The organism is Clostridium neonatale (genome assembly GCF_001458595.1).
In the GTDB taxonomy this organism is placed as follows: Bacteria; Bacillota; Clostridia; order Clostridiales; family Clostridiaceae; genus Clostridium; species Clostridium neonatale.
On record NZ_LN890328.1, the window covers coordinates 2,523,840 to 2,639,182 of the forward strand.

The window sequence follows — 115,343 nt, forward strand, 5'->3', positions numbered from 1 at the left end:
GCCATAATTATAGAATCTTTAAGAAATTATTATAAAAAATATGCTGAACTTGTCATGTCAATTGTCTTAACCTTGAGCTTGGGTATTGCAATTATACTAATCAGTAGTGGAAAAGCAGCTGCTAAAGTAGATTCCTTTTTGTTTGGAAGTATACTTACAGTAACTCGCTCTGATATTTTTCTAATTGGTATATGTGGATTGATTTGTTTAGGTCTTCTAATTATACTTTATAATAAATTAATTTATGTTACTTTTGATGAAAATGGTGCAAAAATAGCTGGAATAAATGTTAAGCTAGTAAATTATTTATTTACTTTAATTGTTGGTGCTACTATTTCTTTATCTATACGAATAATGGGAATCCTAGTTGTTTCATCAATAATAGTAGTTCCAGTAGCAACTGCTATGCAGCTAAAAAAAGGATTTAACAAAACTTTAATTTTATCTATATTATTTGGAATCATAGATGTAATGCTTGGACTTATACTATCTTATTATTTAAATAGTGCTCCAGGTGGAACAATTGCACTCACTTCAGTAATAATACTTATTTTTACATTAGTTTATAAAAGAATTTTTGCATATGAACAATAAAAAATAATTATCAATTTTCATTTATCAATGATCAATGAAGGAAGAAATTCTTACAGAATTTCTATAATATTTTTTCAGATTTTGCTTTGCAAAATCTTCCTTCATTGAAATTTGATAATTGTTAATTGATAATTATTTTTAGATTCCTGATGATCCGAATCCATTTTCCTTTCTTTCAGTATCATCAGATAATTCTTCTACTTCTGTTATCTCGACCTTCACTACTGGTTTAACTACCATCTGTGCTATTTTCATGCCTTCTTCAATCTTAAAAGTTTCACCACTATGGTTAATTAAAATAACTCCAATTTCGCCTCTATATCCTTCATCGATTGTTCCTGGAGAATTTAAAGTTGTTATTCCATGCTTTAATGCCAAACCACTTCTTGGCCTTATTTGAGCTTCTGTATTTTTAGGAAGTTCAATTTGTATTCCTGTATGTACTAATCCTCTTTCCCCCGATTTTAAAATCAATTCTTTTACTGCATATAAATCTAATCCTGCATCTCCTTCATGAGCATAATTAGGTAATACTGCTTTATCTGAAATTCTTTTTATCTTTAATTTATATTGTTCCAAAACTCTTTCTCCTTTGCTTGAATAATAATGATAATATGATTATACATAACCATAAGTAATATTACCATATGTAAATAAGGTACGTAGAAAGTTTAGATTGGAATAACCGAAATAAAGCTCTTATGTGTGACTCGCTTGCTACAAAAATGACACCACCAACATAAGAGCTTTATTTCTTTGATTCATCTAAATTCATAGTAGTGGTATTATTGTTGCTATACGTAAATACATTTTTAAATTAAGGAATAGTTGTTTATATATGTTAAAGATTTAAAAGGTTAATATTTTATCATTTTTAAAAAGATATAGATTTATAAATATCAGAATATATATTCTTATGAATTTGCTTATTCTATTCTGGTTAAGGTGATTTTTATAGGTAACTTAATAAGTTACCTCCATTGATTAGAAGATATACTTTAAGGCATATAATATAAAAAAACATTAATCATAATTAAAATAAAGTGGATATATATGATTTTAGAGAAAAACAAAGAAATTCAATATATGAATATACGTAGTATTGTATTGAAAATTTGAGTTATTAAATTCTTAGACAGAGGCTGTTCCAAAATTGTTTGTCAAATACTTGTTGTTGGAGCAAACATTTTTGGGCACAGCCTCTGTCTGTAGAATTTTTAACTCAAATTTTCCTACAATACGAGCATATCATATATTGAATTTCGGTTGTTATCCACTAAACCATGATTCTACGCCCCTTATTTATATTGTTTAGTTCTATTTTTTAATTTATTAACTACAACTACCTTTTGTTTAGAATTATTTTCATCTATTATTATTTCATTCCAATTAATATATTTAGGTTTTTCAAAAAATCTTTTATCTATTATTTCAATTACTCTATAACATCCCTTATCAATATTTGTAAAAACAACTTTTCCATCATTATCTGTAACTTTTGATTCAATTAAAACAGGGGATAGTCCATTGATTCTATATAAATTTATTTTTGTTCCTTGAAGCAATTCATGCTTTCCATAGTCTAATACTGATATAACTGCAATCTGCCCATTTAGGCTCTTATTATCTTCTGAAGTATTAAGTATTCTACTTTTATCTGAGTCAATTATATAATCAGCTTTATCCTCACCAGTATCTTCATTTACAATCTCAAAAATGCAATTATTTTCATTACATTCATAATATTTCACTTTATCATTTCCAGCAGATAAATTAACATTAATATTTCTATTTAATTTATTCTCATCCATAGAGGCTTCCTTTCCAAATTTTCTCTAATAATATAATATGAAAAGAAAACTTTTATGTGATTATGATTTTACGAAAATACAGGTATGCTCAATTGAGCTATGCTATTTAATAAAATACAATCATTATTATCAAATTCTTTATTATTAATAGAATCGTATAAATATAAGACTGCTATAATTTTCCCATTACTTATTACAGGTGTTAAACAGACAGATTTCCATTCTGGTATACTATTCCCTTCATATTTTTTTCCGTTATTCCAGTCAATATTATATATACTCTTACCATAACCTATTACCTTATCCACAAAATTTAAATTAAAATTCTCCAAGTCAGATGAAAATTCACCATTTAATCTAGTAACAAAAGTACTATTTATTTTATAATCTTCTATTAAAAATACTCCAATAGTTTCACACTTTATAGTATTTATAATTTTAAGAGAAAATTGATGAATTCTTTCTTTTTTAGTTATGTTATATTTCATTAAATTAACTATATCACTTATTACAAGATCTAAATTATGGCTTCTTAACATTTCGCTAATCATCCCACCATTAATATCCACATCTTCAATATTCTCGTCAAATTCTTTTCTCCAAAAAGTAACTTTGTTTTTCCCAGCATTTTTAGATTTATATAGTGCTCTATCAACTCTACTGATAATATCCCTACTACTTAGTACTTCATTTCCTCCAATAGCTGAACCTATGCTAACAGTAATTGGTCTTTTTTCACCTAAAATTTTAGCCTTCTCTATATTCTCTCTTATTGTCTCAGCTAAATTAATCATTTTTTCTTCATCTGCATTAGGAATTAATATTAAAAATTCCTCTCCACCATATCTACCAATTATATTATTTTTATATATGCTCTTCTTTACTTCTTTTACCACTTTAACAAGAACTTCATCACCAGTTTGATGTCCATATTTATCATTAACTCCTTTGAAATCATCTATGTCAAACATTATTATTCCAAAAATATTATTTGTTGCTTTTTCATTATCCAACAATCTAGTCAATGCTTGTTCAAAATATCTTCTATTATATGCTCCAGTTAACTTATCTAGTGTTGAACTTATTGTTAAATTATATTTTTTCAACATAAAGTTTATGAATGGCACTAATTTCTCAACTAATATTTTTGAGGAGTCATTAATATTATTAATTGCATTATCCGATAACAAAATTAATTTTCCATTAATTTTATTACTTCCATTTAAATATGTTTCTTCATTCCTTATTCTTATATACATGCACCCTTTAATTTTCATAGATTCAATTTCTAGGTTATTGAAATATATATCATTTTCAGATAAAATTAAAACATTATCTTGAGATTCAATCTTATTATTAAAATATGATTTTACTGTATTAACATTATTTATCCTATAACTATATACAACCTCATTCTCTCCATTTTCATTTTCTATTAACAACAGAGCTTTATTTGAAAGAGTTATTTTAGAAATGTATTTTACTATACTTCCTAAATTTTTTATAATATCTTCGTTAAATGTGAAAAATAAATCATATGCATTATTTAAATTATTATAATATAGTCTTTCATATAATCCCTGTGTAAGATTATATATAGACTGATTGTTCAATAATCTAGTTATCTTAATTTCATTTAAAATATCATTTAATTCATTTTCATTATTTATGTTGTGAAAATCTTTAAAATTTATCCTTATTTTTAACTTATCATTGAGGCATTCAACTAATAATCTATATACATAAAAAAAATTACTCTTATTTATATAAATTAATTGTTCCTTTACAGGTAGTTCTTTCAATGTTTCTACATGTAAACTAATTGATTCATAGTAATAATAAAATGCTAATTGATAACACTCCATTTCACTGTATTTTTCACCTATAATTGCATACAAATCTCTTTTTATTTCTTTTTCAACGGACAAGCTGCATACTCTAAGCCCTTTGTTAATTAGATAATTATAATGTGAATTATTATCTTTAAAATATAATTCTAGATATATATAGTATGCTTCCATATTATAATTATTAGGATAATCCTTAATTTCATTAAATAGTTTATTTGCAAGAGTTCTATAGTCAAGTTTTAATATAAATCTTATGGCTTTTAATTTTATTTCAATTTGTTTATTTATATTATTTATATATTCTAATTTATTTTTTAAAATATTATATATATTTTTGACATCTAATTCATTCTCACATTTAAGCAGTAACATCTGATAATAGTTACATACTATATATCTACTTTTATAATCATTTTTATTTGAAATTTTATTATATATTTTTCTAAGTATTTCATACGCTTCATCATAGTTATAAAATATTAAATTATAATAATATGATGAAATGCTATTATCGATCATGTTTTCTTCTGGATTTTTGGTATTATTTAAAAACATTTGATATAAAGTGTGGTATTTAACTGCCAGCCTAATATTTCCTAATTTTATTTGTAATAGACAAAAAGTACTATAGATAATATCACTATAAAATTCTACTGATTCATCTCTTTGTCTTTCTAATGTTTTTGTTATATATCTCTCCGCTTCAACATAATTATCTATATTTAAATAACATATTGCTATATTTATTAAACTGAATATCTCTCGCTTATAGAGTTTATTCCTATTACTTAATCTGCTTATTTCTATTAGATTGTCAATTATTTTTTCAATTGGTCTGCCTTCCTCTTTTAATAATTCTGTGTATATATTTTTAGAAAATATATATCCATTCATATTTTTATTATTTTCAAATAGTCTAGTAGAATTCAAAATTAGTTTTTTTGCTTGTTTATATATCCCAATCCTTCTATATTCTAATGCAATAGTATTTAAAATCCATCCATGAACATCATCTTTTATCCTAAATTCATCTAATATTTCTAAAACTTTTGAGCCATACTCCAATATCATTTCATATTCTTCTTCTATCCTTGCTTTAAGCATAAGGGCATAATAATAATACACTTCTCCTTTAGGATAATTTATTTCATCTAACTGTTTTCTAATATTTTGCAATAATAATATAATATCTTGATTGCATTCGTTAAAATTATTCATTTTTATTATTATTATCTCAATATTAGTATATATTTGCATATCCTTTTTACTTCTTTTAAAAGAATATTCATTAGCTAATTTAAAATACTTTAAACCATTTTCATGATCTGATATACATTCATATAATTTAGCAATATTTATTGCTATATTACACTTATTTTTATCATCAGAATATTTAAATGTTTTCTTATAATACTGTATTGATTTAGATGGATTTCCATATATCTTTTCAACTTGAGCACATCTAATTGTATAAAAATACAATTTGTTAAACTCCTCTATTTTTTCTAAATTATATAAGAATTCTTCAACATATGAATCGTCATTATATATTTCTTCTTCTAAAAACTCAGTTGCATTTTTATGCATTACATATTTTGTTTTTTCATCTATTTTGGAATATAATATATTTTTTAGTAGCTCATTGGTAAAACCAACTAATAGACCCTTATCACCTATTTTATCTGCTAAAAAGTTTTTTTCTTTAAGTTTATTATATGATTCTATTCCTTCTTCCCCTGTTATTACATACTTCAATATTATTCTTTCTGGCAATGGTGTTAGAAAGATTGATAGTTTTTTTAATATATGTATTTCACTTTCTCTTAGTGAAGATATCATAAAATTCACCTTACTATCTATCTTTTCAGGTATAGCTATACTCTTGAATTCCTTATCTATTTTCCATACTCCAGACTTAAAATCAAAGCATATATAATTATTATTGTAAAGTTCTTCAATAAGGCTAATTATATATTGCGGATTACCCAAGGTTTTGGCGAATATCTCCATAGATAATTTATCTATTTCTTTACTATAATTAAGAATATTTTTAATCATTTTGGTTGTATTATATTGGTTAAAGTAATTTATTGTATACTCTTCATATTTCTCTAATTTTTCAAGCTGCTTTAATAACAATGAAACTTCTTCATCACAATAACTGTTATTAACTGTAAACACAACCATTATATTCTCTGTATTTCTATCTAGGAGCAATATATACTTTAAAAGCAGCTTAATAATTTCATGTTTTTCTTCTAAATTATCTATCAATATTACTATTGGATTTTTGGCTGAATATTCACTAATACATTTAACTATTCTATTAGCAATCTTTAATTTTTCATTATCATCAATTTCAGATTTATTTTTTATCAGAATCTCCATAAATCTTTTTATATAATATTCATATTTTTCTCGCGTGATTTTTTCTAAAATACCATCAAAGAAATTTATAAAACATGCTTCAAGCTCTTCAACAGATAGATTTATATCTTCTAGATTCTTTATATATAATATCTGTTTTAAATATTTATTGGATATTATATATTCTATTTCATTTAAAATTTTTGTTTTTCCTGTCCCATTTTCGCCCTTAAAGCATATTATATTATATTTATCTTTATTTTCTAAAATATTATTAAACTTTTTTTCTATTATATTCAATTCTTCTTCTCGTCCAATAATATCTAAATTAAATTTTGGTTTATTTATGCCACTCTCAATAAATACTGTATATTCCGCTTTCAATCTATTATTAACATATTTAATAAAATCAGTTATTGTACACATTTTATTTAATGTCTTTATATATCTAAAAAATTTTTTAATTTCTTTTATTTCAGTTAAATCAGAATTAAGATCTTCTTCAGAAAAAATTTCATTAAATAAATTAATAATCTCATTCATATTATTTAATTCATTTGAAAATTCATCCCTATTATATAAACTATATGGAAATAGCTTTAAATTCATTGGTGAACTATATAGATTCATTTTTTTCAATTCATTTTGTAAAATATTTTTTAGCTTTATTTTAATACTATTATTTTTATCAACGATTATTTTAATATCATTTATATTTATTTTATCATAAACATACCCTTTAATATTTAAGGTATTGATTGAAGCGCAAACTTCCATAAATATATCTAGTTTCTCTTTTAAATTGCATCCTTCTATAAAATTCTTAGTATTTTTTTTATAATCATAATCTTCAAGTAAAAAACCATATTGAGGTTTATCTAAATTTATACCATCAATATTCTTTATTATTTTAATATTGATTAATTTAAACATATTGTCGAAATTTAAATTCTTAATAGTATTAAATTTACTTAATAAGTATTCTCTAGATTTTTCGTAAATAAATCCACTCTTTAAAATATATAATATAGATTTTTTCTTACTTTTTTCATCTTTTACCAAATATCCAGTAAAAAATTCTTCATTGTCAACTTCTTTTTGGATAATATAACTACCATTAATCCTTTTCATTAACGCCACCCTTTTACCACTCAATTCCATAATATAAATATATAAGTAAATTATACCATAAAAAAGTATTTCTCTAAAATAGAGCTACTCTTAATAATATTTTTATTAAGTATTGTAAATAATATTCTAAGAGGTGATACAATGAAACTTAGATTTTTCAGTAAAATTATTATTTTAACTCTCATATTATCAAATATAATAAATATCTTTGCATTTGCAGAAGAAACATCCAGTAATACATCTAAATCAAAAGTAATATATTTAACATTCGATGATGGACCTGCTAGAAAAGTAACTACTGATATATTAGATATATTAAGAGAAGAAGATGTAAATGCTACATTCTTTTTAATTGGAGAACAAATTAAAGGACAAGAAAATATTATAAAACGCATGCATGAGGAAGGACATTCTTTAGGTCTTCATAGTATGACACACAAAAAAGGATATCTATATTGTTCCAATGATCATTTTTTAAAGGAAATGCTTGAAACTCAAGAACTAATAAATTCTGTAGTTGGTATAAAAACTAACATATTAAGATTTCCATTTGGTTGTAATAATAACAGTTATAAGCTAACAGAATCCATGGTAAATCTATTACATGAGAATAATTTAAAAATATATGATTGGAATGTTGATAGTGGTGATGGAGCAAACCCTAATTCTGATCCTTCAAGATTAATAAGAAACTCTAAAAGTGATAAAGATAATATAATTTTACTTATGCATTGTGCCTACATGAGTAAAAATACTGTTAAAGCTCTTCCCAGCATAATAAAGTACTATAAAGATCAGGGATATGAATTTAAAGGCATTGACGAAAATACACCTGAAGAGTTTCATTATATAAAAAAATAATTATAAAAATAGTCGCTATATTTACTAATATAACGACTATTTTTATATAAATTTTATCTACTATGAAAATGTTCCTGTTATTTGAAGAGTTTTTTCTGATATCTTATAAATTACCAAACCAATTATTAAATTTAAAACTATTGTTGGAACTACTATTGTCATAAATAGAACTTTAAAAGATGCTCCTCCTGGCAATCCTGCAAATGTTGCAAGAGCCACCAAAAAAGTGGTTCCACTAACTAATGTTCCTAAAGATAATAGCAATGTTATTTGTTTTGTTTTACATATTCTATTCCTTAAAGGCACTAATATTAAATACATAACATTGCAAGTAATTAACTTGTCTAATATATTGGGTATTTGACCTCCTGGTGTTTTTGTTGTAAGCGCTGTGAATATTCCTATAACAATACCAGATATTAGAGTTGTCTTATAATCTTCATTAAATATCATTATTATAAATAACATCGCTAATGCAAAATCTGGTTGCATTGGCACCCCTATTAATGGTGTTATTTGATGTAATATTACTCCTATTGCTATTAATATTGCATTTGTTGTCATTCTTTTAGTGTTCATATTTCAAATCTACCTTCCTCATTGATTACATATTTAAAAATAATTTACTCTACTGAATAAGCACCTGTTACTGAGGTTGCTCTTTTTACTACCAAATAAAATACCATGCCAATTATAGTATTTAACACTATCGCTGGAACTACAACTGCTAAAAATAAAGTCATAAAAGATTGCCCACCTGGTAGACCTGCTATTACTTTTATAAATATTAAAAATAATGTTCCACTTAAAACTGTTCCTATAGGTAATAGTAATGCTAATTGTTTGCCTTTGCTTATTCTATTTCTTAATGGTGATAACATTAAATACATTATTATTGATGTACAAGTCTTATCTAAAACATTAGGAATTTGTCCTCCTGGTGTTTTGCTTGTAAGTGCTGCAAAAATTCCTACTACAATACCACAAGTCAAAACGGTTTTAAAATCAAAATTATATATCATTATTATAAATAACATTATTAATGAAAAATCTGGTTGCATTGGTACTCCAAGCATTGGTGTAATAACTCTCAATAAAGCTCCTATTGCTATTAATATTGCATTTGTTACCATTTTCTTTGTATTCATATAAATTCCCCCTTATTTTTTAATCTTTTTATATTAAATTCCACTTTTCTTTTCCTTTCATAACATACATATCACAACCTTAATATCATAAATATAAACTTTAAAATTATGTATAAAAAAACTCCGTCCTAAATACATAGGACGGAGATTATCCGCGTTGCCACCTAAATTGCATAAAATGCCACTCAACATCAAGTACTAACATACTCTATTCGCTATAACGTGCGACTTACGGCTTAACTACTTTCAAATGATTTCATCTTGCTTCTAAAAGGTCCATTCATCATTAGCTACCGTACTGATATCTCACCACCATCAGCTCTCTTTAACATTGCACCTGATTACTCTTCCTTCTCACTGAATTTAATATATATTATACACTTTAATTAAATTTTGTCAATATATATTAATTTTTTCCATAATTATTTTTTTTATCATTTACTAGAGATGCAACTAGTGCTGTTGTTGCTGCAAGCAAAGCAATTATCTTTCCAGTCTTTTTTAATTTCATGCCTACTCATACCTTCTCTCATAATATATTTTGATTTTATTTAAATTGATTTTGACTTTCATCATAATCATATCCTATAGTTTTTAGTTTTTCAATAATTTTATGTTTTTCAATATCAATATCATCGCAAAGAAGTTCAAGAGAACTGTAACTATCTCTTAGTTTAGTATTAACTAAGCTTAATAGTATATTTGGATCCATAGTATCTAGTGATTTATTTAGCATAATTACCATTTCCTTTTCATCTAACTAAATTTATAATGATTATAATATCGTATAAATGCACTGATTTATCAGTTTTAATCTAACTTTATTATAACATAATTTTACATATAAATATCTACTATTTTTCCTCTTCATCATAAATATCTAAAAACGAAAACTTTTGGTTTCCTTTTTGCCAGCCTAATATTCCATCCATACTAACATTCTCAGCTGCTTTGAAAATAGATTTTTCAACACCATCAAAATTTTCTTTTAATTTTTCAATTAAATCTTTTATTTCATACCTTTTATTTCCTACTCTTTCTGCTGCAACCATACATGCACAATTTAATGGCCATATTCCACTATTATTTATAAATCTTTTTATATATTTTTCCTCTATATAATACATAGGCCTAATTAACTCTAGATTCTCAAAGTTTTTTGATTTTAATTTTGGAAGCATTGTCTTAAAATTGCCTGCATATAGTATATTTAACATTGTAGTTTCTATAACATCATTATAATGATGTCCCAATGCTAGCTTATTACACCCAAATTCTTGTGCTTTTGCATATAAAGAACCTCTTCTCATTCTCGCACATAAATAGCATGGGTAATCTTTTGCCATTTTATCTACTACATCAAAGATTCCTGAATCATACATATGTATTGGGATGTTTAAATACTCACAATTTTCTATTAATAATTTTTTTATATCTGGATGATATCCAGGGTCCATAGCTAGAAAGACTACTTCAAACTTTATTTGACTATGTCTTTGAAGTTCTTGAAATAATTTTGCCATAAGTATACTATCTTTTCCACCAGAGATTCCAACGGCAATTTTATCCCCCTCTTCAATTAATTGATAATCTTTAATTGCTTTAATAAATTTTGACCAAATATGTTTTCTATATGTCTTTACTATACTTCTTTCTATATCTTTTAGTGGCTTTTTATCACTATCTGGTATTATTCTTTCACAGCCTTTGCCTGCAATTGTACTCAATTTATTTCACCTCATTAATATTTAAATATTTAATATTTTAATATTTTAATATTTTAATATTTTAATATTTAAAATTTATATTCTATATTATCATCTTAATTTTCAATCATCAATACTTAACTGTCAACTATTTTAATATATTCCTAATAAAAAAAGTATTCAATATAAATAAGGGACGTAAAATCAAAGTTTAGTGGATAATAACCGAAATTCAATATATGATAGGCTGGATTGTAGGGAAATGCTTAAGATTTTATATTCATATATTTATAAAATTATATATTTTAAAAAATGATAAAATATTAACTTTTTAAATCTTTAACATGTATAAATAACTATTCCGTAATTTAAAAATGTATTTATTTACAACAATAATAATGTGGTCCTACGAGTTTAGCTGAAACAAAGAAATAAAGCTCTTATGTTGGCGGTGTCTTGAATTCGAAAATGAAGGTGTAGAATTTTTACATTAATGATTGTTCCAAAATTGTTTGTCCAAGGCATATAATGCTTGGTGAGGTACGAGCCTAGCAGTATAGCCCATCTTCATCTACTGATGAAGATGTTTCCTTTATTTAAGATCCTAATTGCAGCATAGCTGCTCTTTTTATTTAAGATCCTAATTGCAGCATAGCTGCTCTTTTTATATGTGTATATCTTATTATTTTCTTATTTTTATATAAATATAATGTTAAAGTACTATCATTTTTTATATTTGTATTTATAATTATTTTTATATAGATATTTAAACTTAAGGAAGGTATTTTTATGAATTCAGATAAAAAGTTATATAAGGACTCTTCTAGAAAAAAAATTTGTGGTGTTTTAGCTGGAATTTCAGACTACATCAATGCAGATGTTACACTTGTAAGAATTCTTTTTGCATTATTAACAATATTATTTCAGCCTTGCATAATAATTTATATTATTTTTGCCTTTATAATGCCCGACAAAAAGGACATTTATGATAATTATTAATAATTAAAATTTTTATTAAATCATATAATTTTTTACAATAGTTCGATATTTTTTTAACAATAAATATTGAATATTTCTTATCACATGGTAAAATATTATTTGTCGGTATTTCAATATTGAAAACTGAACGGAAATTAAACACTGTTTTTTCCGAATTATATCCATAATATTAAAGGAATAAGAACGGAGGTATTATACCATGGAAAGAAATGATTTTAAAACTAACTTTTCTGTCAGACAGATAACTATGGTTGGAATGTTATCTGCTATATCAATTTTTTTAGGTCTTACAGGCCTTGGATTTATACCAATTCCACCTGTTAAAGCAACTATTATGCACATTCCAGTGATTATAGGAGCAATTATTGAAGGCCCTGTTGTTGGTGCTTTAGTCGGACTAGTCTTTGGTTTGTTTTCAATGTACCAAGCATTCACCGCTCCACTACCAACATCATTTATTTTTTGGAATCCAATAATAGCTATAGTTCCTAGAGTATTAATTGGAATTGTATCATATTATGTTTATAGTTTATTAAAGAAAAAAATCAAAAATGAAAGCATAAATGTGGGTATTTCTGCAGTATTAGGAACCCTTACAAATACAATAGGCGTAATGGGATTGACTTATCTTATATATTTAGAAAGATATGCTGATGCTCTTGGTATAAGTAAAGAAGTAGCCACTACAGGTATCTTAACTGTGATTGGGCTTAATGGTTCAATTGAAGCAATTGTTAGTGCTGTTATTTCTATTGCAGTAGTATTAACATTATTTAAAATCAGAAAATAAATAACAATAATATATTTATATAAACCTAAATGCACAATAACATATTTGTTGTTTGTGCATTTAATTTATTCAAATTTATTTATGTCTTTTGGAGGATAATTTATGAAAGAAATTCGATTTTGCGATATAGAAGATATAAAACTTGGCCACTGTCATAATGAAAAAGGAGGAACTGGCTGTTCTGTTGTTATATGTGAAAAAGGTGCAACGGGCGGTGTAGATGTTCGTGGTGGTTCACCTGGTACTCGTGAAACTGATCTGCTTAATCCATCTGAGATGGTTGATAAAATTAATGCTGTTATGTTATCAGGGGGAAGTGCATTTGGACTAGATGCTGCTAGCGGGGTAATGGAATATTTAGAAAATAAAAATGTTGGATTTGATGTTACAGTTACTAAAGTACCTATAGTTTGCCAGGCAGTATTATTTGATTTGCCTTTTGGTGACTATAAAATAAGACCTAATAAAGCAATGGGAATTGAAGCCTGCCAAAACTCTGAAACATATAATGATGATATTAATGGAAATATCGGTGCTGGATTTGGTGCCACAGTAGGTAAATTCCTTGGGCTTGATTACGCTATGAAAGGCGGTCTTGGAACTTATGCAGTGCAAGTTGGTGGCCTTAAAGTTGGTGCAATTGTTGCGGTTAACTGTTTAGGTGATGTAATTGATCCATCTAACTCAAATATTATTGCAGGTGCATATGATCGTGAAAAAAATAACTTTTTAAATACAGAAAAATTAATAATTAATAGCATCGAAAATCCTAAGAACCCATTTAAAGGAAATACAACAATTGGAATTATAGTTACAAATGCTGACTTTGATAAAGCACAAGCTACTAAAGTTGCTTCTATGGCTCATAATGGATATGCACGCACTATGAGACCTGCTCATACAATGTTTGATGGAGATACAATTTTTACAATGTGCACAAATAAAGTTAAATCAGATGTTACAACAGTTGGAATGATTGCAGCTCAAGTTATGGAGAAAGCCATATTAAGAGGAGTAAAATCTGCAAAAGGTATGTTTAATATTCCAAGTTACTCTGAAACGGAATAATTTTACAAATTGAAAGTACATATTAAATTAAAGGGCTATGTCCAATTGTTAAAATTAGACATAGCCATTTTTCATTCAATTAATCTCTAAGCTGCTGTTTTTGTTGTAGTAGTTACATTATCATCTTCCATCAATTTTAAATATTCTTCTTCTGTTAACTTAACAGAACTAGTTGGAATAGTGATTTCTTTTGCATCAGATTTAGTACTTTTTCCCTTAACTGTTATATCCATCTTTCCAAAATCTTTTAATTGGATAGCCATCTTAATATCCTGAGTATAAGTATTATCACTAAACACTTCTTTTAAACTTATATTAGATCCTGCTATCATTGTTTTTAATTCTTGGATTTCTGAATTTATATTTTTATCATTCATTATAGATTTAAATTGAGCTATTTCTTCTGAAGTTAATCCTATTTTAAACTCAGAATTAATATTCTCTATATTACTAGCTGAAGCTTTTATTGCTTTTACAAGTAAATCCACCATTTCATTAGAATTTAAACTCATTGTAAATTCTCTTCCATTTTGAGCATAAGGTAAATCTATGTCTGCATCTCCAAATACAGTTTTCCCCAATTTCAATACTGCTTCTGGATCTGATATTATTTTTTGAAGAGTTGCTACATCTATCCCTGAATCAATGCCTATATATTCAGCATTAATTTTAGCTAATTTTTCTGGTACCTTTTCTCCTGACATAGTGTATATGCCTTCAAAATAACTTTTATTTATATAGCTTACTCCATTATCAACATACACTTTTATATCTGGAAGTTTAAATAAACCTGATGGATCATTAAATTTAACCTCTGCAAATGATTTATCTCCTGAAGTATATCCAGTTCCAGTAAATGAAATATTTAATTTTTGTCCTTGTACATCAATAGCTACATTCCCATTAGTCTCAGTTGAAGTAGCAGTCCACTGTGAAGCCTTAGCCAATTCCTTTGTATAATTTGTTGTTGCTGCACTACACCCTGTAAGAGTTGCTATTCCTAAAGTAGCAGTCATAAATAAAGCTAATGTCTTTTTTAATTTCATATCTCTTCCCCCTTAATTTAGATATACTATTTTAATAAAATAGTATATCTAAATTATACCTAATTTTTTTCCATAAATGTGTTTTATTATCTTAAATTATTCTTAATTTTGTATTACTCTTTCTTCATAATCCAAATTATAATATTTATCTTAATATTAAAGAACTAATGCATATATATACGAATCAATACATTCTCCGCTAACTATATGATATGAGTACTTTTTTAGGAGTCCTTCTTCATTAAACTTTAACTTATCCAAAAGTCTTTTAGATGCTTCATTGTCTTTAAATACTATAGACTGAATTCTTTCTAAATCAAATTCTCTAATTACTATAGGTAATAATTTATCCAAAGCTTCATACATTAATCCTTTTCTCCAATATGCTTCGCATATCTCATATCCTAAATCAGCTCTTTTTCCAATAAACTCTGAAAAAATTATAGTTCCAATCATTTTATCATTACTCTTATTGACTATTGCAAAAGGAAGTATCCAATTTTCTTCATATCCTTTTCTCCAAGTATATATATATTCTTCTGCTTCTTCTAAACTTTTAGGACCATTCCAATCAAGATATTTGCATATATTTTCGCTAGTATAATACTCAAAGAAATCTTTTGCATCCTTTGCTTGTATTTCTCTTAATATTAAATTTTTTGTTTCTATTTTTTGAATTTTATTAAATATTTTTTTCAACTTCACAGTCCCCCTATTTTTATCATCCTTAAGGTAATTTCTACCACAATTGTACTATTGTTATTTATATTCTTCTATTATTATATTTATATATTACTATATTTTTATAAATATCATTAATTTCTGTATATTTAATGAAATATCATAAAAAAAATCAAACCTTTCTATGCAATAATTTAGGCTTAGAAAGGTTTGATATCTAATTAATTGTTTATTTATTTTTCTTTATTAAATACATCTTTATCTATTTCATTAAGACTTTTTCCTACTATAACAGCTGTTGTCATAGTTCCATTAACATTTAACATTGTACGTCCCATATCTAAAATCGGATCAATAGCAAGTATTCCTCCTGCTAATGGGAAATATGTTCCCATGCCCATTCCTGAAATAACAACTGATACAGACATAGTAGCTGTCCCTGGAAGACCTGCTATTCCAAGCGAACTTATCACTATAATAACTAGTAACATACCATAAAAACTTATGTCCATAGGTGTACCACTCATATTTGCTAAAGTAATTGCCATCAGTGAAGGATATATAGCTGCACATCCATTCATCCCCATATTAGAACCTAAACTTCCTATAAAACTTGCAACGCCTTCTTCAAGTCCTATATTTTTATTTAGTGTCTCGATTGTAACTGGCAATGTTCCTAAACTAGAACGTGAAGTAAATGCTAAAATTAATGGTTCTAAAACATTCTTCACATACCTAATAGGATTTAAACCACTTAATGCAATTAAAATAAGATGAACTATAAACACCACAATTATACTTACATATAGAGCTACTATAAATTTTCCAACACTTAATATAGCTGATAATCCTCTTGATGCAATTGTATTAGCAAGCAATGCAATTACTGCATATGGCATAAACTTTATTACTGTCATTGCTACACTTGTAATGATCTTATAAGAACCTTCAATCAAATCAACAACAGGCTTTATTACATCTGAATATTTTTTAGTTAATCTCTTAATCGCTACTCCAATAAATCCTGCAAATATTACTACTCCAACTATATTGGCATCTGCCATAGCTTTTATTGGATTAGATGGTAATAAACCTCTAAGAGTATCAACAATAGGTTCTATTTCTTTCATTTCAGCAGCATTTTGTATAACAACTGCATCTGTACCAAGCTTAAATAAATTTCCCATAATAATACCAATTATTGCTGAAATAGTGGTTGTACCAAGTAATGTTAATATTGATCGCGATGTCAATTTACTCAAATTTTGGTTAGCTTTCATATTAGTTATTACTCTTATTATTGATAAAAATACTAAAGGTACAACAAGCATTTTTAATAAATCCATAAAGCCATAGCCGACTAAACCATACCACTTAGTAGTTTCAGTTATCCATGCAATATTTGCAGTATCTTCTGGTAATCCAGCCACTATCTGAATTATTATTCCGAGAACCAATCCTGTTATAGTTGCAAAAATCATACGCTTAGAAAAGTTGATTTTTTTCTTTTCCATAGCTCTAATAATAAAAAAGATTCCAATTAAGATTGCTATAAATAATATAGGCATAAAACTAGTTATCATAAGAAAATCTTTTAAAAATGTATTGTTCATTTTTCTTCTCCTCTTTTGTCGAATTCCTATCTTTTTACTATGAATTATATAATATCAGTTATACTTATATTATGTCAACTATATCTTGTTATATACTATCAAAAATAAAAAGAACATAGAATTTTTTATTAACTAATTCTATGTTCTAATCTAAATAAATTTCAAATATATTTTTATTCTGTTTATAACATTTATACAAATATAATCTTACTGATGTAATCTTCTAATAATTTTATAGGCCACAACATTTTCCATAATCATCGGAGATGTATGCGCAAAGAATATTATTCCATCAGTTGGTGATATTATTTGAGATATTACTTCCCCTTCATATGGATGAATTATTTCTCCAATAACATCTCCTCTTTCAACACTATCACCAGGCTTCCTTAATCTTCTATATATTCCTGATGCTGATGTTTTTAAAGAAAATAAATCTTCTTCTTGAAGTACACTTGCTATATATCCACTATGGCTGTTATATTTTATTACTCCCATTCGTGTTAAAAATCTCAGTACAGCAACAACCGCATGCTTTGCTGATTCTTCATCAATCTGATCTGTAGCATTTGTATATAGTGAAAATGCATTTGTATTCCATAACTGCCAGTTATAATTTAATGTCATGGTATCATATGGTCTCGGCTTTCTAACAACAACATATTGAAGTCCAAATAAATTAGCAAGACTAGGACTGTGATGTCCTGTTTCCATCATTCTTATATGTGGGATAAAATCTCCTGGCATATAAAAACTTGTGAATTGTATTCCATATGTATATCCTTGAACTTTTTCAAATACACCATTTGCAATTCTTTCAGTGGTTTCTCCATTTTTTTCGCCAGGAAACATTCTATTGATGTCTGTATTATCCATTGCCCAAAATCTTTTTCCAATATTAATTGAATGAGGATTAACACAAGGTATAATTAAAATTTCACAATTCTTTGTTATTGAATTTTTCTTTTCAAGTTTTGTTAGTGTCTTTATTAGTTGAGAGCACGTATATAGCTGTTGTATTTCATTTCCCCTAATGGCACCAACAATACATGCTGTTTTTTCTCCTTTTCCAAAGCTATATCCAGTTATTCTCATATCATCCCTATAAGGAGATTTTAACGTATAGATAACTTCTTTCTTCATTAAAATCCCTCCCCTACTATTCTAGCTATTAAAGATCCTTCATATACTACTGGATATTCTCTTAATGTAAATATCATTCCATTACATGGAGAAATAACTCGTTCTAACACCTCTCCATGTAAAACATCTATGATCTCTCCCATAACATCTCCCTTTTTTATTCCTTTCCAATGGTCAACACATGGAATAAATATTCCTGAACTATTTGAGTTTACAAATGTTACTTGATCATTATTAGCTATTATAGGATTCTTTACTACTGTAGTATCTCCATCCCATATACCAAGTTCTTTCATTAAATTTAATATTCCATTTACTAAATCAAAACAGTATTCCTTAGTAATTCGCATACCAACTCCCATTTCAACCATTATTGTTGGAACATTTATTTTATTAAGATTATATACAAGTGTTGACTGGTTAACTTTTTTTTCTGGATAAATCCATATAAAATCTGTATTTATAAGTTTAGCATATGGTAATAGTTTTTCTTTAGTTTCTTCACTAATTCTTACTTGAGGAGCTTCTTTCAAAAATATGTTACTTGCATGTAAATCTATACACATGTCTGCTCCTTTAATATCGTCTATAACTTTTGCAGCCATATACTCTGCCATAGCCCCATTTTCTGCCCCTGGAAAGATTCTATTCATATCCAAATCAAATGTTGGCATTCCTCTATGCACAGAATCAATTCCCAATGGATTTAATGTTGGATATATATCAACAACTCCATGCAAATTTTCTATCTTCTCATTTATTATCCTCATTAATTCGTAACATACATACTGTCCTTCCAACTCATCTCCATGAATTCCGGTAACAATACAAATTCTTTTCATATTATCATCTTTTTTCTCAGAAATAAGTCTATTCTTCTTTATTATTAAACTTTCATCCACTGAAAGTTCTGATGATACTACTGTTTCAATCATAAAGTTTTCCTCCAAAGTTTGCTTATTGCTAATAATTTTAATCTCTATATTTTATTTAAATTTCAAATTTATTACTTTTTAATTTATCTTATTATACACCTTAACTTACATATAGGTAAACCTTCCTTAGCCCTCTATTTTCATATTGTTTATGAAAATTTCTAAACTATATTTTTTTAAAAAACATAATTTTTTTCATTTTGCTATTGACTTTTTATTAAATAATAATTATTATTAGTTACAAGGAGTTGTTAATAACAATTCTCAAAGCAAAATTAATATTGAAATTAAAAATAAAATTAAAATTAAAGGAGGACATAATATGTCATTAATAAATAAGAAAGTATCAGATTTTAAAGCACAAGCATACCAAAATGGAGAATTCAAGGAAGTTACACTTGATTCTATAAAAGGAAAATGGTCAGTATTCTTCTTCTATCCAGCAGACTTTACATTTGTTTGCCCAACTGAATTAGGAGATTTAGCTGATAACTATTCAAAATTCCAAGAAATTGGATGTGAAATCTATTCAGTATCAGCAGATACTCACTTTGTTCACAAAGCATGGGCTGATACAACTGAAACAATTGGAAAGATAAAATATCCAATGATCGGTGATCCAACTGGAGCTATCATTAGAGACTTCGGTGTTATGATTGAAGAAGAAGGTTTAGCTTTAAGAGGCTCATTTGTAGTTAATCCAGAAGGAGAAATTAAAGCTTACGAAATACATGATAATGGAATTGGAAGAAATGTTGATGAGCTATTAAGAAAAGTTCAAGCTGCTCAATTCGTAGCTGAACATGGTGATCAAGTTTGTCCTGCTAAATGGACTCCAGGAGCTGAAACTTTAACTCCAAGCCTAGATTTAGTTGGTAAACTTTAATTCTTATATATACTTAAAAACTCTAAAATTATACACTTAAAATATTCATAATCCCTTTTAATAAGAGGCACATTCTCCCTGTGCCTCTTTAATAACTAAAACTCCCCATATTACATAGTTAATAATTAATTTAATAGCTGTTAATTATGTAATGTAGATAAAAGTGAGTCTGTATTACTTATATATTAGAATTTGTAAAGCAGTTCTCATAATAATATCTCTTTTTAATGCAGCCCACTACTTATATTCCTTCGTAGTAGTAAGTTTGAGTTAGCAAATATAAAATTGGGCTCGCATTTAAATTTTGAATTATTGGATGGAGGTTATTTATATGAATAAAATATATGATTTAATAATAATTGGTGGTGGTCCTGCTGGATTAACTGCTGCTTTATATGCTGGAAGATCAAAATTAAATACATTAGTTATAGAAAGAGAGTCTGTTGGCGGACAAATAAAAACAACATCTGAAATAGTTAATTTCCCTGGGATAATAAATAGCAGTGGACCTAAGCTAGTTGATGATATGAGAACTCAAGCTGTGAATTTTAATGCTAAGTTTACAGAAGCTGAGGTAATGTCTGTTGACTTTGATGGTGATGTAAAAGTAATAAATACTAATAATGGTGATTTCCAAGGAAGAAGCGTTATAATTGCTACTGGAGCAAGCCCAAGAAAGCTTGGATTTACAGGTGAAAAAGAATTTACTGGTAGAGGTGTAGCATATTGTGCAACATGTGATGGAGAATTTTTTAAAGATCTAGATGTATTTGTTGTTGGTGCTGGATTTGCTGCTGCTGAAGAAGCTATCTTCCTAACTAGATTTGCAAAGCATGTAACAGTTATAGCTAGAGAACCTGAATTTACATGTGCAAAGTCTATTGCAGATAAGGTATTAGCTCATGATAAAATAACTGTTAAATTTAATACTGAGATTTTAGAAGCAACTGGCGAAAATCTTCTAGAAAGAGCTAAATTCATAAATAATGTAACAAATGAAACTTTTGAATATAATGCTTCTAAAGAAGATGGAACATTTGGTATATTCATATTTGTTGGATATGAACCTCAAACTTCATTATTTAGAAATGTAGTTGAATGTGATAAATTTGGTTATATATTAACAAATGAAAACATGGAAACAAATATTCCTGGTGTATATGCTGCTGGAGATTTAAGACCTAAGGTATTAAGACAGGTAGTTACTGCTGTTTCAGATGGTGCTATAGCTGCTACATGTGCTGAAAAATATGTTACTGAACTAAAAGAAAGGTTAGGAATAGAAGATGAAGCTGAAGAAGAAACTACTGAAAATAACAATGTACCTTCAAAAGCTTCAAATGATAACTTAAATTCTGCTCCAATAGGTGGTCAAAGTAAGCTATTAAATGATAGCTTACGAGCCCAATTAAAGGGAATTCTTGATAAAATGGAAAAAGAAGTCACATTAGTTTCTATTGTAGATGAATCTAATCCAAAATCTATAGAATTGAGAGATCTGGTACTTGATATAAGTAATTTAGGTGATAAATTAAATGCAGAAATAGCTATCAGAGGTTCAAATAAAGACCTAGAAAAAAAGATACATGCTGATAAGTATCCTGTTGTTGCTTTATTAGATAGTAATAAAGAATATAGTGGTATTAAATTCCATGGTGTACCTGGTGGTCACGAACTAAATTCATTTATCATTGCTATATATAATTTAGCTGGACCAGGCCAAGCATTAGATAACACTATTTTAAATGAAATAAAATCTATAGATAAAAAGATAAATATCAAAGTTGCTGTTTCATTATCTTGTCATCTTTGTCCTGATGTTGTTATGGCATCTCAAAGATTAGCAATAGAAAATAAAAATATTGAAGCTGAAATGTTAGATTTATCAGAATTCCCTGAATTAAAATCTAAATATAAAATTATGAGTGTTCCAGCTATAATACTAAATGATGAACAGTTATTCTTTGGAGCTAAAAAGATTGATGAAATTGTCAGTCTAATAAAATAGAATTATTAAAAAAGTCAGTTGCATTTTCAGCTGACTTTTTTATTTATTTAATAGATTTTATTATTTCTACTCTTGTAATTTCATGATTTTTCATCTTAGCTATTCTAAGTGCAAAACCAGAATAATAAATACATAATCCTGTACCTAAATTTAATTTTCTATTTTCCACTTCATCCAAAATTACTTCTTCTAATGTATGATTATCATTATAAGGAATATCTATATGTTCTAATATATTAATCCTCTTAACTCTCTCATTTCCTCTATATATAGTCTTAGCCACTTCGTCAAAATTGTAAAATAAATATTTTCTTACAGCAAATAAAATTGCAATAGATATTATTCCAACTAAATTTTCTAATGTTGATGTATGCTCGACTATAAGTTGTCTTGCAATAGCAAATAATAATACTTCTATTACTGTAGCAGGTGTATGCTTGCATAGCATTTTTATAAATTCTATCCCTATTACAAGATTAAATGCTGATGCTAAGAAAATATTAAATGATTCTATATCATTTTTATGCATAGCAATTAACTTTAAATCACTAACTAAAAAAATAAGTAAAATACTAATACTAATAGCTAGTAATATTCCAATAATTATTTCTAAAATATCTGCTATTTGAAGAATTTTATTATTAAAAAATTTTTTCATTTTTCCTCCTTATGCTGCCATAATATAATGTCAATACAGTATGATTCTATAATAATAATTAGCCTCTGTTTATTGGGATATTGAAATGTCTTTACCATCAGATTTTATAGTTATATCCCCATTTTCAGTAAAATAATTTTTCACATTATATTTCTCTAAGATAAGTATAGTTTTATCATCAGCAGTTTCTTCTTTTGAGGATGTTATTATCGAATATTGAGGCTTGGTATTTTCTATTAAATTTTCAGTCATATTATTAACTCTTCCATGATGCGGCATTTTAATTACTGAAAAGTATTTTTTATTGTATTTTAAGAACTCTTTTATCCTTTCTTCTTCAGCATCTCCCATAAACAGAAAACTTTTATCTTTATAATTAATTTCCACTATAATAGAATAATCATTTGATTTTTTATATTCATCTTTTTTAGGCGGACATATCTTAATTTCTACGTCATCAATTTTTACACTAATTTCTTCATGTAATAAAGTTGGCTGTATATTGCTTTTTTCAATTGCTTCTTCATATTCTTCATACTGATTACTTTCTTTTTTATAATCAGGCTGTATTAGATTATTTATTTTAAACTTATTTATTATTTCATCAGCACCTCCAATATGATCTTTGTCCATATGTGTTAAAATTAAATATTCTAATGAATCAATACCTTGTGATTTTAAATATGTACTTATTTCATTTTTATTTTTATCTAATCCTGTATCAATCATTATATATTTATCTTGTATACCTATAAGAATACAGTCTGCTTTTCCTGCATCAAAAAATTTTATTATAAGTTCATCATTTGCTTGATTGTAATTATTATATTGCTTGCTACTATAACATCCAATAAACATACAAACAATAACAATATTCAATATAAGTAATAATAATCTTTTAGTCATATCTTGCCACCAATCTATTTTTAATTTTAAATGAATCTAAATATATAATTATAATATTATACACATAAAGCATATGCATCAACAGGTAAAATTTAAGAATATTTGTAAAACAATATTTTATATAAATATTATTTAAATTATTTTAGACATTTCTAAAATATAATGTTAAAATATAATTATATACTATTTGTTAATTAAAGGTGTGATACTATTATGTCTAAATACGCAGATTTTCAAGATAAGCCAATAAACAAAACTTTAAGTTATATTCATTGGTTTTTCATTTCTAACATTTATTTTGCATTATGTAATATACTATTAATGCTCTCTTTATATTTATTTGATATAAAATTTGAAAATATAGCTATATTTTTCTTAGCTCTAATACCAACTGGGCCTTCACTATGTGCTCTATGTTCTTTTATGAACAAGTTAATAAGAGATAAATACGTTGATACTACTCGTGATTTTTTTAAAGGATATGTTGAAAATTTCAAAGCTTCTTTAAAATTTTGGTGCATTTTTTTATTACTATCATTTATTTTAATTTTTGATTTAAAATTATGTTTAATGAATAGAAAATTTATTTTTCTAATTATACCTATGATTTTTATGTTATTATTTCTTATAATACTATGTTCATATTCAATACCTATTTTATCTAAGTATGAAATAAAACTACTTGATAATATTAAATTATCATTTTACTTAGCACTAAAAACTCCAATTAAAACACTACTCAACTTAGTAATTATTGCATTATCAGCTTATATTTTCTTATATATAAGCAACATAATTGGATTGTTTGTTTTTAGTCTTTCATCTTATATATTGATGAAAAACATGGCTTCATGTTTCTTATTTATAGAAAGTAAATATCTAAAATAATATTGATTTGATTTTTGCATATAAATACCACTATAATTATACTATAGAAATTTGGATATTTAACATTATAAACAGAAAGGGGTAGCTGCTTTACAAGTAGCAAATAAATTATGATACATATAACTAATTTAAAAGACGGAATATCTATTTTTAAAGCCTTAAGTTCTGATGTAAGAATAGATATATTGAATATATTATCTGAATATCAACAGCTGAATATGAATGAACTATCAGAAAAACTTAATCTAACTAATGGTGCTGTAACCATGCATATAAGAAAATTAGAAGAATGCGGGCTTATAACTACTAATAATTTAACTGGTAAACATGGATTACAAAAGATATGTTCGCTACATGAAAATAAAATAGTAGTTGATATGGAATCAGATACTCCTGAAAATTCTTATGATATTGATATGTGTATAGGTCATTATTCTTCATACGAAATAACTCCTACTTGCGGAATAGCAACAAAGGATAAGCTTATTGGAGAAGTTGATAATCCGAATTATTTTGCTGATCCTGAAAGGATGTATGCTGACATTCTTTGGTTCACTAAAGGCTTTATTGAATATAGAATACCTAACTACTTAAAGCCAAATCAGATATTTTCTGAATTACAAATATCTATGGAAATAAGCTCTGAAGCTCCTGGTATATGTAATATATGGCCATCCGATATACATTTTTCTATTAACAATATAGATATCGGAACTTGGATTAGTCCTGGAGATTTTGGCGATAACAAAGGTTTATTTACACCATCATGGTGGTTTCCTAATTGGAATCAATATGGCTTATTAAAATTACTTGCAGTTAACCATTATGGAACATTTATGGATGGGTTAAAGATCTCTGATGTAACATTGAATGATTTAAATCTAAACTATAAAAGCGATATTGTTCTAAAACTTGCAGTACCTGAAGATACTAAGCATGTTGGAGGATTAACTATCTTTGGAAAGAACTTCGGTAATTATAACCAAGGCATACATGTTCGAATTATATATAACTAGTAAAAAGGATTCATAAAGATATAAAAATTTTTATGAATCCTTTTTGTTACAGTACTTTTTTCCCCCATAAAGCAACTGCATTTTTATCAATAGTAGTAAAAATCAAAGTTTCTTTGTTCTCTTCCCAATCCCATGAAGGCATTACTTTACCTTTATATATTTCATTTTCATCTCTGACTTTTATTTTAATTTTTATTTCATTTATATTAGAAAAACTCCACTTTCCGCCATATTCACCTTCAATATCACCGTTTTCTTTAAAACTATAAGTCTTAGATACAATGACTCTATTAACATCTCTGTAGAGTGGTATAAGCTCCCATTCTCCAATAATTAGTTTCTTATCAATTTCTTGTTCTTTTTCTCCTGCATAACGTTCTGGTGAAATCATTGGCCAACCATCATTTGACCATAATATCTTTCTAACATGCATATAAAACCAACTCTGATTATATTCTTTTCTTATATGATGAACTATATAGAAATCTTCCCCATCATTTAATACAGAATTATGTCCAGGTGCAATCCATCCTTCACCATTTCCAAATCTATATCCTCCAAGAATTTTATTTCCAATATGATTGGGATTTACAGCAAACTTGTTAGTCATCTCATTTCCATTTATATCTATATAAGGTCCATCTATACTTTCAGATCTTCCTACTCTTACATTATAATCAGATGCCAAAGAATCATATGATACAAATAAATAATATTTATCAAACTCTTTATTATAAACAATATATGGTCCCTCTATAGCTCCTTCAGTAGAATGATGTCTTCCAGCTATATTTATTCCTTTATCATTTTCTTTTTGTGGTTTACCTGTTTCTTTATCTAATTTTATCAAATAGATTCCAGTCCAAAATGATCCATATGACATCCACATTTCACCATTCTTATCGAATACTATATTAGGATCTATTGCATTTCTATCGTCACCACTATCACTTTTTACAACAAGTCCATTATCCTCCCACGGCCCATCTATTGATTTACTTTTTAATAAACCTATATATGATCTATTTCTGCCAAATGTTGAAGCGCAATAATACAAATAGTATAAGTCATTTACTTTTGTTACTTCAGGTGCCCAAACGCCTTCGGCACCGGTCCATTCTTTCGCTTCTTTTGGTACATCGTCCAAAGCCTGCCCTACATATTCCCATTTAATCAAATCATATGATTTCCTTATTTGAATGGATGGGGTAGCTTTTCCTCCAATTCTTGCATCAGTTGAAAACACATAATATAAATCATCATCTTTAAATATTGATGGGTCATGAGCTCCTGCTGCTCCCCATTTTGTTATGTCTTCAATATCTTCATCATATTTCAAGTCTTTTATTATAGGCTTTTCTGGATATATCACTTTTTACCATCCTCTCTATTCTTTTAAATAAAAAGGACTTAGTACATATTTAAAACATAGCACTAAATCCTTAACTTTTTTATCCCTTAACTCCTGAGATAGCTATTGATTCTATAATCCATTTTTGGAATACTATAAATACTATAATTATTGGCAACATAGACATTACAGACGCTGCCATAATCAATGGATAATCTGTCTGTATTGCATATGTAGCATTAAATGATTGTATAACAGTTTGTATTGTCATTTTTTCAGGTGTATTTATATATATTGATGGTGCTAAATAGTCATTCCATATTCCCATAAACCATAAAATTATTTGAGCCGATATAGCTGGTCCTGATAAAGGGAATATAATTTTATAAAATATTTTAAAGAAGGAGCACCCATCTATTCTTGCTGCTTCAATAAGATCTGTTGGTATTCCCTGCATATATTGTCTAAGGAAAAATATCATACTTACATTACCAAATAATCCCGGAATAATTAGAGGTTTTAAAGAGTCTACCCATCCAATCTTAGAAAAGATTATAAATTGTGGTATCATAACTATGGCAAATGGAATCATCATTGTTCCAAGCAATGCTAAAAATATCTGATTCTTATAAGGAAATCTTAACTTTGCAAAAGCAAATGCTGCTAAACTAGAAGTAAAAGTTCCTACTATTGTTACACTTAAACATACTTTTAAACTATTAATTAAACCACTAAGCAATGGTCCTTTGGTCCATATTTCTGAATATTTACTCCAATTTATTTCTGTTGGTATCCATACTGGCGGCATAGCAAAAACATCTAATTTATTTTTTACAGATGTTGAAACCATCCATAGTAATGGAACAATCATTACTAGCGATCCTAAAAGCAATACCAAGAATAAAATTGTATTTATTATCTTCTCTTTTTTCTTCTTACTTCTCATTTTTGTGCCAGTTCTTGGCATAGTCTTAACTGTATCTGTACTTACCATTTTAACATTCACCTCTTTCTATCAACTTTCAAATAATTGATCGCCACTATGCTTAAATTGAATAAATGTTAATATGAAAATAGCAATTGCTAATACCCATCCTACAGCACAAGCATACCCCATTTGATAGTTCTTAAATGCCTTATCCCATAAATAATATACAATGGTCGCAGCGCTATAATTTACTCCACCATTATCAACCATTATAGAAGGTTCAATAAACATTTGAGATCCACCAATAACTCCAGTAATAATCATATAAAATGTAACTGGCTTTAACATCGGCATAGTTATATGTTTAAAAATTTGAAGTGCATTAGCCCCATCTATTTGAGCTGCTTCATTATAGCTTCTTGGAATGCTTTGTATTCCTGCTAAGTATAGAAGCATTGAAGTACCTAATCCTTTCCAAACAGTCATTGCCATTATAGCCGGTTTTACTGTCGTTTCATTATTAAGCCAATTTGGTCCCTTCACTCCAAATATAGATAATATCTGATTTAGTAACCCATAATCTCCATTGTATACCCATCTCCATAAAATAGAGATAGCTGCTATTGAAGATATAACTGGAATGTAGTAAATTACTCTAAAAGTTTTAACTCCAAATACCTTTCTATTCATAGCTAGTGCTAATCCTAAAGCTATTATAAGTCCTATTGGTATTCCAATCATCATAAATACTGTATTAAACATGGCCTTCCAAAAATTCGCATCTGATACCATCTCTTTAAAATTATCTATTCCAATGAAATCTGGAGTTCCAATAGAAGTCCAATCTGTAAATCCAGCATATAAAGAAACTATCAACGGTACTAATGAGAATAAGAAGAATCCTAGTATTGGTGCTAGAACGAAAAGATATCCTGCTCTACGTTCTCTTGCATAATAATCTGATTTAGAATTTATTTTTACTTTTGCCACCATAGTTCATTTCACCACCTAATTACTCCTATTTTTTTCTTCATACCTATCATTAATTAAGTTACTTAATTTATAATATTTCAGCAACTTAATTAATGATTAGAAAAAATTACTTTGCTTTTTCCTTTTGCTCTTTTTCAATAGCTTTATCTAATAATTTTTGCATTTCTGGTTGAATTTTTGCGCAATAATCTTTTGCTGAAATCTTACCATCTAAAACATCTTGAATTCCTTCATAGAATTTATCGTACCATTCACCGTTGTATGTTCTTTCACCTGGTAATGGTTTACCATATGTTTCTATAAGGTCTATAAAAGCTTGTTTGTTATGAGGATTATTATCTGTATTTAAGTAATAGTCTTTTGCCATTGATTTTATATTTGGAACTTGAATTTGTTGATCTGCAACCATCTTATTTGCATCTTTATCTGTAGATAAGAATATTGCTAAGTTAACAGCTTCTTGTGGATATTTAGTATTAGCTGAAACACCAAATCCTACAGAACCAAGCCAACTTGCAGTTTCTCCAGTACTTCCTGCTGGCCATGGAATTATATCATATTCAAATGGAAGATCTTCAAATGCTGCTATATCCCACGGTGCAATGGCAAAGAATCCTAATTGTCCTTTTAACCATCTTTGATAAGTGTCAAGTGTTTGTCCTTGTTCTGCGCTTGGAGTTATTTTATCTACTAAAGTTTGATCTGCAAAAAATTGTAATGCTTCTACAAACTTTGGATCTGTAACTGTAACCTTTGTTGCATCTTCATTGATCCAATCTGCACCGTTACTAAATACAAATGGCGCAAGTGCCCAGTTAACATTAAGACCAGTTCCCCAACTTGAATCATCTCCACCTGTATCATTAGTTAATTGTTTACAAACGTTTATAAATTCATCCCATGTATAAGGAACCTTCGGGTCAGGTAATGGTATTCCCTTTTTCTCAAATAAAGTTTTGTTATATCCAAATCCAAATGGACCTATATCTTTAGGTAATGCATATAAGCTACCTTGTCCAATTTTATCTCCATCGTATCTATATTTATTTAAGCCTAATTCCCATACATCATCTAAATTCAATATTCCATCTGTTTCTGCTTGCTTAAGATATTCATCTAAGTTCAACATCTTGCCTGCATTAACCCATGCTTTTACGTCCCCAGGCCCCATATAAACAACATCTGCCATTGTATTAGATGCCATAGCTGCTTGTATCTTTTGCCCATACTGATCTTGAGTTGTACTTACAAGTTTAACCTTAACATCAGGATATTTCTCTTCAAATTTCTTAATTACTTGTTCATAAACAGCAGTTTCCTGAGGTTGTCCATAACACATCCACGTAATTTCTTTTTTACCATCTGCGGTTTTTGCTCCAGCTCCATTGGATTCTTTAGCTCCACCACATCCAATAAGCATGGTTGCAGCTACTGTTGCAGTAATAATCATAGAAAGTAACTTTTTTGATTTTTTTAACATAATTATTTCCTCCTAATAAATTCTTATATTCTCTACAGCTCCTTTATTTTACACTTATATAAATATATCTAGTTTGATTTTTCAATGCTTATATAAGTCCTCATAAGCATAAATCCTTTTCAAATCGTCATTTGTAAAATTTTTATTATTTTTCTATATTTGTATTATAATCGTTTTCTTTTAAAAGGTCAACGTTTAAAATACATTTTTCTAAACTATTTTAGCTTTTTTTAAATTAATCCCTAAAACTTACCATTTAGTATCATATAGCGATTTTTTAAAGCTTAATTCTTTTTATACTTATGCTAAACCAGTATACTTCAATAAATTTCCCACCTCATATTATTCATAAAGATCTATATTCTCTAAATAATTAGTGATTTATAAATGTAATTTTTCTAGCTGTTTTATTAGTTACTAATATCTTAATATTTCTATAAACTGTCCGCCTAGTAATATCTTCTATATATGAATTTCAAATTTTAGACCTAGACTATGGATATATAATCAGCTAATGGACTAAATTCCAAACCACCAGCTACTGATGGAAATCATTCACTACTGCAATTAATCTTAAATACTAATCTATTTTTATCCATATCTTTTTTAATCTTTGATTTATACTTCAAATTCTCTAGTATCAGGTGATGGCACTCCAAAATCAGGTGTTCCATCTTCTTTCCATTTGATAACTTCAATTCTTGCATGTCTATTAGGATCACTTAAAGGATCTCCCTTTAATTCTGTATAGTTTCTTGAATGATAAACCAAAAGATCTTCTGTGCCATCTTCTGAAACAGTGAATCCATTATGGCCTGGACCATATTGATGATTCTCATATGAAGTTTTAAATACTGGCTGCTCAGATTTTTTCCAAGATGATGCATTCAATAAATCACTATTTTCATCTGCTGTAAGCATTCCAATGCAATAGTTTTCATCTGTTGCACTAGCTGAATAAGTCAAAAATATTTTCCCATTTTTCTTTAATATAGCAGGTCCCTCATTCACCCAGTATAATTTTATTTCCCAATCTAATTCAGGCTTTGATAATAACACTGGTTTTGATTTTAGTGTCCATGGATTTTCCATTTCAGCTATATATATATTTGAATGAGAATTAGGCTCAGCCTCTCTATCTTCTTGTGCCCAAACATAATACAATTTGCCATTATGTTCAAATGTAGTTGCATCTAAAGAGAAAGACTCCCATCCTGTTTTTATTTGTCCTTTTTCTACCCAATTGCCTTCAAGTGGATTTTCACTATCGTTTTCAAGAACATACATATGATGATTAAAAGTAATTCCTGTGACTTCTCTATTTGGTGCTGCTGCAAAATATATATACCATTTTCCATTAATATAATGGATTTCTGGTGCCCATATTAATTCACTCATCTCACCTTCTTCATGTTTCTCCCATATTGTCGTGGTTTCTGCATCTTGTAATTCAGCTATAGTTTTAGCTCTTCTAAGTTCTATGCTATCAAATGCTGGAACCGATGCTGTGAAATAATAGTATCCATCAATATGCTTGTATATACATGGGTCAGCTCTTTGAATAACTATTGGATTGTTATATTTATTTTTTGACATAATGTAAACCTCCTCTTGTTGTTTAATAAATATCATAATTATATTTAACATTATATAAAATAATTTAGTTTAATATATATAATACTTAAATAAATCATTTTCTATTTAGATTATAGTACGTATATATACCTTTTTCAATACTTTATTTTAAATATATTTAAAATCATTTATACTTTTATAAATATTTATTAGCTCAGTATAACTTTTTCCTCAAATATTTATAACTTAAATTTATTCCACTATAAAGTAATATCTATTGTTATATTTCTCATTTGTATATATTCTATTTTTATTTTTAATAACTATATAAATAAGTTATGTATTAATGCTCAACACTAAAATGTGCTTTTGAAAGAATTAAGATGTTAATGCATGTTTATTACATTCTAAAAAAATTCTTGCTTAATATTGTCAAATACAGTTTTTAGTGTTGATCCTATATTAATAAGCCTTATATCATTAATTTTAAAAATATATAAAGCAAAAATAGCAAAAAGGATTCTTTCACTGAATCCTTTTTGCCACTCTTTAAATAAATATTAAATTACCATTACCACTTCTTTTCAATGTCAGGACAGTAGTTATTTTTTACGGCTGCTCGCATCTCAACAAAACATCCACAAATCCTACACATTCCATTAATAAGATTATCACACTTCATACATAAATCTAATCTATTTTTATATTCAATTTCATCTGTCTTTATATAATTATCTATACCTTTAATGTATTCCTGCATGTTTCTATATTCATCTTCTTCAAATATTGAATCAAGCAGACACCTTCTACAAATTCTGTTTTCCATATTATTATTCTACAATTATACTTAACACACTGCATGCTGGTATAGTAAAGTTTAAGCCTTTATCTGTAACTTTATAATCATTAAATTCTTCTGGCTTAACCTTATCAGGTTCAGCAAATGTATTGTATGCACCCATTTCATTTGTTAAAATTGTAGCACTAACAGCTTTAATTTCTTTGTCAACTATTATTCCTTCAATATCATAAGAATCAGTAATAGATAAATTATTCACTGTAATTATAACTCTGCCATCTTTATCAATAGAAACAGATTCATGTAAATTAGGAACTTTATTCTCCTCTTCAACACCTATCATTTCATTTTCTATATAACTTTCAAGTAAAGTTGCTTCTTGATGATACTTATACATATTAAATACATGATAAGTAGGTGTTAATATCATTTTTTCGCCTTCAGTTAATATAACTGATTGTAACACATTAACAACTTGTGCTAAGTTAGCCATTTTGACTCTATCTGAATGTTTATTAAATATATTTAGATTAATACCTGCAATTAAAGCATCTCTCATTGTGTTTTGTTGATATAAGAATCCTGGATTAGTTCCTGGTTCAACATCATACCATCCACCCCATTCATCAATTATTAAATCAACTCTTTTTTCTCGATCATATCTATTCATAATATCAATATGATTATTTATTAGATTTTCTATCTCTAATGTTTTCTTCATGCTTATATACCATGTTTTTTCATCAAATCCTGTTGCTGGTCCTTTATTAAGCCATCCACCTGGATGAGTATAATAATGAAGAGTTAATGCATCCATGAAGTTAGCCGCAACTTTCATAACACCTTCTGTCCAATTATAATCATCTACATTTGGACCACAAGCAATTTTATAAAGTTTATTTTCTCCATAATTTCTGCAGTATGTTTGATATCTTCTATACATATTCCCATAGAATTCTGGCGTCATATTACCACCACAGCCCCAATTTTCATTACCAACTCCAAAATATTTCACTTTCCATGGTTTAGCTTGTCCATTTTGTTTTCTTAATTCAGCCATTGGAGATATTCCATCAAAAGTTAAATATTCAACCCATTCAGACATTTCTTGTACTGTTCCACTTCCAACATTACCATTTATATATGGTTCACATTCAAGCTGTCTGCATAATTCCATAAATTCATGAGTTCCAAAGCTATTATCTTCTACAACTCCACCCCAATGTGTATTAACCATTCTCTTTCTATTTTCTTTAGGTCCAATACCATCTTTCCAATGATATTCATCTGCAAAACATCCGCCTGGCCATCTAAGTACTGGTATCTTTATTTCTCTTAATGCTTCTACAACATCAGTACGCATACCGTTTACATTAGGTATCTTAGAATTTTCTCCTACATAAATCCCTTCATATATACATCTTCCTAAATGTTCTGAAAAATGCCCGTAAATTTCTTTATTTATCTTGCTTTTTTTATCATGTGTATTAACTACTAATTTTTTCATAATGACTCCTCCTAAATTTATTTAAGTAAAAACTTTAATATTAAAGTAATCATTTAATATTTATCTTAAATATACTATACTATTTTAAAGTGGTCAATAATTATTTTATATAATAATAAAATAATTTATATAATATTCTACTATTGATAGTGTTTACATAAATTTTAATATTTGATATAATCTCAAATATCATATCTATAACACGTACAGTTGCATTTTATATGATTAAAATATTTTTATAATAATCTGTGTTATAATAATCTTATATCAATCTTTTATAGTATTTATATTTTAATAGGAGATAAAATATTATGTTACATTTTAACTCAATGAATGAAGCTAGTGAAATCTTCAAAGCACTTAGTGCACCAATGCGCTTAAGAATAATGGAACTAATATATGAAGATGATAATAAAAGCTTAAATGATATAGCTAATATTCTTAAATTAACCAATAGTGCTATATCATTACACATAAAAAAATTAGAAGAAGTTGGCTTAATAGAAATACACACCACACCTGGAAGACGTGGTTCAATGAAAATATGCAAACCACTTCACGATATGATGATAATTGATCTAAAACCCAAAAAATTAAATTTAAAATCTTATATTGATGAAATAGATATTGGCTACTATTCTACATGCCAAGTAACCCCTACCTGTGGAATAGCCACAAGCAAAAAAATAATAGGTGAATTCGATGATCCTCGCTATTTTCTGTTCCCAGATCATTTTCAAGCATCAATATTGTGGTTTAGTACAGGATTTATAGAATATAATTTGCCTAATCATTTATTAGCTGGCCAAAAACTTACTGAACTACAACTATCTTTCGAAATATCTTCTGAAAGTCCTGGATTTAATGAAAATTATCCATCCGATATACATTTTTCTATAAATAACATAAGCCTTGGATATTGGATCAGCCCTGGGGATTTCGGATCTAGACCTGGACGATTTACTCCACATTGGTGGCCAAAAATCTGTAACCAATATGGACGTCTAAAAACCTTAAGCATCAATAAGAATGGTACCTTCATTGATGGTGGTTTTAAAATTTCAGACATTAAAATACATGAATTAAACATAGATTATACAACTCCAATAACTTTTAAATTTTCCGTTCCTAGCACAACAAAAAACGCAGGAGGATTTACTATATTCGGAAAAGATTTTGGTGATTATAATCAATCAATAAAAATGCAAATGTTCTATGAAACAGAGCTTGCAGATGAAAAGTAAAAAATTCATCTGCAAGCTCTGTTTTCCATTATCTATAATAGTATTTTTATTTTTCTTTAATTCCCCATAAAGAAACTCCATTTTCAGCGCTTGAAACTGTAAATGTCATTGTATTACATTTTCTATTTATGTCGTATTGTTCTAATACAACTCCTGTATATTCAATGTTGTCAATATTGAGTTTTATCTTATTTCCATCCGTAAATTTCCAAGTTCCTTCTACTGTTCCAGCAATTTTACCATCTCTTTTCAATTGTATATCTGTAAATTCTTTTATCTCACTTGTTATATCATGTCCGTGATTTATAAATTTATATTTTCCTTGAACATCCTTTTTATTATAACTTCCAATTTTCTCTCCACTATATCTATATGGTGCAACAACAAACCATCCATCCTCATTTAAAAACATTTGATGAACTCTAACTTGATGCATCTCTCCTGCTTCTGGAAATCTTGTATGGAATATTAGAAAATATTGATTTTTTTCTTTATCATAATATACAGAATTATGACCTGCAGAAACATATCCTGTTGTAGTTATATCTTCACTTAATTCTGAATCAGGATATTTAAAGTTTCCAAACAGTTTAACTCCATAATTTGTAATAATGTCATTTTGAGCTTCTAAAAACTGTCCCTTTACGCCTTTACAATCAATCATATCATTTCCCATTGAATCATAATATGGACCATCAGGTTTTTTTGAACGACAAATTCTCATATTATATCCTGCATCTGATGTTAATCCTCCAAATGATGTAAACAGATAATAATATCCTGTTTCCTTACTATAAGTCACATATGCTGCTTCGATTTCTGAATGATAGCCACCTAATATCTTCTTTCCGTAAGTACCTTGCCCCTCCTTAGGTTTTCCTGTTGTAGTATCTAACTCAAGTATATATATTCCACCTGAATATGAACCATACATCATCCATAATCTTCCCTCAGCATCAAAAAATACAGCAGGATCTATAGCATTAGGGTGTACATTAGCATCATAAGTTCCAGTTGTTCCATCTGCTTCTTCATATTTTAAAGGTTCAGATCCACTAGACTTTAATAAAATTCCTAAATCTTCATATGGTCCTTCAACACTATCTGAAACTGCATAACCTATAGCACTTTGAGGGCTGCTTCCTTCACATACACAATAATATAAATAATATCTTCCATCAGATAGTTGAATCCAGTCACTAGCCCAAAAAGTATTTGTTTTTCCCCAAGCAAGTGCTTCTCCTAATTCAGTTTTTATATTTTTAAACAATTTCTGATTGTTTACGGAATCAGATATGCTAGTCCAATTAATTAAATCTGATGACTTGGCTTCTGCCATATGTGATCCAGTTATATAATATGTGTCGTTGCTTTTTATTATTGCTGGATCATGTACTGATACCTCATTAAAAGTTATACTTTCTGAGTTATTATTAGAGCATCCAATCATTGATACATTGCTAAAAGTTAAAGTTATAGCTAATACTGATAATATAATTCCTTTTTTCATCTACATTCTCCTTAATTAAATATATAATTATATTTTATATTCACTTCAATTATTTTATGTTTTTATAAAATATAATTATATATTACTATTACTTGTAAAAGTTTTCAATATTTTAGTTAATTTTTTCTATTCTTTTCACTTACTTTATCATTGATTTATGTCTTTAAATAAAATAAAAGCTATATATGACGTAGATAAATCATATATAGCTTTATATATTTTTTTAAAGTTTTTTTGATATAATTCTTACACAGAACACTCTTCCTGCAACCTTACTATATTCTTTTGATTTAAATTCTATCCTGATTATTGATTTTTCTTTAATTATCTCTTTAGGTATAGAATAAATAACATCTATCAAATAGCGAATATGGTCTATCTTCATCTAAGCTCTCTTCTGTTATAAGTACATTATCTGCATATATATCAAATTCTCTTTTCATTGTTGTGCCATCACAAAATTCTTCCCTATCACTTCCCCAATAAGTAACTAACAAATAATTTTCTTTATTTATATCTACTTTCATTTCATAAGAGCTGAAAGAAAATGTCCTAAAGAATGTCCACTAATTTGCTTAGACTCCCACCCTCCATACCTTGGCTTTTTAGGTTCTTTTCCTGCTGCTTCATAGCACGGAGCTAACAATCTATCTGAATCTAAATGCATTAAATATTCTTTTCCTTTTTTTTGAAGTTCTAAATATTCCATCTAATAATTGTATCTTTTCCATAATATCCTCCTGTGCTTTAACTTATAAAATTTCTTATACATAAAAGATATAGTGCACTATTTTAATTTTAAATTTCATTATTAATAACTTTTACAAATCAACTATATCATAGTAAAATATTGTTGTAAGTAGACTATATTAACAAAAGGTGGGTTATATTGACTAATGATATATTTAGAAGCTAATATAGATAAACCAATTTTATTTTCTATGTGTGGAAATTTTACATCTGATTCTAAATGGATTCATATGAAAAGAAATTTAACTGATTATGAAATAATTATTGTAAATAAAGGGACTGTTTATATACAACAAAATGATAGTAAATATGCAGCAAAAGAAGGGGATATCCTTCTTTTCACTCCTGACTCTATTCAAAAAGGATATGATTATTCTTCTAAAGGAACAAGCTTTTACTGGCTTCATTTTTCATGCCTCAGTACCTATAATATGATTTCTAAAAGTGAAGCTATAAATCACATATCTTTATATAATAACAATCCTTATTATTCTGGTTTATATAATAGCATTCCGATTCCAATATTCTCCAATAATTTGAATTTAGATAGAATAAATGTTTTATTTAGACAACTACTTCATTTATCTCAGTCTAAATATTATACAAAACAAAATGTAAATTACATACTCACATCTTTATTAATAGAAATTACAGAACAAGTTATTTTAAATTTTAGATTTACTGAAAAAGAAGATGTAACTGATAAAATTTCTGAGATTATCCAATGGATAAATATTCACCTTAAAAATAATATTTCTTTAAAAGATGTTGCTTACGAATTTAATTTTTCTAAAGAATATTTAGCTAGATATTTTAAAAAGAAAATGGGTATGAGCATGCAAGAATATATAAATTACCTTAGAATCTCTGAAGCAAAACAACTACTTTGTAAATCGGACTTAAAAATCAAAGAAATATCTACTTCATTAGGATTTGCAGATGATAAGTATTTTCTTAAACTATTTAAAAAATATGAGAATATAACGCCTAAACAATATAAAAATGCTTATAATAAAACTTTTATAAATAATATTTAATCTCTAAATCATCATATCTAATAAACATCTCAATATAAGAATATAAGAATATGCTTATTTTACGGGAATTAGAAGGAATTATTATAAAGGAAACACCTACCATATACATTCGTGGGTGTAAGCGATTCGCACCAAATACAAGATTTGGGCTCTCTGCTTAAGAATTTGCTTATTTTATGGGTGCTTGATAGATATATGATATATTTAAATTATTATTTTTTAATATCAAATACCCCTAATTTTCAGATATGCATCTAAAAAATCAGGGGTTATAGAAATAGAATTACTAGTTTAGATTTTATTTTTAAGACAATCTATTTTTAAAATCTTCATACCCAAATTTTTTAATTACCTCTAAACCATTTTCTTCACTATACTTAACAATAGCTGGAAGGTTTACTCCATTGAAAGTATTATTCTTAACCATGGAATAAATGGCCATGTCACAAAATATAAGTTTATCTCCAATTTTTAAAGGCTCTTTAAATGAGTAGTCACCTATTATATCTCCAGCTAAACAAGTTGGTCCACCAAATCTATATGTATATTCATATTCATTTGGCATTCCTGAATCAATAATATATGGTCTATAAGGCATTGCAAGCACATCCGGCATATGACATTCAGCTGATGTATCTAATATTGCTATATTCATGCCATTCTTCATTATATCTAAAACTGTAGATACAAGAAATCCTGCATTTAGTGCTATTGCTTCACCTGGCTCTAAATAAACATCCACATTGTACTTATTTTTAATATATAAAATTGAATCTATTAATTTCTCCAACTCATATCCCTCTCTTGTAATATGATGCCCACCACCAAAGTTTATCCATTTAACTTTTTCTATATATTTTCCAAACTTCTCATCAACAACTTTAATTGTACGTTCTAAAACATCTGCCCCTTGTTCACACATTGTATGAAAATGTAATCCATCAATTCCTTCAAATTCATCTTCTTCAAAGTTTTCTAAAGTAACTCCCATCCTTGAATTCTCAAAACACGGATTATATATATCAGTTTCAATTTCTGAATATTCTGGGTTTATTCTAATACCGCATTCTATTTTCTTATCTTTATGATTCTTAACTTTATCTCTATATAGCTTCCATTGATTAAATGAATTAAATATTATATGATCGCTATATTTCATAATTTCATTAAACTCATCCATTCTATAAGCTGGTGAAAAAATATGTACTTCTTTTCCCATTTCCTCATATCCAAGTCGTGCTTCAAATAATGAGCTTGATGTTACTCCATTTAAATACTTTCCTATTAACGGAAATGTAGAAAACATAGAAAATGCTTTTGTTGCCAAAATAATTTTAGCTCCACTTTCTTTTTGAACACAGTCTAATATCTTTAGATTTTTTTCTAATAATCTTTCATCAACTAAATAGCAAGGTGATGGCAGCATAGTTACATCTATATCTTTCATATTATTATCCTTTCATCATAATATATTTATTTTCATATAGATATGTTTTAATAAAATGTTGTTACTATACGATTATATACAATTTTTCTCTATAGAAATCTGATTTATATATATCTTAAATTAATATAACAACATTTATTTAAAACATCCTTATATGATAAATCAATTTACAATCTTTCCTTTTACTAAAATATATTAAAAATGATGAAGAAAGTTATTCCTCATCATTTTTAGTTCTTATGCAATAATTCTTATTTTAGTAATGTTGGATTAAAATCTTCTACCCAAGGTAATCCCCATTTATTTAATTCTTCCATGAATGGATCTGGATCAAATTCTTCTATATTATGAACTCCCGGCTTATTCCATAATCCTTTTAAAATCATACTTGCCCCAATCATAGCTGGAACCCCTGTTGTATAAGAAATTGCTTGTGATCCTACTTCTTTATAGCATTCCTGATGATCACACACATTGTAAACATAATAAGTTCTTGGCTTTCCATCCTTTATTCCTTGGAATATGCATCCTATGTTAGTTTTTCCTTTAGTTCTTGGACCAAGTGATGCTGGATCTGGTAAAATAGCTTTTAAGAATTGAAGTGGAACTATTTGTTTTCCTTCATATTCAATTGGTTCTATTGAAGTCATCCCAACATTTTCAAGAACTCTTAAGTGAGTTAAATATTTTTCTGAAAATGTCATCCAGAATCTTATTCTTTTAATGCCTTTAATATTAAGACCTAATGATTCTAATTCTTCATGATGTAATAAATAGATATCTTTTGGTCCTATTTGTGGTAAATCATATACTTCTTTTAATTCAAGTGGTTCTGTTTCAATCCATTCACCATTTTCCCAATAACTACCCTTAGCAGTTATTTCTCTAATGTTTATTTCTGGATTAAAATTAGTTGCAAATGGATATCCATGATCTCCAGCATTAGCATCTACTATATCTATATAGTGAATTTCATCAAAGTAATGCTTTTGAGCGTATGCACTAAATACTCCTGTAACCCCTGGATCAAATCCACTTCCAAGAAGTGCTGTAATACCAGCTTTTTTAAATTTTTCTCTATAAGCCCATTGCCACTTATATTCGAATTTAGCTGTATCAAGTGGTTCATAGTTAGCTGTATCAACATAGTGTGTCTTAGTCGCTAAACATGCATCCATTATTGTTAAATCTTGATACGGTAATGCTAAGTTTATAACAACATCTGGTTTAAAATCTTCAATAAGTGCTATAAGTTCATCTACATTATCAGCATCAACTTTAGCTGTTTGGATCTTTGTCTTTCCACCTTGTAACTTTTCCTTTAAAGCATCACATTTTGATAAAGTTCTGCTTGCTATACAGATTTCTTCAAATACCTCTGAATTTTGACAACATTTATGAATTGCAACACTAGCAACTCCACCTGCTCCAATTATTAAAGCTCTTCCCATTTTTCATTCCTCCAATTTTACAGTTAACAGTTAACAGTTGACAGCTGACAGTTATACCAATTCATTTATTTACATATAATATTAACTATCTTCTATCACTTGTAGACTATACAAACTGAGTAATATTTATTTAATTTTTTATTTTTCTACTTTTAAAAGTTCTTTCACATAAGTAGGTAATGCAAAGCATCCAACATGTATATCTGTATTGTAATATTTAGTCTTAATATCAAGCTTTTCCCAGACTTCTGCATCTAAGTCTTTTATAGGATCGTATTTTTTAGAAGCAAATCCAAATAACCAATGTCCTGATGGATAAGTTGGTATATGTGCTTGATATACTTTGTGTATTTTAAATAAACCATAAATTTTTTCATGTGCATCCTGCATGGATTTTGCGTAATAATCATAATATGGACTTTCGTGTTGGTTAACTAATATGCCATCTTCAGTAAGTGCTTTGTAGCAATTGCCATAAAATTCTTTAGTAAACAGTCCTTCTCCTGGACCAAATGGGTCTGTAGAATCTACTATTATTAAGTCATACTCATTTTCTTTATTGCGTACAAACTTTAATCCATCTTCATAAAAAATATTTACTCTTTCATCCTCAAGTTTACATGCAGTCTGTTGTAAATACTCCTTACATACCTCTACTACTCTTCTATCTATTTCAACCATGTCTATTTTTTCTACAGATGAATATCTTGTTAATTCTCTTATTGTTCCACCATCACCGGCTCCAATAACTAATACATTTTTTATATTAGGATTAGTAGCCATCGGAACATGCACTATCATATCATGATAAATAAATTCATCTTTTTCTGTCACCATCATAAGTCCGTCTAAAGTAAATATTCTTCCAAACTCCTTTGATTCCAATATATCTATTCTTTGAAATTCTGTTTCTTCTGAATATAGCGCTTTATCTATTTTAATCGAAAGCTTAACATTGTCTGTGTGCTTTTCTGTATACCATAATTCCACCTTCTATCCCTCCACTACATTAATGTTCTCAATTTTAGAGTCTTCTGTTCCAGTTAAAAAGCACCCTTTTTCTTTTGCATAACTTATATAATCTAAAATTTCCCGGGTAATTTTTTCACCTGGAGCAAGTATAGGAATTCCTGGCGGATAACACATCACAAACTCAGCACAAATCTTCCCATCACTTTCTTCCATTGGCATTGATCTTTTAGATGAATAAAATGCCTCTTGGGGAGTAAGTACAACTTCTGGATTTATATACTCATGATCAAACATTCCTGCTTTATCTTTTGAATGTAGTCTTTTTATTTCTGATAAAGCTGAAATTAATCTTTCTATTGTAAGCTCCCTATCTCCAACTGATATTATTGCTAATATATTAGCAATATCTCCAAATTCAATTTGTATTCCATATTCATCTCTTAATAAATCATAAACTTCTATACCTGCAAGTCCAGTATCTCTAGTGAATATAGATAACTTCGTTCTATCAAAATCAAAAACTTCATCTCCATCTATAAGCTCTTCTGAAAAAGCATAATAACCACCTATTTTATTAATTTCTTCCCTTGCATATTCAGCCATTTTCTTAACTTTACAAAATATTTCTTTACCATGTAAAACTAGATCTCTTCTTGCCAAATCTAATGAAGACATTAATAAATATGATCCACTTGTTGTCTGTGTTAAATTAATAATCTGCCTTACATACCCTTGGTTTAAATCGCAATTTAAAAGTAAGAACGAGCTTTGTGTTAATGAGCCTCCAGTTTTATGCATGCTTACTGCTGCTAAATCAGCTCCAGCTTCTGTGGCAGAAATCGGCATATTATCTCCAAAATAGAAGTGTGTTCCATGAGCTTCATCAACTAAAACATACATACCATGTTCATGCGCTATTTTAGTTATTTCTTTTAAGTTTGAACATATTCCATAGTACGTCGGATTATTTACCAATACAGCTTTCGCATCTGGATTTTCAATAATAGCTCTTTTAACATCTTCAACTGACATTCCGAGAGGTATTCCGAGTTTTTTATTTACTCCTGGATTTATATAAACTGGAATTGCTCCACTTATTATCAATGCATTAATGGCACTTCTATGTACATTACGTGGCATTATAATCTTTTCATCTTTTTTGCATACGCTCATAACCATTGCTTGTACAGCTGATGTTGTTCCATTAACCATAAAAAATGCATGCTTAGCATTAAATGCATCTGCTGCTAATTTTTCTGCTTCTTTTATAACTGATACAGGATGACAAAGATTGTCAAGTGGCTTCATTGAATTTACGTCAACAGAAAGACACTGTTCTCCCAAAAATTCCTTAAGCATAGGATTTCCACGACCTTGCTTATGTCCCGGAACATCAAAAGGAACTACCCTCGCCTTTTTATATCTCATTAAAGCCTCATAAATAGGTGCTTTTGAATGAATATCCTTATTTTTTAAATTCATAATGCTTGTCCCCCAAAAATCAATATATATTAGTTCCACTAAATATTTCTATCATCTCTTTACGTAGGTTATGTTCAATCTCAAGCCTTTCTTTAGGCTTTATCTCATAAACATCTCTATTAAAAAGATAATTTTGAAGTTCTATTTCTTTAATTAGCATTTTAGTGTGAAATATATTTGATTGATATACATTTATATCCAAGGCATCATACTTTTCTAAAGTTTTTTCATCAATATAATCTTGAATTGATGTTATCTTATGATCTATAAATAATTTTTTTCCATCTACATCTCGTGTAAATCCCCTAACGCGATAATCTATAGTTATAATATCAGAATCAAAACTTCCAATAAGATAATTTAATGCATTTAAAGGAGATACCTCTCCACATGTAGATACATCAATATCAACACGAAAAGTTGCAATAGAATTATCAGGATGATATTCCGGATAAGTATGAACAGTTACATGACTCTTATCTAGATGTCCCACAACACTATCTCTTGTTTTTAAAATATCTATCTCACCACGATTACAAGATGGATCTATCTCTTTCACCGCCAATGTTTCTTCTGAAATTAAAATTGTTACACTTGCTCCTTGAGGATCATAGTCTTGTTTAGAAATATTTAATATATGTGCACCAATTGTTTTGGTTACATCACATAATATTTTTGTAAGTCTTTCTGAATTGTACTGTTCGTCAATATATGCAATATAATCTTTTTGTTCTCGTTCACTTTTTGCATAACAAACATCATAAATATTAAAACTAAGAGTTTTAGTTAGATTATTAAAGCCGTATAACTTCAACTTATTTTCCAACCCTAACATCACAGCCTTTCTTAATAATAAAAATAATTGCTATTTAAATAATTTTTAAATTTTAATTTTTATATTCATATATATAGATACTATTAAAGCCTTTAATATTGCCATCTAGTACATAATAATATTTTTTAGGTTTTCTTAAAAAATATTATTTTTTTATATCTTTTCTTAGTAATACTTAACTATCAGTTTAGTTTTCCTTAATTTTATTAATAACATTTTACATTGTACTATATTTTTACTTAAAATTCCACTAAAAAAATAAATATTTTATAAATTTTCAAAAAAAAAATTAACTGCTATGGAAGTTTTAAAGTCTATTTAACTTCTATGACAGCTAATTTTTTGTTATTAAATCAAATTTTAAGAGTATGCATTACTGTTTCAATTTCATGGCTTTTTCTCTTACAAATTTATTATATTCTTCTATAGTGAATAATTCAGGTTCTCTCACTTCTTCTAACATATGAGAAGCCTCTGCATCTGAATTGCTAAAAGCTAATACTGATTTATAGGTTTCAATAGCTTTATTATAATCTCTGTGCTCTTCTCTAGGTACATAAGCTCCCATATGCCATCTTATCATCAAACATTCTTCTAATGATAATTTAACAAATTGTTGCAATAATATTACACTTTTTTCTCCATGTCCTAATGGAATTTTTTCATCTATTTCATAGGATGCATATCCTATCCATTTTCCTGTAACTTCATCTTTTTTCAATCTCATAGTCTTTTCGTAAATATTACATTTGCATAAATCGTGTAAATATCCTGTTAAATATATGGTATCATCGCTTAATCCTAATTTATATTGCTCATTTTTCTGTAACATTAACTCAACCACATTATGAGAATGTACTGCTAAGCCTCCATCAAAATTTGAATGAAATTTTGTTGATGCTGGTGCTGTAAAATAGTCTGTTCTTTCTAAAAGATAATTAATCAGCTCTTCAATACCATCTCTTTTTATACTTCTTAATCTATCTAAAATAGTATCTTGTAGCTTCCTCATATCTTCCTTTTCTTTTTCTTTTGTTAATCTTTTTAAGTCGCTTAAATCGCTCATTGCAAATCTCCAATCTTAAAACTTTATTTTAGATAATTAAATATTTAAATATATTATATAACTTTCTTCTTAAATCTTCACAATAAATATTTTAACATAAGAACTACATTTCTGTTAGATAATATACAATTATTAATTTTATTTATACCTATATATAAATAAAAAATGAGTAGATATAGTTTAATCTACTCATTGTATAAATATTATTCATTAATAATCGGAAGAGAACTTAAATTATTGTTTTCATTTTGATCTGGCAAACTTCTTAAATACTCCTCTCCATTTCTGCTACTTACAGATACTCCTGATAAAGCATTGTTTTTAGCCAATTCAACAGCATTCTCTTTTGATATTCTCTTTCCATTTGAAAGTTCATATCCTGTAACTGTACCATCCTTTTTTATTAGTGCAGTTATTTCTTTTTTATCTGTGTGAGTTTTTAAATCATCGTTATTAAGATTTATAGTAGGATTACTATAGGTAACATCGCTATTAGCTGTAGAAATGTCAGTATTTGAAGTAAGAGGCAATCCACTTATGGCCATATTAGTATCATTTTCCATTAATAACACCACCTTATTCTTCTAACTTAATATCAACATTATCTTTCCCAATAGTAATACTTTAATACCGATATTTTTTATAGTTCTATTTCATATTTTTTTAAATTTTCTTCAAGTGTATCAATATCTTTTAAATGTATACCATATAATCCGCTTTCCGTTGCTCCATCTACATTTATCTTTGTATCATCTATAAATATGCATTCTTTAGGATTCAAATTATATTTCTTTATTATTCTTTCATAAATCTCACATTCTGGCTTTAAAATTTTTTCTTCATATGAAACTACTCCTCCATCAAACTTCTTGAAAAAATCATATTTCTGAGTTACATATTTAAAAGCCAAATCGTGAAAATTTGACAAGTAATATATTTTATATTTTTTTTCTTTTAAGGCTTCTAAAATTCTAATATTTTTTTCTATTGGAGTTAACATATCATACCAGTTTTCAAAGGCCATGTTTATATATTCCTTATACTCTATATTTCTATCAATTATATTAGCTTTTGCTTCTTCTTCAGTAATTGTTCCTCTATCTAGTGAAATCCATTCTTCGCTTTGAAATATACCTTTATATATTATTTCAATCTTTTCTAGCGGTATTTTTGACCCCAAGTACTTTTTAGCTTCAAAATTTAGCAAAACATTTCCTAGATCAAATATAATATTTTTAATCATAATTATCATCCCCCAGAACTTTTAAAGTATCTTTCCTAATTATGATTATACACTAAACAAGACTCAGTTCAACTTATCTTGATTTCTATAACTTCTATACAATTTTTTTATTTCCTTATCTTCATTATATATTGTAAATGGCCACATTCTAGTTTCTTTTTTACATTTAATCCACTCAATTTTTAAATATATTTGTATTACTTCATCTAATTCTTCTTGAATAAATTCTAATTCATTTTCATATCTTTGTAATATCTCATTACTATTAGTTTTAATATTTTTTATAGTATTTGTATCATATATTTCCTTAATCTCATGTTTTAATTGCAATATATCTAATTCATCTATATTTTGCTTTTTACCACCTAACTTTATCAGCTCTTTTAAAAAACATTTTTCATTTATAATTTCTAAAATAATATAAAACTTTTCTAAAATATTATTATCATCAACATTATCAAGCTCATCTTTATAATAGTTTAATAATAGATAATTATTTATTATTGATTTTATTTCTTCTATATTATTCATTACTTTTCTATCTAGCTTCTTAGAAAAATTCAAATGCATTTTTATTAGTGCGATACTCCTCTCTAATTCACACCTAAAGTTCATTTTATCTCTAATATCCCTACTTATTATGTATAAATTAGTTACATTACTGAGTTCTTTTAACTTTGATATATGATTTTTTAATTCATCAAGCCAAGTTACTCTATACTTTGTTATATTGTTTATATACATACTTTTCTTATTTTGAAATAAGTTCAAAATGCTTGTAAATAAGGTTATTATCATACCTAAAAATGTAACTATATCAATAGTTTGTATTTCTACTTTTCCTATTTTCATGACATTCTCCAAATTTAATAATAATTTTTATTATTTCTTAAATTCGTTTTTATTATACCCAATAGGTAATTTACAAAATTTTATAAAAAATTTATATATTTTTTTACAAAATATTCTCACATACTTTAATTCCATTTTATTACATTCTTATTTCATATCATTTACATTTTTCTATGACATTAATTAATTAAGATATATTTTTGATTTAATTGGTAATTTTATTGTAATTAAAGTTTAATAAATACTTTTCATATGCTATTTGTTTATGAAATTTTTACACAAATTGACAACATGGTATTAGTTTTATAAAATCTATTTAACCTTTAACTTTAAGTATTCTTAAATAATATAGAGAGGGGCTATCATTATGAATATGCCAAAAAAACGTACATCAAATAATAATTTAAAATTGAAATCAAAAATAAATTCATTAAAATCCAATAAGAATACTAAAAAAGATAAAATAAAAAAACGTAAAATATTTTCCATAAATAAAAATTCAATAAGCTTTAAAGTTCTTTTTAAAGTACTTCCTATTGTTTTAATTACTATAATCATATTAACAGTTTGCACATCTCTTCTCAGCCGAAAAGCCATTTATAATACCAGTAGTACATTGCTAGCTCAGATTAGCCAGCTTGCTTCTCAAGACATCAATAATATTATGGAAGAAAAAATAAAATCTGTAGAAAGCCTAGCACATAATCCACTAATTATGAATCCTTCTACTCCATTAAAAGAGAAATTAGATATTTTAAAAGGAGAAAAGGATTATCAGCAACATTGTGATATTGGATATGCATCTTTAGATGGAATTTTAACACTAAGTGATGGTTCTATACTAGATATAAGCAATTATGATTTTTTCACTGCTGCTAAAAATAAAAGTTCATTTATTTCAGAGCCATCTGTACTTCCAATAAAAGATTTTCCTTTAATTGCAATATCAGTTCCAGTTATGGATGGAAATAACATAGTAGGTATATTAGTAGCCTTCAGATATGGAAATGATTTATCAAACATAAGCAGAAAAATATCTTTTTTAAATTCTGGAGAATCTTTTGTAATCAATTCTTCTGGAAAATTAATTGCTCATAATGTTAATTACTATGTTAATAGTGGTGTGAATCTAAAAGAAATAGTAGATAGTGAGTCCAAACCTTCTATTGATACTCTTATATCTAATTTAGCTTCTAATAATTCAGGTTCTTTAGAAATAACCAAAAGCGGTAAATCAACTACTCTTTCTTATGCTAAAGTTCCTACTACAGGATGGTTCATTATTATAACTGTAGAAAATAATGATTTATTTGCAGCAATGAATCCTCTTACTTTAACTAACATAGTTATTGGTTCAATTGCTTTGATAATAATTTCTATAATTTTAATCATAAGTATATCTAAAGTTTCTAAAGAAATTCTTTATGTGGTTAAAATTATGAAAGAATTTGCTCTAGGTAAATTTACTTACAAAATAGATGAAAAACATTTAAAGGATAAATCTGAAACTGGTATGATGTGTAATTCACTTGCTTCTATCCAAAACTCATTTAGAAAAAGTATGACAGATATAAAAAACAATTCTTCAATATTAAATGAGCAGTCCACAAACCTATCATCTGTTTCTGAAGAATTATCTTCATTAATAGAAAATGTAACTAAAGCTATTGGAGATATATCTGAAGGTACTTTAAGTCAAACATCGAGTCTGACAGAAAGCACATCAAGCTTAGAGAAATTTGGTGAAAAAATTTCCAATATGACTAATGATGTTAATGATGTTACCATAACATCTTCTAACATTGGTGATCATGCTAAAAAGAGTAATTCAGATCTAGAAGAATTGATGAATTCAATTAATATATTAAATACAAATTTTTCAGATTTTTCAAACTTATTAAATGTAATGTCACAAGATATTAGAAAAGTTAATGAAATGACAGACCTAATAAATGATATTGCTGAACAAACTAATCTTTTAGCTTTAAATGCTGCGATTGAAGCAGCACGAGCTGGGGAATCTGGAAATGGATTTGCAGTTGTTGCAGATGAAATACGAAAACTAGCTGAAATCAGTAAATCCTCAGCTCAAAAGATATATGATATTGTATCAAATGTATTAAAAAATGCAGATAATATTGTTGTTAGTACCTCAAATATAACAAATGATGTTAACACTCAAACTTTAGTCGTTAATAGTACCATAACAGCATTTAAGGATATTTCAAATTCAGTTGAAAATATGGTTCCTAAAATGTATTCAATTGCTAAAGATTTTGTACAACTAGATAAAGAAAAAGATTTACTTGTAAGTAGTATCTCTAATATTTCAGTAGCTTCAGAACAAATCTCTGCTACTACTGAAGAAATATACGCTTCTTCTCAAGAATTAAGCTCTGCAAGTAATCAAGTATCAAACTCTGCTCAAAAGGTTAATGGACTCTCTGATGATCTATATGATAGTTTTAAACAATTTGAACTTTAATTAAAAAGATACCTTTGCAAAACGAAATGCCCCGTTAAGTAGACACAGTAAAAGTGCTATTCAAAATCTATTTAACAAAGCTCATTTCAAAATGCCAGGTGTCTTTTTAATATTATCTAATTGTAAAATTTACATTCAGTTTCTAACCTCCTTTCATTATAAATATTTTGAATTATAAATATTTATAAATTTATGTACCATTTTATAGAAATTGAAATAGACTATAGTAAAAGCACTATTGAAAGAATGGGGTGATTATATGAATCCTTTAATAAATATGCTACTTGGATCTCTTTTGGGTGGTATGGGCAACAATAACATGATGGGTGGAAATCCTCTTCTAAACATGCTTATGGGAAACATGGGTGGCGGCATGAATAATAATATGATGAACGGGAATCCGCTAATGAATATGTTCATGGGGAATCAGCCAAATAATCAAATGGGAAACATGAATAATGGTATGAACAATATGAATAATAGCATGAATAACATGAATAATGGTATGAATAATATTCCTAACAATAATATGGGAATGAATCCCCTTTTAAGTATGTTAATGGGCAATATGAATAGAGGCATGCCTAATAACAATACGAATAATAATATGATGAGCAATCAAAATATGATGAATAATCAAAACATGATGCGTAATAACATGATGAATAATCAAAATATGAATTCTCGTAGAGGAAGATAAATTATAATCTTTCATGTTAAAGCTGGTTTCTATTTTTTTAGGTACCAGCTTTAATATTTTGCTCAACATAATATTTATAGGTTTATTAGAAATCGCTTTCTATGTTTTTATATATCTTTTTATGGTTATTTTAAGGATATAACCATCATTTTCTTATGATAGAATAAAAAATTATAAAATTTTATATTTATATCTTTACTTTTTAATAGAAAGCGGTTACTATTATATTATAAAATAAAGTAAACGTTCTAAAGGGGGAATTGTCAATGGAAAATCTTAATAACTTGAAAGATCAGTTTAAAAAAATTTTTACTAAGGATTGTGAAAGCATATTCTTCTCACCTGGAAGGGTAAATTTGATTGGAGAACATACAGACTATAATGGTGGAAATGTTTTTCCTTGTGCTCTTACTATAGGTACTTACGGACTTGTTTCAAAAAGAGATGATAAAAAATGCTTAGTTTCATCTTTAAACTTTCAAGATTTAGGAGTTATTGAATTTGACTTAGATAATCTTATTAATGATAAATCTCATGATTGGGCTAATTATCCAAAAGGCGTAATAAAAACTTTTAAAGATCATAACTTTGTTGCCTCTCACGGTTTTGAAATTCTATTTTTCGGTAATATTCCAAACGGATCTGGACTTTCTTCTTCCGCTTCTATTGAAGTTTTAATGGGAACAATATTAAATGAATCATTTAACTTTAATATAGATATGGTAGATGTAGTGAAAATGTGTCAAGAAGCTGAAAATAAATTCATAGGAGTCAATTGTGGAATAATGGATCAATTCTCAATCGGTATGGGAAAAAAAGACTGTGCTATTCTTCTTGATTGCAACACTTTAAATTATACTTACAGCAAATTAAATATGGATGGATATAAAATAGTAATTGGTAATACTAACAAAAAACGTGGACTAGCTGATTCTAAATATAATGAAAGACGCAGCGAATGTGAAACTGCATTAAAAGAAATCCAAAAATATAAAAATATAAATTCACTTGGTGAACTTACAGAATCTGATTTTGAAGAAGTTAAATGCCATATTTCTGATCCTATAAAAGCAAAAAGAGCTAAGCATGCTGTATATGAAAATGCAAGAACCTTAAATGCTGTAAAAGCTTTAGAAAATAATAATTTAGTCTTATTCGGGAAATTAATGAATGAGTCACATATTTCATTAAGAGATGATTATGAAGTAACAGGTATAGAATTAGATACTCTTGTATCCTTAGCCTGGGAATGTGATGGTGTTGTTGGTTCTCGTATGACTGGTGCTGGTTTTGGTGGATGTACTGTAAGTATAGTTAAAGAAGATTGTGTAGATAAATTTATCTCATCAATTACTCCTAAATATACTGAAAAAATTGGATATGAACCAAGCTTTTATATTGTTAGTATTTCTGATGGAACTAGAAAATTATCATAATCATATCTATATAATATAGCCCATAATACTTTTAAATATATAATTAAGGATGCCTCAAATTGTTAGTAATATTTCTTTTGAGGCATCCACTTAACTGGAGTATAATAATAAACGAAATATTATTATTAATTAAAATAAAGAAATTATATAAATAATTAATATGGAGGAATGTTAATATGTCAATTTTAGTTTGTGGTGGTGCTGGATATATTGGTTCGCACACAGTTTATAAGCTTATAGAACAAGGAAAAGATGTTGTTATTATAGATAATTTACAAAGTGGTCATATAGGTGCTGTCCATCCAAAAGCAAAATTTTATAAGGGTGACATAAGAGATGCATCAATATTAGATAAAATCTTTACTGAAAACAAAATAGAATCTATTGTTCACTTTGCTGCAAATTCATTGGTTGGAGAAAGCATGGAAAAGCCTTTGCTTTATTTCAACAATAATGTTTATGGAATGCAGATATTACTTGAAAGCATGGTAAAACATAATATTAAGAATATAGTATTCTCTTCCACTGCTGCTGTATATGGTGAACCAAAAAGAGTTCCAATTCTTGAAGACGATGAAACAAATCCTGCTAATACTTATGGTGAAACAAAGCTTACTATGGAAAAAATGATGAAATGGTGTAATAAAGCTTATGGCATTAACTATGTTGCCCTTAGATATTTCAATGTAGCTGGTTCTTTAGGTGATGGAAGCATCGGTGAAGATCATAATCCTGAAACTCATCTAATTCCACTTATACTTCAAGTTCCACTAAAAAAGCGTGAATTTATAAGTGTATATGGAACTGACTACCCTACTCCAGATGGTACGTGTATACGTGACTATATCCATGTACTTGACCTTGCTGACGCTCATATTAAAGCTGTTGAATACTTAGAAGCTGGAAATGAAAGCAATATTTTCAATTTAGGAAATGGTGTAGGATTCAGTGTTAAAGAAATGATCGAAGCCGCTAAAGAAGCTACAGGTAAAGAAATTAAAGTTGTTTTAGGTGATAGAAGAGCTGGCGATCCTGCTCAATTAATAGCCTCAAGCGAAAAGGCAAATAAAATATTAGGATGGACTCCTAAGTTCACAGATGTTAAAGATATTATTAAAGATGCATGGGCATTTCACACTGCTCATCCTAACGGTTTCGAAGACTAGTTAATTGAAATAAATTCAAAAATTAAGAAAGAGGTTTTATTATGATTAATCATGAAATAAACAGACTAATAAATTTTGGATTGCAACAAGGGCTTATTTCTGAAGAAGATAAAATTTATACTTCAAATATGCTTATAGGATTATTAAAATTAAATGAGTTTGAAATCGAAGAAATAAATGAAACTTTAGATACTGCTACACCTATTTTAGAAAATATATTAAATTATGCTGTAGCAGAAAATATGATTGAAAATACAGTAACTGAAAGAGATTTATTAGATACAAATATAATGAACTGCTTAATGCCTAGACCTTCAGAAGTTATAAGTAAATTCAATAATTTATATACAAAATGCCCAAAAGATGCTACTGACTATTTCTATAAATTAAGCATAGCTTCAAATTATATAAGAAAAGATAGAATAGATAAAAATATTATTTGGAAAGCTTCTACTGAATATGGAGATTTAGATATAACAATAAATCTTTCCAAACCAGAAAAAGATCCAAAAGAAATAGCAAAAGCTAAATTATTTAAATCAACATCATATCCAAAGTGCTTATTATGCAAGGAAAATGAAGGCTTTTATGGTAATATGAATCATCCTGCAAGACAAACACATAGAATAATTCCTTTAAATCTTGGGCATGAGGAATATTTCTTACAATATTCACCTTATACTTATTATAACGAACATTGTATTATTTTTAATGGTGAACACATTCCAATGAAAATAGACAGAAAGGCATTTACAAATCTACTTAATTTCGTAGATATATTACCTCATTATTTTGCAGGTTCTAATGCTGATCTGCCTATAGTTGGAGGCTCAATCCTTTCACATGATCACTATCAAGGTGGAAGATATACCTTTGCAATGGAACTAGCCCCTACAGAAAAAGAATATAAAATACATGGATATGAAGACATAACTGTTGGAAGAGTAAAATGGCCAATGTCCGTTATTAGAATAAGTGGCAATAGCAAAGATAAGTTAATAAATTTAGCAGAACATATTTTATCTTCATGGAGAAAATATTCAGATGCTTCTGTTCATATACTGCATGAAACAAATGGCGAGCCTCACAACACAATAACGCCTATTGCAAGAAAAAGAGATGGTAGATATGAATTTGATTTAGTTCTAAGAAATAATAGAACTAGTAATGAATATCCTCTTGGAATATTCCATCCTCACAATGAAGTTCATCACATAAAAAAAGAAAACATAGGACTTATAGAAGTTATGGGACTTGCTGTTCTTCCTGCAAGATTAAAAGACGAACTTGGACTTTTAAAAGAATGTCTAATAAAAAAAGTAGAGGATATATCTGAAAATGAAGCTATAGCTAAGCATAGCGATTGGTATAAATATCTTTTAAATAAATATAACCATATAGATGAAAATAATGCTTATGGTATACTTCAAAAAGAAGTTGGAATCAAATTCTCAGAAGTATTAAATCATGCTGGTGTATTTAAAAGGGATACTGTTGGAATGTCTGCATTTGATAAGTTCGTAAATTCACTATAAGTTTATGTAGACAATCAACTCATATAAGTATATTATAATTTATTAGAAAACATTTTATAGAAAAGCCCTAAATGGGCTTTTCTTATGCAATTCTCAACTTAATAGAGTAGGTGATATTTATGAAAGTAACTATACAAGATGTAGCAAAAAAAGCAAATGTTTCAGTTGCAACTGTCTCTAGAGTAATGAACGGAAACTATCCTGTAAAAGCTGAAACTCGTGAATCAGTTTTAAAAGCTGTAGATGAATTGAACTATATTCCAAATATGCAAGCACGTGAACTTACTCAAAAGAAATCAACTACTATTGGAGTTGTTGTTCCAAGCATTAATAATATGTTCTTTCCAGAGGTCATAAATGGTATAGAAAATCATTTAAAGAAAAACTCTTTATCAATAATACTTACATGCACTGATAACAATCCTGATGAAGAAAAATCATGTATAAATAATTTAATTTCTAGGAATGTATCTGGAATAATTGTTATAGGACCTACATCCAGTACGATTAAATCTAAGTTTTATAATAATATCTCTAATAAAATTCCTTTGGTCTTCATAAATTCAGAATCTATAGATTCAAATATATCATACGTTTCTAATGATGAAGCATTTGGAGCTGAGACAGCCTTAAATTATCTTATAGATAATAAACATAAAGATATATTATTTGTTCGAGGAAAAGATACATATTCTTATAATATAAAAGAAAAGGCATATAAAGATGTAATGTCTAAATTAAATAACTTTAAATCAGAAAATATTATTAACATAGGCAATGGAAATAGTAGCGAAACTGTGGATAATACAGTTGATATATTATTAAATATATTACCTACAACTTCTGCAACCGCTGTATTTGCATGTAATGACCTTATGGCTCTTGGTGTACTTAATGCCTGTAAAAAATTAGGCAAAAGGGTTCCAGATGAAATATCCATAATAGGGTACGATAATATTCCTTTAAGTCAATTTGTTGAACCCAAGCTAACTACAATGGATCAAAACATGTTCCTTCTTGGAACTAACGCTGCTATTTTACTTCTTGAAAAAATTGAATGTGAAAATAAATATAGTAAAAGAATAATTTTAAATAATACTCTTGTAGAAAGAGAAACTGTAAAAAAATCTATTAAACTAAAATAAATGGAGCGCTCGCATTAGCGGATTAAAATTCGTTAGCGATAGCTCCTTTTTCTACTTTATATTTGCTTTTTTTATTTTCCCAATCTTATAACATTCCAAGATGCTTTATTTAACATTACTTGAAGTACTCCATCATTTAACTCACTTCTATCTACATTTTTAGGTAGAATAGACTCATTTTTTACTGAATTAACTGCTTTCATATCATCACATTCTAAAACTATATGTTCTATTAGTCTATAATTATTAAAGCTTCTAATATCACATGTTAAAGTAATGTCGTCTTTCAAATTACGATTAACTGCAAATATAGTTACTTCTTCTTTTTCTTCATTATATACTGCTATAGATTCAACATCATTTACATCAGTAAAATCTTTTGTATCATGCTTTGGAGAAGATAGAACTGGCTGTAGTGCAATTCCTCGTCCATACTTTGAAGCATGTAAATAAGGATAATATATAGTCTGTTTCCAAGCTGCTCCTCCATTTGGATCAGTCATAATTGGTGCAATTACATTAACAAGTTGTGCTAAACATGCAATCTTTACCCTATCAGAATGTTTTAAAAGTGTAATCAACATTAATCCTACTAAAAGTGCATCTTCAAAATTATATATATCTTCTAATAAAGCAGGAGCCTTCTGCCATGGATGATTTGTCATTATATCATCATCTTTTTCATTTGAGTGGAACCATACATTCCATTCATCAAAACTTAAATTAATAGTCTTTTTACTACGTTTTTTTGCTTTTATATAATCACAAGTTGAAATTACAGTTTCTATGAAATCCTCCATATCAATAGTTTGAGCTAAAAAATTATCCGTGTCATTTGTTCTATTTCCATAATATTGATGCATAGAAATTAAATCAACATATTCATATGCATGATTTAAAGTGGATGCTTCCCATTCCGGAAATGTTGGCATATCTTTATTTGAGCTTCCACTTGAAACTAATTGTATAGTTGGATCTATTAACTTCATTGCCTTTGCTGTTTCAGCAGCAATTCTGCCATATTCTTCTGATGTTTTGTGTCCAATTTGCCACGGTCCATCCATCTCGTTTCCTAAACACCATGTCTTTATGTTATGTGGATCTTTAAATCCATGCTTTATTCTTAAATCACTATACTTTGATCCACTTTCATGATTACAATATTCTAATAAATTACAAGCATCAGCTATTCCTCTAGTTCCTAAATTTACTGCCATCATCATTTCTGATTCTACTTTATTACACCACTTTGAAAATTCATTAAGACCTATTTCATTTGTCTCTAAACTTCTCCATGCTAATTCCAATCTTTTAGGTCTGTCTTCCACAGGACCAACACTATCTTCCCAGAAAAAATTTGATACAAAATTACCTCCTGGATATCTTATAATTGGTACATTTAGTTCTTTTACGAGATCCATTACATCCTGTCTAAACCCTTCTTCATCTGCATTCTTATAACCAGGATCATATATTCCTCCATATACTGCTCTACCTAAATGTTCTATGAATGAACCATATATTCTTTTATCTATTTCAGAAATTTTAAAATCTTTGTCTATTACCATTTTTGCTTTCTTATTCATATTTTTAATGCACTCTCCTTAAATAAGTTTTTAACTATTAACCTTTTACTGCACCTGCTGTCATACCATCAACAAAATACTTTTGGAAACATAAGAACAAAATAAATATAGGAAGTATTGAGAAGAATGATCCAACAATCAATAAATCATAATTATTACCATAAGGAGTTAATAATGTATTCAATCCGATTGGTAAAGTAAATTTAGTATCACTCTTTAATACCAATAATGGCCATAATAAGTTATTCCAACTATTCATTGTATTTAATATTGCCATTGCTGCAAATGAAGGCTTCATAATAGGAAGAATTATTCTAAAGAAAATTCCATACTCTGATGCACCATCTATTCTTCCTGCATCTATAAGTGATTTCGGAATTCCAGATAAGTATTGTCTAAAAAAGAATATGGTGGAAGCATTCGCTATGCTTGGAAGGATTATTCCTGCATAACTATCAACTAGATTCATACTATTTATTTGGTTATATAAAGGTAACATTAAAATTTCAAATGGAACCATCATTACAAATAATACACATACAAATAAGAAATTTTTAAATCTAAAGTTGTATGCTGCAAATCCATATCCTACCCATGCACTAACAAATAATGTTAATGCTACTTGTAGAATAGTTAATATCATACTGTTAAAAAACCATGTAAAATAACTATGGTCACCAGTAAATAAATATATGAAATTCTTAAGTGACATTTCATTAAAATTAAGAGATAAATTAATTCCATGTCTTATTAAATCATTTCCATCTTTAAATGATGATATAAAAACTGTATAAAAAGGAATGATTAATACTATACCTATAACAGAAAATAATGCACATATTAAAATCTTATATGCTATACTCTTTTTTTTACTCATAATTTTGCTATTATTTATTGATTTAGAACTCATATTAATCCTCCTTACTAAATGTTCCATTTAATTTTAACTGTATTAAATTTATTATCATAGCAAAAGCAAAAAGTACAATACCAACTGCTGATGCATACCCCATAGCATTTTTTTCAATTCCTTGCCTATATAAATATCCTACAATTGTTAGTCCTATATTTTTAGGCGAATTATTACCAGCCCACAACATATAGCTTTCTGTAAACATTGCCAATCCTGCATATACAGATATAGTAAGTACATATATTGTTGTTGGTTTAAGTTGAGGTATTGTTATATATCTAAATTTTTGCCATACAGTTGCACCATCAATATCTGCCGATTCATATAATTCTTCCGGGATATTTTTAAGTCCAGATAAGAAATATAGCATATTTACTCCCGTCCATCTCCAGCAGGCCAGAACTAAAAGTGTAATAAATCCTGTAGATCCAATCTTTAGCCATTTAATAGGATCCATTCCAAAAAGACCTATAAATTGATTCATTAGTGATGTACCTTGTTCTCCAAATGCTAATCTAAAAACCGTACCTGCAACTACAACTGATGTTAATGCTGGCAAAAAGAATACTGATTTGAAAAACTCTCTGCCTACCATAAGTTTACTATTAATAATGCATGCAAATATCATAGGTATTGGTATAAGTAATATTAATGTCCATACCATATATTTAAAGCTATTATACATAGCTTTTAAGAATACTTTATCTCCTAAAAGCTTTGAATAATTCTTAATTCCTACAAATTCTCTTTGACCAGGCAACACTTCTTGAAAACTCATAATTACTGTATTTATCATTGGAGATATAAAGAAAATTATAAATACCAAAATAAAAGGCAATATAAATACATATGGAGCTATTTTTTTGTTGTACATAAGTTTCTTAAACATTGCTTTACTTCCTCCTTTATTTTTTAGTCTTAATTATAATTTCTAATGGACAATTAGCACCTATAACTAAAACTAAAATCTAGTGCTAATTGTCCAATACATCACTGAATATTATTGCAATTCATTTTGTACTTGTTCTTGTGCTTCATTTAAAGCTTCTGTAACATCTTGTCCATCTTCAAAAATGCTATTAAATGTTACTGTACATAGAGTATTATTTATAGTTGGAGAAGCCTCTGTTGACTTAATTAATTTGATTTCATCTTTAATTTCATTTAATACATCAAATGGATTGTTCTTAAAGTATTTAACAAAATCATTATTTGGATCATGAGTTATATTTTCATTTGTCCATATATCAGTGTTACATGGATCAAATCCAAGCTTTTGCCATATCTTAATATTTCCATCTTCTGAAAGTTTAGCAAATGCTAAAAATTCCTTAGCAAGTTGTGGATTCTTAGAAGTTTTAGTAACTACAGTTCCTGTACCACCACCACCTACAGAATGTGGCATTCCTTCCTCTAAAACCGGAACTGGAGCTATTGCAATTTTTCCTGATAATTCTGGCATGTAATTCACATATCTAGACATTTGCCAAAATGGCATAATTGCACATGCATAGTCACCTTGATTGAATGCACCATATGCTTCTTCAGTATCAGGTTGTCCCCCTGGAACTGTAGCAATAGCATTTGCATCTTGTAATTCCTTTAGAGTAGTAAGAGCTCTTATCATCTCTTTACTATTTAATTGTGGTTTGCCATTTTCATCAACATAATCTGATCCTTGCTGAGCTAAAAGTGCGCTAGTTTGCCATCCTGCACTTGTATCTGCTGTTCCCAAATGTTTGCCTGTTGCAGCATAGTATTTTTCTCCTGCCGCCTTAAAATCATCCCAAGTCTTAATAGTTGTATAATCAATGCCTGCAGCTTCTAATAGTTCTGTATTATAAAATGCAACTGTTGCTCCAACATGAGTTGGTAATCCATATACCTTTCCATCTTTACTATATAAATCTAAACGAGATTTTACTATTTTATCTTTATATGGTCCAATCACATCATCAAATGTCTCTAATTGTGGTTCTCCTTTTAAAAAGTTTGGAAATTTACCAACTTCAATATCACACATATCAGGTGCACCTTTTCCTGATAACAATGCTGATTGTAATTTATTGTGCATATCATCATACGGAAGAACAGTAAATTTAATTTTTATTTGCTTATCTGGATTCTTTTCATTCCATTCTTTTAACATTTCTTCATAGAACTTTGCATGTAATTCTACAAATGTCCACATTTGTAATTCTTCCCCGTTTTCAGCTCCAACTGTTGAAACTTTAGCATCCTCTTTTTTTGCTTCACTTTCAGTATTACCTGAACCACACCCTGCAAACATAGTAAAACAAAGAGATGTTGTAATCAAAATACCAGCAACTTTCCTAAACGTTTTCATAATACCCATACCTTTTCCTCCTAATTTAATTTAACGTTCTGTTAAGTTATATGAACATTGCTCTTCTCAACACTAGAAAATATAATAAGTTTGACTAGAACCAATTATCCCCCTAGAAAAGGAGAGAAGAACAATGAACAAAACTAAAGTAAAATGTCCTCGCTGTCACTCTGACCAACTATATAAGTTTGGTTTGGATAAGCAGGCTAACCAAAAATATCAATGTAAGAACTGCAAACGCCAATTCGCTCCTGACTCTGTCAGCATGCCGAAGAAATCAAAATACCCCACGTGTCCTAAATGTGGTAAATCTACATTCTTACATCATTCTTATAAGCACTATAATCGATATAAATGTGGCAATAAAAAATGTAATCATGTAATTGTACATCATCATAATTTAAATATTGATGATGCATCTAGTGAAAAGCTAACCGGCTCCCTTTCTATGAAAGGAATGCGCTTTCCGTTACATATTATTCTTACAGCATTGACATTATATTTCTTAAATAATACATCAACACGAGCTATTGCACATTTCCTACATACAACAGCAAATATAAAAGTATCCCATGTAACCATAGCGAGTTGGGCTCATAAATTTGCACCATTCTTCAATCTGAAAGCTGATTCCTTTAAAGATCAGTTAAATCTTCAATCTGACGATTGGCACGCTGATGAAACTGTTGTATTTATAAATGGCGAAAAGTATTATCTATGGCTTGCTATAGACTCAGAAACACGCTTCATATTAGCATTTCATCTTACGAAATCACGTAGTGAAGATTCTGCTTTTACTCTAATTAATCAAGCTAAAAAGTTTGGTGAACCTAGTAATTTCATTACTGATAGATTGCCTTCATATAATCAAGCTGTAGCTAAAGTTTTGCCAAATACTAAGCATATTCCTGTAGCACCAATGTCCAGTGATACAAGTAATAATCTTATAGAATCTTTCAATAAAACTTTTAAAGCTTGGTATAAAGCTAAAAAAGGCTTTAATTCATTCGAGAAAGCTAATAACTTAATATCTGTATTTATCTTTCACTATAACTTTATAAGACCTCATGGATCATTAAACAATCATACTCCAGCTGAAGTTGCCGGCTTCGCTAGCGATAGCAAATCTAAACATTCTTGGTTTGTTGCTGCTTAATTTAGTTAATCAATATCTTTGATTAACCTGCAAAAATCCTATTTATTGCAAGCTTGTTTGCCATGCAATAAATTAATCAAACTTATATAATTTTCAAAGAGCGAGTAATTCTACGAAATGTTAAGCTATTTTTTCATAACAACCTAACAGAATCTAATTTAATATTAAACCACTATTTATATAACATTAAATTATTTTATTTAATTATAAACCATTTATATATATAGTGGGTTTAAAAACAATTTTTATCTCCTTTAGGGCTATATATCCAACTTTATTTTAAAATAATCTAAATCTTTTTATATGAATATATTATCCAAAAAATACTTTTATGTCAATAATTATTAATAATTTATTTTTTTGTAAATAACTATTTTTATAATAAATCATATAGTCTTTCTTCTTCATTTTTTATCCATACTTTCATTTTTCCTGGCTTTCTATTATCCCATGCATAATATGGTATAGCCACAACTTTTTTATCATCTTTTTTTCCTATGATGACTACACAACCATTTAGCAGATTGCTTTTATATTCTGATAAAAATCTCATTCTGCTATCTATTTTGATATCATCAATATTTTCATTATCAACTTCCTCTATACAATAAATAAGGGGCCCTCTTTGTATAGCAACTTTTCCTAAATTCTGTTTTACTTTTACATTACTTTTTACTAGTTCTATTGGCATAATCATATTTAAATGTATTTCATCATTTTCTGACCATTTTCTAATTAATTTAATATAGCCTTTTTGAATTTCATAATTATTAATTTTCTCTTCATTAATTTCAACATTCATGGTTTTACACCATGATGGATATCTAATAAATAATCCCATTTCTTCATCTACTGATTTCTCTATTTTTATATTAACTCTCCCATCCCATGGATAATTTGTTGATTGAGTTATTTTTATTTCCTTTCCTCTAAACTCCGTAGTTAGTGTATTGGAAATATATAGATTCAAATATACCCCGTCTTCATCTTTAGCATAAATATAATCTCCTACAGATGGTATAAATCTCGCTATTTGTGTTGGGCAGCATGAAACATCATACCACTCTTTTCTATGGTGATCTCCATGAGATTCTAATGGATTTTCATAAAAAAACTTAGTTCCGTCTAATGATACTCCTGAAATAACCCCATTATAGAGCTCTTTCTCCACAATATCTACATACTTAGAATCTTTAGTCATTAGATTCATTCTGTGATTCCAATAAACCATTCCAACTGCTGCACATGTTTCACAATATGCTGTATCATTTGGTAAATCATAATCTCCAGTAAAACCTTCATTATCTCTTGATGAACCTATTCCACCAGTTATATACATATTTCTATTTACAGTATTATCCCAAAGCCTATACAATGCTTCCATATAACTTTCTTCATCTTCTATAGCTGCAACATCAGCTACTCCACAGAAATAATACATTGCTCTAACAGCATGTCCTGTTATTTTGCTTAGTTCCCTAACAGGCTTATCATCTTGATTATATTTTTTACCACCATATTTTTCTCTACTCCACACTTTATCTGTCCATTCATTATTATGACCTCTTTGTTCAATAAACCATTTAGCTAAATTTAAATATTTTTTTTCACCAGTTTCTCTATACAATTTTACTAATGCCAATTCTATTTCTTGATGTCCAACAATCCAATTCTTTTTTCCTTCTCCAAAAACATCTACTATATGATCTGCAAACCGTATGGCAACATCTAAAAATTTTCTTTTTCCTGTAGCATTTTTATATGCTATTGCCCCCTCAATCATATGGCCTGCACAATATAATTCATGTGCCATCATATCTGTCCATTTTTCATCCATTCTTCCAAGAACAAAATAGTTATCTAAATATCCATCTTCCTGCTGTGCCATTCCAATTTTATCAATTATACTATCTACATATTCTTCTAATTCTTTATTAGGATTATTTTGTAGTGAATAGCCAACTCCTTCAATAACTTTATATACATCTGAGTCATTAAAAGCAACTCCTGTGAAACCTTCATCTGCATTACCATTATAGGTTCTTTCGAAATTCAAAATTCTTTCTTCTGTCTCACACTTTTCAAGACATGCCTTCAATGTTGTATTCTGATGATTTCTTAACCTTGTGCTCCAAAAATCATCATTTATCTTAACCTGTGTAAAACTTATCGAATTTAAATTATGATTCTCCATCTTTATTCCCCCTTTAAAAATTTTATAAAGATTCTAATAATGTTTTAGATAATCTCTCTAAATCCTTATTAAACGTTTTATAAAGTTAGTAAAATAATAAGCAATTTATTAATCATGTATATACAATTATATTCTTAGTACATTATTAATAATATCGCTATATTTCTATGATATTGATACAATATCTAACTGTCTTTATGATTTATTTATACTCTCTTTTATTCATTAAATAAATTTCTATATTTATTGATTTATTTAATATTTGCCTATTTTTTCTCAATATTACTCTTAAATACTTCTTATTTATCAGTTTTTCATTTTTTATTAAACGTTTTTGTTAATTAATAAAGGATAATTAAATACTCTAACACTTAATTATCCTTTATTCAAAAATTTATTTTATACTTAAAATAGATTTTCTTTCTATAAACTCACAATTTATTTTATATATTTCATGATCTATATTTTTATTCTCTTTATCTATTAAACTAATTAAAATTTCTGCTGATTTTCTTCCTATATCAAACAATGGTAATCCCATTGTAGATAACATAGGATTATATGCTGTACTCGATTCCCTGTTGTCAAATCCAATAAGGGAGATATCTGTGCCAACTTTCTTTTCAATAGTGTCTAAATAATCATAGACTCCTCCTGCCATTACATCATTCATAGAAAAAATAGCTGTTATCCCTCTTTTTATCAATTGCTCAGATACTTCCCTTCCAGATTCCCTCTCCCAATCACCATTTAAAATAAAACTCGGATTAAATAAAATTTGATTATCATACAGTGCTCTCTGATATCCAAGTAATCTTTCTTGTGTATGTATGCTTTCTTTAATTCCAGCTATTACTCCAATTTTAGTATGTCCTGCTTTTATAAGCTTCTCTGTTGCATCATATGCACCTTGTTCATCATTAAATATTACAGATGTAAAATTTTTATCTTTATCAAATACATAAGCAGTTACAATTGGTATACCTAAATCATAAGGAATGCATTTTATCTCTCTGCAATGGCAACCTATATATATTATCCCCTCAACTTGTTTTGATTTCATCATTTTAAACTCTTCTTCTACATGCTTATAATATTTATTTTCTGTATAAAACTTTTTATTATATTTCTGATATAATCTTAAATTTCCAAGAACAAATTGATAATTATGTTCATCACAATATTCATTAATTCCGTCAACAATACTAGGTGTATTAAATATTGTTAGATCTTCCGTTATTATTCCAATAGTCCTGTTTTTCTTTTGTTTCAAATTTTGTGCTATTACATTTGGAGTATAATTAAGTCTTTTTATTGTTTCTAGTACTTTTTTTCTAGTTTCATCGCTTGCGCCTGGCTTACCATGAATAATATTAGATACTGTAGCAATAGATACTCCACTTTCTTTTGCTATTTCTTTTATTGTTGCCATAATTACCTCCAATATTAAACGTTTTATAACTATATAATACCAAATTTAATATGCTATTTCAATAAAGTACACTCAACAATAATTAGATATATATTTTACATATAAAAAAATTAATATGTTGATATTATTCCACTTATATATAATCTCACAAATTTAATATTTCGCAGTTGTTTATCTATAATTACTATATTATAATATAAGTATGCACAGCTTGTACATACATGTCTGTATAAATAGTTTAATATACTAAAAAATATACCTACAGAAATATATTCAAAATATAAAGCAGTTGATTTAAGGAGGCTAATTTTATGTCTATAACAAAAAGAGAGTTTGGAAAAACTAAAGATAACATTAATGTAAACATTTTTACTATAACAAATAAATCTGGAATGAAAGCTGAAATTTGTACCTATGGAGGAACTATAGTTTCTCTTACTGCCCCTGATAAAGAAGGAAATTTTGATGATATTGTACTAGGTTATGATACTATTGAGTCTTATGAAAATGGTGATAAATTTTTCGGTGCTTTAATTGGTCGTTGTGGCAATAGAATTCAGAATGGTAAATTTACTCTTAATGATAAAGAGTATTTGTTAGTGATAAATGATGGTCCTAATCACCTTCATGGTGGAACAAAAGGATTTGATAAAGTTATTTGGAATGCTGAAATATTAAGTAATGAATATAATCAATTAAAGTTATCTTATTTTAGTAAAGATGGCGAAGAAGGATATCCTGGTAATTTAAATGTTACTGTTATTTACACATTAACTGATGATAATTCTCTAGAAATACATTATCATGCAATTAGTGATTCTGATACAATTGTTAACCTTACTAATCATTCATATTTTAATCTTGGTGGACATGCATCCGGAACTATACTTGATCACGAATTGATGATTGCTGCTGATACTTTCACAGTAAATGATGAATTCTCAATCCCTACTGGAGAAATTGGAAATGTTTCTGATACACCTATGGATTTTAGAAGTTCAAAAAATATTGGAAAAGATATAAATTCTGATTATGAGCAAATTAAATTTGGATGTGGATATGATCATAACTGGATATTAAATTCAAATGGAGATATTTCAAAACTGTCAGCTAAATTAATTGATAAATCTAAAGGCAGAGTTATGGATATGTATACTACTAGTCCTGGCGTACAATTTTATAGTGCTAACTTCCTTGATGGTAAAGGCACTTCTATTGGGAAAAATAATACTCCTTATGTGAAAAGAAGTGGTGTATGTCTTGAAACTCAATTTGTTCCTAATGCTATAAATAATAATAACTTTGCTTCACCACTACTTAAAGCTAATGAGGAATACAATCATACTACAATATATAAATTTTCTACGCTATAAAAAATAAATATATTTAAACAAAAAATACCTATCACTTTAATTAATAGTATAGGTATTTTTTTTATTAAACTACAAGCTTATATTTAAATAACACCTTTAATAATTTAATTTTACTAATAAAATATTAAATTATTAAACGTCTATTCATAGTAAAAATTAATATTAAAAAGTATTAATTGTAATATTTGAATCCTTTAAATATATGGTATATTATTAATTTATAAGTTTATATTATATTAAAAATTTTTGTAGAATTGAGGTAAACATTTATGAAGATAAATAAAGTAGCTGTTATTGGCGCTGGCGCAGTTGGAACATCTATAGCTTTTGATATTATACTTCAGGGTATATGTGATGAGCTTTTAATGATTGATATTAATAAAGCTAAAGCTGAAAGTGAGGTTCTAGATTTAAAGCACTGTACAGGGTATTCAAATTCATCTATAAAAATAAAATGTGGCGAATACTCAGAATGCTATGATGCTGACATAGTTGTAATTACTGCAGCTGCACCACTTATAAAAGGTCAGACAAGACTTGATATGCTTTCTACTGCTAAAAAGATTACTAAATCAATTGTAGATCCAATTATGAAAAGTGGATTTAATGGTTATTTTGTAATTGTTACAAATCCAGTTGATATAATAAGTTATTATGTTTATAAGTTATCTGGATTACCTAAAAATAAGATAATTGGAACTGGTACTGCTTTAGACTCTGCAAGATTAAAAGTACTACTCGCAGATTTAATTGGTGTTGAAGCTAGAAGCGTTCAAGCATACACAATTGGTGAACATGGTGACTCTCAATTTATCCCTTGGAGCACTGCAAGCATTGGTGGTAAACAATTTGATGATATCTTAGTAGATAATAAAGAACGTCTTGATGGATTTAATCCAGATGAAATCTTAGAAGAAATAAAGAAATCTGGATGGAAAATCGCAGATGTAAAAGGCACTACAAACTATGGAATTGCTGCCACCACTGTTGATATTATAAAATCAATTTTAAATGATGAAAGAAAAGTAATTCCTGTGTCAGCATTTCTAGAAGGTGAATATGGCATAAATGATGTTTTCATAGGTGTGCCTGCTATTATTAATAGAAATGGAATTTCTGAAATTGTTGAATTACATTTAAATGATGAAGAGCAAGATTTATTTAATAACTCTGTTTCTATAATAAAAAAATATATAAATCAACTATAATAACATAAAAAACCGCTATATCAATTAATAATATTCTTATTGATATAGCGTTTTTTTTATGTTACTATATTTAATTTTCAGAAACTACTTGACTTGCATTATTTTTTAAATCTGCTTCTTTTACTGGAAGTTTTCTTGCAAGTACTACCGCTATTATCGGCATTACTATTAAGCAAGAAAGAGCAGCGTGTATTCCATGAGTATCGGAAACATAACCTAGTATTGGAGACACAAGTCCTCCCATTGTTACACCTAATCCAAGTGTTATCCCTGAAGCTAATCCAAGATGATTAGGTAAATATTTTTGTCCAAGTGCAACCATAGGACTATATGGCATATATAAGAAAAATCCTAGTGGGATTAAAATTATAGTTGCTAATATAGGATTCTTAATATTTAAAAATAGAATTAATAGTGGTAATAAACAAGAATATCCTATTATTATTAATTTCTTATTTCCAATTTTAATAGAAAGCTTTCCTGCAAACAATGTTCCAACCGCACCAACAACTATAAGTGTAGATAAAGCAATACTTCCTTGCACTTCAGATTGTTTTAAAATATTCATATAGTATAATGTTAAAAAAGTATTAAGACCAAAGAAAACTGTCGATCTACAAAGTAATGTCAAAGTCAATCTTCCAAAAGCTCCCCACTCATCTACTTCTTCTTTTTTATCAATATTATCTAACTCTTTATCCGAACTAGCTTCATTGGAAAAGTTCTTTGATTCATATAAGAGAATTCCCCCCATAACTACTGCTGGAATACATAAAATTAAAGTTCCTTTTAATCCCAAAGCTAACACCATAGTTGTAGTAAGTATTGGTCCTACTGCAAAACCTATATTACCACCAGCTGCAAATATACTAACTGCAGATGTTTTATTTTCACCTGCGAATCTATTTGTAAGCCTTGCTCCTTCTGGATGGAATAAGGCTAGTCCTATACCACTTAATGCAACTAATAAGATTATCAAATAATAATTTTGCACTATTCCTACAAGTCCAAGTCCAATACCTCCTAATAATACTCCAACTCCAAGGGCCCAAGGAAGTGAAATTTTATCCGCATAAACTCCAAATACTGGTTGAATTATTGATGAACTTGCATTTGCTGCAAAAATTAAAAAAGCTGCTGTTGCATAGCTAAAATGTTTTTCAGATATAAGAAACGGCAGCATAGCTGGTAGTGCTCCCTGATATATATCTGTAATCAAATGTCCTGCCCCAAATAATCTAATATACTTTTTATTCATTTTTATCCTTCTTTTCTTAAATATATATTTTCTATTTATTGATATTTTTGTACTTATCTTTTATTATTATATCAATATTGAATTCATATTAAAAATATTTAAATTGAATAGATTTATATGAAAAACATATGAATTAACAGGAGATCTATGATGGATATAAGACAAATTAAATATTTTATGGCTATTGCAGAAGAGGGGCAAATAACTGCTGCTGCAAAAAAATTAAACATTTCTCAACCACCTCTTAGTCAACAATTAAAACTTTTAGAAGAAGAATTAGGTGTAACTTTATTTGATAGAAATAGCAGAAATTTAGAGCTAACTGAAGCTGGAATTGGAATATCCATCCTTCCTTTTACAGCTTCTAATATAATATCTGATTTGAATTTAGTTGTAAAAAAAATTATCAACCCAACTTTAGAATCACGTCCAGTACTTATATGGAACAAGAATAAATACTTATCTAACATTGCTATAAATTTTATAAACTTCTTTAATCATTAATTTAAATATAGGATGTAGAATCAGAGTTTAGTGTATAACAACCGAAATCCAATATATGATATGCCATTTTTTTAAGGATAAGATATTAAGTTTTTAAATCTTTAACATCTATAAATAACTATTTTTTAATCTTAATATGATTATATTTATAGCAACATAACATTGATACTATAATTTAGATGAAACAAAGAAAAGAAGCTCTCTTGTTGTGCGGAGAATTGCATTCAAAAAATGAGCTTTAGAATTCTTGCATGTAGACTTGTTCCACAATTGTTTGTCCAATTTTACATTGGAGCAAACAGTTGTGGATGCAAGTCTGCATGTTTGAATTCTTAGCTTATTTTTTGTAGCAATCGAGCATAACATGAGAGCTTCTTTTCGGGTATTATCCTATAAACTTAGTACGTCCTTTATTTATTTTCATCACCATTTATAATAATGTCTAGTTTTCCTGTTTCTGGAGAAATAATTAGTCCATGCACTCTTACGTCTTTTGGAAATAACGGATGATTTTTTATCATTTTAACACTTTCTCTTATTGATTCTTCTGCACATGAAAAACCATAAAGCCACCCCTCCACATCAATTCCTGCATACTTTAGAATATCAAATGTATCTTCTTTTATTCCTCTATTTTTAATTTTATCAATAAGGCTCTTTGTATCTAAATTGCTCATGCCACAGTTATGGTGTCCAATTACAAATACATCTTCAGCTCCAAATTCATAGACTGCCACTAATATGCTTCTCATTACTCCACCAAATGGATGCATGATAGTTGCTCCTGCATCTTTAATGATTTTAGCATCACCATTTTTTATATTCATAGCTTTAGGTAAAAGCTCTGTAAGTCTTGTATCCATACACGATAATATGGCCATTTTCTTTTTAGGAATCTTATCAGTCACATATTTCTCATATTGCTTATTATTCACGAATTCTTTATTATATTCCATTATACATTGTAAACTACTCATAGTTACCTCCCCATATGCTTATGTAAAATTATTCTATTAAGTATATAAATTGCCTTAAGGTTTATTATAGCAATAATTTATTTAAATTCAAATAAATTATTTAGTAAAAATTATTATTAAGTATATAAATTTCTTATCAGTATAATCGATAAATAAATACCCAGATTAACATGTTTTTGAAAGAAGGTTTTTATATGGAAATAGCAAAAATTGATGATATTATTTCTAGCACATCTCGAAAAAAAACAAATACAACTAATTCTGTTTTTGGTTTTAATGCTCAATTGGAAGCAGTCAGAAATTCATTTCTTCAATCAAATTCAAGTGATAAATTATCTGAAGAAGTTAAATCAGCTTTGGCTACAATTGAAAAAGTACTTGATATGAATATAACAGGTAAAGATTATAAAGGTAATGGTAAGTTAGACATTATTTCTATAATGAAAAAGCATGGTAATAAACTCTCATCATCTAATACTAAAGATTTTACAAAATCCCTGGATACATTATTAGATAATGATATGATTGATTATAAAGATTTTATTGAAGTTATCAAAATGTTAACCTTGCAAAATAAGTATAGAAATATTTCTGATAAATTAGAAAGTGATACTATTGATACTATTACGAATACAAAGAACACTTCTGAAAATAAATGCGGTGATTCTAAAAATATAATATAGTAATAAGGAGTAATAAGATTTTGAATAAATCTTATTACTCCTATTTTAATCATATTTTTTAGAATCTGAAGTCACGTTGTCCTTCATGTAAATCATGAAGATGTTCTAAAACTACTTTTCTTACTTTTTCATTTGGTATTTTATCAACTTCTTCTTTTATTAGTTTTTCGCCATTTTTTCTTGTAATTTCACTCGCATAATCTTCTAAGTATTCTTTTAACGTCATTAATGCATTAGGCTGACAGCAGTTTGCTATTTGGCCTGACTTAACGAGACTCATAAACCTGTCCCCTGTTCTTCCTTCTCTATAACATGCTGTGCAAAAGCTTGGCATATATCCAAGTTCAAGAAGCCAATTAACTATCTCATCTAATGTTCTATTATCATTCACATCAAATTGTGCTGAATTATCCTCTTCTTCTTCTTTTTCAACATAACCGCCAACACTTGTTGATGAACCACCACTTATTTGAGATACTCCAAGTTCTAAAACTCTTTCTCTAGTCTTTTTAGATTCTCTTGTAGAAACTATAAGTCCTGTATATGGTACAGCTATTCTAAGTACAGCAACAATCTTAGCAAAAATATCATCTGAAATAGCATTTGTAAATTCATCTGGATTTATATCATCTGCTGGTCTTATTCTTGGTACACTTATAGTATGTGGTCCTACTCCCTTAGAAGCTTCCAAATGCTCTGCGTGCATTAAAAGCCCAATAAAGTCATATCTATATAAATTTAAACCAAATAAAACTCCACACCCTACATCATCAATTCCGCCATCCATAGCTCTATCCATAGCTTCTGTATGATAAGCATAGTCATGCTTTGGGCCTGTTGGATGAAGCTCTTCATAGGCCTCTTTATTATAAGTTTCTTGAAATAATATATATGTTCCAATTCCAGCTTCCTTAAGTTTAGTATAATTTTCAACTGTTGTAGCTGCAATGTTTACGTTAACTCTTCTTATAGCACCATTTTTATGCTTTATACCATAAATTGTTTTTATACTCTCTAAAACATATTCTATAGGATTATTTACTGGATCTTCTCCAGTTTCTAGTGCTAATCTTTTATGTCCCATATCTTGAAGAGCTACTACTTCTTTTTCAATTTCTTCTTGTGTAAGCTTTTTTCTTCTTATATGCTTATTCTTATGGTGATAAGGACAATATGTGCACCCATTTACACAATAATTTGATAGATATAATGGTGCAAACATAACTATTCTATTTCCATAAAATTTTTGTTTTATTTCTTTAGCAAGCTTGTACATCTTTTCATTTTCATCTTCTAAATCACATTCAAGAAGTACGGCTGCTTCCCTGTGGGATAATCCCTTGCAAGTTTTTGCTTTTTCTAAAATTTCATCAATCAGCTTACGATTGCTTTTATTCTCTTCAGCAAATTTGAGTGTTTCTAAAATCTCCTCATGATTAATAAATTCTGTTGCCACATTTGATTTTACATTATACATCTTTACATCTTCTTTCTTAAAATAAATTGTATAACTCGTTCTGACAACAAATGAATTATTTTAATAATAACTACATCTTAATACAAGGATACATTTCACAAGGCTCACTAAATATCATTTATTTCCCACTTTTTGAGTACATTGTCTTAACGTTTATGCCTTTGATCATCCCAAGCTTTCCTGACAATGAACTTATAACATCGTTAGTCGCATCTACAACAATGCTTATTACTGAAATTTTCTTTTCTCTATAAGGAATTCCCATTCTTCCTATTATATATTCTCCATATTCATGTAATATTGAATTTAATTTTTCAGTTGCATTTATATCTTCAACTATAATTCCAATCAATGCAATTCTAGTTTCCATAAAACTCATCCTTTCAAGATAAGATTTTAAATATACTCATTTAATATTAATATAAGATATCGCCTTATTCTTAGGATTTAATCCTTGTGTATTTCAGAACGTTTTATATTTTTTAATCTTCTCTCTTAGAAAATTCTTCAAGATAAGATTTGTTATTATTTTAACATATATATTTTTACTATAAAACCCTTTAATTACAGAATTCATTACATATAAATAAAAAAGGTTCCAAAACTTGCTTTTGGGTTCTTTTGCGGGATTATAATTTTTTTAACGTATTGGAATATCTAAGTTACAGAATAGATCTATTCTTAAGGCTTTTGCTATAATAAAAATTTTATATTTTCCTATACGTTAAAAAAACATCTAAAACTATTAGAATAGTCTTAGATGTTTTTTTAGAAAACTATTAGAATGATACTACAATCCCACCATCATCAGCATAAATTGTACTTAAGCCACCTGCTTCAAATATTATGATATCTTTAAAATCATATCTATTTTTAATTTCTTCCTTTAATTTTTCAGCTTTTTCTCTAGCATTTACATGTGTTATTCCAATAACTTTATTTTTAATATCAGTACCCTCTTCTCCAATTATCTCAATAAGTCTATTAAAAGCCTTCTTTTTTCCTCTTACCTGCTCTTTTAAAATTATTTCTCCATCACCATTATCGCACATGATAGGCGAAATATTAAGAAGTGTTCCAACAAATGCTTTAGTACTGCTTATCCTTCCATTTTTAGCTAGATTATCTAACCTTTCAGCTAATAAAAAGGTTTTTGTCTCCTCAATATATTCATTTATACTTTTAACGATTTCAGCTGGATGAATTTTTTCTTCTATTAACTGTTTTAATTTTAATACTATTAAACTTGCACCAGCTGTAGCATTTTTGCAATCAAATACATGTACAAATGTTTCTGGAGACTTTTCTTCCATCATAGATTTTGCCAGTATTGCACTGTTATGTGATCCACTAAGCTTCTCTGAAATTGTAACAACAAAATTATTTTTCTTTTCTTTTAACGCTTTAAAAAATTCATCCGGTGACGGACATGCTGTGGCTATTTTATTTTTTGTATTTTTCATTTTAGCTATTAATACTGATTGTTCTAGATCCTTATCTACAATTTCTTCACCATCAATTAATATCTTAAATGGAACTCTTTCCATACATGCTTCATTATCAAATATTTCATTGTTATAATCTATGCATGTGTCCATTATAATTTCATTATTCATTTTAATCCTCCGTATACTTACAATATATAGTCTTATAAATCTTAATAATTAAATTTATATAACTCAACAAATTATAATATATTGTATTTATCTTAAATATATTGCATTTTATCTTATGTTCATAAAAATTTAATCATATTGCTTGTATTATAGCATATATAACTTAAAAATTATATTAATTATTATGCGTACTCTACTGCTATTTAAAATTATTTTTTCCCATATACTCATCAACATTATCTGCTGTAATTTTTGTATATGATACTTTTATACTTTTTTTATTCTTTAATTCACTTATAGCATTAACATTTCCATTAGTTGCAAGTTCATATGCAATATCAAATATATATTTTCCCTGTTGCTTATAATTATTAAATACAGTTCCTAGCATAATATTATTTTTTATATATGGAAGTATATCAAAAATACCGTCTGCTCCAACTATAACAGGCATTTCATCTGCACTAATATTTGAATTTTCCAGTGCCTTTATAGCCCCAAGTGCCATAGCATCATTATTACAAAATACAGCCTCTATAGTATTATCATATTCATCTAACCATCTTGTCATCTTTTCATACGCTTGTGAGCTTTGCCAGTTTGCGATATCATCTCCAACTTTTTCAACTTCTATTCCCTCACTTATCATAGTTTTTATACAATACTCAGTTCGTATTAAAGCATCTTGATGTTCTGGATCCCCTTCAAGAATTACATATTGAATTTTTCCATCCTTATTTTTATCAACTCTATATGGATCCTTCTTATAAAAATTGCTGATTATTTCTGCCTGCATCTTACCTGATTCTTCTGATTTTCCTCCAACATAATAAACTTTGTCCCATAAATTCATGTCTTCTTCAACTGGTTCACTATTAAAAAAAACTACAGGTATATCTGCCTTTTTACATTTATCAATAATAGCTGATGCAGTTGTTCTATCAAACATGCTTATACAAATAACATCATAATCTCGCTCTATAAAATTATCTACTTGCTCATATTGTGTTATTACACTTTTAGCTCCATCTACAATATTAACAGTAATCTCATATTCACTAGAACCTTCCTTCTCTCTTGCTATACTTTCTATCTGCTTACCTAGAGATAATATAAACGGATCATTTTGATCAAATAATGTTACACCTATTTTTATTTTCTTAGCATCACTTTTATTTAATTTACTCTTAATAGAACTACAACCAATATAGAAATTAGATATAAAGATAATTAAAATAATAGATGTTATTCTTTTAACATAATAAGACATATTTTTATAAACCCTCCCTATCGAATAAATAAAAATAGTAACCTCTGATTTTCTCTTGAATACATGTTGTCTCTTGTTATTATTTCAGATAAAATAACATCACTATTAAAGTCAGAATCCTTTATATATTTTATAGCATTTTTTACTCCTAAATACCCAATGTTAAATTGATTTTCTAATGCAATACCATTTATAATATCTTGGTCTAAAAAAGAGATTATTTTTCTTGTGTTTCCTGTACCATAAACCTTAACATTAGTAATTTCTTTATTTGTACTTAAAAGTTCACTTTTGGCTTGTGCTATACTTTCTAATATTTCTGCATTAAATGATACTATTACATTAGCTTTACCACTCTGTAGTAATTTTTTTGCTTCATCATAATATGTTATATTGGAATCACTTTCAAATTCAACGATATCATATGGAGCAGTTTTTTCTAAGACGCTAATTATTCCATTACAACGTTCTTCTATTATATCTGATTTTAAATGATCTTTAATTATAACAACTTTTTTTTCATTAGGTACTACGTTTAAAATTTCATTTCCTATGTTTACTCCTATACTATAATTATCAAAAGTAACACTGTTTATTTTATAGTTCTCTTCTGGATAAGACTCTAGTGAAATGACTGGTATATTCTTATTAACTTTTTCTATTGTTTCTTTTAAATACTCATATTTTATAGGTGCAATTAGTATTGCATTAGCTTCACTTTTACTTTCACTTAATAATAGTTCCTTTTGTTCTTCTAAAAAATCATCTTTTGATAAAGTAATAACTCTTATATTAGCATTTAATTCTTCTGCAGCTTGCTCAGCCCCTGCCTTCATTGTGATTGAACTTTCGTTGATTCCACTATCTGTTATTATAGAAATATTATAAGTCATATTTTCTTTTTCTATATTTATAATTTCATTTAAAAGGACTATAAACGAAAAAACAACTAATATAAATAGTATAAAAAATGATTTTTTCTTAATTTTATACATTAATTCGTCCCCTCTTCAATTTGATCTTCATCATATCTAATACAAGGCATATTAATTCTTATCATTGTCCCTTCATCAGGTTCACTATATATACTTACACCATATTTTTCTCCAAAATATATTTTTATTCTATCGTTTACATTTTTAATACCAATTCCTGAACCCTTGCTTTTATTTTTTCTTTCTTTTTTTAGCAAATTCATAGCTTCATCTTCTGTCATTCCTAAACCATTATCTATAACTTCTATGAATAAATTATCATCATTTATATATAATTTTATTATTATTTCACCATCCCCATCCATAAACTCCATACTATGATATATTGCATTTTCAACTAATGGTTGTATTATTAATTTTATACAACACAAATCCAAAGTATTTTCATCATCTTGTATTTCATAAGTAAACTTATTTTTATATCTTATATTTTGAATAGTTAAATAGTTTCTAACATGTTCAATTTCATTTCTAACAGAAATTATATTTTTTCCTTTACTTAAGCTTATTCTAAACAGTCTTGCTAATGCTGTTACCATAATAATAGATCCATCATAATTTTCATTTTCAATCATCCAAATTATAGAATCTAAAGTATTATACAAAAAATGTGGATTTATCTGAGCTTGAAGAGCATTAAGTTCACTCTTCCTTTTGGCTTCCTGTTGCTGAATTATATTTTCCATAAGTACATGCATTTGCTTTATCATTGATTTAATAGCTTTTCCCAAATGTTGAATTTCATATGATCCCTTTATAGAAATATCAACATTATTATCTCCATTTTCTAATTGCTTTACAGACTTCTCTAATTCTACAATTGGATTTGTTATACGTACTGATACAATCATATTTAGATAAGAAAATATAAATATTGAGAGTAATAATATAAATATAACAATTATACCAACTCTCCTATAATCTGATGTAATATCTTTAATTGGAGTTACGCATACAACCTTCCAGCCTGTATATCCAACTGTTTTTACTGTAATTAACCTGTCCTCTCCTTTAAATATTTCTTTTATACTGCCATCATCATAAGTTGATGCAACAATATTATTTTCCTCTAGTAAATTAGAATAAATCAATTGTTGCTTTGGATGATATATTATTTCTCCATCATTATTAATTAAATATATGTATCCATTTTTCCCCACATCTATATTTCTAAATATTTGCTCTATTCCACTAAAATTCATATCAACTAAAAGTACTCCTGAAACAATTTGTCCATCATAGGTTATATCTACTGCTCTACTTAAAGAAACTACCCACCTGTATTGATTATCATGATCTATAAATAAATTTTGTACATGCGGTGTTGAAAAATGAAGGTTTTCACTTCTTTTTCTTGCTTTCAAAAACCAATCGCTTTCAGCAGGATTTACTAAATCCTTCACTTGACCAACAGGTGATGATGACACAACCTTTCCATCTTCTGTAAATACACATATACTTACCAATAAGTCCTTATTTGTTTCATATAATAAATCCAGCTTATTATTTACATTTGATTCTGAAAAATTATTTTTCTTTAATATACTATAGTATGTCCCATTAGATATTCTCATCATATTTCTAAGGTAACTTTCCAAACTAGAATTAACCTGTTCAGCTATAAACATATTATTTTCATATACAATTTCTTCTGTAGAATTTATAAAACATACATAAATTGCACCACCAACTCCAAGCATTCCAATTATACATATAATAGTAAAGGTTGTTGATATTATACTTTGTATACTCGTATTTTCATATCTTTTTAAAACATTATTGATTTTAGAATTAATTAATTTGAGCATTGTCTAATCAACTCTTTCTATATTTAGATGGAGATACTTTAAATTTCTTTTTAAATACATAACTAAAATAATTTGCCTCTTGATATCCAACCTTCTCAGCTATAATGTATGTCTTATAATCTGTTGTATTCAAAAGCTTTATTGCTTCTTCTAATCTTATCTCTGTAAGATAATTTACAAAACTCATATCAGTTTCTTTTTTAAATATAGTTGAAAAATAAGTAGGACTAATATGAAGTTCAGAGCATAACTTCTCTACGGATATATCACTATCCATATAATTATTTTTTATATATTCTTTAGCTTTTTCAATAAGAAGCATAGAAGAATTTACTCTTTCGCTCTTTATAATACTATTTATTTTTAATGATTTTTCTAAAAACCATTTTTCCATTTCATTTAATGAATTAAACTTTGATAAGTAAGTATAACAATTAAAATCTTCTCCAAAAATTTCATCAATATTACAATTATAACTATCCACTAATTTAAACATAGATGTCATAACTTCCATAAGATATATCCTATACTTATTAAACGGCAATAATGACTTTTCTATATTATTAAAAATTTTTCTTATTACATTCGTTATATCTTCATTTGAAGATACCTTTATAGCATTTAATAATAATCGTTCATTTTCACTATCAAAATGAAGATTACATGTAACATTTTTTTCTACATCTTCGATATAGATAACCTTTTCACTTCCAAATATAACTCTATATTCTAATGCATTTTGTGCATATTTATATGATAGTGATATTTTTTCTGATAAATTAACAACATTTCCTATACCTATTGATATACTCAAACCCATAATTCGCTTAAAATTTTTCACAACCTCATCTAGTTTGTTTATAAATATTTTAATTTCGTTTATTTCTTTTAAATTACCAATCACAACTATTTCTTTTAAATATAAAAAACTAATATAATTGCAGTAATCAGTCATAGCCTCTTCTATAAACTTTTGTAAGGAAATAAACATAAGTTCATCTTTATCTGAATATTGACTCCTATTTAGTATCTCATTATCAAGTTTAATAATCCCTACACAAAACCATTCATTATTAAAATTTATATTGAGCCTTTCTATTTGTTTATTCCAATCACTTTGAAAAATACGTCCTTCAATGACTCCTACTAAAAATTGATCTCTAATCACTGGAAGACTTTCAAGATAATATTTTTCTAATGTTTCTAAATTTCTTTTTTCATTGAATTCTTTGTCAAGATTCATTTTTAGTTTTTTAAGAATTTCAACAATTTCCAATGAATTAATAGGTTTAAGTACGTATTCGATTACATTAAATTTAATAGCTTCTTTTGCATATTCAAAATCATCACATCCTGAAAATACAATCACCTTAGTTGTAGGCATCACTTCTCTCAACTTTTTACCTAATTCTAATCCATCCATAAATGGCATTCTAATATCTGTCATTATAACATCTGGCTGCAATTTTTCTGATTTTTCAAGAGCTTCTTGTCCATTTTCTGCATCACCTACAACCATAAAACCCAGTTTTTCCCAACTAATCTTTTTTATTATTCCAAGCCTTATCTCTTCTTCATCATCAACTATTAAAATTTTGTATAAATCCATTAGTAAATTCACCTCACAACCATAGACTTAAAATATTTCTATAGTAATTATATCATATATATTGAAAAATAAACCAATACATAATAATCTATTTCTTCACTTCTTTTATTAATTTTATCATTGATGTACTAATGTATCGTAATTTAATATAATTTGTATTTCTATAAAAATTCAATTGCTTTCAAAGTTATATTTCAAATATAAGTAGAAAAAAATAAAGTGATAGAAACTCAAAAATCATTTCATAAAAATCATTTTTTACTAATCCATCACTCTATTGTTTAATTATTTAGTTATATATTAATTAATTTAAATTTTTTAATCATACAATCCAAAGTTTCGGCTTGTGCAGTCAATTCTTCACTTGCCGCTGCGCTTTCCTCTGCTACTGCCGAATTAGATTGAATAACATCTGATATTTGCTCTACTCTATCATTTATTCTATCTATAAATAATGCTTGTTCTTCTGATGATTTCGCTATATCCATGGCTAGATTTGTGGCTTTTTGAGTATTTTGTACAACTTTTTGTAATGAATCCGATGTTTTAGATGCAATTATTTTTCCACTTTCTACTGATTTTATTGAATTTTCTATTAACTCAGTAGTCTTTTTAACTGCTTCTGAAGATTCTTCTGAAAGTTTTCTAACTTCATCTGCAACAACCGCAAATCCTTTTCCTACCCCTCCAGCTCTTGCTGCCTCTATCGATGCATTAAGTGCTAAAAGATTTGTTTGTTCTGCTATATCATCAATAGTTTTTACTATATTTTTTATATTTTTTGATGAATTTTCGATATCTCTCATTGCAACAACCATATTATCCATCTCTTTGTTACTTTCATTTATACGTTTTGCCAATTCTTTTACTATCTCATCAGTTTTTTTTGAATTTTTAGAATTACTTTTTACCTGCTTATTTATTTCTCCAATTGATATTTTAAGTTCTTCTATTGCACTTGCTTGATCTGTTGCACCTTCTGATAGACTTTGTGCTGTTTTTGATACTTGTTCCGAACCTCCACTCACTTGTGTTGTTGCTTCTTTTATTTCATAGAATGTTTCATTTAGCGATGATAAAATATTGTCTAATGAATTCTTAAGCTGTATAAAATCTCCTCTGTAATTTCCATCAGTAGTAATATTTAAATTTCCTTTTGCTATATGTGCTAAAACCTCATCTATTTCACTTATATATTCTTTAAGGTTTTTTATCATTTTTTTAAAAGATAATGCTAAGTCTTCAAACTCATCTCCTGTACTACATTCTATTTCTACATTTAATTTTCCCTCTGCTATTTTTCCTGCAGCATCTTTGATATTTTCTAATGGATCAGAAATTGATTTTAAAATTTTATTACTTAATTTTGATGATATTATAACGAAAAATATTATTGCCATAAATGTAATACATATTGACATTATTTTTAAATATGATAAATTTCTAATAACCTCATCACATTGAGCAATATTAGCTTCTAATAATTTATTCATATCTTCTTCAACTTTATTTGCTGTGTCTGCACCATTTCCTTTCAATTCATTTTTTGCTTTTTCAATACTTCCTGCTAATGCTAAATCTAAAACTCTTTCTCTTGTCTTTTTATATTCTATTATGTCATCAGTTAGCTTATTATAAATTTCTTTTTCTTTTGGACTTATTATTGTCTTACTAACTTCTAATAATAAATTTTCTATATTACTTGTATTTTTATTTAGTGCTATATTCGCATTATTTAATTCAGTTCTATTAGTTGCCAGTACTACATCTCTTGAAAGTGCTGTTTGATTATTGAATTCCATTCCAAGTTTTCCTATTGTGCCTTGAGAATACCCATAATTCTGTATAGCATTTTTATATTTATAATTTGTCTGTATTAAAAATACAACCCCTAGTAAAGCCAATATAATACCTAAAGAAGATAAATATCTAAATGATTTAATTAATTTTTTTCTTATAGATATGTTACCATGGTTGGTATCTATTATTTTCTTTTTCATTTTAATTCATCTCCTCCTATTAAACTAAAATCTACAATAAGAAGTATCCAAAAATACCTACCACTCTTTTTGGATACTTCTTATAATACTGTTCTTGCTTAATATTCGTAATTATTTCTTTTTCTTAGAATATAAATCAAATACTACTGCAAAAAGTAATACGAAACCTTTAATTGCTTGTTGCCAGTTATTATCTACGCCCATTAGTGACATACCATTGTTAAGTACGCCCATTACAAGTCCTCCAACAACAGCTCCCATAACTCTACCAGTACCACCACTTGTTGAAGCACCACCTATATAGCAAGCTGCTAAAGCATCAAGTTCAAAGTTTACACCAGCTTTTGGTTGAGCTGAATTAACACGGGCTGCATAAGCTAATCCTGCAAGTGCTGCCATTAACCCCATATTTACAAATACTAAAAATTGAGTTTTAGCTACTTTTACACCAGATAATGCTGCTGCTTTTTTATTACCACCAACTGCATATACTTGTCTACCAAATACTGTTTTTGTAGTAATAAATGTATATATCACTATTATTATTCCTGCTATTACTAATATGTTTGGTATTCCTTTATATGATGCCAATACAATAGTCGCTGCATTTATTACTACAATTGAAATAGCTATTTTCATTATGAATATTCCCATTGGGTCAGTATCAAATTTATACTTTTCAAGTTTCTTTCTATTTCTTAAGTTATTTAATAATACTATAACTGATAATATTACTCCTACAATGATTGATGATCCAACCAAATAACCTGAACCAATTTGGAAGTAAAATAGTGGTGGAATAAATCCAGATCCTAAATTAGCAAAAGATGTAGGGAATGGTGCAATTGTTTTACCATTTAGAATTATCATAGTGAATCCTCTAAATATTAATTGACCTGCAAGTGTTACTACAAATCCTGGGATATCCTTATATGCAATCCAATAACCTTGAACAGCACCTACTATCATACCTATTGCTATAGCTATTAGTATTGATATTACAGGATTTATTCCTTTATTAACCATCACAACGCCTGCAATGGCACCTACAAATGCACTTACTGAACCTACAGCAAGATCAACTGTACCTATAATAACTACTAATAGCATCCCAACTGCAAGAATAAGTACATAACCATTCTGCTGAATAAGATTTGTTATATTAAGAGGCTTTAACATAATTCCTTTAGTTAAAATCTGAAATATAACAACTACTGCCAATAATGCTATAAGCATCCCATTTTCTTTTATAAATTTATTTACCGAAAGATTTGCTTCCTTTTTTTTATTTTTCTTTTCCATATTGCCTTTTGTTACAACATTTGCTTCACTCATTATTTTCGCCTCCCTATTTAGATGAAACTATTTTACTCATTATAATTTCTTGAGTAGCTTCCTTTCCATCTAACTCTCCTATAATTTTCCCTTCATTCATAACATAAATTCTATCACTTAATCCAAGTACTTCCGGTAATTCTGACGAGATTACAATAACAGCTTTTCCCTTCTCTACAAGATCATTTATTATTGTATATATTTCATATTTTGCACCGACATCTATACCTCTTGTTGGTTCATCTAATATCAGCAAGTCTGGCTCTGCATAAATCCATCTTGAAAGTACAACCTTCTGCTGATTACCTCCGCTTAAATTTCCTGTAAGTTGTAATATACTAGGCGTTTTTATCTGCATAGATACCCTAAAGTCTTGTGCTGCTATAATTTCAGCTTGCTCATTAAGAATACCGTGATTTGATATCTTTCCCAATGAGGCTATTGTTATGTTATGTCGTATATCATCTATTAAGTTTAATCCAGCCTCTTTTCTATCCTCAGTTACATATGCTATACCAACATCTATTGCATCCTGCACAGTTTTTATGTGTATTTCTTTTCCTTCTTTTACAATTGATCCAGAAATTTTTTGTCCATAAGTTCTGCCAAATATACTCATGGCAAGTTCTGTTCTTCCAGCTCCCATAAGTCCGGCTATTCCAAGAACTTCACCTTTTCTAACTTTTATGCTTACATTATCCACTATTTTTCTATCAGGATAGTCATGATGATAAACATTCCAATCTTTTATTTCAAATAACACCTCTCCTATTTTAGGTGTCCTCTTAGGATAACGATCAGTTAACTCACGACCTACCATTCCTTTAACTATTCTATCTTCCGAAATCTTTCCTCCAGAAGCATCTAGAGTTTCGATTGTAGCTCCATCACGTAGTACTGTTATAGAGTCACAAACTTTTGATACCTCGTTTAATTTATGTGAAATCAAAATAGATGTAATTCCTTGTTCCTTTAGTTCTAACATTAGATTTAATAAGTTTTCACTATCATCTTCATTTAATGAAGCTGTTGGTTCATCTAATATTAATAATTTTACGTCTTTTGACAATGCTTTCGCTATTTCTATAAGTTGTTGCTTACCTACACCCAAAGTATTAACTATTGTTTCTGGATCTTCATCTAATCCAACTTTTTTAAGTAATTCTTTTGTTCTAATTCTAACTTGCTGCCAATCTAAGATTCCATGTTTTGAAATTTCATTACCTATAAATATGTTTTCACCTATGCTCAAATATGGGCTTAATGCTAATTCTTGATGGATAATAACTATTCCATCTCTTTCACTGTCTTTTATAGTTTTGTACGTACAAGTTTTCCCGTTATAAATAATTTCTCCCTCATAATCACCATGTGGATATATTCCACTTAAAACTTTCATTAGTGTAGATTTTCCTGCACCATTTTCACCACATAAAGAATNATTACCTATAAATATGTTTTCACCTATGCTCAAATATGGGCTTAATGCTAATTCTTGATGGATAATAACTATTCCATCTCTTTCACTGTCTTTTATAGTTTTGTACGTACAAGTTTTCCCGTTATAAATAATTTCTCCCTCATAATCACCATGTGGATATATTCCACTTAAAACTTTCATTAGTGTAGATTTTCCTGCACCATTTTCACCACATAAAGAATGTATTTCTCCTCTTTTAACTTTCAAATTAACATTATCTAAAGCTTTGACACCAGGGAAAGTTTTTGTTATATTTCTCATTTCTAAAATAATATCATTCCTATCTTTTATCATCTAACTTCCTACCCCCTTTATTAGAGTGATATGGCGACAGTTAATATCTCCATATCACCTTAATTTGTATACTATTTAAGATCTGCTTCTTTTATATAACCTGAGTCAACTAATACTTCTTTATAATTATTTACATCAACTGAAACTGGAGTGCAAAGATATGATGGTACAACTTTAACACCATTATTATATGTTTCTGTATCATTAACTTCTGCTTCTTGACCTTTAAGAACAGCATCAACTGTTTTAACCGCTTGATCTGCTAATAATCTTGTATCTTTGAAAATTGTTTGTGTTTGTTCACCAGCTATTATTGATTTAATTGTTGCTGTTTCAGCATCTTGTCCTGTAATTATTGGCCATGGAAGATCAGCTGAGCCATAACCAACACTTCTTAATGCTTCAACAATACCACGACTTAACCCATCATATGAAGAAAATACTGCATCTACTTTTTTACCAGAAGAGTAATTAGCTGTTAATATATTTTCCATTCTTGATTGAGCTAAAGCTCCATCCCATCTTAATGTACAAACAGTATCAAAATCAGTTTGTCCAGAAGCTACTACTAAGCTTCCATTATCAATATATTGTTGTAATATACTCATTGCCCCATCATATAACATATGTGCATTATTGTCATCTGGAGATCCTGCAAATAATTCTATATTATATGATTTTCCATTAGCATTTTTAAGGTCTAAGGCTTTTTCTATATATTCTCCTATTTGTACTCCTACAAGTGTGTTATCAAATGATATATAATAATCTACATATTCTGTATTTTTTATCAAACGATCATAAGCTATAACTGGAATTCCTGCATCATGTGCCTTTTGGCAAACATCAGTTAATGACTCTCCATCAATATTAGCTATAACTAAGCAATCAACACCTTTTGTAATTAAATTTTCTGCTTGTGATACTTGTGTTTCAATAACATCTTCTGCATATTGAAGATCTGTATTATACCCTAATTCTTTAAGTTTACCTACCATATCATTTCCATCATTAATCCATCTTTCTGATGATTTTGTTGGCATTAATATTCCTATTGTCTTTCCTTCTGTTGCCCCTCCCTCTTCATTTGTTGCTTTATTTGAAGCTGCATCCGTATTTGGTGCAGTGGTAACTCCGCAACCACCTAGTGCTCCTAAAAGTGTCATTGATAATAACATTGCCATTAACTTCTTTTTCATAAACTTCTCCTCCAACATTAATAAATTTATATTATCTTTCATTCTTAATCGTTTTCATTAGTATCATAAAAATGAAATGATATTGTTAAAGTAACTATCTATAGAAATTAAACGATAATTCAAAAAGGACTAACACCATCATGACTTTTCCATATGAATTGTTTACTAAAAATTTATAATCATTATTCTTCTTTTTATAGCTTAGATGCATTGTGACCATAGATACTATCACTAATGAAAATACTACTAATACATTGAAATTACATATGGCCAGTCCACTATCAATTAAAAAGAAATACAATAATAATAACGGAGCTACACCATAATAAAGTAGTTTGTTACATAACGTTACGTTCTTTTCACTCATTATTAATCCTCTCACTTTCTATCGAATTTTTCAAATTAGATATCGATTACATTATTAATTATACAAGCTTATACACTTTTACTCCATACAAAATTCTTCTCAAAATCATCGAAATTCTTAACACTTTTTAGAATATATAAAAATAAAAAACTGTCTTAAAATATGAAAATTATTTTCTATTTCAAGACAGTTTATATGCTATATTTTAATTTAAAGAGGCTAACTTATTTATACTACCAATTTTAAAATATTATCAATTATTCTAATACTCATTTTTTAACATTAAAAATTATCTATTGCAGCTCTTTCAATGGCAAGCCCATTAGTATAATGTTTGATGAATTCATTAAATCCTTCAACATCTTCTGGATTTGGGTCAATCTTTGTTCCCATTTTTCCTGCAAATACTTTGGCTGTAAGATACTCTTCTAATGTTTCATCTTCAGACTTATTAAGCATATATGATGCAAGTAATGCAATTCCCCATGCACCACCTTCTCCAGCAGTCTCCATAACTGAAACTGGAGCATCTATAGCTGCTGCCATAATCTTTTGTCCAACATCCTTAGTCTTAAACAATCCACCATGACCTAAAATTTGATCAAGTTTTACTCCTTCTTCTTTAAGAAGAAGGTCTAAACCTATTTTTAATGCACCCAATGCTGTAAACAAATGAACTCTCATAAAATTTGCCAAGTTAAATTTGCTTTCTGGTGAACGAACAAATAATGGACGCCCTTCCTCAAAGCCAGTTATGTGCTCCCCTGAGAAGTAATTATATGCTAATAAACCACCACAGTCTGAATCACCCTCAAGTGCCTTATTATATAAAGTTCCAAATAATTTATTCATATCAACTTCTATGCCAAATGCCTCAGAAAACTCTTTGAAAAGTCCAACCCATGCATTAAGATCTGAAGTGCAGTTATTACAGTGAACCATAGCTACTAGGTTTCCAGTAGGTGTAGTAACCAAATCAATTTCTTCATGTAATTTTGCTAATTCTTTTTCAAGCACAATCATTGCAAAAACAGATGTTCCTGCTGAAACATTACCTGTACGCTTTGCAATACTATTAGTTGCAACCATCCCTGTTCCTGCATCACCTTCTGGAGGGCAAAGTTGAATTCCTGGTTTTAAATTTCCTGTAACATCCAGAAGCTTTGCTCCTTCTTCTGTAAGAACCCCAGCACTTTCACCTGCCAGTAAAACTTTTGGAAATATATCTTCAAGCTTCAACGATAGATTTTTAGATACTATTAGATCATTAAATTGCTTAACCATATTAGCATTATAATCTTTTGTTTCTATATCAATAGGAAACATTCCCGATGCCTCTCCAACACCTAAAACCTTTTCACCAGTAAGTTTCCAATGTATATAACCTGCTAATGTTGTTTGGAAGTCAATATGTGCTACGTGTTCTTCTCCATTTAAAATTGCTTGATAAAGATGAGCAATACTCCATCTTTGAGGAATATTATAATTAAATAACTTTGTTAATTCTTCTGAAGCTTTTTCAGTAATAGTATTACGCCATGTACGGAATGGTACTAAAAGTTCGCCTTCTTTATCGAAAGCCATATATCCATGCATCATAGCACTGATTCCTATAGCACCTATTGTTTCAATAGTAACTCCATATTTTTGTTTAACATCGTCAGACATCTTAGCATAACTATCTTGCAGACCACTCCAAATATCATCTAATGTATAAGTCCATATATTATTAACATATCTATTTTCCCAATCATGACTTCCTGAAGCAATAGGTTCATTATCTTCATTAATCAAAACTGCCTTAATTCTAGTTGATCCAAGTTCAATACCAAGAACTGTCTTACCATTAATGATTGAATTTTTTATATCATTGATTTGTAAACTCATAAAATACCTCCACTATATCTTCATTTATTTTAATGAAAGCAAGCTATGCAAATAAATAATTTTATTAAATGCAGAACTTGCTTCCAGCATACAAATACTCTCTTTGTTACTTACCTTGTATTATATTATTTTTTCAACTTGTTTAGCCTTTAATTTCCTATTTATTAACAACCTTAACTGCTGTATCAACAACATTATCAACAGTGAATCCGAATTGCTTAAATAGCTCGTTTGCATTTCCTGATGCACCAAATGTATCAAGTGAGATTATCTCTCCATCTAAACCTACATACTTATGCCATCCAAATGAAGTTAATGCTTCAACTGCAACTCTCTTTCTTACACAGTTTGGAAGTACACTTTCCTTGTAATCTTCATCTTGTGCATCAAATAATTCGAAACACGGAATACTTACTACTCTTGCATCGATTCCTTTAACTTCTAATTCATCTGCTGCTTTATATATAAGTTCTACTTCTGAACCTGATGCCATTAAAATAACATCTGGAGTTTCTTTCTTAGATTCTTTTATTATATAACCACCTTTTAATGCTCTCTTTGGACATCCTTCATATAGTGGTAGTTTTTGTCTTGTTAACACTAATGATGTTGGTGTTTCCCCATTAGTTACAGCGTAATACCAAGCAGCTGCTGTTTCTTTTGAGTCGGCTGGTCTAAATACTGCCATATTAGGCATACTTCTAAGTGCTGCTAATTGTTCAATTGGTTGGTGAGTTGGGCCATCTTCTCCTACCCCAATACTATCATGAGTTAAGACATATGGTATTGGTAATTTCATAAGAGCTGATAATCTCATTGCACCTTTCATGTAATCACTAAATACAAAGAATGTTGAACAGAATACCTTAAGTCCACCATGAGCGTACATACCGTTAGTAATGGCTGCCATTGCATGCTCTCTTACTCCAAAATGAAGATTTTGTCCACTTCTATCTTCCGCTGAGAAGTCTCCCTTGTCTTTCATATAAGTCTTATTTGAAGGCGCTAAATCTGCTGAACCTCCCATTAAATTTGGAATTATATTAGCTAATCTATTTATAACTATTCCTGACGATTCTCTTGTAGCCATTTCTTTATCAAAGCTCCAGAATTCATCATTGTTTAATAATTCTTCTTTATCTATTTCATTCTTCATCCATTTAGTATATTCATCTGCTAATTCTGGATAAGCTTCTGAATATTGTTTAAATAATTCATGCCAGTTTTCTTCTTTCCATACACCTTCTCCAATATACTTGTCCATATTTGTATACACTTCGTCTGGTACATAGAATGCAGGTTCTAATTGCCATCCTAGATTTTCTTTTAATGCTCTTATATTTTCTTCTCCTAATGGCTCACCATGTGCTGATGCCTTACCTTGTTTGGCTGGGCATCCATACCCTATTACATTCTTCACAATTATAATTGATGGTCTTAAACTGTCTCTTTTTGCATCATCAATTGCATTTGAGATTGAATCTATATCATTTCCATTTTCAACTTTGATTACTTGCCAGCCATACGCTTCGTATCTCTTAGCAACATCTTCTCTAAATGCAATATCAGTATTACCTTCAATTGAAATATTATTTGAATCATAAAGTACAATTAATTTTCCAAGGCCTAATGTTCCAGCAAGTGATGAAGCTTCTCCTGAAATACCTTCCATAAGGCATCCATCACCAACAATTGCATATGTGTAGTGATCTACAATATTAAAATGTTCTTTGTTAAATTTTTCTGCAAGGTGAGCTTCTGCCATAGCCATACCTACTGCATTACATATACCTTGTCCAAGGGGTCCAGTTGTTATTTCAACACCTTTTGTGTGGCCGTATTCTGGATGGCCAGGAGTTAAACTTCCAACTTGTCTAAAGTTTTTAATATCTTCAATAGTTATTCCATATCCAAATAAGTGTAATAAAGAATATTCAAGCATTGATCCATGCCCTGCTGATAAAACAAATCTATCTCTATTATCCCAGTCTGGATTTTTTCCATTATGATTCATTTTTGTCCATAATGTAAATGCCATTGTAGCTGCTCCAAGTGGAAGACCTGGATGGCCAGAATTTGATTTTTGTATAGCATCTGCTGATAAAACTCTTATTGCATTAATAGATAATTTATCTAATTCTCTACTCATTGTTATCCTCGCTTTTTATTTATTTTATTTTTTATTAATCCCAAATATATAGACTCATCTTTTTGGGATCATCTCAAATCAATATATTAATTTGAGATAAAAATTTATTTACACACTCTAATCCGCATAAAATAAGAAAAGTTCCTCATTGCAGCATAGCTGCTCTTTGGCATATAATTCTTGGTTAGGTACGATCCTAGTAGTATAGCCCATCTTCATCTACTAATGAAGATGTTTCCTTAAGTAATTCCTTCTAATTCCCATTAAATAAGCAAATTCTTATATTCTTATATTCTTATATTCTTATATTCTTATATTCTTATATTCTTATATTCTTATATTCTTATATTCTTATATTCTGGGCATTTTTTCATTCTTCAAATATTTGTGCAATAAATTTCTTTTATTTAAAATCTGCTACGTTCATACTTTTAACTATCGTACTTTCTAATTATTCAATTTTTAAATGAAACTCACTATTCACATCCGTTCATAGGAGTAAGTTCGAGCAACCAAATATAAAATTTGGGCTCTCACTTAAATTTATTTATCTCCAAATGCAGCCGCCCAGTCCGCTTTAAATTTTTCAAGTCCTTGATCTGTTAATGGATGCTTTAACATTTGCTTAACTAATTCATAAGGTACTGTTGCTATATCTGCTCCTGCTTTTGCAGCTTCAATTACATGAATTGGATTTCTTACGCTTGCTGCAATTATTTTTGTTTCTATTCCATGTATTGCAAATATTTCTGCTATGTCTCTTACTAAATCCATACCTATCATTGATATATCATCTACTCTTCCAAGGAACGGACTTACATATGTTGCTCCTGCATTTGCTGCAAGTAATGCTTGTGTTGCTGAGAATATTAATGTTACGTTTGTTTTTATTCCTTCGCTTGCTAAAACTTTAGTTGCTTTTAATCCTTCACCTGTCATTGGGATTTTTACAATCATATTTTTATGAATCTTAGCAATTTCTCTACCTTCTTTTATCATTCCTTCAGCATCTTCACTTACTACTTCTCCACTTATTGGTCCATCTACTATTTCAGTAATTTCTTTTATTACTTCATTAAAATCTCTTCCTTCTTTGGCTACAAGTGATGGGTTTGTTGTTACACCAGAAATTACTCCCATCTCATTTACTTCTTTAATATATTCTACATTTGCTGTGTCTAAGAAAAATTTCATTTTAGATATCTCTCCCTTTTATTTAATATTTTTACTCTTTACTTATAGTTTATCTATGTTTTTATATTAATAAAATAATTTATTGTTAAGTAAGGATTGCCTTAAGCTCGGAGTTCCAATTCTGAAGATTAAAGCTTTACCTACTAACTTTTATTTATTGACCATAGTATGCATTTACACCATGTTTTCTTAAATAATGCTTGTCCAATAAAGTTTGATTAACTTTATCAACTCTAGTATTTAATGTCATAGTATTGTATGCCATTTGTGCAACCTTATCTAATACTACCGCATTATATACAGCATTATCAGGATCTTTTCCCCACGCAAATGGGCCATGATTCTTTACAACAATCGCTGGTACTTCTAGTGGATCTCTATCACCTATTGTTTCAACTATTACATTTCCTGTTTCCTTTTCATACTCACCATTTATCTCATCATCAGTTAAATCTCTTGTGCATGGTATATCTCCATAAAAGTAATCAGCATGTGTTGTTCCAAAAGCAGGTATTGACAATCCTGCTTGTGCAAAACTTGTTGCCCATTCAGAGTGTGTATGAACTACTCCCCCAATGTTTGGATAAGTATTATACATAACTAGGTGAGTAGGAGTATCTGTTGATGGTTTATATTTTCCTTCAACTATATTTCCATTCAAATCAAGTACTACCATGTCCTCAGCCTTCATAGTATCATAATCAACACCACTTGGCTTAATAACAACTAGTCCCATTTCTCTATCTATTCCACTTACGTTACCCCATGTATAAATTACAAGTCCTTTCCTTTGAAGTTCCATATTTGCTTCATATACCTTTTGCTTTAATTCTTCTAACATTTCTCTCCTCCTAAATTAATATTATTTATTTGCTGTATTAAATAGTTTTTATCGTGAGTCAATGTACGTACAAGTTTATATGAAATAAATTGATATATATTAAAATTTTTGTAATGCATAACTAGGATTTGTTATGCATCAAAAATTTTAATTAAATTCTTCTACATGATTCTCTTACTATTAATTCTGCATCATATACATATTGTGGTTTATCAATTCTACCTTCTATCATATCAATAATGCACTTTGCTGCCATTATTCCCATTTCTCTTTTAGGATGTTTTATTGTTGTAATTTTAATATCTGATGATACTGCTAAACTTGAATCATCGAAACTTACAATTGATAAATCTTTCGGTATTTCTAGTCCTTCTTTTCTGCAATTATCTATTACCCTCAGTGCAACTTTATCATTATAGCAAACTATTGCTGTAGGCGGGTTTTCTTGACTTAACATTTTTTTTACAAACTGATCAATATACATATCCTGATTATCGGTTATATATTCTCCTACAATTGATTTGTTAAAACACAAATTGTATTCCTGGAGTGCTTTAATATATCCTTTTCTCCTTCTTTCCCCCTGCATATCATCGGCTTTAAAAACTGCCGCTATATTTCTATGTCCAAGTCCTAATAAATAATTAGTTAGCTTATATCCACCTTGTTCATCATCAACAATTATATATGCTGAATTTTCTTCATCACAATTTGCATTTATAGCTATATATTGTATTCCTTTTTTCTCCAACTTAACAATGCTTTCATGATGAAGATTATTTATAGAACTTTGTGCTGGTTCAACAATTAATCCTGATATGTCCTGATTTATTATGTTCTCAAAACAAAGCTTTTCAGCTTCAATATCATTATTACTACTAAATAATAATAAGTTATAGCCTTTTTTTCTTAGTTCTTCTTCTATTCCTGAAATTATTCTTGGAAATATATAGTCTGAAATATAAGTTGTAAGTACTGCTACATTTTTTTTCTGCTCATTATTTTTTCTATTAGCAAAAAAACTTCCCTTTCCTCTCTCCTTATATATCCATCCTTCTTGAGCTAAGTAATTAAGTGCTTGCCTTACAGTATGTCTGCTAACATTAAAAATGCTTGCTATTTCATTTTCTGACGGTAATTGTTCCCCTGCTGAAACCTTATTTTCTTCTACAAGGTTCATGTAATACCTTTCGATAACTTCATGCTTTGTTTCAGCTTCTTTCATCTTTCTCAACTACTTCCATGAAATATATTATGCTATTATACAGCTTAATTCATATAATTATGTGCTAAGCTGTACGCACTAGCTGATTTGATTATATAACGTATAGATAACATTTTCAATACTTTTTCTTAAATTTATGGTTCTTTAAAGTATATAAATTAATCTTTAAAAATTAAAACATATTACTAAACTGGCTTATTTACTTTAGTCTACAATATTTGATGAAAAAATTATCCAAATAATTTCTTTTTGTACTTGTACGCACAATATTTTTATATTATAATATGCTTGTACTTACAAAAACGTCTTATTTAAAGAATATCTTGTAAAGGTATTACTAATTAGATATTACTTATTTAAAACTAAATTTAGGAGGAATGTTACATGTTAAAAGTTAAAAATTATGAATTTTGGTTCGTAACTGGAAGCCAACCTTTATATGGACCAGAAGTAATTGATCAAGTAAAAGAAAACTCAAAAAAAGTAGTTGAAGGCTTAAATGAATCAGGACTACCTTATAAAATAGTATTTAAAACAGTTACTACTGACTCTGAATCAGTAAGAAAAGTTTGTAATGAAGCTAATGTAGATGAAAATTGTGCTGGTATAATAACTTGGATGCATACTTTCTCACCTGCTAAGAATTGGATTCACGGTTTATCACAATTAAGAAAACCAATGCTTCACCTTCATACTCAATTTAATAGAGAGATTCCTTGGGATACTATTAATATGGACTTTATGAATTTAAATCAAGCAGCTCATGGTGATAGAGAATTTGGACATATATGCGCAAGATTACACATGCCAAGAAAGATAGTCGTTGGTTATTGGAAAGATGCTGATGTCTGTGAAAAAATAGCTAAATGGATGGCTCCAGCTATAGCTTTTGTTGAAGGAACTAATATCAGAGTAGCTCGTTTCGGAGATAACATGAGAAATGTTGCTGTTACTGATGGTGATAAGATTGAAGCTCAAATTAAGTTTGGTTGGACTGTTGACTACTATCCAGTTGGAGATTTAGTTGAATATATAAATAAAGTCACAGACACTCAAATCAATGAACTTATGGAAGAATATAAGAAGTTATATAATATAGATCCTGCTGCTGACATTGAATCTATTCGTGAACAAGCAAAAATTGAAATCGGGATGAGAACTTTCTTAGATGAAAGAAATTATAATTGCTTTGTAACAAACTTCCAAGCTCTTAATGGAATGAAACAACTTCCTGGCCTTGCAGCACAACATTTAATGTCTGAAGGATATGGATTTGGAGCTGAAGGAGATTGGAAGACTGCTGCTCTTGTTAGAGCTATGAAGATTATGGCTGATGGAAAAGGTACAGGCTTAATGGAAGACTATACTTATAACTTAGCAAAAGATGGCGAAACAATACTTGGAGCTCACATGCTTGAAGTGTGTCCTACATTATCAGATGAAAATTGCAAACCAACTATAGAAGTTCATCCTCTAGGAATTGGAGATAAAGAGCCACCCGCTCGTCTAGTATTTAAAGGTGCAAAAGGACATGCTGTTGCTGCTTCATTAATTGATATGGGTAACAGATTTAGATTAATCGTAAATAGTGTTGATGCTATAGATGTACCTCATGATATGCCTAATTTACCAGTTGCAAGTGTTCTTTGGAAACCACAACCTTCATTAAAAGTTGGTGCTGAAGCTTGGATTTTAGCTGGTGGAGCTCATCACACAAGTTTCTCATTCGTTGTTGATGAACAACAATTAATAGACTGGGCTGAAATGACTGGAATTGAATGTGTAATTATTGATAATGATACTAAAATTCCTGAATTCAAAAATACATTAAGATTAGGTGAACTTACTTGGAAATAATCTAATTTATTGTTTACTCTCATAACCTTTACTATAAACTTTAAATAGATGTGTAATTTATAGAATCCCCCCATTATTGTTTAGAAAATAGATCTTTGCACATCTATTTATTGAAATTTTATTTACAATCATAATCCTTATTGATATAAAAAATGAAAGCAATCTAGTAAAAAAATAATTTACTAGATTGTTTTCTTCTTGTATAAGAACATATATTCGTATATAATAATATTATTATATACGAATATATGTTCTTATTTGAATTATAAGGAAGTGCTTATATATGGACTTAATAGAAAAATTAAAAATCTTATCAAATGCAGCTAAATATGATGTTTCATGTTCTTCCTCTGGATCAAAGAGAAAAAATACTCCCTCTGGCCTTGGAAATGCTACTGAATGCGGAATATGTCATAGCTTTACTCCTGATGGAAGATGTATTTCTTTATTAAAGATCCTCTTTTCTAATGATTGCGTATTTGATTGCAAATACTGCATTAATGGAGCATCAAAGGATTTTCAAAGAGTTAGTTTCACTCCAAATGAAGTATGTAAACTTACTATCAATTTTTACAAACGTAATTATATTGAAGGTTTATTTTTAAGTTCTGCTATTATAAAAAATCCAAACTATACTATGGAACTTCTCCTTAAAACAGTTAAAAAATTGCGTACACAGGAGAATTTCAATGGATATATTCATTTAAAAGCTATTCCTGGTGCTGATCAAAAGCTTATTGAAAAAGCTGGAACATATGTCGATAGAATGAGTGTTAACATTGAACTGCCCTCAAGCGATAGCTTAAAACTATTAGCTCCTCAAAAAAGTAAAGAAAAAATACTGACCCCAATGAATACTATAAAAAATAACATAATTCAATATAAAGAGATGAAAAAAAACATAAGATCTACGCCTTTGTTTGTTCCTGGTGGTCAAAGCACACAGCTTATTGTAGGAGCCACACCTGAAAGTGATTCAAAAATCATCAAGTTATCAGAATCACTCTATAATAAATATGACTTGAAAAGAGTTTATTACTCTGCTTATGTTCCTGTAATTAAAGATAATAAATTTTTACCAAACATATCTCATCCTCCAATGGTAAGAGAACATAGACTTTATCAGGCTGATTGGCTACTTAGATTTTATGGATTTAAAGCAGATGAGCTATTAAAAGAAAATGAAAATTTTGATTTAAATTTTGATCCTAAAACTGGATGGGCTTTATCTAACTTAAACGAATTCCCTGTTGAAATAAATAAAGCACCATATGAAACACTTCTTAGAATTCCAGGTATAGGTGTTACATCCGCTTTAAAAATATTAAAAATAAGGAGAGTTCATAAATTAGACTTTGATGATCTGAAAAAACTAAGAATAGTTTTAAAAAGAGCTAGATATTTTATTACTTGTAACGGTAAATATTATGGTGATACCCTATTTAATAATGATTCAATAAAATTTAATATACTAAAGCAAGAATATTCATCAAAAAAACTAGTACATGATAACCAAATATCTTTTTTTGATTCTTATGACACTGATTTATCCAATTCTCACAATATTTTATTACCTAAAGCAAAACTTCCTAGTATTAGTGATAAAATTTCTTCACTATATGGTCAATTTTAATTTAAAGAAAGGAGAATTTAATTTTGATTACACTTTTATATGATGGAACATTTGAAGGATTACTCACTTGTATCTATGATGGATTTTATTATAAAACAACTATCTCAGGCATCTATAATAAGAAGCTTAATGATATCCCTCTACTTCTAGAGAATATTATTGATGTTAATACTGATTTGATTAAATTTTCTAAAGTAAAATCATCAATTATAAATAAAATAAATAAATTATGCTTAAAGAAAATCTATATCGCATACTTAAGTAACTATACTAATAAAGAAATATTAATATTTAATTATTTGAAAACAGCTTTTAAAATTGGATCTAACATACATTCATTTTTACATATTGATGAGGTAAGGTTAATAGATCAAATAAACAAACGTGTTAATGATGAAATTCATAGGTTTAGAGGGTTCATAAGATTTAACTATATAGATAATATTTTTCTCTATGCTTCAATTGAGCCAGATAATGATATATTAGAATTTTTAGGTGATTATTTTAAAAATCGCTTTTCAAATGAATATTGGATAATTAATGATATTAGTAGAAAAAAGGCTATTATGTACAATAAAACTCAATACGAAATAATTGATTTTACCTTAGAAGATTCAAATAAGCTCTCCTCATACAAAGATGAATATCAAAAATTATGGAAGACTTATTTTAAGTCTACTACAATTGAAGAAAGAAAAAACTTAAGATTACAAACTAGAATGATGCCTAAGCGATATTGGAAACATATATTTGAAACTAAATAATGACCCGTAAAAAATTTTGTGTAAACTAAATAAAAGCAAATCCTCCTTGCAATAATTGGAATAATAAATTATTATGCAAAAAATGCATAACAAAAGTAATTTAATAAAAGACATTAAAGAATAAAAAGTAGAAAATATCCTTAGAATCTGTAATTCCTAGAATATTTTCTCCAATAACCATTTGTAAAAATTAGTATTCAACAACCTATCATATGAAATACTATTAATTCTACTTTCCATATGATTGTCCAAATATTTTATCCACATCTCATTTTAATATAAGTATTCATCTATAACTTCATAAATAATATTAGATAATATTTAATATTCCATTTATCTTCTTAATACTATCTGAACTCTATAAAATAATTTATACAATAAATTTAATATTCCATATTTAATAACCAATTAAAATACTTACAATTTATTTTGTTATTGATTTAAATAATCCTGTTTGTTCCCTAATACCCTTCTCAGCCGCAAATCTTTCAATACTTGATGCACCAAAGAATCCATCTATTCCTTGTGTTTTTTCAATTATGTATGCAGCATCTTCTGGTTCTGCAATAGGACCACCATGGCAGATCACCATGATATCTGGATTAACTTCTCTACCTGCTTTAATAATATCTTCGATTTTTTTCACACAATCATCTAATGTAAGAGCTGTTTTTGCTCCAATTGTGCCTTTAGTAGTTAAACCCATATGTGCTACTAAAATATCTGCGCCAGCTTCTGCCATTGCTTTTGCTTGTTCTGGATCAAATACGTATGGAGTTGTAAGCATGTCTAATTCATGTGCTTTTCTAATCATTTCTACTTCTAAACAATATCCCATTCCTGTTTCTTCAAGATTTTGTCTGAATGTACCATCAATTAAACCTACTGTTGGAAAATTTTGAACTCCACTAAACCCCTGGTCTTTAAGTTGTTTTAAATATATTTCCATTATTCTAAATGGGTCTGTTCCACATACACCTGCTAATACTGGTGTGTGTTTTACAACAGGCAATACTTCTGAACCCATTTCAACTACAATTTTATTTGCATCTCCATAAGATAATAATCCTGCAAGCGAGCCACGACCAGCCATTCTATATCTTCCAGAATTATAAATAATAAGCATATCAGCTCCACCAGCTTCACTGCTTTTAGCAGTAATACCTGTACCTGCTCCTACTCCTACTAGTATCTTTCCATTCTCAACTTCTCCTTTGAATTTTGCCATAATCTCTTTTCTTGTCATTGTATTCATTTCTAATTCCTCCTAAATATTTGTATATTAATTCACTAAACTAATATATCCATACAAAACCTTTATAATATTTACAAATGCAATCCAAAGCATACAAATAATTCTATTATTCAAATCATATGCAGCTGCCACTATTTTATATATTCTATTTATTCATCAAATCTATTAACTTTTGCGCTGCTGCTTCTGCAAATTCTACATCATTAATAGCACAATTCATTTCTATTACCTCTACGCTGTTTTTGTTTACACCATTTCTTAAAGTATCAAATAACATCTTATCTTCTTCTACACCATAAAACGGCTGTCCTTCTACATCAATTCCTGATATGCCTTTCAAAGGTAACATTAAAGTAGTTTTATCTTTTGCCATGTTTAATTTTTCAACAAGCTTTTTACCAATCGCTTCATTTTCTTCTACATTTGTTCTCATTAATGTTACTGTAGGATTGTGTTTATATAAGTTACGTCTCTCAAATTTCTTTGGTACTGTATCATATGTTCCAAAGTTACACATATCAAGTGCTCCTACTGATACAACTTGTGGAATATGATTTTTACTTGCTGCCTCTAGACGATATGGCCCTGCATTCAAAACTCCGCCAATAATTTCATCTGCCCATTCTGTTGTTGTAAGATCTAATACCCCTTCAATAAATCCACCTGCAATAAGTGCTTCCATAGACTGTCCACCTATACCTGTTGCATGGAATATAAGCACTTCATAGCCTCTCTTCTCAAGATATTTGGTAGCTGCTGTTACACATGGAGTGGTTACCCCAAACATAGTTGCAGCAATCAGTGGTTTTTTATCAACTACCTTTGTATTTTCAAATTTAACCATGCCTGCAATTGCAAATACTGCATTTGTGAAAATCTTTGTTGAAATTGAATTAATTCCTGCAACATCTACTATAGATGGCATCATAACAATATCACTTGCGCCTACATATGGAGCTGTATTTCCTGATGCTACTGTTGATACCATGACTTTTGGTACTCCAATTGGAAGAGCTCTCATAGCTGGTGTTACTAATGAAGTTCCACCAGTACCACCAAAAGAAATAATTCCATGAAATTTACCTTGTTTATATAATTTAAGAACTAATTTTTCCATACCTTTTGATAATACTTCTGTTGCTAACGCTCTGTCTTTTTTATCAACTAGAGTCTTAATATCCATACCAGCTGCTTCTGCTACTTGAGTATTTGATACATCCGGTTTAAATGTTGGTTCAAACACACCTGTGTGAATTGTAAAGGTACCTAATCCCAAACTTTCAATTAATTCCTTTACATATAAATATTCCGCACCTTTTGTATCAAATGTTCCTGCAATTGCTATTGTTTTCATTTTCTCAATCTCCCATTAAACTTTATTTTTTATAATTTAATCTTCTATGCAAATTTTTTGAAGAAAGTTTTCCTAAAAAAACAGTATGATTAACTATAAATTAATCATACTGTTTTCAAATATTAACGTAAACGCTTTTATGTATCATGTTTTTGTATTTATGTTATATTTTAGATTTGTATTGTTTTTAAGTATATCTCTTGTAGGTTTTAAATATTTCACCAATATGATTAAACAAAAATAAGTACCTTTCGGCACTCAAAATTGATCTTTAGAGTTAAAAATTATTTTATAATTGATTTGAAAGCTTCTGTTACTTATATTTTTTAATAATTTTATCCCAAAATAATATTATTAACTAAATTGATCATATTTGTTTTTAATCATTAATATACATACTTTCACATCTTATTTTTTGTGTTTATGTTGTATTTCTAGATTTATATTGTTTCGGAGAGCAGCCTTTATACTTTTTAAACATTTTACTAAACTGTGCATAATCTTCATAACCAACTAATATTGCCAACTGTGATAATTGAATATTTTTTTTATTCAAAATCTCTGTTGCTTTATTTATACGAAATTTGACTAAATACTCCGGGAAATTACATCCTACTTCCTTTTTAAACAAACTACTTAGATAGCTCCTAGATATATGAGCTGCATTAGCTAGATCTAAAAATGAAATATCATTCATGTAATTTTTAGCAACATATTCTTTTACAAATTCAACATAATTATAGTTCTTTGTAATTCCATCTAACATTTTAACCATTAAACCATCTTCCTCAAGTTTAGACGATGCTTTAAAGGCTTTTGTTATATTTGTAATGGTTTTTTCTGATGGAATTCTTTCAAATGCAGATCCACCTATATATCCCATTAAATCTTCATTATTGCCATACATATATTGAACATCAATTGGTGTTTTCACTGGTCCACCATAAATCAGTTTAATTATATCTGGCTTCAACTCATTACATTTATTAAATATTCTTTCTATTTTAACTTTAGCAGCTTCAAGCGAAAATACTTTTTTTGCCCCTAATACGCCTCCTCCTGTTAACCCTAAATGTACACAAATAACATCAGTTCCAGCATCAATCATTTGAGCTGCCTGGATTTCATCAAATACAAAAGCAACTGTAAACAGACCTTTTTCATGAGCTATTTTTATAGCTTCTACTTCAATTGAATAGCTATCTCCATCTTCTTCAAGAGCTTGGCTAAATTGACCATCTATTAATCCAACTGTAGGATAGTTATTAATACCATCGACTCCCATATTTTTTATTTCATCTATATAATTCTCTAAATCCTTTGTAGGATCAGTTGCATTGAGCCCAAAAATAATTGGTATATCTTTTACTAGTGGCAATATTTCTCTCGAAACAAATTTCATTACCATATCATTACTATTACAAAATGGCAAGAAACCTGCTAGTGAGCTTCTACCCATTTGACGAAATCTCCCCGAATTTAAAATTAAAAGGAAATCCGCTCCACCATTTTGTGAATACTTTGCAGTTACTCCTGAACTTGTTGCTACACCAATAATATGAGATCCATTTTTTACTTGTGATTTAAGATTTTCTAATATTTTTTCTCTTTTCACTTTTGGTAATCACCTCTATTTTTTATATTAACTCATTTACCAGTTCTTTTTCTCTAAGTATTAAGTAATAATAACAATAAAAAATTTATACTTTCTTTGCAATTACATTCAAGTTTTCAGCCAAAGCAGTGATTTCTCCTATACCGGCTATAATTTCTTCTGTAGCTGCTGCCTGTTCCTCGCTTGAAAATATGGATTGTTTGCTTTTTTTACCAGCTTCCTCTACTCTAGTTTTGATATCCTCAGTTAATTTTTTAATTTGAGGAACCGTATTTTTTGACTGGTCGGACAATTTTCGTATTTCATTGGCAACAACACTGAAACTTTTTCCAGCAGCTCCAGCTCTAGCTGCTTCAATAGCTGCATTTAATCCAAGCATATTTGTTTCTTCTGCAATTTTCTTAATAAATACTGAAACATTATTAATTTCATCTGAAAGACTTATTATTCCTTTTATAACTGAATCAAGTTCTAATTCATTTGTGTGAATATTAGTTGATGAATCAGCCAATTGTTTAATTGCTTGAGATATTTCAGTAAGACCACAATTTAAATCATCAGACATTCCACGTAAATATCCTGCTGTTTTCTTTGGTATAACAAATCCAAATGTTCCTACTACTTCATTAGAATCATCTTCATCAAATAATGGATAATTTACAGTAAGCGCAGGCACACCATATCTACTAGCATCTACTTCTTTAAATACTATCTGTTTTGTTTTTATAGTTGTATAAGCAATATTACCTTCAGTTAATTCATATCCTGCATGTCTATCTGGTAAATCAAACTCCTTTGATGATTGATGCTGAATGTTTTTTTTCAAATCTGATATGTACAAAAATACGCCTTCTGGAAACATTCTAGAAAGCATTGGTGCAAAATTTCCAAATGAAGCTATAATGGGATGTACTCTTTTAAATCCTATAAAAAAAGCTCCATTAACATTATCATCTTCACCAGTAATAGGTATTGAAATTATAGTTAATGGAATTCCACTTACTGAATCCGTGATTTTTTTAGTCAATACTTTTTTCTCACGAATAGACATAAGCTGTATGCTATTGTAATCAAGTTTTTCCCCAATTGAAAATATATCTATATCGAATGAATTAGATGATTTCTTCCAAGTTATCGTATCACCTTCTATAATTCCAAAGGTAACACCACTTGGTATAAATTTAACAAATATTTCAAAAACAATCTTTATTCCCATCAATTCCTTTATATTAATCAAATCTTCAGATCCTTTCTATATTAAGTCTATATTTTTTCTCAAGCGTTGTTGTATAGTATTACAAACTATTCTAATAATTTAAACATTATAAATTGTATAGTTTTTCAATCAATAATAAATGAAGAAACTATACAAAAATCACTCTATACTCTTAGGCCTGCACTATTTTTATACAGCTTGCCTCATCTCATCAAAATTATTCCACTAACACTACTATGTGACAATTTTAATTAATGCGTTATTAATTATTGATTGTAAATATATTCAAATACTTACTCTTTAGATAAAATATGAATTAAATATACAGTTTTTATCCATTAGGGTAAATATTTTTATGTAACATATTTTTGTGTTTATGTTATATTTTAAAATTCATATTGATTTGTAACTACTCAGCTATAGTCATTTAATTTTTAATAAGTATAATTTTAGGTATAACAAATATGGGTATCAACAATATGTAGTACCCATTAAAATATTGGCAACTTTGTGCACTCTTATATTGGCCTTAATACTTAGGTTATAGAAAATTGCTTACATTGGCACTTAGATTTTACTTTTAAAGATGATAAAAAACCACCCCTGAATAAAAATGTTTCTAGGAATTTGCAAATAATAAAGAAAATATTATTTATATTAGTATTTTAAGGTGATTCAATTACTTGTAAATTGGTATTATTACTAATCATTTATAAAAAATAGCCCTCAAATACACTGCTATTTACAACTGGCACAATGTTTATAAATAATGCTTGATATCCTGGTATAGTTTTTATTGCTCTTTTTACCATCATCATTCCTTTTTTATCATCATTTATGAGTGATTCAAAAAACATTCTCATGCCTTCTATTTTTTGTAATTTAAAAACATAATTATCTTCTATTTTTATATTTTCAATAACTGTAACAATATCAGATTGCCTCCATACACAATTTACTAAAATCAAAAATACCGCCTCCTTATCTTCCTTATATAACTATATTAATTATAACCTATAAAAATATATTATAAATATATTCTTTAATTTTTAGAAATATATTCTATAAATTTATATATAAAAAATCGTCAAGGTACTATGTTCTTATCCATTTGTTAAATATGAATCTAATATTAATGTATTAACTTTAATTAAAAAAAGCTCTTACTTTTACGAAGAGCTTTTTATAATTTCTATTTTTCATTATTTATCATTGTTTCCATTTCATTGTTAAGAACTCTATAAATAGCTTTTGCAACCCCTAAATCACTATTTGCTTCAGTTACATATTTAGCTATTTCTTTAACTTCTGGTATTGCATTCTTCATTGCAACACTTTCTTCAAATATTTCAAACATTGAATAATCGTTAAAACTATCCCCAAGAATCATAACATCATTTTTATTTATTCCTAATTTCCCTGCTACTTTTTCTAAGATTATTCCTTTTTGTGCATTCTTATCTGTTATTTCTATGTTATCTCTAAATGAAGATGATACTGCTAATCCTTCAAGTCTTCCCATCTTTTTCTTAACTGTATCTATTAAATTGATGTCTTTATGAAATGCTACAAATTTTCTTACTTCAACATCCTGCTTAAAAAATTCTTCTATATCTTTTACATATTGCAAACTTACAAAAAAAGGTTCCTTTTTTGCTTGTTCCCGTGCTTCTTCCATTGACATCTCTGGATTAAAAGATAATGTTCTATACGTCACTTCTTGAAGTGCATCCTCTTCAGATGATGTTGTATAAACTCCTTTATCAGTAAAAATACGAGCTGTAAGATTATTTTCTTTTAATATATACATTATATCTTTTGCTGTTACATCATTTATATTTATTACTTCTAATATATTGCCATCTTCATCTCTATATTCTGCTCCATTAGAAAGAACACATTGGCATTTTATATTATGTTTATCTAATACACATTTAACACTCTCATATTCTCTACCTGTAGATATTGCAAAAATTATTCCCGCTTCTTCAGCCTTTCTAATTGCTTCAACTGTCTCTATATCTATATCATGTTCATCATTTAATAGTGTTCCATCCATATCAGATGCTATAAGTTTTATCATTAGAATCACTCCAATCTATATATTTATATCTCCTATAATATTATCATATATTATTGGCTAAATTATAAAAGAATAAATATTTTTTTATAATTTATAAAATCATCATTAATTCTACTTGAATTTAAAAGAAAAAAATACTTGTAATAACAAGTAGTTACTACAAGCATTTTTATTAATATTTTATTTTAGATTATCAACTATCTCCTTTGGAATAACAAACTCAACAGGTCCCATATATCCTGGTGCTACTTCATATTCATCAAAGCAGATAACAAGATCATTATTAGAGTTTATATAGAAATCTTGATTCTCTGCTATCTTTTTAAAATCATCTTCTGCGAAATCTTTCTCACTATCTATAAAATAGCTCTTTCCTTCATCTTCTTTCATTTGTTTTCTCATTTGTTCTTTTATATTATCACTAATTACATCTACATATGATTTATCTTTAAATATTAATGGTAATGTTAAAACAACTTGTTTTTCCTTATCTATTACATAATGTTTTCTTGTTTCATATCCTGATGCTTGTATTTCTGATTTACTTACTTCAATAGATAAAATACTATCTGTTTCACTTTTTATTTTATAATCCATTCCTACATACTTTTTTCCTTCTCCTATATCTGGTATTTCTTTAATTAAATTTTCGTAAGCTTCTTTTCCTTGCTTCATAAATTCTTCATTTAAATTATCTTGTAATTCTTTATTCTTTAATCCATCTATCTTTGAAACATTAATATCTGCTTCTACATTTTTATCATTAACCTTATAATTTTTTACTACAACAAGGTTAACTAAATTCCCCACTATTGGAACTTCCTTTACTGCATCAGCAAATGCTGGACTAACATTTAGCATTCCTATAACTACAGCAACGCTTGCTGCAACACCAATAAAACCTTTTTTCATATTAATCCCTCTTTTCTTTATTTTTTTACTTTCTTTTATAGCTTCATTAACTCTATCTTCTAATTTATCAGATATCTTTATATTCATATAATCTTCAATTAAATCGTCTATTTTTCTATTATTCATATAAATCATTACCTTTCATTTCAATCTTCAATTTTTTCAATGCTGTATATAAACGACTTTTTATTGTATTAACATTTTCATCTAGCATATTAGCAATCTCATCAATCTTAAAATCCTCAAAATATCTTAATATTATAATTGTTTTATATTTTGTAGGTATTTTATTAAGAGCATTATCTAAATCAATGTTTTTATACTCATCATAATCTGATTCTTCTAACATGTTATCCATTGGTATATACTTTTTATTTTTTCTAATAAAATCGATACTTGTCCTTATCAATATTTTATAAAACCAAGGTTTAATTTTTTCTAAATCTTTTAAAGAGTCTATAGAACTCAATGCTTTATAAATAGCTTCTTGAACAACATCTAATGCATCTTCTTCATTTTGAGTATAAGAATATGCTATTTTATAAAAAATATTTCTATTTTCCACAATATAATTTTCTATCCTTTTTTCTTTAAAGATCCCTATCATTGTTTCTTCCTTTCTATATGGCCGAAAAGTACTTTTCTTTATACTATATAGACGAGCTATGTGTACTAAAAAGTTTTAAGATTATTATATTAAAATTCATAAATATATCAACATAAAATATTCAAAACCATTCTATTGATTATTTATTATATTTTTTATGATATAATTGTTAATATGTCACTTAATATAGCAATATTTATAAAAATTAATCATAGAAGGAGATGTCGAAATTGTCAGTTGAAAGTGTACGTGAATATTTAAAGAAATTTAATAAGGCTAATGAAGTATTAGAATTTGATGTTTCTAGTGCGACCGTAGAGTTAGCTGCTGAGGCTTTATCTACAGAACCTGCTAGGATAGCTAAATCCTTATCATTCAAAGATGAAGATGGGTGCATATTAATTGTTACTGCCGGGGATGGCAAAGTAAATAATTCAAAATTCAAGAAAACTTTTGGATTCAAACCAAAAATGCTTTCCTTTGAAGAAGTTTCTACATATACAGGTCACCCTGTTGGTGGTGTATGCCCATTTGATAATCCATCTAATGTTAAAGTATATACTGATATTTCATTAAAACGATTTGAAGCAGTATATCCTGCATGCGGAAGTCCTAATTCAGCCATAAAACTTACTTGTAATGAGCTTTTTGAAATGTCAAATAGTATTGATTGGATTGATGTTTGTACAGGATGGGAATAATCAACAAAAATCTGATATATGACAAAAATTATTTTTTATCGTATATCAGATTTTATTTTAGTTAATATTATATAATTTTATTTTTAAGTAATTATATTTTTCTATTGAATAATCAAATGCCTTTCCATTACTTAAATATACCACATTCTCTAAATTTAAACTTGGATCATTTTCTTCTAAATTTAGAAATTCTGCATCTTCTTTACTTAACTTCTCAGTACTTATTACTCTATTAGCAAAACCAATATTGAGCTTTAAATCTTCTGTAATATATTTAAAAATGGATCCCAAACATATTTCATTATTCAAATAACATATAACATCTTTATTATAATATGATTCTTCAATTTCTATTGGCTCCCCATCTAAGTATCTAATACGTTTTACATAATAAATTTTAGTTTCTGGCGAACAATTTAATTTTTCAATTATTTTTTCAGTTGGATCAATTAAAGATAGTTCAATAACTTTTGTTGCTATTTTGTCTGCAGAAAAGTTTTTTGTTAGTCCTGTCATATTCATAACATTTACAAAGCCATTATAAAAAAAATCTCTTAAGAATACACCACTACCTTGTACTCTATAGACATATCCATTGCTAACTAAAACATCTATAGCTTTTCTTATAGTATTTTTACTTACTTGAAATACTTTCATCAATTCTTCTTCTGTTGGCAACTTTTTATCATCATTATATTTTCTTTCTATAATTTCCTTCTCTAATGTCTTAGCAACAAATTCATACTTAGGCTGCATTTATTCTCCCTCTTCCAAACAAATAGTATATGATATAATATTCATTATATCATATACTATATGTGTATATCTATAACCATCTTACTTTCTAAATTTATTAATCATTTCATCCAAAACAATTGATTGTGTTTTTAAATGCTCACTAGATTCTGCACTCTTTTCTGATACTTTTGAATTTTCATTTATAACTTCTACAATCTGAGCTATTCCTTTATCAATACTTTCAATAGCAAGTGCTTGTTCATTTGATGCCACCGTTATATCATTTATTAAATTTATTGTAACATCTGACTGTTTAACACATTCTGTCAATGTATTAGCCGCATTAATTGCTAATGACTTTCCATTATATATGGCTATCATTGAATCATTTATTATTTTCTTTGTACTTTTAGCAGCATTTGAGCTTTGATCTGCTAAATTTCTTACCTCATTAGCTACAATAGAAAAACTTTTTCCTGCTTCGCCTGCCCTAGCAGCTTCTATAGATGCATTTAATGCAAGTAGATTAGTTTGTTCTGAAATCTCATCAATTGTTTGCATAATATTTATAATGTTTTTTGATGAGCTTTCAATTTCATTCATAGCATTTAATAGAGTGTTCATTTGATTGTTGCTCTTTCCTATATTTTCAACTAAATAATTAGTTACATCATTAACATTTGTAGCATCTTCGGTATTTTTCTTTACTTGTCCATTTATTTTATTAATAGACACTGATAATTCATTAACTACACTAGTCTGTTCAAGGCTTCCTTTATATAATACTTCTGCTATATCAGAAACTTGTTTTGAATTTTCTGTTATTTCAATTGCTGACTGTTTAAATTCTGAAAATACATGTGTTAATGATTTTAAAATATTCTCTAATGAGCTTCTTATTTGAATAAATTCTCCTTTATATTCTTGTTCTATTTTACAATTAAATTTTCCTAAAGAAATATCTCCTAATACTTCTGAAATCTCACTAATGTATCCTTTAAGAGTAGTTATCATAACCGAAAATGAAGATACTAACTCTCCAATCTCATCATTAGAATCTATTTCTAAATCAACATTCAACTCTCCATTAGCTAACTTTTTAGCTATAATATTCATCTTTTCTATGGGATTACCTATTATATCTGATATATATCTTGATAACTGCAATGCAAATAATACTGATATACCTATTGATACTATAATAATCCCTATAAAAATGGTTCTTAAAATATTTAATTTAGTCACTAAATTATTACATTGATCAATCTTTGTATCCAATAGCTTTGAAATATCTACTGTAAGCAAATCCATTGAAGGATTCCCTTGTAATCTTAACAACTCAGCAGCTTGATCACTTTTTCTTTCTAATCCTAAATCTATAATTCTTTGTTTGACTTTTTCATACTCCTGTATATCATCTTTTATATTATTAAAAGTTTCCTTTTCTTCAAGTTCTTTATTTGTCTTTTCTATTAGAGATAATAATTCTTTAATATCATCATCACACTTCTGTATATCTTCCTGCATTGAAGTTATTCTCTTCTGATCTATAGAATCTTGGCTTCCTATGATTATAATTTCCTTAATCATAGAATATGAATGTTCTACTCTTATGCCCAGTTTTCCAATTTCACCTTGAGAAAAACCATACTCATTAATTGCATACTGGTAATTATCGTTTATTTTTTGTAGAAATATTATACTCAAACATGATGTTAAAGCTCCTATAATTACTATTATTAAAAAAGACTTTATCAATTTCTTTTTAATAGGTAAATTTCTTATCCCCTTAATATTTATAAGATCTCTCATAGGACCTCCCTCTGACTTTTGAAATTAGACATCTAACATAGCATCTTCATATTCTATGATATTTTCATATAAAAATTATTCTAATATAACTTTAATATTGTGAGTCTTTCCTTCATCAAGTAAAATAATATCCTTTTTATATATAACCGAATAGTTTTCAGAATTATATTTATTATTATCTAAATAAATTTCTTTAATACTGTATTCATTAAATTCTTTTGAAGCTTCATTAATATATTCAATATGAAATCTTCTTTCTGCAAAAGTCATATTTATTGCTGCCTTATAATTTTCATCAAATTGCTTTAAAAGAAGTTTAGGTTCAAGCTTTAAATCTCCCATATCTCCCTTTACTCCAAACATCTCAGTCAATACAGTTAATATCAACCAACTAGCAGAACCAGTTAAATAGTGATACATACCTCTTCCTCTAGAATTTATATACTCTGGTACTCCAGGATATATTCTGCTTATTTCAAATTTATTACAATGGCTGTAAAGAGAATCAATAACCTTAAAGCCCTCCTCTACAAATCCTCTTTTATATAGAGCATTAGCATACATTATTGCCATATGGCTGAATACTGCACCATTTTCTTTATGACCATATGCAAATCCAAACATTCTCCCAAGATCTGTTTTAACTTCATTAAAGTCCGTATTTAGCTTATATCCCCCTACAGACTCATCATACAAATAATTATCACATGCTTTTATTATGCTTCTTACCTGCTCTTCATTTGCAGTATTGCTCATTATTGTGAATACTTGTCCTGTAAGCATCATACGAGTTTCATTTCCAGTTCCACCTTCAACTCTTCTTCCATTATTATCATAATATCCATTAAACCAGCTAAATTCTTCTTCATTTGAAATCCACTCATTTTTTCGTATATGCTCTTTAAGCCATTTTGCTTTTCCCTTAATGTCTTCTATCAATGTATCACAATCTATTTCAATAACTTTTCCAGTTATTGAATGTTTGCATTTTTCGCAATATTTTTTTAATACTTTAAGTTTTTTATCTACAGAATTATATTCAACTGTATTTACATTTAAAAGAATCTGAATTTCTTCAGCTAATTGAATATTTTTTATATTCATTTTATCTTTTATTACTTTTAACAACTCTGCGATATCCTCAAGATTTTCTGCATATAATGCTGAAAATGCTACACTTTCTCCCCTCTCACTTGCCATATCTAATGCATCATTCCAATCTGCTCCATGAAGCCTTAAAACATTATGTTCCCCTACATCATAAAACGCCGTTAAATGCTGAATTAATAAATGCTCAAGAATATTTCCTTCATATGTCTCTCCGTCTTCTGTTAATTGATTGTTTCCTTGTTCTAAATTCCATAGATTATCTTTTTCTTCGCCTCTTATAACCTGAAGATCTTTAAAATAAAGTTGCTTTTCTAATAGAAACTCAATATCACCACTTTGTTCTATATAGAGCTTTGTTGTTAAAAATGGCCATGCACCATGATCCATCCATACACGAGTAATGTTATTTCTATCAGCTATAAATTCTCCCTGCTTATTTCCTATTATAGTAGCATTTGTTCCATCAAAACGTATCCCTCCAAAATTATCTAACAACATCTGTCTTACATTCTCTGGATCCATAGCTAAAAGTGCAAGACAATCCTGCCATAAATCTCTCCATCCTCTTCCGCCTTTTCCATAATCGTGATGAGGCAAGAAAGAACACCCATATATCCTTCTAAGCATTGGCTGAAAATTAACCCAATACATCCAGTTATCAAATTCAGAATCTTTGGTTTTATATGATATGTTTATTTTATTATTCCAATATAATTTAGTCTCTTCTAACGAACTATCGAAATCGGTTTCTTTCAAGACATCATTTGAAATACTTTCTATATCCCTTTTAGATTCTCCAAATGCCATGGCTGCTATATATGTCTTTGATTGGCCTGGCTCGATTATTATATCATTGAACCTTATAGCTCCAATTGCTTCATATCCTTCAAACTTTTCATTAGACTTCACATCAAATTTTTTGTTTATTATTATAGTTTCTGGTGCCTCAAAAGAACCACCTTCCCCTATATAGTCTTCTACTAAAGGACAAAATCCAATTGGTTTTTTTCCATCATCCTCCGCCGAAACAATACCATAAACTATAGTATTCTTCTTATGACCTCTCTCATCAAATGTTAATGTCGGATTAACTATTACTCCATAATCTGTTGTTTCTATTCTATGCAATAATGAAGTTACATGTTTATGATCTCTAACATTATCTGCAGAGCGAGCATAAAATGGTATTGCTGCTGTTGGCGTTATTTTTTTCCCTTCATTACTTATGTTGGTAATTGTAACTTTCATAAGTTCAACTTTTTTGTTATTACTAGGAACAAATGATGTAACCTCACTCTTTATTCCTATATTTTGAGATTCTCTAGTAATTTTATGCCACATTATTCCGGCTTCAAGTTTTGTATTTTCCTTGTTTTTATCAAATACCTCATATTTTTGTTTACCTGATGCACCTGTTATAGACCATGCTCCATACCCTTCAATATATATCCAGAAATTTCTTGATGATTTATTATTGTGTAATTCTTCTGCACTTACAGGTGCAAGTAAAAATGTATTTTGACTCATCTTGCAATCACCATTTAGAGTTGGTGTTAAACTTGACATTACTCCACATTCATTTGCTATTGGAAAATACATATAGCTATTAATCTCTGGATTTTCCAATAAAAATGTTCCTTGATTATCTATAAATTTATATTTGTTCACAATTCCACCTTCTTAAATAATTAATCTATTTTTCTACAGGACTCTCTTTCAATTAGTTCAACTGGAATTACCTTATTTATTTTTAATTTTTCTTTTTTATTTATCTGCTCTATCAATATGTCTACAGCAGCCTTTCCAATTTCTTGACAATTCTGTCTTATTGTTGTTAACTTTGGTGTAACATATTTTGCTATTTCAATATTATCAAACCCTATTACCGATATATCTTCCGGAACTCTAAGACCAGCATCTTTTATAGCATCAATAGCTCCTATTGCTAACTTATCTCCTGATGCAAATACAGCTGTCGGTCTATCCTTAAGCGATAGTAATTCCTTCATTGCATCATATCCACCACTAACATCAAAGTTTACTCCATCTACAATATATCCTTCTGGTATATCCAAATTTAGCTTTTTCATAACTTCTATATATGTCTTCTTCCTTATACTGCTAGGCCAGTTATCTGCTTGTGCAACACCTTGAATATGTGCAATCTTTCTATGTCCTAACTTATATAAATAATTTAAAGCTAAACTACATCCCT

General features: G+C 28.2%; 94 protein-coding genes, 3 pseudogenes and 1 other annotated feature (2 of these 98 cut by a window edge). Of the genes and pseudogenes, 26 read left to right on the forward strand and 71 right to left on the reverse strand.

The window, feature by feature from the left end:
* Positions 1 to 594 carry the 3' portion of a metal ABC transporter permease gene (locus BN2920_RS18315; protein ID WP_058296408.1) on the forward strand. Its footprint begins 207 nt before the window's first position, so the window shows 594 of its 801 coding nt (coding positions 208–801); its start codon lies beyond the left edge, outside the window; it ends in the stop codon at positions 592 to 594.
* 138 nt (positions 595 to 732) lie between these two features.
* Here the strand turns inward: BN2920_RS18315 and dut are convergent, their stop codons facing one another.
* The 3 genes from dut to BN2920_RS18330 all read right to left on the reverse strand — a co-directional run bounded on the left by dut (position 733) and on the right by BN2920_RS18330 (position 7,753).
* On the reverse strand, positions 733 to 1,173 hold the full coding sequence (dut, locus tag BN2920_RS18320) for a dUTP diphosphatase (RefSeq protein WP_058296409.1): 441 nt from the start codon (positions 1,171 to 1,173) through the stop codon (positions 733 to 735).
* Positions 1,174 to 1,892: 719 nt separating this feature from the next.
* A complete protein-coding gene (locus BN2920_RS18325) occupies positions 1,893 to 2,405 on the reverse strand; it encodes a prealbumin-like fold domain-containing protein (RefSeq protein ID WP_058296410.1) in 513 nt (170 codons plus the stop codon).
* Positions 2,406 to 2,473: 68 nt separating this feature from the next.
* The gene (locus tag BN2920_RS18330; RefSeq protein WP_058296411.1) at positions 2,474 to 7,753 is read right to left on the reverse strand and encodes a GGDEF domain-containing protein; all 5,280 of its coding nucleotides are present in this window, start codon (positions 7,751 to 7,753) and stop codon (positions 2,474 to 2,476) included.
* Between the two features lie 141 nt (positions 7,754 to 7,894).
* Here BN2920_RS18330 and BN2920_RS18335 point away from each other — a divergent pair, with 141 nt between their 5' ends.
* A complete protein-coding gene (locus BN2920_RS18335; protein ID WP_058296412.1) occupies positions 7,895 to 8,614 on the forward strand; it encodes a polysaccharide deacetylase family protein in 720 nt (239 codons plus the stop codon).
* A 60-nt stretch (positions 8,615 to 8,674) separates the two neighbouring features.
* Here BN2920_RS18335 and BN2920_RS18340 read toward each other — a convergent pair whose 3' ends face one another.
* The 4 genes from BN2920_RS18340 to BN2920_RS18355 form a co-directional block, all read right to left on the reverse strand.
* A complete protein-coding gene (locus tag BN2920_RS18340) occupies positions 8,675 to 9,193 on the reverse strand; it encodes a tryptophan transporter (RefSeq protein ID WP_058296413.1) in 519 nt (172 codons plus the stop codon).
* A 44-nt stretch (positions 9,194 to 9,237) separates the two neighbouring features.
* The gene (locus BN2920_RS18345) at positions 9,238 to 9,762 is read right to left on the reverse strand and encodes a tryptophan transporter (RefSeq protein ID WP_058296414.1); all 525 of its coding nucleotides are present in this window, start codon (positions 9,760 to 9,762) and stop codon (positions 9,238 to 9,240) included.
* A gap of 134 nt (positions 9,763 to 9,896) precedes the next feature.
* Positions 9,897 to 10,129: a binding site (T-box leader), on the reverse strand.
* Positions 10,130 to 10,309: 180 nt separating this feature from the next.
* A complete protein-coding gene (locus tag BN2920_RS18350; RefSeq protein WP_058296415.1) occupies positions 10,310 to 10,498 on the reverse strand; it encodes a DUF4250 domain-containing protein in 189 nt (62 codons plus the stop codon).
* Positions 10,499 to 10,616: 118 nt separating this feature from the next.
* Positions 10,617 to 11,489, reverse strand: a complete 873-nt coding sequence (locus BN2920_RS18355) for a tRNA 2-thiocytidine biosynthesis TtcA family protein (protein ID WP_058296416.1) — start codon at positions 11,487 to 11,489, stop codon at positions 10,617 to 10,619.
* Between the two features lie 768 nt (positions 11,490 to 12,257).
* Between BN2920_RS18355 and BN2920_RS18360 the strand changes: the two genes are divergently transcribed.
* The 3 genes from BN2920_RS18360 to BN2920_RS18370 all read left to right on the forward strand — a co-directional run bounded on the left by BN2920_RS18360 (position 12,258) and on the right by BN2920_RS18370 (position 14,325).
* Positions 12,258 to 12,467 carry a PspC domain-containing protein gene (locus tag BN2920_RS18360; RefSeq protein ID WP_058296417.1) on the forward strand — a complete coding sequence of 70 codons (210 nt, stop codon included), beginning with the start codon at positions 12,258 to 12,260 and terminating at the stop codon, positions 12,465 to 12,467.
* Positions 12,468 to 12,666: 199 nt separating this feature from the next.
* Positions 12,667 to 13,257, forward strand: coding sequence for an ECF transporter S component (locus BN2920_RS18365; protein ID WP_058296418.1), 591 nt, complete (start codon positions 12,667 to 12,669; stop codon positions 13,255 to 13,257).
* A 102-nt stretch (positions 13,258 to 13,359) separates the two neighbouring features.
* Positions 13,360 to 14,325 (forward strand): P1 family peptidase, encoded by a 966-nt coding sequence (locus tag BN2920_RS18370; protein WP_058296419.1) that lies wholly within the window; start codon positions 13,360 to 13,362, stop codon positions 14,323 to 14,325.
* An 86-nt stretch (positions 14,326 to 14,411) separates the two neighbouring features.
* On the opposite strand, the gene BN2920_RS18375 is transcribed toward BN2920_RS18370, so the two are convergent.
* The 5 genes from BN2920_RS18375 to BN2920_RS18395 form a co-directional block, all read right to left on the reverse strand.
* Positions 14,412 to 15,371, reverse strand: a complete 960-nt coding sequence (locus tag BN2920_RS18375) for a hypothetical protein (RefSeq protein WP_058296420.1) — start codon at positions 15,369 to 15,371, stop codon at positions 14,412 to 14,414.
* Between the two features lie 156 nt (positions 15,372 to 15,527).
* Positions 15,528 to 16,070 carry a GNAT family N-acetyltransferase gene (locus BN2920_RS18380; protein WP_058296421.1) on the reverse strand — a complete coding sequence of 181 codons (543 nt, stop codon included), beginning with the start codon at positions 16,068 to 16,070 and terminating at the stop codon, positions 15,528 to 15,530.
* A gap of 215 nt (positions 16,071 to 16,285) precedes the next feature.
* Entirely contained in the window at positions 16,286 to 17,665 is a 1,380-nt protein-coding gene (locus tag BN2920_RS18385) for a cation:dicarboxylate symporter family transporter (protein ID WP_058296422.1), read from the reverse strand.
* A gap of 207 nt (positions 17,666 to 17,872) precedes the next feature.
* Positions 17,873 to 18,808 (reverse strand): M14 family metallopeptidase, encoded by a 936-nt coding sequence (locus BN2920_RS18390; RefSeq protein WP_058296423.1) that lies wholly within the window; start codon positions 18,806 to 18,808, stop codon positions 17,873 to 17,875.
* A complete protein-coding gene (locus BN2920_RS18395; protein ID WP_058296424.1) occupies positions 18,808 to 19,743 on the reverse strand; it encodes a M14 family metallopeptidase in 936 nt (311 codons plus the stop codon). The genes BN2920_RS18390 and BN2920_RS18395 overlap by 1 nt, the downstream gene beginning before the upstream one ends.
* A 322-nt stretch (positions 19,744 to 20,065) precedes the next feature.
* Here BN2920_RS18395 and ahpC point away from each other — a divergent pair, with 322 nt between their 5' ends.
* Together ahpC and BN2920_RS18405 are read left to right on the forward strand one after the other, a co-directional pair.
* Positions 20,066 to 20,629 (forward strand): alkyl hydroperoxide reductase subunit C, encoded by a 564-nt coding sequence (gene ahpC, locus BN2920_RS18400; RefSeq protein WP_058296425.1) that lies wholly within the window; start codon positions 20,066 to 20,068, stop codon positions 20,627 to 20,629.
* Positions 20,630 to 20,960: 331 nt separating this feature from the next.
* Complete coding sequence (locus BN2920_RS18405; protein WP_058296426.1) at positions 20,961 to 22,637, forward strand: FAD-dependent oxidoreductase; 1,677 nt, start codon at positions 20,961 to 20,963, stop codon at positions 22,635 to 22,637.
* Positions 22,638 to 22,680: 43 nt separating this feature from the next.
* On the opposite strand, the gene BN2920_RS18410 is transcribed toward BN2920_RS18405, so the two are convergent.
* Positions 22,681 to 23,295 (reverse strand): hypothetical protein, encoded by a 615-nt coding sequence (locus BN2920_RS18410; protein WP_058296427.1) that lies wholly within the window; start codon positions 23,293 to 23,295, stop codon positions 22,681 to 22,683.
* Positions 23,296 to 23,364: 69 nt separating this feature from the next.
* Positions 23,365 to 24,201 (reverse strand): ComEC/Rec2 family competence protein, encoded by an 837-nt coding sequence (locus tag BN2920_RS18415; RefSeq protein ID WP_058296428.1) that lies wholly within the window; start codon positions 24,199 to 24,201, stop codon positions 23,365 to 23,367.
* A 321-nt stretch (positions 24,202 to 24,522) separates the two neighbouring features.
* Between BN2920_RS18415 and BN2920_RS22650 the strand changes: the two genes are divergently transcribed.
* Both BN2920_RS22650 and BN2920_RS18425 read left to right on the forward strand, forming a co-directional pair.
* On the forward strand, positions 24,523 to 25,089 hold the full coding sequence (locus BN2920_RS22650; protein ID WP_394372143.1) for a DUF624 domain-containing protein: 567 nt from the start codon (positions 24,523 to 24,525) through the stop codon (positions 25,087 to 25,089).
* Positions 25,090 to 25,199: 110 nt separating this feature from the next.
* Complete coding sequence (locus BN2920_RS18425; protein WP_058296430.1) at positions 25,200 to 26,105, forward strand: ArsR/SmtB family transcription factor; 906 nt, start codon at positions 25,200 to 25,202, stop codon at positions 26,103 to 26,105.
* Between the two features lie 46 nt (positions 26,106 to 26,151).
* Here the strand turns inward: BN2920_RS18425 and BN2920_RS18430 are convergent, their stop codons facing one another.
* The 7 genes from BN2920_RS18430 to BN2920_RS18460 form a co-directional block, all read right to left on the reverse strand.
* Positions 26,152 to 27,477 carry an arabinan endo-1,5-alpha-L-arabinosidase gene (locus BN2920_RS18430; protein WP_058296431.1) on the reverse strand — a complete coding sequence of 442 codons (1,326 nt, stop codon included), beginning with the start codon at positions 27,475 to 27,477 and terminating at the stop codon, positions 26,152 to 26,154.
* Positions 27,478 to 27,556: 79 nt separating this feature from the next.
* Positions 27,557 to 28,450 (reverse strand): carbohydrate ABC transporter permease, encoded by an 894-nt coding sequence (locus BN2920_RS18435; protein WP_242868426.1) that lies wholly within the window; start codon positions 28,448 to 28,450, stop codon positions 27,557 to 27,559.
* Between the two features lie 21 nt (positions 28,451 to 28,471).
* A complete protein-coding gene (locus tag BN2920_RS18440; RefSeq protein ID WP_083498858.1) occupies positions 28,472 to 29,377 on the reverse strand; it encodes a carbohydrate ABC transporter permease in 906 nt (301 codons plus the stop codon).
* Positions 29,378 to 29,483: 106 nt separating this feature from the next.
* Positions 29,484 to 30,857: an ABC transporter substrate-binding protein gene (locus BN2920_RS18445; protein ID WP_058296432.1), complete on the reverse strand. Its 1,374-nt coding sequence runs from the start codon at positions 30,855 to 30,857 to the stop codon at positions 29,484 to 29,486.
* A 618-nt stretch (positions 30,858 to 31,475) separates the two neighbouring features.
* Positions 31,476 to 32,453, reverse strand: coding sequence for a glycoside hydrolase family 43 protein (locus BN2920_RS18450; RefSeq protein ID WP_172437823.1), 978 nt, complete (start codon positions 32,451 to 32,453; stop codon positions 31,476 to 31,478).
* A gap of 550 nt (positions 32,454 to 33,003) precedes the next feature.
* Positions 33,004 to 33,258, reverse strand: coding sequence for a DUF6171 family protein (locus BN2920_RS18455; protein ID WP_058296434.1), 255 nt, complete (start codon positions 33,256 to 33,258; stop codon positions 33,004 to 33,006).
* 4 nt (positions 33,259 to 33,262) lie between these two features.
* Positions 33,263 to 34,738, reverse strand: a complete 1,476-nt coding sequence (locus BN2920_RS18460) for an alpha-N-arabinofuranosidase (protein ID WP_058296435.1) — start codon at positions 34,736 to 34,738, stop codon at positions 33,263 to 33,265.
* A gap of 311 nt (positions 34,739 to 35,049) precedes the next feature.
* Between BN2920_RS18460 and BN2920_RS18465 the strand changes: the two genes are divergently transcribed.
* Positions 35,050 to 35,982, forward strand: a complete 933-nt coding sequence (locus tag BN2920_RS18465) for an ArsR/SmtB family transcription factor (RefSeq protein WP_058296436.1) — start codon at positions 35,050 to 35,052, stop codon at positions 35,980 to 35,982.
* Between the two features lie 46 nt (positions 35,983 to 36,028).
* On the opposite strand, the gene BN2920_RS18470 is transcribed toward BN2920_RS18465, so the two are convergent.
* The 3 genes from BN2920_RS18470 to BN2920_RS18480 form a co-directional block, all read right to left on the reverse strand.
* A complete protein-coding gene (locus BN2920_RS18470) occupies positions 36,029 to 37,492 on the reverse strand; it encodes a glycoside hydrolase family 43 protein (protein ID WP_058296437.1) in 1,464 nt (487 codons plus the stop codon).
* Between the two features lie 332 nt (positions 37,493 to 37,824).
* Positions 37,825 to 38,019: a hypothetical protein gene (locus BN2920_RS18475; protein WP_058296438.1), complete on the reverse strand. Its 195-nt coding sequence runs from the start codon at positions 38,017 to 38,019 to the stop codon at positions 37,825 to 37,827.
* Positions 38,016 to 38,201, reverse strand: a complete 186-nt coding sequence (locus tag BN2920_RS18480) for a beta-L-arabinofuranosidase domain-containing protein (RefSeq protein WP_058296439.1) — start codon at positions 38,199 to 38,201, stop codon at positions 38,016 to 38,018. Before BN2920_RS18480 ends, BN2920_RS18475 begins: the two co-directional genes overlap by 4 nt.
* A 187-nt stretch (positions 38,202 to 38,388) precedes the next feature.
* Here BN2920_RS18480 and BN2920_RS18485 point away from each other — a divergent pair, with 187 nt between their 5' ends.
* Positions 38,389 to 39,279, forward strand: coding sequence for an AraC family transcriptional regulator (locus tag BN2920_RS18485; RefSeq protein ID WP_058296440.1), 891 nt, complete (start codon positions 38,389 to 38,391; stop codon positions 39,277 to 39,279).
* Between the two features lie 304 nt (positions 39,280 to 39,583).
* Here the strand turns inward: BN2920_RS18485 and nspC are convergent, their stop codons facing one another.
* From nspC to BN2920_RS18530, 9 genes are all read right to left on the reverse strand, one after another.
* Positions 39,584 to 40,726: a carboxynorspermidine decarboxylase gene (gene nspC / locus BN2920_RS18490; RefSeq protein WP_058296441.1), complete on the reverse strand. Its 1,143-nt coding sequence runs from the start codon at positions 40,724 to 40,726 to the stop codon at positions 39,584 to 39,586.
* 251 nt (positions 40,727 to 40,977) lie between these two features.
* Complete coding sequence (locus tag BN2920_RS18495; RefSeq protein WP_058296442.1) at positions 40,978 to 42,177, reverse strand: saccharopine dehydrogenase family protein; 1,200 nt, start codon at positions 42,175 to 42,177, stop codon at positions 40,978 to 40,980.
* A 138-nt stretch (positions 42,178 to 42,315) separates the two neighbouring features.
* Complete coding sequence (gene speE, locus BN2920_RS18500) at positions 42,316 to 43,167, reverse strand: polyamine aminopropyltransferase (protein ID WP_058296443.1); 852 nt, start codon at positions 43,165 to 43,167, stop codon at positions 42,316 to 42,318.
* A gap of 3 nt (positions 43,168 to 43,170) precedes the next feature.
* Positions 43,171 to 44,631, reverse strand: a complete 1,461-nt coding sequence (locus BN2920_RS18505; RefSeq protein WP_058296444.1) for an aminotransferase class I/II-fold pyridoxal phosphate-dependent enzyme — start codon at positions 44,629 to 44,631, stop codon at positions 43,171 to 43,173.
* Positions 44,632 to 44,650: 19 nt separating this feature from the next.
* Positions 44,651 to 45,469: an adenosylmethionine decarboxylase gene (gene speD / locus BN2920_RS18510; RefSeq protein WP_172437824.1), complete on the reverse strand. Its 819-nt coding sequence runs from the start codon at positions 45,467 to 45,469 to the stop codon at positions 44,651 to 44,653.
* Positions 45,470 to 45,839: 370 nt separating this feature from the next.
* Positions 45,840 to 46,532: a hypothetical protein gene (locus tag BN2920_RS18515; RefSeq protein ID WP_058296446.1), complete on the reverse strand. Its 693-nt coding sequence runs from the start codon at positions 46,530 to 46,532 to the stop codon at positions 45,840 to 45,842.
* 203 nt (positions 46,533 to 46,735) lie between these two features.
* Positions 46,736 to 47,095 carry a DUF3892 domain-containing protein gene (locus tag BN2920_RS18520; RefSeq protein ID WP_058296447.1) on the reverse strand — a complete coding sequence of 120 codons (360 nt, stop codon included), beginning with the start codon at positions 47,093 to 47,095 and terminating at the stop codon, positions 46,736 to 46,738.
* Between the two features lie 77 nt (positions 47,096 to 47,172).
* On the reverse strand, positions 47,173 to 47,775 hold the full coding sequence (locus BN2920_RS18525; protein ID WP_058296448.1) for an HAD family hydrolase: 603 nt from the start codon (positions 47,773 to 47,775) through the stop codon (positions 47,173 to 47,175).
* Positions 47,776 to 47,838: 63 nt separating this feature from the next.
* The gene (locus tag BN2920_RS18530) at positions 47,839 to 48,627 is read right to left on the reverse strand and encodes a hypothetical protein (protein WP_058296449.1); all 789 of its coding nucleotides are present in this window, start codon (positions 48,625 to 48,627) and stop codon (positions 47,839 to 47,841) included.
* Between the two features lie 367 nt (positions 48,628 to 48,994).
* Between BN2920_RS18530 and BN2920_RS18535 the strand changes: the two genes are divergently transcribed.
* The 6 genes from BN2920_RS18535 to BN2920_RS18560 all read left to right on the forward strand — a co-directional run bounded on the left by BN2920_RS18535 (position 48,995) and on the right by BN2920_RS18560 (position 57,094).
* Positions 48,995 to 51,112, forward strand: a complete 2,118-nt coding sequence (locus tag BN2920_RS18535; protein ID WP_242868428.1) for a methyl-accepting chemotaxis protein — start codon at positions 48,995 to 48,997, stop codon at positions 51,110 to 51,112.
* A gap of 259 nt (positions 51,113 to 51,371) precedes the next feature.
* Positions 51,372 to 51,812: a hypothetical protein gene (locus tag BN2920_RS18540; RefSeq protein WP_058296450.1), complete on the forward strand. Its 441-nt coding sequence runs from the start codon at positions 51,372 to 51,374 to the stop codon at positions 51,810 to 51,812.
* Positions 51,813 to 52,078: 266 nt separating this feature from the next.
* Positions 52,079 to 53,248, forward strand: coding sequence for a galactokinase (locus tag BN2920_RS18545; protein ID WP_058296451.1), 1,170 nt, complete (start codon positions 52,079 to 52,081; stop codon positions 53,246 to 53,248).
* A gap of 176 nt (positions 53,249 to 53,424) precedes the next feature.
* Positions 53,425 to 54,414: a UDP-glucose 4-epimerase GalE gene (gene galE, locus BN2920_RS18550; protein ID WP_058296452.1), complete on the forward strand. Its 990-nt coding sequence runs from the start codon at positions 53,425 to 53,427 to the stop codon at positions 54,412 to 54,414.
* Positions 54,415 to 54,455: 41 nt separating this feature from the next.
* Positions 54,456 to 55,949 (forward strand): UDP-glucose--hexose-1-phosphate uridylyltransferase, encoded by a 1,494-nt coding sequence (gene galT / locus BN2920_RS18555; protein WP_058296453.1) that lies wholly within the window; start codon positions 54,456 to 54,458, stop codon positions 55,947 to 55,949.
* A gap of 119 nt (positions 55,950 to 56,068) precedes the next feature.
* Positions 56,069 to 57,094 (forward strand): LacI family DNA-binding transcriptional regulator, encoded by a 1,026-nt coding sequence (locus BN2920_RS18560; protein ID WP_058296454.1) that lies wholly within the window; start codon positions 56,069 to 56,071, stop codon positions 57,092 to 57,094.
* Between the two features lie 71 nt (positions 57,095 to 57,165).
* Here BN2920_RS18560 and arfA read toward each other — a convergent pair whose 3' ends face one another.
* The 4 genes from arfA to BN2920_RS18580 all read right to left on the reverse strand — a co-directional run bounded on the left by arfA (position 57,166) and on the right by BN2920_RS18580 (position 61,949).
* Positions 57,166 to 58,680, reverse strand: coding sequence for an arabinosylfuranosidase ArfA (gene arfA, locus BN2920_RS18565; RefSeq protein ID WP_058296455.1), 1,515 nt, complete (start codon positions 58,678 to 58,680; stop codon positions 57,166 to 57,168).
* Positions 58,681 to 58,717: 37 nt separating this feature from the next.
* Entirely contained in the window at positions 58,718 to 59,590 is an 873-nt protein-coding gene (locus BN2920_RS18570) for a carbohydrate ABC transporter permease (protein ID WP_097919309.1), read from the reverse strand.
* A 1-nt stretch (position 59,591) separates the two neighbouring features.
* Positions 59,592 to 60,482, reverse strand: a complete 891-nt coding sequence (locus BN2920_RS18575; RefSeq protein WP_058296456.1) for a carbohydrate ABC transporter permease — start codon at positions 60,480 to 60,482, stop codon at positions 59,592 to 59,594.
* A gap of 111 nt (positions 60,483 to 60,593) precedes the next feature.
* Positions 60,594 to 61,949 (reverse strand): ABC transporter substrate-binding protein, encoded by a 1,356-nt coding sequence (locus tag BN2920_RS18580; protein WP_058296457.1) that lies wholly within the window; start codon positions 61,947 to 61,949, stop codon positions 60,594 to 60,596.
* 124 nt (positions 61,950 to 62,073) lie between these two features.
* Between BN2920_RS18580 and BN2920_RS18585 the strand changes: the two genes are divergently transcribed.
* Complete coding sequence (locus BN2920_RS18585; RefSeq protein WP_058293044.1) at positions 62,074 to 63,096, forward strand: IS6 family transposase; 1,023 nt, start codon at positions 62,074 to 62,076, stop codon at positions 63,094 to 63,096.
* A gap of 376 nt (positions 63,097 to 63,472) precedes the next feature.
* Here the strand turns inward: BN2920_RS18585 and BN2920_RS18590 are convergent, their stop codons facing one another.
* Both BN2920_RS18590 and BN2920_RS18595 read right to left on the reverse strand, forming a co-directional pair.
* Positions 63,473 to 65,290: a glycoside hydrolase family 127 protein gene (locus BN2920_RS18590; protein WP_058296458.1), complete on the reverse strand. Its 1,818-nt coding sequence runs from the start codon at positions 65,288 to 65,290 to the stop codon at positions 63,473 to 63,475.
* A gap of 394 nt (positions 65,291 to 65,684) precedes the next feature.
* Positions 65,685 to 66,722, reverse strand: coding sequence for a LacI family DNA-binding transcriptional regulator (locus tag BN2920_RS18595; protein ID WP_058296459.1), 1,038 nt, complete (start codon positions 66,720 to 66,722; stop codon positions 65,685 to 65,687).
* Between the two features lie 311 nt (positions 66,723 to 67,033).
* Between BN2920_RS18595 and BN2920_RS18600 the strand changes: the two genes are divergently transcribed.
* Positions 67,034 to 68,095, forward strand: a complete 1,062-nt coding sequence (locus BN2920_RS18600; RefSeq protein WP_058296460.1) for an aldose epimerase family protein — start codon at positions 67,034 to 67,036, stop codon at positions 68,093 to 68,095.
* 269 nt (positions 68,096 to 68,364) lie between these two features.
* A complete protein-coding gene (locus BN2920_RS18605; protein ID WP_058296461.1) occupies positions 68,365 to 69,303 on the forward strand; it encodes an L-lactate dehydrogenase in 939 nt (312 codons plus the stop codon).
* Between the two features lie 70 nt (positions 69,304 to 69,373).
* Here BN2920_RS18605 and BN2920_RS18610 read toward each other — a convergent pair whose 3' ends face one another.
* Entirely contained in the window at positions 69,374 to 70,561 is a 1,188-nt protein-coding gene (locus BN2920_RS18610) for an MFS transporter (RefSeq protein ID WP_058296462.1), read from the reverse strand.
* A gap of 150 nt (positions 70,562 to 70,711) precedes the next feature.
* On the opposite strand from BN2920_RS18610, the pseudogene BN2920_RS22195 reads away from it, so the two are divergent.
* Positions 70,712 to 70,897, forward strand: a pseudogene (locus tag BN2920_RS22195) (LysR family transcriptional regulator); the annotation flags it as partial.
* A gap of 578 nt (positions 70,898 to 71,475) precedes the next feature.
* Here BN2920_RS22195 and BN2920_RS18620 read toward each other — a convergent pair.
* A complete protein-coding gene (locus BN2920_RS18620) occupies positions 71,476 to 72,042 on the reverse strand; it encodes a beta-class carbonic anhydrase (RefSeq protein WP_058296464.1) in 567 nt (188 codons plus the stop codon).
* A 194-nt stretch (positions 72,043 to 72,236) separates the two neighbouring features.
* Here BN2920_RS18620 and BN2920_RS18625 point away from each other — a divergent pair, with 194 nt between their 5' ends.
* Positions 72,237 to 72,725 (forward strand): hypothetical protein, encoded by a 489-nt coding sequence (locus BN2920_RS18625; protein WP_058296465.1) that lies wholly within the window; start codon positions 72,237 to 72,239, stop codon positions 72,723 to 72,725.
* Positions 72,726 to 72,783: 58 nt separating this feature from the next.
* Here BN2920_RS18625 and hydG read toward each other — a convergent pair whose 3' ends face one another.
* From hydG to BN2920_RS18710, 18 genes and pseudogenes are all read right to left on the reverse strand, one after another.
* The gene (gene hydG / locus BN2920_RS18630; protein WP_058296466.1) at positions 72,784 to 74,202 is read right to left on the reverse strand and encodes a [FeFe] hydrogenase H-cluster radical SAM maturase HydG; all 1,419 of its coding nucleotides are present in this window, start codon (positions 74,200 to 74,202) and stop codon (positions 72,784 to 72,786) included.
* A gap of 118 nt (positions 74,203 to 74,320) precedes the next feature.
* Entirely contained in the window at positions 74,321 to 74,572 is a 252-nt protein-coding gene (locus BN2920_RS18635) for a TM1266 family iron-only hydrogenase system putative regulator (protein ID WP_058296467.1), read from the reverse strand.
* Between the two features lie 409 nt (positions 74,573 to 74,981).
* Entirely contained in the window at positions 74,982 to 75,818 is an 837-nt protein-coding gene (locus BN2920_RS18640) for a DegV family protein (protein ID WP_058296468.1), read from the reverse strand.
* Positions 75,819 to 76,017: 199 nt separating this feature from the next.
* Positions 76,018 to 77,088 (reverse strand): galactose ABC transporter substrate-binding protein, encoded by a 1,071-nt coding sequence (locus tag BN2920_RS18645; protein ID WP_058296469.1) that lies wholly within the window; start codon positions 77,086 to 77,088, stop codon positions 76,018 to 76,020.
* Positions 77,089 to 77,105: 17 nt separating this feature from the next.
* Positions 77,106 to 78,083, reverse strand: a complete 978-nt coding sequence (locus BN2920_RS18650; RefSeq protein WP_058296470.1) for a substrate-binding domain-containing protein — start codon at positions 78,081 to 78,083, stop codon at positions 77,106 to 77,108.
* Positions 78,083 to 79,891: a sensor histidine kinase gene (locus tag BN2920_RS18655; RefSeq protein ID WP_058296471.1), complete on the reverse strand. Its 1,809-nt coding sequence runs from the start codon at positions 79,889 to 79,891 to the stop codon at positions 78,083 to 78,085. Before BN2920_RS18655 ends, BN2920_RS18650 begins: the two co-directional genes overlap by 1 nt.
* A gap of 7 nt (positions 79,892 to 79,898) precedes the next feature.
* Positions 79,899 to 81,500 carry a response regulator gene (locus BN2920_RS18660; protein WP_058296472.1) on the reverse strand — a complete coding sequence of 534 codons (1,602 nt, stop codon included), beginning with the start codon at positions 81,498 to 81,500 and terminating at the stop codon, positions 79,899 to 79,901.
* A 293-nt stretch (positions 81,501 to 81,793) separates the two neighbouring features.
* The gene (locus BN2920_RS18665) at positions 81,794 to 83,500 is read right to left on the reverse strand and encodes a methyl-accepting chemotaxis protein (RefSeq protein ID WP_058296473.1); all 1,707 of its coding nucleotides are present in this window, start codon (positions 83,498 to 83,500) and stop codon (positions 81,794 to 81,796) included.
* Between the two features lie 111 nt (positions 83,501 to 83,611).
* Entirely contained in the window at positions 83,612 to 84,835 is a 1,224-nt protein-coding gene (mmsB, locus tag BN2920_RS18670; protein WP_058296474.1) for a multiple monosaccharide ABC transporter permease, read from the reverse strand.
* A 13-nt stretch (positions 84,836 to 84,848) separates the two neighbouring features.
* Positions 84,849 to 86,273: pseudogene (mmsA, locus tag BN2920_RS18675) on the reverse strand (multiple monosaccharide ABC transporter ATP-binding protein); the annotation flags it as partial.
* 3 nt (positions 86,274 to 86,276) lie between these two features.
* A pseudogene (locus tag BN2920_RS22670) lies at positions 86,277 to 86,609 on the reverse strand (ATP-binding cassette domain-containing protein); the annotation flags it as partial.
* 71 nt (positions 86,610 to 86,680) lie between these two features.
* Complete coding sequence (gene chvE, locus BN2920_RS18680; RefSeq protein WP_058296475.1) at positions 86,681 to 87,808, reverse strand: multiple monosaccharide ABC transporter substrate-binding protein; 1,128 nt, start codon at positions 87,806 to 87,808, stop codon at positions 86,681 to 86,683.
* Positions 87,809 to 87,902: 94 nt separating this feature from the next.
* Positions 87,903 to 88,175 (reverse strand): hypothetical protein, encoded by a 273-nt coding sequence (locus tag BN2920_RS18685; protein ID WP_058296476.1) that lies wholly within the window; start codon positions 88,173 to 88,175, stop codon positions 87,903 to 87,905.
* Between the two features lie 282 nt (positions 88,176 to 88,457).
* A complete protein-coding gene (locus tag BN2920_RS18690) occupies positions 88,458 to 90,062 on the reverse strand; it encodes a xylulokinase (RefSeq protein ID WP_058296477.1) in 1,605 nt (534 codons plus the stop codon).
* A gap of 157 nt (positions 90,063 to 90,219) precedes the next feature.
* Entirely contained in the window at positions 90,220 to 92,211 is a 1,992-nt protein-coding gene (gene tkt, locus BN2920_RS18695) for a transketolase (protein ID WP_058296478.1), read from the reverse strand.
* 543 nt (positions 92,212 to 92,754) lie between these two features.
* On the reverse strand, positions 92,755 to 93,405 hold the full coding sequence (gene fsa, locus BN2920_RS18700) for a fructose-6-phosphate aldolase (protein ID WP_058296479.1): 651 nt from the start codon (positions 93,403 to 93,405) through the stop codon (positions 92,755 to 92,757).
* Between the two features lie 154 nt (positions 93,406 to 93,559).
* Positions 93,560 to 94,246: an L-ribulose-5-phosphate 4-epimerase gene (locus tag BN2920_RS18705; RefSeq protein WP_058296480.1), complete on the reverse strand. Its 687-nt coding sequence runs from the start codon at positions 94,244 to 94,246 to the stop codon at positions 93,560 to 93,562.
* A gap of 151 nt (positions 94,247 to 94,397) precedes the next feature.
* Positions 94,398 to 95,471, reverse strand: coding sequence for a GntR family transcriptional regulator (locus BN2920_RS18710; RefSeq protein WP_058296481.1), 1,074 nt, complete (start codon positions 95,469 to 95,471; stop codon positions 94,398 to 94,400).
* Positions 95,472 to 95,855: 384 nt separating this feature from the next.
* On the opposite strand from BN2920_RS18710, the gene araA reads away from it, so the two are divergent.
* From araA to BN2920_RS18725, 3 genes are all read left to right on the forward strand, one after another.
* On the forward strand, positions 95,856 to 97,328 hold the full coding sequence (gene araA, locus BN2920_RS18715) for an L-arabinose isomerase (protein WP_058296482.1): 1,473 nt from the start codon (positions 95,856 to 95,858) through the stop codon (positions 97,326 to 97,328).
* Between the two features lie 283 nt (positions 97,329 to 97,611).
* Positions 97,612 to 98,961: a putative DNA modification/repair radical SAM protein gene (locus BN2920_RS18720; protein ID WP_058296483.1), complete on the forward strand. Its 1,350-nt coding sequence runs from the start codon at positions 97,612 to 97,614 to the stop codon at positions 98,959 to 98,961.
* Between the two features lie 23 nt (positions 98,962 to 98,984).
* The gene (locus tag BN2920_RS18725; RefSeq protein ID WP_058296484.1) at positions 98,985 to 99,725 is read left to right on the forward strand and encodes a TIGR03915 family putative DNA repair protein; all 741 of its coding nucleotides are present in this window, start codon (positions 98,985 to 98,987) and stop codon (positions 99,723 to 99,725) included.
* 424 nt (positions 99,726 to 100,149) lie between these two features.
* Here BN2920_RS18725 and BN2920_RS18730 read toward each other — a convergent pair whose 3' ends face one another.
* The 8 genes from BN2920_RS18730 to BN2920_RS18765 form a co-directional block, all read right to left on the reverse strand.
* On the reverse strand, positions 100,150 to 100,980 hold the full coding sequence (locus BN2920_RS18730) for a phosphoenolpyruvate hydrolase family protein (RefSeq protein ID WP_058296485.1): 831 nt from the start codon (positions 100,978 to 100,980) through the stop codon (positions 100,150 to 100,152).
* A 145-nt stretch (positions 100,981 to 101,125) separates the two neighbouring features.
* Positions 101,126 to 102,334 carry a Tm-1-like ATP-binding domain-containing protein gene (locus BN2920_RS18735; RefSeq protein WP_058296486.1) on the reverse strand — a complete coding sequence of 403 codons (1,209 nt, stop codon included), beginning with the start codon at positions 102,332 to 102,334 and terminating at the stop codon, positions 101,126 to 101,128.
* Positions 102,335 to 102,755: 421 nt separating this feature from the next.
* Positions 102,756 to 103,949: a phosphoenolpyruvate hydrolase family protein gene (locus BN2920_RS18740; RefSeq protein ID WP_058296487.1), complete on the reverse strand. Its 1,194-nt coding sequence runs from the start codon at positions 103,947 to 103,949 to the stop codon at positions 102,756 to 102,758.
* An 85-nt stretch (positions 103,950 to 104,034) separates the two neighbouring features.
* Positions 104,035 to 105,186, reverse strand: coding sequence for a methyl-accepting chemotaxis protein (locus BN2920_RS18745; RefSeq protein WP_058296488.1), 1,152 nt, complete (start codon positions 105,184 to 105,186; stop codon positions 104,035 to 104,037).
* A gap of 689 nt (positions 105,187 to 105,875) precedes the next feature.
* Positions 105,876 to 106,133, reverse strand: a complete 258-nt coding sequence (locus BN2920_RS18750; RefSeq protein ID WP_058296489.1) for a hypothetical protein — start codon at positions 106,131 to 106,133, stop codon at positions 105,876 to 105,878.
* Positions 106,134 to 106,357: 224 nt separating this feature from the next.
* Entirely contained in the window at positions 106,358 to 107,248 is an 891-nt protein-coding gene (locus tag BN2920_RS18755; RefSeq protein ID WP_058296490.1) for an HAD family hydrolase, read from the reverse strand.
* Positions 107,249 to 107,428: 180 nt separating this feature from the next.
* Complete coding sequence (gene rsiV, locus BN2920_RS18760) at positions 107,429 to 108,286, reverse strand: anti-sigma-V factor RsiV (RefSeq protein ID WP_058296491.1); 858 nt, start codon at positions 108,284 to 108,286, stop codon at positions 107,429 to 107,431.
* The gene (locus BN2920_RS18765) at positions 108,279 to 108,767 is read right to left on the reverse strand and encodes an RNA polymerase sigma factor (protein ID WP_058296492.1); all 489 of its coding nucleotides are present in this window, start codon (positions 108,765 to 108,767) and stop codon (positions 108,279 to 108,281) included. The genes rsiV and BN2920_RS18765 overlap by 8 nt, the downstream gene beginning before the upstream one ends.
* Before the next feature lie 230 nt (positions 108,768 to 108,997).
* Here BN2920_RS18765 and BN2920_RS18770 point away from each other — a divergent pair, with 230 nt between their 5' ends.
* Positions 108,998 to 109,468 carry a YbaK/EbsC family protein gene (locus tag BN2920_RS18770; protein WP_058296493.1) on the forward strand — a complete coding sequence of 157 codons (471 nt, stop codon included), beginning with the start codon at positions 108,998 to 109,000 and terminating at the stop codon, positions 109,466 to 109,468.
* Between the two features lie 57 nt (positions 109,469 to 109,525).
* Here the strand turns inward: BN2920_RS18770 and BN2920_RS18775 are convergent, their stop codons facing one another.
* From BN2920_RS18775 to BN2920_RS18790, 4 genes are all read right to left on the reverse strand, one after another.
* Positions 109,526 to 110,224 carry a GntR family transcriptional regulator gene (locus BN2920_RS18775; protein ID WP_058296494.1) on the reverse strand — a complete coding sequence of 233 codons (699 nt, stop codon included), beginning with the start codon at positions 110,222 to 110,224 and terminating at the stop codon, positions 109,526 to 109,528.
* 81 nt (positions 110,225 to 110,305) lie between these two features.
* Positions 110,306 to 112,018 (reverse strand): methyl-accepting chemotaxis protein, encoded by a 1,713-nt coding sequence (locus BN2920_RS18780; RefSeq protein WP_058296495.1) that lies wholly within the window; start codon positions 112,016 to 112,018, stop codon positions 110,306 to 110,308.
* Positions 112,019 to 112,093: 75 nt separating this feature from the next.
* A complete protein-coding gene (locus tag BN2920_RS18785; RefSeq protein WP_058296496.1) occupies positions 112,094 to 114,796 on the reverse strand; it encodes a GH36-type glycosyl hydrolase domain-containing protein in 2,703 nt (900 codons plus the stop codon).
* A gap of 20 nt (positions 114,797 to 114,816) precedes the next feature.
* Positions 114,817 to 115,343 carry the 3' portion of a LacI family DNA-binding transcriptional regulator gene (locus BN2920_RS18790; protein WP_058296497.1) on the reverse strand. The gene runs 490 nt beyond the window's last position, so 527 of the gene's 1,017 nt are visible here — the last part of the coding sequence; its start codon lies beyond the right edge, outside the window; it ends in the stop codon at positions 114,817 to 114,819.

What these genes read in the sequence shown, in the direction of transcription:
- BN2920_RS18325 (WP_058296410.1), bottom strand. Translation starts at nt 2,405, where the DNA reads ATGGATGAGAATAAATTAAATAGAAATATTAATGTTAATTTATCTGCT.
- BN2920_RS18330 (WP_058296411.1), bottom strand. Translation starts at nt 7,753, where the DNA reads ATGAAAAGGATTAATGGTAGTTATATTATCCAAAAAGAAGTTGACAAT.
- BN2920_RS18335 (WP_058296412.1), top strand. Translation starts at nt 7,895, where the DNA reads ATGAAACTTAGATTTTTCAGTAAAATTATTATTTTAACTCTCATATTA.
- BN2920_RS18340 (WP_058296413.1), bottom strand. Translation starts at nt 9,193, where the DNA reads ATGAACACTAAAAGAATGACAACAAATGCAATATTAATAGCAATAGGA.
- BN2920_RS18345 (WP_058296414.1), bottom strand. Translation starts at nt 9,762, where the DNA reads ATGAATACAAAGAAAATGGTAACAAATGCAATATTAATAGCAATAGGA.
- BN2920_RS18350 (WP_058296415.1), bottom strand. Translation starts at nt 10,498, where the DNA reads ATGCTAAATAAATCACTAGATACTATGGATCCAAATATACTATTAAGC.
- BN2920_RS18360 (WP_058296417.1), top strand. Translation starts at nt 12,258, where the DNA reads ATGAATTCAGATAAAAAGTTATATAAGGACTCTTCTAGAAAAAAAATT.
- BN2920_RS18365 (WP_058296418.1), top strand. Translation starts at nt 12,667, where the DNA reads ATGGAAAGAAATGATTTTAAAACTAACTTTTCTGTCAGACAGATAACT.
- BN2920_RS18370 (WP_058296419.1), top strand. Translation starts at nt 13,360, where the DNA reads ATGAAAGAAATTCGATTTTGCGATATAGAAGATATAAAACTTGGCCAC.
- BN2920_RS18375 (WP_058296420.1), bottom strand. Translation starts at nt 15,371, where the DNA reads ATGAAATTAAAAAAGACATTAGCTTTATTTATGACTGCTACTTTAGGA.
- BN2920_RS18385 (WP_058296422.1), bottom strand. Translation starts at nt 17,665, where the DNA reads ATGAACAATACATTTTTAAAAGATTTTCTTATGATAACTAGTTTTATG.
- BN2920_RS18390 (WP_058296423.1), bottom strand. Translation starts at nt 18,808, where the DNA reads ATGAAGAAAGAAGTTATCTATACGTTAAAATCTCCTTATAGGGATGAT.
- BN2920_RS18395 (WP_058296424.1), bottom strand. Translation starts at nt 19,743, where the DNA reads ATGATTGAAACAGTAGTATCATCAGAACTTTCAGTGGATGAAAGTTTA.
- ahpC (WP_058296425.1), top strand. Translation starts at nt 20,066, where the DNA reads ATGTCATTAATAAATAAGAAAGTATCAGATTTTAAAGCACAAGCATAC.
- BN2920_RS18405 (WP_058296426.1), top strand. Translation starts at nt 20,961, where the DNA reads ATGAATAAAATATATGATTTAATAATAATTGGTGGTGGTCCTGCTGGA.
- BN2920_RS18410 (WP_058296427.1), bottom strand. Translation starts at nt 23,295, where the DNA reads ATGAAAAAATTTTTTAATAATAAAATTCTTCAAATAGCAGATATTTTA.
- BN2920_RS18415 (WP_058296428.1), bottom strand. Translation starts at nt 24,201, where the DNA reads ATGACTAAAAGATTATTATTACTTATATTGAATATTGTTATTGTTTGT.
- BN2920_RS22650 (WP_394372143.1), top strand. Translation starts at nt 24,523, where the DNA reads ATGCTCTCTTTATATTTATTTGATATAAAATTTGAAAATATAGCTATA.
- BN2920_RS18425 (WP_058296430.1), top strand. Translation starts at nt 25,200, where the DNA reads ATGATACATATAACTAATTTAAAAGACGGAATATCTATTTTTAAAGCC.
- BN2920_RS18435 (WP_242868426.1), bottom strand. Translation starts at nt 28,450, where the DNA reads ATGGTAAGTACAGATACAGTTAAGACTATGCCAAGAACTGGCACAAAA.
- BN2920_RS18440 (WP_083498858.1), bottom strand. Translation starts at nt 29,377, where the DNA reads ATGGTGGCAAAAGTAAAAATAAATTCTAAATCAGATTATTATGCAAGA.
- BN2920_RS18445 (WP_058296432.1), bottom strand. Translation starts at nt 30,857, where the DNA reads ATGTTAAAAAAATCAAAAAAGTTACTTTCTATGATTATTACTGCAACA.
- BN2920_RS18450 (WP_172437823.1), bottom strand. Translation starts at nt 32,453, where the DNA reads ATGTCAAAAAATAAATATAACAATCCAATAGTTATTCAAAGAGCTGAC.
- BN2920_RS18455 (WP_058296434.1), bottom strand. Translation starts at nt 33,258, where the DNA reads ATGGAAAACAGAATTTGTAGAAGGTGTCTGCTTGATTCAATATTTGAA.
- BN2920_RS18460 (WP_058296435.1), bottom strand. Translation starts at nt 34,738, where the DNA reads ATGAAAAAATTAGTAGTTAATACACATGATAAAAAAAGCAAGATAAAT.
- BN2920_RS18465 (WP_058296436.1), top strand. Translation starts at nt 35,050, where the DNA reads ATGTTACATTTTAACTCAATGAATGAAGCTAGTGAAATCTTCAAAGCA.
- BN2920_RS18470 (WP_058296437.1), bottom strand. Translation starts at nt 37,492, where the DNA reads ATGAAAAAAGGAATTATATTATCAGTATTAGCTATAACTTTAACTTTT.
- BN2920_RS18475 (WP_058296438.1), bottom strand. Translation starts at nt 38,019, where the DNA reads ATGAAAGTAGATATAAATAAAGAAAATTATTTGTTAGTTACTTATTGG.
- BN2920_RS18480 (WP_058296439.1), bottom strand. Translation starts at nt 38,201, where the DNA reads ATGGAATATTTAGAACTTCAAAAAAAAGGAAAAGAATATTTAATGCAT.
- BN2920_RS18485 (WP_058296440.1), top strand. Translation starts at nt 38,389, where the DNA reads ATGATATATTTAGAAGCTAATATAGATAAACCAATTTTATTTTCTATG.
- nspC (WP_058296441.1), bottom strand. Translation starts at nt 40,726, where the DNA reads ATGAAAGATATAGATGTAACTATGCTGCCATCACCTTGCTATTTAGTT.
- BN2920_RS18495 (WP_058296442.1), bottom strand. Translation starts at nt 42,177, where the DNA reads ATGGGAAGAGCTTTAATAATTGGAGCAGGTGGAGTTGCTAGTGTTGCA.
- BN2920_RS18505 (WP_058296444.1), bottom strand. Translation starts at nt 44,631, where the DNA reads ATGAATTTAAAAAATAAGGATATTCATTCAAAAGCACCTATTTATGAG.
- BN2920_RS18515 (WP_058296446.1), bottom strand. Translation starts at nt 46,532, where the DNA reads ATGAGCGATTTAAGCGACTTAAAAAGATTAACAAAAGAAAAAGAAAAG.
- BN2920_RS18520 (WP_058296447.1), bottom strand. Translation starts at nt 47,095, where the DNA reads ATGGAAAATGATACTAATATGGCCATAAGTGGATTGCCTCTTACTTCA.
- BN2920_RS18525 (WP_058296448.1), bottom strand. Translation starts at nt 47,775, where the DNA reads ATGATTAAAAATATTATATTTGATCTAGGAAATGTTTTGCTAAATTTT.
- BN2920_RS18530 (WP_058296449.1), bottom strand. Translation starts at nt 48,627, where the DNA reads ATGAAAATAGGAAAAGTAGAAATACAAACTATTGATATAGTTACATTT.
- BN2920_RS18535 (WP_242868428.1), top strand. Translation starts at nt 48,995, where the DNA reads ATGAATATGCCAAAAAAACGTACATCAAATAATAATTTAAAATTGAAA.
- BN2920_RS18540 (WP_058296450.1), top strand. Translation starts at nt 51,372, where the DNA reads ATGAATCCTTTAATAAATATGCTACTTGGATCTCTTTTGGGTGGTATG.
- BN2920_RS18545 (WP_058296451.1), top strand. Translation starts at nt 52,079, where the DNA reads ATGGAAAATCTTAATAACTTGAAAGATCAGTTTAAAAAAATTTTTACT.
- galE (WP_058296452.1), top strand. Translation starts at nt 53,425, where the DNA reads ATGTCAATTTTAGTTTGTGGTGGTGCTGGATATATTGGTTCGCACACA.
- galT (WP_058296453.1), top strand. Translation starts at nt 54,456, where the DNA reads ATGATTAATCATGAAATAAACAGACTAATAAATTTTGGATTGCAACAA.
- BN2920_RS18560 (WP_058296454.1), top strand. Translation starts at nt 56,069, where the DNA reads ATGAAAGTAACTATACAAGATGTAGCAAAAAAAGCAAATGTTTCAGTT.
- arfA (WP_058296455.1), bottom strand. Translation starts at nt 58,680, where the DNA reads ATGAATAAGAAAGCAAAAATGGTAATAGACAAAGATTTTAAAATTTCT.
- BN2920_RS18570 (WP_097919309.1), bottom strand. Translation starts at nt 59,590, where the DNA reads ATGAGTTCTAAATCAATAAATAATAGCAAAATTATGAGTAAAAAAAAG.
- BN2920_RS18575 (WP_058296456.1), bottom strand. Translation starts at nt 60,482, where the DNA reads ATGTTTAAGAAACTTATGTACAACAAAAAAATAGCTCCATATGTATTT.
- BN2920_RS18580 (WP_058296457.1), bottom strand. Translation starts at nt 61,949, where the DNA reads ATGGGTATTATGAAAACGTTTAGGAAAGTTGCTGGTATTTTGATTACA.
- BN2920_RS18585 (WP_058293044.1), top strand. Translation starts at nt 62,074, where the DNA reads ATGAACAAAACTAAAGTAAAATGTCCTCGCTGTCACTCTGACCAACTA.
- BN2920_RS18590 (WP_058296458.1), bottom strand. Translation starts at nt 65,290, where the DNA reads ATGGAGAATCATAATTTAAATTCGATAAGTTTTACACAGGTTAAGATA.
- BN2920_RS18595 (WP_058296459.1), bottom strand. Translation starts at nt 66,722, where the DNA reads ATGGCAACAATAAAAGAAATAGCAAAAGAAAGTGGAGTATCTATTGCT.
- BN2920_RS18600 (WP_058296460.1), top strand. Translation starts at nt 67,034, where the DNA reads ATGTCTATAACAAAAAGAGAGTTTGGAAAAACTAAAGATAACATTAAT.
- BN2920_RS18605 (WP_058296461.1), top strand. Translation starts at nt 68,365, where the DNA reads ATGAAGATAAATAAAGTAGCTGTTATTGGCGCTGGCGCAGTTGGAACA.
- BN2920_RS18610 (WP_058296462.1), bottom strand. Translation starts at nt 70,561, where the DNA reads ATGAATAAAAAGTATATTAGATTATTTGGGGCAGGACATTTGATTACA.
- BN2920_RS18620 (WP_058296464.1), bottom strand. Translation starts at nt 72,042, where the DNA reads ATGAGTAGTTTACAATGTATAATGGAATATAATAAAGAATTCGTGAAT.
- BN2920_RS18625 (WP_058296465.1), top strand. Translation starts at nt 72,237, where the DNA reads ATGGAAATAGCAAAAATTGATGATATTATTTCTAGCACATCTCGAAAA.
- hydG (WP_058296466.1), bottom strand. Translation starts at nt 74,202, where the DNA reads ATGTATAATGTAAAATCAAATGTGGCAACAGAATTTATTAATCATGAG.
- BN2920_RS18635 (WP_058296467.1), bottom strand. Translation starts at nt 74,572, where the DNA reads ATGGAAACTAGAATTGCATTGATTGGAATTATAGTTGAAGATATAAAT.
- BN2920_RS18640 (WP_058296468.1), bottom strand. Translation starts at nt 75,818, where the DNA reads ATGAATAATGAAATTATAATGGACACATGCATAGATTATAACAATGAA.
- BN2920_RS18645 (WP_058296469.1), bottom strand. Translation starts at nt 77,088, where the DNA reads ATGTCTTATTATGTTAAAAGAATAACATCTATTATTTTAATTATCTTT.
- BN2920_RS18650 (WP_058296470.1), bottom strand. Translation starts at nt 78,083, where the DNA reads ATGTATAAAATTAAGAAAAAATCATTTTTTATACTATTTATATTAGTT.
- BN2920_RS18655 (WP_058296471.1), bottom strand. Translation starts at nt 79,891, where the DNA reads ATGCTCAAATTAATTAATTCTAAAATCAATAATGTTTTAAAAAGATAT.
- BN2920_RS18660 (WP_058296472.1), bottom strand. Translation starts at nt 81,500, where the DNA reads ATGGATTTATACAAAATTTTAATAGTTGATGATGAAGAAGAGATAAGG.
- BN2920_RS18665 (WP_058296473.1), bottom strand. Translation starts at nt 83,500, where the DNA reads ATGAAAAAGAAAATAATAGATACCAACCATGGTAACATATCTATAAGA.
- mmsB (WP_058296474.1), bottom strand. Translation starts at nt 84,835, where the DNA reads ATGAGTGAAGCAAATGTTGTAACAAAAGGCAATATGGAAAAGAAAAAT.
- chvE (WP_058296475.1), bottom strand. Translation starts at nt 87,808, where the DNA reads ATGAAAAAGAAGTTAATGGCAATGTTATTATCAATGACACTTTTAGGA.
- BN2920_RS18685 (WP_058296476.1), bottom strand. Translation starts at nt 88,175, where the DNA reads ATGAGTGAAAAGAACGTAACGTTATGTAACAAACTACTTTATTATGGT.
- BN2920_RS18690 (WP_058296477.1), bottom strand. Translation starts at nt 90,062, where the DNA reads ATGAGTTTACAAATCAATGATATAAAAAATTCAATCATTAATGGTAAG.
- tkt (WP_058296478.1), bottom strand. Translation starts at nt 92,211, where the DNA reads ATGAGTAGAGAATTAGATAAATTATCTATTAATGCAATAAGAGTTTTA.
- fsa (WP_058296479.1), bottom strand. Translation starts at nt 93,405, where the DNA reads ATGAAATTTTTCTTAGACACAGCAAATGTAGAATATATTAAAGAAGTA.
- BN2920_RS18705 (WP_058296480.1), bottom strand. Translation starts at nt 94,246, where the DNA reads ATGTTAGAAGAATTAAAGCAAAAGGTATATGAAGCAAATATGGAACTT.
- BN2920_RS18710 (WP_058296481.1), bottom strand. Translation starts at nt 95,471, where the DNA reads ATGAAAGAAGCTGAAACAAAGCATGAAGTTATCGAAAGGTATTACATG.
- araA (WP_058296482.1), top strand. Translation starts at nt 95,856, where the DNA reads ATGTTAAAAGTTAAAAATTATGAATTTTGGTTCGTAACTGGAAGCCAA.
- BN2920_RS18720 (WP_058296483.1), top strand. Translation starts at nt 97,612, where the DNA reads ATGGACTTAATAGAAAAATTAAAAATCTTATCAAATGCAGCTAAATAT.
- BN2920_RS18730 (WP_058296485.1), bottom strand. Translation starts at nt 100,980, where the DNA reads ATGAATACAATGACAAGAAAAGAGATTATGGCAAAATTCAAAGGAGAA.
- BN2920_RS18735 (WP_058296486.1), bottom strand. Translation starts at nt 102,334, where the DNA reads ATGAAAACAATAGCAATTGCAGGAACATTTGATACAAAAGGTGCGGAA.
- BN2920_RS18755 (WP_058296490.1), bottom strand. Translation starts at nt 107,248, where the DNA reads ATGATAAAACTTATAGCATCTGATATGGATGGAACACTATTAAATGAT.
- rsiV (WP_058296491.1), bottom strand. Translation starts at nt 108,286, where the DNA reads ATGAATAATAGAAAAATAGACGATTTAATTGAAGATTATATGAATATA.
- BN2920_RS18765 (WP_058296492.1), bottom strand. Translation starts at nt 108,767, where the DNA reads ATGATAGGGATCTTTAAAGAAAAAAGGATAGAAAATTATATTGTGGAA.
- BN2920_RS18775 (WP_058296494.1), bottom strand. Translation starts at nt 110,224, where the DNA reads ATGCAGCCTAAGTATGAATTTGTTGCTAAGACATTAGAGAAGGAAATT.
- BN2920_RS18780 (WP_058296495.1), bottom strand. Translation starts at nt 112,018, where the DNA reads ATGAGAGATCTTATAAATATTAAGGGGATAAGAAATTTACCTATTAAA.